This is a genomic window from Sphingopyxis sp. H115 (assembly GCF_001468465.1).
Taxonomy (GTDB): Bacteria; Pseudomonadota; Alphaproteobacteria; order Sphingomonadales; family Sphingomonadaceae; genus Sphingopyxis.
This window is the reverse complement of the sequence record NZ_LNSA01000013.1, coordinates 1-109,701: the sequence shown is the minus strand read 5'-3', so window position 1 is coordinate 109,701 and position 109,701 is coordinate 1. Positions and strand designations below refer to the sequence as shown.

At 61.0% G+C, this 109,701-nt stretch carries 128 protein-coding genes and 2 pseudogenes (1 of these 130 only partly in view); 58 read left to right on the top strand and 72 right to left on the bottom strand.

Going from position 1 to position 109,701, the window contains the following annotated elements; translation table 11 throughout:
- The 5 genes from ATE71_RS11265 to ATE71_RS11245 form a co-directional block, all read right to left on the bottom strand.
- Positions 1-484: the 5' portion of a TraY domain-containing protein gene (locus ATE71_RS11265; protein ID WP_058801261.1), read on the bottom strand. The gene continues 110 nt to the left of window position 1, outside the view; 484 of the gene's 594 nt are visible here — the first part of the coding sequence; the start codon lies at positions 482-484; its stop codon lies off the left edge, out of view.
- 120 nt (positions 485-604) lie between these two features.
- The gene (locus ATE71_RS11260; protein ID WP_058801063.1) at positions 605-904 is read right to left on the bottom strand and encodes a hypothetical protein; all 300 of its coding nucleotides are present in this window, start codon (positions 902-904) and stop codon (positions 605-607) included.
- Positions 901-1,461 (bottom strand): hypothetical protein, encoded by a 561-nt coding sequence (locus tag ATE71_RS11255; protein WP_152998750.1) that lies wholly within the window; start codon positions 1,459-1,461, stop codon positions 901-903. The genes ATE71_RS11260 and ATE71_RS11255 overlap by 4 nt, the downstream gene beginning before the upstream one ends.
- An 82-nt stretch (positions 1,462-1,543) precedes the next feature.
- The gene (locus ATE71_RS11250; protein ID WP_058801065.1) at positions 1,544-1,831 is read right to left on the bottom strand and encodes a sigma factor-like helix-turn-helix DNA-binding protein; all 288 of its coding nucleotides are present in this window, start codon (positions 1,829-1,831) and stop codon (positions 1,544-1,546) included.
- Entirely contained in the window at positions 1,828-2,361 is a 534-nt protein-coding gene (locus ATE71_RS11245; RefSeq protein WP_152998749.1) for a hypothetical protein, read from the bottom strand. Before ATE71_RS11245 ends, ATE71_RS11250 begins: the two co-directional genes overlap by 4 nt.
- Positions 2,362-3,287: 926 nt before the next feature.
- Between ATE71_RS11245 and ATE71_RS11240 the strand changes: the two genes are divergently transcribed.
- The 12 genes from ATE71_RS11240 to ATE71_RS22150 all read left to right on the top strand — a co-directional run bounded on the left by ATE71_RS11240 (position 3,288) and on the right by ATE71_RS22150 (position 9,533).
- Positions 3,288-3,785: a DUF736 domain-containing protein gene (locus ATE71_RS11240; RefSeq protein ID WP_058801067.1), complete on the top strand. Its 498-nt coding sequence runs from the start codon at positions 3,288-3,290 to the stop codon at positions 3,783-3,785.
- A gap of 113 nt (positions 3,786-3,898) precedes the next feature.
- Positions 3,899-4,867: an SLOG family protein gene (locus ATE71_RS11235; RefSeq protein ID WP_058801121.1), complete on the top strand. Its 969-nt coding sequence runs from the start codon at positions 3,899-3,901 to the stop codon at positions 4,865-4,867.
- Between the two features lie 27 nt (positions 4,868-4,894).
- A complete protein-coding gene (locus ATE71_RS11230; protein ID WP_058801068.1) occupies positions 4,895-5,248 on the top strand; it encodes a hypothetical protein in 354 nt (117 codons plus the stop codon).
- Positions 5,249-5,296: 48 nt separating this feature from the next.
- Positions 5,297-5,602: a hypothetical protein gene (locus ATE71_RS11225; protein WP_058801069.1), complete on the top strand. Its 306-nt coding sequence runs from the start codon at positions 5,297-5,299 to the stop codon at positions 5,600-5,602.
- A gap of 94 nt (positions 5,603-5,696) precedes the next feature.
- The gene (locus ATE71_RS11220; protein ID WP_058801262.1) at positions 5,697-6,308 is read left to right on the top strand and encodes a hypothetical protein; all 612 of its coding nucleotides are present in this window, start codon (positions 5,697-5,699) and stop codon (positions 6,306-6,308) included.
- A 122-nt stretch (positions 6,309-6,430) separates the two neighbouring features.
- Positions 6,431-6,691, top strand: a complete 261-nt coding sequence (locus ATE71_RS11215; RefSeq protein ID WP_058801071.1) for a hypothetical protein — start codon at positions 6,431-6,433, stop codon at positions 6,689-6,691.
- 157 nt (positions 6,692-6,848) lie between these two features.
- The gene (locus tag ATE71_RS11210; protein ID WP_058801072.1) at positions 6,849-7,076 is read left to right on the top strand and encodes a DUF6290 family protein; all 228 of its coding nucleotides are present in this window, start codon (positions 6,849-6,851) and stop codon (positions 7,074-7,076) included.
- Complete coding sequence (locus tag ATE71_RS21740; protein ID WP_082656927.1) at positions 7,060-7,329, top strand: type II toxin-antitoxin system RelE family toxin; 270 nt, start codon at positions 7,060-7,062, stop codon at positions 7,327-7,329. Before ATE71_RS11210 ends, ATE71_RS21740 begins: the two co-directional genes overlap by 17 nt.
- A gap of 28 nt (positions 7,330-7,357) precedes the next feature.
- Positions 7,358-7,792, top strand: coding sequence for a hypothetical protein (locus tag ATE71_RS11205; protein WP_058801073.1), 435 nt, complete (start codon positions 7,358-7,360; stop codon positions 7,790-7,792).
- Positions 7,793-8,300: 508 nt separating this feature from the next.
- A complete protein-coding gene (locus ATE71_RS11200) occupies positions 8,301-8,660 on the top strand; it encodes a single-stranded DNA-binding protein (protein WP_058801074.1) in 360 nt (119 codons plus the stop codon).
- Between the two features lie 52 nt (positions 8,661-8,712).
- The gene (locus ATE71_RS22510; RefSeq protein WP_156417120.1) at positions 8,713-8,856 is read left to right on the top strand and encodes a hypothetical protein; all 144 of its coding nucleotides are present in this window, start codon (positions 8,713-8,715) and stop codon (positions 8,854-8,856) included.
- Positions 8,853-9,533 (top strand): hypothetical protein, encoded by a 681-nt coding sequence (locus ATE71_RS22150; RefSeq protein WP_152998748.1) that lies wholly within the window; start codon positions 8,853-8,855, stop codon positions 9,531-9,533. Before ATE71_RS22510 ends, ATE71_RS22150 begins: the two co-directional genes overlap by 4 nt.
- A 210-nt stretch (positions 9,534-9,743) precedes the next feature.
- Here the strand turns inward: ATE71_RS22150 and ATE71_RS11190 are convergent, their stop codons facing one another.
- Complete coding sequence (locus tag ATE71_RS11190) at positions 9,744-10,004, bottom strand: hypothetical protein (protein ID WP_058801076.1); 261 nt, start codon at positions 10,002-10,004, stop codon at positions 9,744-9,746.
- A complete protein-coding gene (locus ATE71_RS22145) occupies positions 9,955-10,434 on the bottom strand; it encodes a hypothetical protein (RefSeq protein ID WP_152998747.1) in 480 nt (159 codons plus the stop codon). The genes ATE71_RS11190 and ATE71_RS22145 overlap by 50 nt, the downstream gene beginning before the upstream one ends.
- Before the next feature lie 447 nt (positions 10,435-10,881).
- Here ATE71_RS22145 and ATE71_RS11185 point away from each other — a divergent pair, with 447 nt between their 5' ends.
- The 10 genes from ATE71_RS11185 to ATE71_RS11140 all read left to right on the top strand — a co-directional run bounded on the left by ATE71_RS11185 (position 10,882) and on the right by ATE71_RS11140 (position 21,171).
- On the top strand, positions 10,882-11,127 hold the full coding sequence (locus ATE71_RS11185) for a hypothetical protein (protein ID WP_058801077.1): 246 nt from the start codon (positions 10,882-10,884) through the stop codon (positions 11,125-11,127).
- The gene (locus ATE71_RS11180; RefSeq protein ID WP_197412001.1) at positions 11,096-13,507 is read left to right on the top strand and encodes a type IV secretion system DNA-binding domain-containing protein; all 2,412 of its coding nucleotides are present in this window, start codon (positions 11,096-11,098) and stop codon (positions 13,505-13,507) included. Before ATE71_RS11185 ends, ATE71_RS11180 begins: the two co-directional genes overlap by 32 nt.
- A gap of 253 nt (positions 13,508-13,760) precedes the next feature.
- Complete coding sequence (locus ATE71_RS11175; RefSeq protein ID WP_152998745.1) at positions 13,761-14,447, top strand: hypothetical protein; 687 nt, start codon at positions 13,761-13,763, stop codon at positions 14,445-14,447.
- Complete coding sequence (mobF, locus tag ATE71_RS11170; RefSeq protein WP_058801079.1) at positions 14,444-17,692, top strand: MobF family relaxase; 3,249 nt, start codon at positions 14,444-14,446, stop codon at positions 17,690-17,692. Before ATE71_RS11175 ends, mobF (ATE71_RS11170) begins: the two co-directional genes overlap by 4 nt.
- Entirely contained in the window at positions 17,689-18,078 is a 390-nt protein-coding gene (locus tag ATE71_RS11165) for a hypothetical protein (RefSeq protein WP_058801080.1), read from the top strand. The genes mobF (ATE71_RS11170) and ATE71_RS11165 overlap by 4 nt, the downstream gene beginning before the upstream one ends.
- A complete protein-coding gene (locus ATE71_RS21735; RefSeq protein ID WP_321164276.1) occupies positions 18,048-18,533 on the top strand; it encodes a thermonuclease family protein in 486 nt (161 codons plus the stop codon). Before ATE71_RS11165 ends, ATE71_RS21735 begins: the two co-directional genes overlap by 31 nt.
- 25 nt (positions 18,534-18,558) lie before the next feature.
- On the top strand, positions 18,559-19,305 hold the full coding sequence (locus ATE71_RS11160; RefSeq protein ID WP_058801081.1) for a hypothetical protein: 747 nt from the start codon (positions 18,559-18,561) through the stop codon (positions 19,303-19,305).
- Positions 19,302-19,505, top strand: a complete 204-nt coding sequence (locus tag ATE71_RS11155) for a hypothetical protein (RefSeq protein ID WP_058801082.1) — start codon at positions 19,302-19,304, stop codon at positions 19,503-19,505. The genes ATE71_RS11160 and ATE71_RS11155 overlap by 4 nt, the downstream gene beginning before the upstream one ends.
- 603 nt (positions 19,506-20,108) lie before the next feature.
- Complete coding sequence (locus tag ATE71_RS11145; protein ID WP_058801083.1) at positions 20,109-20,837, top strand: SprT-like domain-containing protein; 729 nt, start codon at positions 20,109-20,111, stop codon at positions 20,835-20,837.
- Positions 20,838-20,955: 118 nt separating this feature from the next.
- Complete coding sequence (locus tag ATE71_RS11140; protein ID WP_152998744.1) at positions 20,956-21,171, top strand: hypothetical protein; 216 nt, start codon at positions 20,956-20,958, stop codon at positions 21,169-21,171.
- Positions 21,172-21,207: 36 nt separating this feature from the next.
- On the opposite strand, the gene ATE71_RS11135 is transcribed toward ATE71_RS11140, so the two are convergent.
- The 21 genes from ATE71_RS11135 to ATE71_RS11035 all read right to left on the bottom strand — a co-directional run bounded on the left by ATE71_RS11135 (position 21,208) and on the right by ATE71_RS11035 (position 42,437).
- Complete coding sequence (locus tag ATE71_RS11135; protein WP_058801085.1) at positions 21,208-24,432, bottom strand: conjugal transfer protein TraG N-terminal domain-containing protein; 3,225 nt, start codon at positions 24,430-24,432, stop codon at positions 21,208-21,210.
- 24 nt (positions 24,433-24,456) lie between these two features.
- Entirely contained in the window at positions 24,457-25,905 is a 1,449-nt protein-coding gene (locus ATE71_RS11130) for a conjugal transfer protein TraH (protein ID WP_058801086.1), read from the bottom strand.
- Positions 25,905-26,765, bottom strand: coding sequence for a conjugal transfer protein TraF (locus ATE71_RS11125; protein ID WP_082656928.1), 861 nt, complete (start codon positions 26,763-26,765; stop codon positions 25,905-25,907). The genes ATE71_RS11130 and ATE71_RS11125 overlap by 1 nt, the downstream gene beginning before the upstream one ends.
- A complete protein-coding gene (locus tag ATE71_RS11120; protein ID WP_058801087.1) occupies positions 26,746-27,147 on the bottom strand; it encodes a hypothetical protein in 402 nt (133 codons plus the stop codon). The genes ATE71_RS11125 and ATE71_RS11120 overlap by 20 nt, the downstream gene beginning before the upstream one ends.
- A gap of 33 nt (positions 27,148-27,180) precedes the next feature.
- Positions 27,181-27,582, bottom strand: a complete 402-nt coding sequence (locus ATE71_RS11115; protein ID WP_152998743.1) for a hypothetical protein — start codon at positions 27,580-27,582, stop codon at positions 27,181-27,183.
- Positions 27,583-27,586: 4 nt separating this feature from the next.
- Positions 27,587-30,643 (bottom strand): conjugal transfer protein TraN, encoded by a 3,057-nt coding sequence (locus ATE71_RS23100; protein WP_321164275.1) that lies wholly within the window; start codon positions 30,641-30,643, stop codon positions 27,587-27,589.
- Positions 30,644-30,759: 116 nt separating this feature from the next.
- Entirely contained in the window at positions 30,760-31,518 is a 759-nt protein-coding gene (gene trbC / locus ATE71_RS11105) for a type-F conjugative transfer system pilin assembly protein TrbC (RefSeq protein ID WP_235587985.1), read from the bottom strand.
- Positions 31,515-32,579 carry a conjugal transfer pilus assembly protein TraU gene (gene traU / locus ATE71_RS11100; RefSeq protein ID WP_152998742.1) on the bottom strand — a complete coding sequence of 355 codons (1,065 nt, stop codon included), beginning with the start codon at positions 32,577-32,579 and terminating at the stop codon, positions 31,515-31,517. The genes trbC and traU overlap by 4 nt, the downstream gene beginning before the upstream one ends.
- Entirely contained in the window at positions 32,576-33,232 is a 657-nt protein-coding gene (gene traW / locus ATE71_RS11095; protein ID WP_058801090.1) for a type-F conjugative transfer system protein TraW, read from the bottom strand. Before traW ends, traU begins: the two co-directional genes overlap by 4 nt.
- A complete protein-coding gene (locus ATE71_RS11090) occupies positions 33,229-33,816 on the bottom strand; it encodes a S26 family signal peptidase (RefSeq protein WP_231728245.1) in 588 nt (195 codons plus the stop codon). Before ATE71_RS11090 ends, traW begins: the two co-directional genes overlap by 4 nt.
- A complete protein-coding gene (locus ATE71_RS11085) occupies positions 33,782-34,339 on the bottom strand; it encodes a TrbI F-type domain-containing protein (RefSeq protein ID WP_160328034.1) in 558 nt (185 codons plus the stop codon). Before ATE71_RS11085 ends, ATE71_RS11090 begins: the two co-directional genes overlap by 35 nt.
- A 10-nt stretch (positions 34,340-34,349) precedes the next feature.
- On the bottom strand, positions 34,350-34,736 hold the full coding sequence (locus tag ATE71_RS11080) for a hypothetical protein (protein ID WP_058801092.1): 387 nt from the start codon (positions 34,734-34,736) through the stop codon (positions 34,350-34,352).
- Positions 34,733-37,309 (bottom strand): type IV secretion system protein TraC, encoded by a 2,577-nt coding sequence (gene traC / locus ATE71_RS11075; RefSeq protein ID WP_058801093.1) that lies wholly within the window; start codon positions 37,307-37,309, stop codon positions 34,733-34,735. The genes ATE71_RS11080 and traC overlap by 4 nt, the downstream gene beginning before the upstream one ends.
- Complete coding sequence (locus ATE71_RS11070; RefSeq protein ID WP_058801265.1) at positions 37,309-37,869, bottom strand: hypothetical protein; 561 nt, start codon at positions 37,867-37,869, stop codon at positions 37,309-37,311. The genes traC and ATE71_RS11070 overlap by 1 nt, the downstream gene beginning before the upstream one ends.
- A 64-nt stretch (positions 37,870-37,933) precedes the next feature.
- Complete coding sequence (locus ATE71_RS11065) at positions 37,934-38,188, bottom strand: hypothetical protein (protein WP_058801095.1); 255 nt, start codon at positions 38,186-38,188, stop codon at positions 37,934-37,936.
- A complete protein-coding gene (locus tag ATE71_RS11060) occupies positions 38,188-39,015 on the bottom strand; it encodes a DsbC family protein (RefSeq protein ID WP_058801096.1) in 828 nt (275 codons plus the stop codon). The genes ATE71_RS11065 and ATE71_RS11060 overlap by 1 nt, the downstream gene beginning before the upstream one ends.
- 14 nt (positions 39,016-39,029) lie before the next feature.
- Positions 39,030-40,361, bottom strand: a complete 1,332-nt coding sequence (locus tag ATE71_RS11055) for a TraB/VirB10 family protein (protein ID WP_082656929.1) — start codon at positions 40,359-40,361, stop codon at positions 39,030-39,032.
- Between the two features lie 2 nt (positions 40,362-40,363).
- Positions 40,364-41,155 carry a type-F conjugative transfer system secretin TraK gene (locus ATE71_RS11050; RefSeq protein WP_231728242.1) on the bottom strand — a complete coding sequence of 264 codons (792 nt, stop codon included), beginning with the start codon at positions 41,153-41,155 and terminating at the stop codon, positions 40,364-40,366.
- A gap of 11 nt (positions 41,156-41,166) precedes the next feature.
- Positions 41,167-41,766: a type IV conjugative transfer system protein TraE gene (locus ATE71_RS11045; RefSeq protein ID WP_058801097.1), complete on the bottom strand. Its 600-nt coding sequence runs from the start codon at positions 41,764-41,766 to the stop codon at positions 41,167-41,169.
- A gap of 3 nt (positions 41,767-41,769) precedes the next feature.
- Positions 41,770-42,054, bottom strand: a complete 285-nt coding sequence (gene traL, locus ATE71_RS11040; protein ID WP_058801098.1) for a type IV conjugative transfer system protein TraL — start codon at positions 42,052-42,054, stop codon at positions 41,770-41,772.
- Between the two features lie 59 nt (positions 42,055-42,113).
- Entirely contained in the window at positions 42,114-42,437 is a 324-nt protein-coding gene (locus tag ATE71_RS11035) for a TrbC/VirB2 family protein (RefSeq protein ID WP_414892802.1), read from the bottom strand.
- Between the two features lie 299 nt (positions 42,438-42,736).
- Here ATE71_RS11035 and ATE71_RS11030 point away from each other — a divergent pair, with 299 nt between their 5' ends.
- The 9 genes from ATE71_RS11030 to ATE71_RS10985 all read left to right on the top strand — a co-directional run bounded on the left by ATE71_RS11030 (position 42,737) and on the right by ATE71_RS10985 (position 48,155).
- On the top strand, positions 42,737-43,093 hold the full coding sequence (locus ATE71_RS11030) for a hypothetical protein (RefSeq protein ID WP_058803399.1): 357 nt from the start codon (positions 42,737-42,739) through the stop codon (positions 43,091-43,093).
- Positions 43,094-43,221: 128 nt separating this feature from the next.
- Positions 43,222-43,659, top strand: coding sequence for a helix-turn-helix domain-containing protein (locus tag ATE71_RS11025; RefSeq protein ID WP_058801100.1), 438 nt, complete (start codon positions 43,222-43,224; stop codon positions 43,657-43,659).
- 170 nt (positions 43,660-43,829) lie between these two features.
- Complete coding sequence (locus ATE71_RS11020; protein ID WP_231728241.1) at positions 43,830-44,552, top strand: lytic transglycosylase domain-containing protein; 723 nt, start codon at positions 43,830-43,832, stop codon at positions 44,550-44,552.
- A gap of 258 nt (positions 44,553-44,810) precedes the next feature.
- Positions 44,811-45,755, top strand: a complete 945-nt coding sequence (locus tag ATE71_RS22140; RefSeq protein WP_152998740.1) for a helix-turn-helix domain-containing protein — start codon at positions 44,811-44,813, stop codon at positions 45,753-45,755.
- Positions 45,756-46,010: 255 nt separating this feature from the next.
- Entirely contained in the window at positions 46,011-46,289 is a 279-nt protein-coding gene (locus ATE71_RS11005) for a WGR domain-containing protein (RefSeq protein ID WP_058801104.1), read from the top strand.
- A 133-nt stretch (positions 46,290-46,422) separates the two neighbouring features.
- Positions 46,423-46,617, top strand: coding sequence for a DUF6771 family protein (locus ATE71_RS11000; protein ID WP_058801131.1), 195 nt, complete (start codon positions 46,423-46,425; stop codon positions 46,615-46,617).
- 1 nt (position 46,618) lies between these two features.
- On the top strand, positions 46,619-46,945 hold the full coding sequence (locus tag ATE71_RS10995; RefSeq protein ID WP_058801105.1) for a hypothetical protein: 327 nt from the start codon (positions 46,619-46,621) through the stop codon (positions 46,943-46,945).
- Between the two features lie 11 nt (positions 46,946-46,956).
- A complete protein-coding gene (locus ATE71_RS10990) occupies positions 46,957-47,472 on the top strand; it encodes a hypothetical protein (RefSeq protein ID WP_058801106.1) in 516 nt (171 codons plus the stop codon).
- Between the two features lie 17 nt (positions 47,473-47,489).
- A complete protein-coding gene (locus ATE71_RS10985) occupies positions 47,490-48,155 on the top strand; it encodes an SOS response-associated peptidase (protein WP_058801107.1) in 666 nt (221 codons plus the stop codon).
- A 56-nt stretch (positions 48,156-48,211) separates the two neighbouring features.
- Here ATE71_RS10985 and ATE71_RS22135 read toward each other — a convergent pair whose 3' ends face one another.
- The 8 genes from ATE71_RS22135 to ATE71_RS10955 all read right to left on the bottom strand — a co-directional run bounded on the left by ATE71_RS22135 (position 48,212) and on the right by ATE71_RS10955 (position 57,092).
- On the bottom strand, positions 48,212-48,595 hold the full coding sequence (locus ATE71_RS22135) for a hypothetical protein (RefSeq protein WP_152998739.1): 384 nt from the start codon (positions 48,593-48,595) through the stop codon (positions 48,212-48,214).
- 53 nt (positions 48,596-48,648) lie between these two features.
- Entirely contained in the window at positions 48,649-50,094 is a 1,446-nt protein-coding gene (locus ATE71_RS10975) for a hypothetical protein (RefSeq protein WP_058801109.1), read from the bottom strand.
- A 306-nt stretch (positions 50,095-50,400) separates the two neighbouring features.
- On the bottom strand, positions 50,401-50,574 hold the full coding sequence (locus ATE71_RS22505; protein WP_156417118.1) for a hypothetical protein: 174 nt from the start codon (positions 50,572-50,574) through the stop codon (positions 50,401-50,403).
- A 90-nt stretch (positions 50,575-50,664) separates the two neighbouring features.
- Positions 50,665-50,838, bottom strand: coding sequence for a hypothetical protein (locus ATE71_RS22500; RefSeq protein ID WP_156417117.1), 174 nt, complete (start codon positions 50,836-50,838; stop codon positions 50,665-50,667).
- Positions 50,839-50,912: 74 nt separating this feature from the next.
- Complete coding sequence (locus ATE71_RS22495; RefSeq protein ID WP_156417116.1) at positions 50,913-51,068, bottom strand: hypothetical protein; 156 nt, start codon at positions 51,066-51,068, stop codon at positions 50,913-50,915.
- Between the two features lie 113 nt (positions 51,069-51,181).
- Positions 51,182-53,284 (bottom strand): peptidase domain-containing ABC transporter, encoded by a 2,103-nt coding sequence (locus ATE71_RS10965; protein WP_058801111.1) that lies wholly within the window; start codon positions 53,282-53,284, stop codon positions 51,182-51,184.
- A complete protein-coding gene (locus ATE71_RS10960) occupies positions 53,285-54,502 on the bottom strand; it encodes an HlyD family secretion protein (protein ID WP_058801112.1) in 1,218 nt (405 codons plus the stop codon). It abuts the gene before it with no gap.
- Between the two features lie 61 nt (positions 54,503-54,563).
- Positions 54,564-57,092 carry a prolyl oligopeptidase family serine peptidase gene (locus ATE71_RS10955; protein ID WP_160328033.1) on the bottom strand — a complete coding sequence of 843 codons (2,529 nt, stop codon included), beginning with the start codon at positions 57,090-57,092 and terminating at the stop codon, positions 54,564-54,566.
- 291 nt (positions 57,093-57,383) lie between these two features.
- Here ATE71_RS10955 and ATE71_RS10945 point away from each other — a divergent pair, with 291 nt between their 5' ends.
- From ATE71_RS10945 to ATE71_RS10930, 4 genes are all read left to right on the top strand, one after another.
- On the top strand, positions 57,384-57,719 hold the full coding sequence (locus ATE71_RS10945) for a hypothetical protein (RefSeq protein WP_058801115.1): 336 nt from the start codon (positions 57,384-57,386) through the stop codon (positions 57,717-57,719).
- Between the two features lie 90 nt (positions 57,720-57,809).
- Positions 57,810-57,992: a hypothetical protein gene (locus ATE71_RS10940; RefSeq protein ID WP_058801116.1), complete on the top strand. Its 183-nt coding sequence runs from the start codon at positions 57,810-57,812 to the stop codon at positions 57,990-57,992.
- A 3-nt stretch (positions 57,993-57,995) separates the two neighbouring features.
- Positions 57,996-58,898, top strand: a complete 903-nt coding sequence (locus tag ATE71_RS10935) for a hypothetical protein (RefSeq protein ID WP_058801117.1) — start codon at positions 57,996-57,998, stop codon at positions 58,896-58,898.
- Complete coding sequence (locus ATE71_RS10930; RefSeq protein WP_058801118.1) at positions 58,895-59,353, top strand: hypothetical protein; 459 nt, start codon at positions 58,895-58,897, stop codon at positions 59,351-59,353. The genes ATE71_RS10935 and ATE71_RS10930 overlap by 4 nt, the downstream gene beginning before the upstream one ends.
- Before the next feature lie 128 nt (positions 59,354-59,481).
- Here the strand turns inward: ATE71_RS10930 and ATE71_RS10925 are convergent, their stop codons facing one another.
- On the bottom strand, positions 59,482-60,042 hold the full coding sequence (locus ATE71_RS10925; protein WP_004213255.1) for a recombinase family protein: 561 nt from the start codon (positions 60,040-60,042) through the stop codon (positions 59,482-59,484).
- Positions 60,043-60,212: 170 nt separating this feature from the next.
- Positions 60,213-60,635, bottom strand: a complete 423-nt coding sequence (locus ATE71_RS10920; RefSeq protein ID WP_039330852.1) for a MerR family transcriptional regulator — start codon at positions 60,633-60,635, stop codon at positions 60,213-60,215.
- A 76-nt stretch (positions 60,636-60,711) separates the two neighbouring features.
- Between ATE71_RS10920 and ATE71_RS10915 the strand changes: the two genes are divergently transcribed.
- The 13 genes and pseudogenes from ATE71_RS10915 to ATE71_RS10850 all read left to right on the top strand — a co-directional run bounded on the left by ATE71_RS10915 (position 60,712) and on the right by ATE71_RS10850 (position 73,585).
- Positions 60,712-61,107, top strand: coding sequence for a mercuric transporter MerT family protein (locus tag ATE71_RS10915; RefSeq protein ID WP_014072602.1), 396 nt, complete (start codon positions 60,712-60,714; stop codon positions 61,105-61,107).
- A 12-nt stretch (positions 61,108-61,119) separates the two neighbouring features.
- Positions 61,120-61,449: a heavy-metal-associated domain-containing protein gene (locus tag ATE71_RS21720; RefSeq protein WP_082665171.1), complete on the top strand. Its 330-nt coding sequence runs from the start codon at positions 61,120-61,122 to the stop codon at positions 61,447-61,449.
- A 37-nt stretch (positions 61,450-61,486) separates the two neighbouring features.
- Positions 61,487-62,905 carry a mercury(II) reductase gene (merA, locus tag ATE71_RS10905; protein WP_039330847.1) on the top strand — a complete coding sequence of 473 codons (1,419 nt, stop codon included), beginning with the start codon at positions 61,487-61,489 and terminating at the stop codon, positions 62,903-62,905.
- 91 nt (positions 62,906-62,996) lie between these two features.
- Positions 62,997-65,966, top strand: coding sequence for a Tn3 family transposase (locus tag ATE71_RS10900; RefSeq protein WP_058803397.1), 2,970 nt, complete (start codon positions 62,997-62,999; stop codon positions 65,964-65,966).
- Between the two features lie 127 nt (positions 65,967-66,093).
- Positions 66,094-67,460 (top strand): IS3 family transposase gene (locus ATE71_RS10890; protein WP_120222458.1). Its coding sequence is split into 2 segments (ribosomal slippage): positions 66,094-66,445 and positions 66,445-67,460, totalling 1,368 coding nucleotides; the frame shifts between segments, so codons are not numbered across the junction.
- Between the two features lie 75 nt (positions 67,461-67,535).
- A pseudogene (locus tag ATE71_RS21715) lies at positions 67,536-67,934 on the top strand (conjugal transfer protein TrbE); the annotation flags it as partial.
- The gene (trbJ, locus tag ATE71_RS10880; RefSeq protein WP_054362438.1) at positions 67,931-68,695 is read left to right on the top strand and encodes a P-type conjugative transfer protein TrbJ; all 765 of its coding nucleotides are present in this window, start codon (positions 67,931-67,933) and stop codon (positions 68,693-68,695) included. The pseudogene ATE71_RS21715 and the gene trbJ, both read left to right, overlap by 4 nt.
- A 10-nt stretch (positions 68,696-68,705) precedes the next feature.
- Positions 68,706-69,077 carry a putative entry exclusion protein TrbK-alt gene (gene trbK-alt / locus ATE71_RS10875; RefSeq protein ID WP_054362437.1) on the top strand — a complete coding sequence of 124 codons (372 nt, stop codon included), beginning with the start codon at positions 68,706-68,708 and terminating at the stop codon, positions 69,075-69,077.
- Between the two features lie 4 nt (positions 69,078-69,081).
- On the top strand, positions 69,082-70,437 hold the full coding sequence (gene trbL / locus ATE71_RS10870) for a P-type conjugative transfer protein TrbL (RefSeq protein ID WP_054362436.1): 1,356 nt from the start codon (positions 69,082-69,084) through the stop codon (positions 70,435-70,437).
- A complete protein-coding gene (gene trbF / locus ATE71_RS10865; protein ID WP_054362435.1) occupies positions 70,437-71,120 on the top strand; it encodes a conjugal transfer protein TrbF in 684 nt (227 codons plus the stop codon). The genes trbL and trbF overlap by 1 nt, the downstream gene beginning before the upstream one ends.
- Positions 71,117-72,145 (top strand): P-type conjugative transfer protein TrbG, encoded by a 1,029-nt coding sequence (trbG, locus tag ATE71_RS10860; RefSeq protein ID WP_196490233.1) that lies wholly within the window; start codon positions 71,117-71,119, stop codon positions 72,143-72,145. Before trbF ends, trbG begins: the two co-directional genes overlap by 4 nt.
- 71 nt (positions 72,146-72,216) lie before the next feature.
- Positions 72,217-73,350, top strand: coding sequence for a TrbI/VirB10 family protein (locus ATE71_RS10855; RefSeq protein WP_196490234.1), 1,134 nt, complete (start codon positions 72,217-72,219; stop codon positions 73,348-73,350).
- A 1-nt stretch (position 73,351) separates the two neighbouring features.
- Entirely contained in the window at positions 73,352-73,585 is a 234-nt protein-coding gene (locus ATE71_RS10850) for a DUF2274 domain-containing protein (protein ID WP_054362432.1), read from the top strand.
- Positions 73,586-73,620: 35 nt separating this feature from the next.
- Here the strand turns inward: ATE71_RS10850 and cynS are convergent, their stop codons facing one another.
- The 7 genes from cynS to ATE71_RS10815 all read right to left on the bottom strand — a co-directional run bounded on the left by cynS (position 73,621) and on the right by ATE71_RS10815 (position 80,898).
- On the bottom strand, positions 73,621-74,106 hold the full coding sequence (gene cynS / locus ATE71_RS10845; RefSeq protein WP_054362431.1) for a cyanase: 486 nt from the start codon (positions 74,104-74,106) through the stop codon (positions 73,621-73,623).
- 89 nt (positions 74,107-74,195) lie between these two features.
- Complete coding sequence (locus tag ATE71_RS10840; protein WP_054362430.1) at positions 74,196-74,894, bottom strand: cysteine hydrolase family protein; 699 nt, start codon at positions 74,892-74,894, stop codon at positions 74,196-74,198.
- 83 nt (positions 74,895-74,977) lie between these two features.
- Positions 74,978-75,568, bottom strand: coding sequence for a TetR/AcrR family transcriptional regulator (locus ATE71_RS10835; protein WP_054362429.1), 591 nt, complete (start codon positions 75,566-75,568; stop codon positions 74,978-74,980).
- Positions 75,569-75,595: 27 nt separating this feature from the next.
- Entirely contained in the window at positions 75,596-76,543 is a 948-nt protein-coding gene (locus ATE71_RS10830) for a LysR family transcriptional regulator (RefSeq protein WP_054362428.1), read from the bottom strand.
- A 161-nt stretch (positions 76,544-76,704) separates the two neighbouring features.
- Positions 76,705-77,538, bottom strand: coding sequence for an SDR family oxidoreductase (locus tag ATE71_RS10825; RefSeq protein ID WP_231728248.1), 834 nt, complete (start codon positions 77,536-77,538; stop codon positions 76,705-76,707).
- 1 nt (position 77,539) lies between these two features.
- The gene (locus ATE71_RS10820; protein ID WP_058803406.1) at positions 77,540-79,996 is read right to left on the bottom strand and encodes a strawberry notch-like NTP hydrolase domain-containing protein; all 2,457 of its coding nucleotides are present in this window, start codon (positions 79,994-79,996) and stop codon (positions 77,540-77,542) included.
- 35 nt (positions 79,997-80,031) lie between these two features.
- Positions 80,032-80,898, bottom strand: a complete 867-nt coding sequence (locus ATE71_RS10815; protein WP_058803405.1) for a toprim domain-containing protein — start codon at positions 80,896-80,898, stop codon at positions 80,032-80,034.
- A 358-nt stretch (positions 80,899-81,256) separates the two neighbouring features.
- Between ATE71_RS10815 and ATE71_RS10810 the strand changes: the two genes are divergently transcribed.
- Both ATE71_RS10810 and ATE71_RS10805 read left to right on the top strand, forming a co-directional pair.
- On the top strand, positions 81,257-81,943 hold the full coding sequence (locus ATE71_RS10810; RefSeq protein WP_054362425.1) for a ParA family protein: 687 nt from the start codon (positions 81,257-81,259) through the stop codon (positions 81,941-81,943).
- A complete protein-coding gene (locus ATE71_RS10805; protein ID WP_054362424.1) occupies positions 81,940-82,266 on the top strand; it encodes a hypothetical protein in 327 nt (108 codons plus the stop codon). Before ATE71_RS10810 ends, ATE71_RS10805 begins: the two co-directional genes overlap by 4 nt.
- On the opposite strand, the gene ATE71_RS10800 is transcribed toward ATE71_RS10805, so the two are convergent.
- From ATE71_RS10800 to ATE71_RS10790, 3 genes are all read right to left on the bottom strand, one after another.
- Positions 82,263-82,478, bottom strand: a complete 216-nt coding sequence (locus tag ATE71_RS10800; RefSeq protein ID WP_058799920.1) for a hypothetical protein — start codon at positions 82,476-82,478, stop codon at positions 82,263-82,265. The two genes, ATE71_RS10805 and ATE71_RS10800, sit on opposite strands and share 4 nt — an antisense overlap.
- A gap of 139 nt (positions 82,479-82,617) precedes the next feature.
- Positions 82,618-83,022 carry a hypothetical protein gene (locus ATE71_RS10795; RefSeq protein ID WP_054362422.1) on the bottom strand — a complete coding sequence of 135 codons (405 nt, stop codon included), beginning with the start codon at positions 83,020-83,022 and terminating at the stop codon, positions 82,618-82,620.
- Between the two features lie 64 nt (positions 83,023-83,086).
- Complete coding sequence (locus tag ATE71_RS10790; protein WP_058539788.1) at positions 83,087-83,338, bottom strand: hypothetical protein; 252 nt, start codon at positions 83,336-83,338, stop codon at positions 83,087-83,089.
- Between the two features lie 234 nt (positions 83,339-83,572).
- On the opposite strand from ATE71_RS10790, the gene ATE71_RS10785 reads away from it, so the two are divergent.
- Positions 83,573-83,842, top strand: a complete 270-nt coding sequence (locus tag ATE71_RS10785) for a hypothetical protein (RefSeq protein ID WP_054362420.1) — start codon at positions 83,573-83,575, stop codon at positions 83,840-83,842.
- 3 nt (positions 83,843-83,845) lie between these two features.
- Here ATE71_RS10785 and ATE71_RS10780 read toward each other — a convergent pair.
- The 4 genes and pseudogenes from ATE71_RS10780 to ATE71_RS10765 form a co-directional block, all read right to left on the bottom strand.
- A pseudogene (locus ATE71_RS10780) lies at positions 83,846-84,898 on the bottom strand (hypothetical protein); the annotation flags it as partial.
- A 33-nt stretch (positions 84,899-84,931) separates the two neighbouring features.
- Positions 84,932-87,910 (bottom strand): Tn3-like element ISMpo10 family transposase, encoded by a 2,979-nt coding sequence (locus ATE71_RS10775; RefSeq protein ID WP_012449407.1) that lies wholly within the window; start codon positions 87,908-87,910, stop codon positions 84,932-84,934.
- A gap of 4 nt (positions 87,911-87,914) precedes the next feature.
- Positions 87,915-88,499, bottom strand: a complete 585-nt coding sequence (locus tag ATE71_RS10770; RefSeq protein ID WP_010339849.1) for a recombinase family protein — start codon at positions 88,497-88,499, stop codon at positions 87,915-87,917.
- Between the two features lie 133 nt (positions 88,500-88,632).
- Entirely contained in the window at positions 88,633-89,109 is a 477-nt protein-coding gene (locus ATE71_RS10765; protein ID WP_010339850.1) for a YkgB family protein, read from the bottom strand.
- A 104-nt stretch (positions 89,110-89,213) separates the two neighbouring features.
- Here ATE71_RS10765 and ATE71_RS10760 point away from each other — a divergent pair, with 104 nt between their 5' ends.
- Together ATE71_RS10760 and ATE71_RS10755 are read left to right on the top strand one after the other, a co-directional pair.
- On the top strand, positions 89,214-89,756 hold the full coding sequence (locus ATE71_RS10760; RefSeq protein WP_010339851.1) for a MarR family winged helix-turn-helix transcriptional regulator: 543 nt from the start codon (positions 89,214-89,216) through the stop codon (positions 89,754-89,756).
- A gap of 88 nt (positions 89,757-89,844) precedes the next feature.
- A complete protein-coding gene (locus ATE71_RS10755) occupies positions 89,845-90,204 on the top strand; it encodes a hypothetical protein (RefSeq protein ID WP_058456890.1) in 360 nt (119 codons plus the stop codon).
- Positions 90,205-90,332: 128 nt separating this feature from the next.
- On the opposite strand, the gene ATE71_RS10750 is transcribed toward ATE71_RS10755, so the two are convergent.
- The 7 genes from ATE71_RS10750 to ATE71_RS10720 form a co-directional block, all read right to left on the bottom strand.
- On the bottom strand, positions 90,333-90,542 hold the full coding sequence (locus tag ATE71_RS10750; protein WP_054136348.1) for a hypothetical protein: 210 nt from the start codon (positions 90,540-90,542) through the stop codon (positions 90,333-90,335).
- A 140-nt stretch (positions 90,543-90,682) separates the two neighbouring features.
- Positions 90,683-91,999 (bottom strand): hypothetical protein, encoded by a 1,317-nt coding sequence (locus ATE71_RS10745; protein WP_058803396.1) that lies wholly within the window; start codon positions 91,997-91,999, stop codon positions 90,683-90,685.
- Positions 91,989-92,420, bottom strand: coding sequence for a hypothetical protein (locus ATE71_RS10740; RefSeq protein ID WP_152998738.1), 432 nt, complete (start codon positions 92,418-92,420; stop codon positions 91,989-91,991). Before ATE71_RS10740 ends, ATE71_RS10745 begins: the two co-directional genes overlap by 11 nt.
- Before the next feature lie 10 nt (positions 92,421-92,430).
- A complete protein-coding gene (gene mobF, locus ATE71_RS10735; RefSeq protein ID WP_058803394.1) occupies positions 92,431-95,457 on the bottom strand; it encodes a MobF family relaxase in 3,027 nt (1,008 codons plus the stop codon).
- 1 nt (position 95,458) lies between these two features.
- A complete protein-coding gene (locus ATE71_RS21710) occupies positions 95,459-95,755 on the bottom strand; it encodes a helix-turn-helix domain-containing protein (RefSeq protein ID WP_082660521.1) in 297 nt (98 codons plus the stop codon).
- Positions 95,752-98,148 (bottom strand): type IV secretion system DNA-binding domain-containing protein, encoded by a 2,397-nt coding sequence (locus tag ATE71_RS10725; protein ID WP_058803392.1) that lies wholly within the window; start codon positions 98,146-98,148, stop codon positions 95,752-95,754. The genes ATE71_RS21710 and ATE71_RS10725 overlap by 4 nt, the downstream gene beginning before the upstream one ends.
- Complete coding sequence (locus ATE71_RS10720) at positions 98,141-98,434, bottom strand: ribbon-helix-helix domain-containing protein (protein ID WP_058818294.1); 294 nt, start codon at positions 98,432-98,434, stop codon at positions 98,141-98,143. Before ATE71_RS10720 ends, ATE71_RS10725 begins: the two co-directional genes overlap by 8 nt.
- Positions 98,435-98,871: 437 nt before the next feature.
- Between ATE71_RS10720 and ATE71_RS10715 the strand changes: the two genes are divergently transcribed.
- The gene (locus tag ATE71_RS10715) at positions 98,872-99,210 is read left to right on the top strand and encodes a hypothetical protein (protein ID WP_152998736.1); all 339 of its coding nucleotides are present in this window, start codon (positions 98,872-98,874) and stop codon (positions 99,208-99,210) included.
- A gap of 48 nt (positions 99,211-99,258) precedes the next feature.
- On the opposite strand, the gene ATE71_RS10710 is transcribed toward ATE71_RS10715, so the two are convergent.
- Positions 99,259-99,582, bottom strand: a complete 324-nt coding sequence (locus tag ATE71_RS10710) for a hypothetical protein (protein ID WP_321164273.1) — start codon at positions 99,580-99,582, stop codon at positions 99,259-99,261.
- Between the two features lie 17 nt (positions 99,583-99,599).
- On the opposite strand from ATE71_RS10710, the gene ATE71_RS22130 reads away from it, so the two are divergent.
- Positions 99,600-99,791, top strand: coding sequence for a hypothetical protein (locus ATE71_RS22130; RefSeq protein ID WP_146215413.1), 192 nt, complete (start codon positions 99,600-99,602; stop codon positions 99,789-99,791).
- A gap of 149 nt (positions 99,792-99,940) precedes the next feature.
- Here ATE71_RS22130 and ATE71_RS10705 read toward each other — a convergent pair whose 3' ends face one another.
- Positions 99,941-100,507 carry a hypothetical protein gene (locus ATE71_RS10705; protein WP_058818295.1) on the bottom strand — a complete coding sequence of 189 codons (567 nt, stop codon included), beginning with the start codon at positions 100,505-100,507 and terminating at the stop codon, positions 99,941-99,943.
- Positions 100,508-100,846: 339 nt separating this feature from the next.
- Positions 100,847-101,839, bottom strand: coding sequence for a DUF2493 domain-containing protein (locus ATE71_RS10700; RefSeq protein WP_058803389.1), 993 nt, complete (start codon positions 101,837-101,839; stop codon positions 100,847-100,849).
- 681 nt (positions 101,840-102,520) lie between these two features.
- On the opposite strand from ATE71_RS10700, the gene ATE71_RS10695 reads away from it, so the two are divergent.
- Entirely contained in the window at positions 102,521-103,006 is a 486-nt protein-coding gene (locus ATE71_RS10695) for a hypothetical protein (RefSeq protein ID WP_058456879.1), read from the top strand.
- Between the two features lie 431 nt (positions 103,007-103,437).
- Here the strand turns inward: ATE71_RS10695 and ATE71_RS22490 are convergent, their stop codons facing one another.
- Complete coding sequence (locus tag ATE71_RS22490) at positions 103,438-103,578, bottom strand: hypothetical protein (RefSeq protein WP_156416645.1); 141 nt, start codon at positions 103,576-103,578, stop codon at positions 103,438-103,440.
- 304 nt (positions 103,579-103,882) lie between these two features.
- The gene (locus tag ATE71_RS10690; RefSeq protein ID WP_058456878.1) at positions 103,883-104,518 is read right to left on the bottom strand and encodes a hypothetical protein; all 636 of its coding nucleotides are present in this window, start codon (positions 104,516-104,518) and stop codon (positions 103,883-103,885) included.
- A gap of 160 nt (positions 104,519-104,678) precedes the next feature.
- Here ATE71_RS10690 and ATE71_RS10685 point away from each other — a divergent pair, with 160 nt between their 5' ends.
- Positions 104,679-104,915, top strand: a complete 237-nt coding sequence (locus ATE71_RS10685) for a hypothetical protein (protein WP_058456877.1) — start codon at positions 104,679-104,681, stop codon at positions 104,913-104,915.
- Between the two features lie 37 nt (positions 104,916-104,952).
- Here the strand turns inward: ATE71_RS10685 and ATE71_RS10680 are convergent, their stop codons facing one another.
- The 8 genes from ATE71_RS10680 to ATE71_RS23165 form a co-directional block, all read right to left on the bottom strand.
- Positions 104,953-105,288, bottom strand: coding sequence for a single-stranded DNA-binding protein (locus ATE71_RS10680; protein WP_058456876.1), 336 nt, complete (start codon positions 105,286-105,288; stop codon positions 104,953-104,955).
- A gap of 476 nt (positions 105,289-105,764) precedes the next feature.
- Positions 105,765-106,169: a hypothetical protein gene (locus tag ATE71_RS10675; RefSeq protein WP_058456875.1), complete on the bottom strand. Its 405-nt coding sequence runs from the start codon at positions 106,167-106,169 to the stop codon at positions 105,765-105,767.
- On the bottom strand, positions 106,150-106,452 hold the full coding sequence (locus tag ATE71_RS10670) for a hypothetical protein (protein WP_058456874.1): 303 nt from the start codon (positions 106,450-106,452) through the stop codon (positions 106,150-106,152). The genes ATE71_RS10675 and ATE71_RS10670 overlap by 20 nt, the downstream gene beginning before the upstream one ends.
- Positions 106,453-106,527: 75 nt before the next feature.
- Positions 106,528-106,899: a hypothetical protein gene (locus ATE71_RS10665; protein WP_058456873.1), complete on the bottom strand. Its 372-nt coding sequence runs from the start codon at positions 106,897-106,899 to the stop codon at positions 106,528-106,530.
- A complete protein-coding gene (locus ATE71_RS10660) occupies positions 106,893-107,408 on the bottom strand; it encodes a hypothetical protein (protein ID WP_058803388.1) in 516 nt (171 codons plus the stop codon). Before ATE71_RS10660 ends, ATE71_RS10665 begins: the two co-directional genes overlap by 7 nt.
- 183 nt (positions 107,409-107,591) lie before the next feature.
- On the bottom strand, positions 107,592-108,146 hold the full coding sequence (locus tag ATE71_RS10655; protein ID WP_052241790.1) for a DUF736 domain-containing protein: 555 nt from the start codon (positions 108,144-108,146) through the stop codon (positions 107,592-107,594).
- A gap of 149 nt (positions 108,147-108,295) precedes the next feature.
- Positions 108,296-108,646, bottom strand: a complete 351-nt coding sequence (locus ATE71_RS10650; RefSeq protein ID WP_052241788.1) for a hypothetical protein — start codon at positions 108,644-108,646, stop codon at positions 108,296-108,298.
- 72 nt (positions 108,647-108,718) lie between these two features.
- A complete protein-coding gene (locus ATE71_RS23165; protein ID WP_152998735.1) occupies positions 108,719-108,856 on the bottom strand; it encodes a DUF3768 domain-containing protein in 138 nt (45 codons plus the stop codon).
- A gap of 19 nt (positions 108,857-108,875) precedes the next feature.
- On the opposite strand from ATE71_RS23165, the gene ATE71_RS10645 reads away from it, so the two are divergent.
- On the top strand, positions 108,876-109,701 hold an 826-nt coding region (locus ATE71_RS10645; RefSeq protein WP_058803386.1), incomplete at its 3' end, for an IS110 family transposase.

Sequence of the window (109,701 nt, the reverse complement as noted above, 5' to 3'; positions counted from 1 at the left end):
AATAGTCATAGAATGCCTGCTCAAGCGGGATCACAAGGTCATGGGTGTCGTCGGCCGCAAACCCGATCACGGCGCCCATCTCTGGCTCTTTGGGATCTCGTCCCCCAATGTAGGGATTCGGGGCATATGCGATGACTGACTTCTCGATCACCTTGCGCCGAAAAACCTCGTAAACCGGCTCAATCGCCTTTTCCCAATCCAGATTCCCTATCTCGACGAGGCGTGACTCGAACGCTTTGCGAACCGCCTCGAGCTTGGCAATCTGTTGGCCGACAAGGGATTCATAGGCGTCCTGGACTGCGGACCCATATTCGCTCCAATCGTCATGAAGCGTTTCCCAGCGCCGCTCATCATCGGCCATCGACTTCAGATGCGCGGAAATCGCATCGCGCGCGATCTCCGACTTGCTACGACCCGACTTCTTCGCCGCGGCCGCCAGCTCAGCTTCTTCCTCGCGCGACAATCGCACGTTAAAGATCCTCATGCGCATCTCCCGATGACTAAGCCATCTTGCGTAAGACAAATTTGAGGATGAGGCAAGATTGTAATACAGGCCGTGAAGGGGCATGCGATGCGGCGCGATCACGTAGCCCATCGTGCGAGATCAGCAGGGCGTTTCGCCAAACTCGTCACAGATCATCCACATCGAAATCAGTGCATCGGCGAGGCACAACTCGACGGTGCGGACATCGACCCCGACGCATGTCGCTATCTGGCGATAACTCAAATCGTGTACGCAATTCAGGAGAAAGACGGACCGCGCTAACGGCCAAACGAGCTGGATCCCGAGCTTCACTTGCTCGCGGAGTTCCGGGGCTGGGCCGATACTCTGCGCAAACGCCGGGTAATGTCGCAATCGGACATGCAGCCAATAGTTCCGCGCGATGCGATGATGCCACATCATCGATCACCTCCCTCGCCGTCGGCGCCGACCAGGTGCGACTGTACCGATACCAGCAGCTCGGAGACCGCGGCTTTCGCGCCGGGGTCGATCGTCCCGACTTGGATGCGACCGCTCGTTGGCGGCGATCGCCATCGTCCGTAGGGCGACAAAAGCGGGACGAGGCGCGCGAAGCGATCGGAATCGAATTGCAGTCCGGCAGCCTTCGCAAAGAAGAGGGCTTTGCCGACGTCCAGTCCAATCCTCCGGCGACAATCGTCGTCCGTCCATCCTTCAGCAATGACGCATGCCGTCAGGGCGAGCTGCGATACAATGCCCAATTGATAGAGCAGGTCGCCCGCGCGCACGATTTCTCCCTTCGGGAAAAACGCTCGCGCGTTCTGCAGCCGCCACTGCGCATCCTCGTATTGTTCGTTGCCGGGGGAAATCGGTGAAGCGCCAAGATAGCCCACGCCGACGATCCCCGCGGCCGCGTTCAATCCGCCAATGAAGGTCCGGCGTTCCATCTGACGTCCCCCGAATTGTGCGCGGGTCGCGCACGCGGAAAGGATCAGGTTCACGGTGGTTAAGTCACCCCCTGTAAATTGGTATTCCAATAAATGGGGGGTAACATGAGGCTCACGTTACAGCGGTTCCGCGGGCTCACTCGAACTCCCGGCGAACCATTCTGACCGACCACAGCGCATCGGCGATACAGCGTTCGATCGTCGCCACGTCGACGTCGACCGCGGTCGCAATCGCTCCATAGGACAGATCATCGACGCGGTGCATGAGGAACACGCGCCGCGCGAAGGGCCACAACAGGTCCATCGCCAGATCCAGTTGATCGAGGACCGGCGGATCAGCGCCGAGCCGACGAGCATAATGCGGATAGCGCTTCGCGCGGATCCGGAGCCAATAAGCGCGCGACAAGTGATGATGCCATTTCATCGTGCGCGCGCTTCGATGCGCTCGCCGGCGAGCCGGCGCCGCACCTTCGCAAGCAAGTCATTTAGTGTCGCCGACACGCGAAGCTCGTCGATCGCCGCGGTCATCGGCAGATCGGCCGCAAAAGGCCCGCGCCATTGCCCATAGGGTGAGAGCAGCCGGGCCAGTTCGAGCATGTCGGGCTGACGATGATCCAAACCTGCCCCGTTCGCAATCGCCAATGCCTTGTCGACGAAGAGGCCGATCCGCTGCCGGCACCAATCGTCCGAAGCGCCAAGATCGAGCAAATATGCGCCGATGCCGAGCTGCGCCACGATCCCCGCCTGATAGAGAAGGTCGCGCGGATCCCGATAAAGTCCCGCGGCTACGCCCTGGTAGAATTCTTGTGCACGCTCGAAGCGATCCGCGCCGCGGCCCTGCAGGCTGCGCCCCCAATCGCTCACATTGTCGTCGATCGGCAATATGCCGGTCAGCAAAAGTCCTCCGCCGGCGCGCACAAGGCCCCGGCGCGACAAGCTCGTTGTCACGATCATCGTCTTCATCCTGCTGTTGTTCGGTCGCGGTCCGGCGAGGGCCTCGAACGACCGAGGTCAATGAAATCAGACTTTTCGCTGTCGCGCTATACCCAGAAAGGGGGGTGTGTCTGACGTCAATAATACGGCTCCGCCGAAGTCTCGCTGGCGCGAATATCCCCCGACATTTCGTCCGGAAAGTGCGGGATTCTGCGGCTGATGGATTGGGGGAGGGGGTTGATCCGAGAATTGGAGCACGGAAAGGCGGGCCACCGAGCGGCATACGCCGATCGGCAACCTGCTCTACTCGCTAAGGCCGCGATTCTGCGATCGCGACCAAGCTCGCCGAGCCCCTGCGGGTCTCGTCCCTTCGGGTAACGATCAGGGGCATGGGAAGATGGTCGGCCGCCCTTTGGCGCCCGCCGTCATTCTCGAGGCCTCGCCACGCTAATCGCGTGCCGAGGCGCCGGGGTGCGCGCAAACCTGCCCCTCTCCCTTCTACGCCGCCTTTCAGGCTCCCGGCGTCGCATCCGGCGGCACGCGGGGACGCGCCCTGCGGGCGCTCAAGCAGAAAACCGGCCCTTCGGGCCTACGGCTTTCCACCGCTGCGCGTCGGAACCTTCCGTTTTTCAGCTTGCCCCGCGCTATCCCCCGTCTGCTTCTTGGGGCCTGCGACGGCGGCTCCGAAGGGGATGGACAGGTGAGGGCATCGCATCGCTTTCCCCGACCGATATGGAACCGGCCCTGGTCGGGCCGGGAGATCTTCGTTGGCCGCGCTACCGCGCGTCTGTTTGATGCTCCGGCTCACCAAAGAGGATCGGAATTTCGTCAAGAAAACAATGCGATAGACCGGATTTGACGCCGCCGCTATTAAGTAATGGTCAAGACGGCAACGCCGCTTTGACTTCATCAACGGGGGCATTGCCCTAATATCTGGAGTAACAGACATGGCGAATATTGGTTTTCTCAATCCGGCGGACAATGGCGGCTATATCGGCAAGATCGATACGCTCGCCTTTTCCAACACCATCGGTTTGCGCCGCTTCGTCAGCGACAACCCGAAGGCTCCCAAATTCGAGGTAATGGCACTCACCAACGCGCGGACCTGGATCAAGATCGGCGCGGTGTTCGAGCAAGTCATCCGTTCGAGCGGCGAGGTCTTCTATCAGGGCCGCATCGACGATCCGAGCATGTCGCGGCCGATGGACATTGCTCTGTTCGGTGACGGCAAGGGAGGTTTTGCGGTCGCATGGACGCGCCGCCGCGCGCGGCAGGACATGCCCGCTGGGCAAACCGAACTGCCCCCGATGGGCGAAGGCGGCGACAATGAAGCCGCCCCGCAGGAAGGTCTCGGTGACAGCACCGCGCCCGACGCGCCGCAGAGCGGCAAGGGCAAGGGCGCAGCAGGGAAGGGGGGTGAAACCGCCGACAAGGCGACCGCCTGAATAAAGGAGGCCGGGAGAGGGTCTAGCTCTTCCGGCCTCTCATGGCTGAACATTGGTCAATGTCCGCTTCGATGCTTATCCATTTTCCGAAGCGGCGAACAGGAAATTTCATCATGGCCCGCTTCGATAACTTTGCCGACCTCGCAGAACATTATGCCAGCCTCACCAGCGCCGACGCCTTCGCGGGCGCTTTCACCAGCGAAATTGCCGCCAGCCAGCTTTCCATCCACGACGAACCGACGGCCGACGACTTGCCCGACGCCGACGCAGCGCGCGCCGTTGCGGCCCACGTAACCGGCGAGATTTTCAACCTCTTTGCCGATACGCGCCTTGCACTTGTCGCACCTCGTATCGCTTGGGGGATCGTCAACAGCTTCCACAAGGTGGCGCAGCAACTTTCGCGGCAAGAGGATGACGCCGCGCGCGAACTTGGCGAGCTGGCCCGCGTCATGGACCCTTCCGAAATCCATGCGGTGAAGGTCGAGGAAACGCAGCGTCTTTGCCAGTCCCTGCACGAAGCCGTCGCGGCGATCGAAATGATGCGCGACCATGCGGCCGAGATTTACCGCGTCGAATGCGGCCGACCTTGGTCCGCGACTACCGGCAGCCGGACGAGCCGCACGCTCACCGCTTCGCAGATCGACGCGCGCGACTATCTCGCGGCGCGCGCAGCGGAAAAGCGGGAAGCACACGCCCCGACCGGTCCGGTTGTTGTTTTGTCGGGTGGTCAGGACTGGACCGAACATCAGGCGATTTGGGACCGCCTCGACACCATCAAGGCCCGCATTCCCGCAATGACGCTTGTCACGACCGGGCAGCACAAGGGCGCCGACGCCATCGGCGCGGCATGGGCCGCCGCGCGCGGGGTGCCGCTTGTCGCCTTTGGGCTTAACCGTCGGCTTGGGAACCGCGCCGCGTTCGAGCGCAATCGTTCCATTCAGCGGTTGCTTCCCGTTGAAGCGGTCATTTGCGAAGGCAGCGGCATCCAGATCAATCTCTCGCAGAATCTTCGCGCCGCTGGCGTCCCGCTCACCATCTTCAAACATGCAGATTTTGCGATCCGCGATCAGGCTCACGCCTGATCGCTTTCGCCCATCGGGAGAATTACGATGCGACTCTATCTGACCAGCACTGGCGAATGGACGGGAAATCAAAGCGACGCAGCGGGCTTGGTCCGCGCGAACGGCGGGACCTGGGAACAGATCGACGTTCCGACCGACAAGCCGGGCCTGATTGCATGGCTCACCCAACAGTGGGCGCGGTTTTCAATGATTGCGGCACCGTCAGCGCCGATGGCGGCGCCGACCGACGCAGACGCGCAGCGAGCGGAAAGCCTCCGCCGGATCAGCATCGAGGAAGAGATTCAGAGTTGCGACCTTCCCCGGCTCGCAGTGCTCGCGGAAAATGTCGCTTGGCGTTTTCATGAACTCGCGCGCGCCTCGAAACACGATCAGGCCCGGTGACTGACGACATTCGATTTTCTTGATACACCGACCGAAGGAGCCGAACCGATGAATGTGGAAATTCTCGCGCACCCCGAGGTGAAATCCGCGCTTAACCGTCTGCTCGACGTCGCGCGGTCGGACACGGGTCAATCTGCCCGTGTCGCGAATTTCCTGCTCGCATGGTGGGATGGCGACCAATGGGGCCATTTTCCGGTGACCGACCTGTTCGGCGTCGACCGGGATGTTGCGGCCGACATTGCGACTGTCTTCGCCTTTCTCGGTCAGCACGGCGGGGCCGTGTATATCAACGCGTTTGGCGATCAGTATCGCGATCAAATGGCCGATCTGGTCGTGCGCTGGCGGCCCGACTAGCTCTCAAGCCCCCTTCGTCACTTCAACATATTTTTTCACCGCAGCCGGTGAGGTATCCACCCCACCGTGGCCGCGCTGCGTCGGATATAATGCCATGCGCTTCACTCCACACCACGGAATCTATGCCTATGAGCGGACGAACCGGAAATTGAAGGCGGCGGAACGCCGCCTGCGTCTGGATCGCGAGAAATTCCCGCTCTTCGCCGCCGAGATCGCCGAGAGCCAGCCGACGCCGGAGGAATTGCTCGACGCGCGCGGCAGAGCATTCGTCGAGAACCAGCAAGCGAACCGCGATCGCGAGGCTCGAAACTGGTGGCGCGCGCGCGCCGAGCTGCGCGCGATCGCCGAACCGGATCGCGCCGCATTCATCCGCTATTGGGATCGCTGCAAATGCCCCGGCAATGCGGGCTATTTGCTGACCTACATCAATATGTTTCGTGACGGCCGACTGATCGTTCACGAAGGCGAGGTACGTCCGCGCAGCGATGTCGAATGGGAGCGTGATCGCAAAGCCAAGATCGCGGCCATGCCCGACCTTGAGCTGGACGTGATGATCCAGACCCACATCAGTCCGCTTTTCGCCGAATGGGGGCGCGAGGAACGTAGGCGCCGTGCGGAAATGAGCGCGGACGTTCCGCCCGCGCGCTCCAGCTCGATGCGCCGCAAGCGGCGCGGCGTGCGGTCGGGGCCGAAAGAGCGGAGATGAACGTCTTTATAGAATTGCGCGAATCTGAACCGGGCACGTCTTCTCAGGCCGGTGGCAGCAATTTGAAAGCCCGGTTCGAGCAACCTGCTAGGATTCGCAAATAACAGGAGGGGAAACTACCCATGCCGAAGCCTAAATCTCCCGTTGAGCGTCCGGCGAAAGACATCGAATGTATTGCACTCGTCAAGCCCGGCTCGGCGCTCGCTCGCCATTGGAACTTCATCAAACCGACGTTCGGAATCTACGAGTATCGCAAAGCCTTCGATACGCACGATCTCCGGTTCGGCGATGGAAGCTCGCAGCGCCTGACCCCCGCACAGTTTCGCGATGTCATCTTGCTGAAGGACGACGGCGCCGAGCTGGTCGGGCGGCTGTTCGACTAGTCGTCGCCGGCAGTGGATCCCGGCGTAGAGGGCCGAGCCCTCATGCCGTGATCCAGCCCGCACGCGGGCAGTTTCTCGATCGCTTGCCGAGTTCCCGCTTTCTTCCCTGCATCGATTGTGATACTGTGAATACATCTATTCAAACAGGAGCGCCATCATGGCAACATCCGTAAGACTCGATGCTGAAACCGAGGGTCGGCTTGATCGGCTGGCCGACCTGACCGGTCGGACCAAAGCCTATTACATCCGCGAGATGATCGAGCGCAGCATCGAGGACATGGAAGACTATTACCTTGCCGCCAAGGTTGTTGAAGACATTCGGGCGGGCCGCGAAACCATCTCCAGCCTCGACGACGTGGAGCGCCGTCTTGGCTTGGACAATTGAACTTTCTGGCGCGGCGGAAAAGTCGCTGAAGAAGCTGGACCGGCAAGCGGCCCAGCGTATCATCAGTTTTCTTCGCGAGCGTGTCGCCGATGGCGAGGGCCCGAGGTCAACGGGCAAAGCGCTTCAAGGGCCGCTGGCAGGCTTGTGGCGCTATCGTGTCGGGGATTTTCGGATCATCTGCGAAATTGAAGATGGCAAACTGGTGGTCCTTGTTCTTACCATAGGACATCGCAGCGATGTATACCGCCGATGATCCGAAAATCGGAACGGGGAGACGCCAAATGATTACAGTCAGGAACCTTGCCGGTCGGATCGCACGCACATTGTTTGTCACCGTGCCCGACGAAGCGACCCAATTCTTCTGGCTGTCGCTGGAGCCGTCGTTCGAATTCGACGACGATCCTCGCTGGCTTCGCTTCGTCCGCCGAGTTACGTGGCTCCTCGCATGGATTACAGGTCTCGCCTCTTTCGTGTTGATGCCCCTGGCTATCTACACCATCGCGGCACATAGCGCATACGGCATGGGCCTCTTTTGCGCCTACTCGGGCGGCGTGGGGTCATTTGGTTTCTTCATGGCGCTGCGCGGTATCGCGCATGATCGCAACCGCCAGCATATTGCACTCTCTCCCGAGGAACTGAGCAACGAAGCCGTCCGGAGCCTCCGGACCGCCAAAGCGCCGCCGGAAGCAATCGCCCTCAACGACCTAATGGACTGAGGTCAGGCTCCAAGACGTCTTCGGCTATGTGATCCAGCGCCGTATCTATCCCACCCACCGTTCGGAATAGCCGACCGAAAGCTCCAGACCCTGCTTGGTGAAGCTGATGGCGTAGGCCGGGGAGGGGAAGGGCACCACGACGCCCGATCGCGGATCTAGGTTCGACGATCGCCGGGGGCAATCGGTTTCTGAAGCGTCCCGCTGAACATCTCTCCATAGGGCGACCGGCGACGGAACGTGCGACCTTCATGCCATCGACCTCGAGCACGAGGCGTCCAATACGAAAGTCGAGTTGCTGCCCATCTCCTTGGGCCGTCTCGTTGCTGTCTGACGCACGTAGGCAGCTCGCCCGCCTATTGCGGGACGGGCTTGTCAGCCCTCAAGCAGAAAACCGGCGCTGCGCGCCTACGGTTTCCACTTCGTGGACCCTCCGTTTTTCAGCTTGCCCGCGGCGAGCGGCCGCCTCCTCGAAGTGCGTCAGCAACGACACCACCCAAGGAGATACATCATGCAGAACATCGCTGAATTTCGCATCATCGGCCGCGTCGGCAAAGTCGACGCCAAAGAGAAAGTCACCCACATCGACATCGCCAGCAACTACCCCCGCAAGGACGGTGATAGCTGGAAGGACGACACCCACTGGAACCGCGTCACCTTCTTCGGCAAGCTGAACGAACGGGCCGCGAAGATCGGCAAGGGCGACCTGGTTCACATCACCGGACGCGTCCGCCAGAACAGCTACGAAGCCGACGGCACCCGCCACTACACGGTCGACCTCATCGCCGACCGGATGGCCACCATCATCAAGAACGGCGACGCACCCGCAGATCGCGACGATGACGACCAGGACGACAACGTCCCCTTCTGACCATCCCGGGGGCGGTCTCGGCCGCCCCTTCAGTCTTCTCAGGAGACGCATCATGGAACCCGAACTCTACGACGCCTATCGTGCTTTGGACTACGACGCAGCGGATCAGATGGAGCTGAACTTCGACGATCCCGACGAACAGCCGATGTTCGACTTCACGGCCGACATCGCTGCAGGATCAACGACCCGCCATTGACCCACAGACTGCTATCGAAACCACAAGCGAGGGCCGGAACTTTCCGGCCCTTTCGCTTTGCTCCCCGCGCGCGACTGGACGCCTCGCTTACGGCGGGACAAGGCCCGCCGGTTCGCATCGCCGTCAATCAATTCGACATCACCGGTATTGGTTTCGCGCTTCCGTGCGATCGGCTCGCTCGTTGCATTGCTTCGCTCGCAACCAGCGCATCGCCGATCGCAGTGCTGCACCGTCGCGATCGGACGAAAGGAAATTTATCTGTTGTTGTAGACTCAGCATGGAGCCGCGTCACCGTCCCCGTCAAGGATGAGCGGTCCCCCCAATTTTTCCTTCAGAAAAATCGGTTCCCCCACTCCCCGCTGCGCGGCGGCTTCGCCGTCCTTGACCGGAACGGCGCCCCAGCTCCCCGAGACGTTGTCATCGACAGGCTTCAAAGGAGGACAATCATGGAACTCGCAATCAACGCACGCATCGCTCATCTCGAAAGCGCCGCACGTTCAATCAGCCGGCAGATAGATCGCACCGAATTTTTCGCGGACATGATCGACTGGAACTCGATGACGATCGAGGATTGCCGATTGATCTCGATGCAAGAGGATCATCTTGCCGAGACACTGGCAGAGACCGAAATGGAACTCGATTTCCGATACGAGCAGCTTTGCTTCACGGCGCACTGAGCGCCGACGGAACCGCCGCTGCACTGGCGGCGGTTCCTTTATGTGCTGCACCGATCCACATTCTGCTCGCTTGCCGCCGAGCTACGCCGGCGGACAGCGCATCGCAGACAAATGCTCGCGGATCGTGTTGCACGCGTCCAACGCGAAGCCGCCGAACGATCGCCTCGCTTGTCGCTTGCTTCGCTCGCGACCTGCGCATCGCCGACCGCTTCAAAGTGCCGAGAGAGCTTCCGCAATCTTCGTCGGTCCATGCTTGTCGATCGCTTTCGCAATGACCGTCGCTACGCTCCGGTCCATGCGAGCGATCTTCACTTTAGTGAGCGCACCAAGCAGCACATCGCGGCCAGCATCGAGCTCCGCCTCGCGAGCGCGGCGTTCGGCCTTCGTTACTTCCGCAAGCTCCGCTTCCAACGCCTCTCGCTTAGCGGTAATCGCGTCCAGATTGCCCTCGATCTTCTTGGCTCTTGGCATGTCTTCTTTCCTTTTCAGCGGTTCTCATTGCGCCCATTGCTATCACGATGACGATGAAATTCCAGTCCCATATAGGAACCGTCAGAAACTCAACGCTGGCCACTCCAGCGAACTCATATTGTACCCGATAGCGTTCCGGTTTGATCGCCCCCGGCGTCAAAGTGAATTGCGTTTTGGGCGCGCTACGCCAGCGTTTTGGGTTCGCGCTTCGCGCTCCCAAAAGCGCAATACGTCTTTTGGCGATTGCTCCCACAGGTGTCGCAATCAATCCGTCATCCGTCAGGCCGGCTGATCCTTGTCGGGGTTCCAGTCCGGAACCCGTTCGGCATCGTTCAACCGAACGATCCTCACCGATCGCATCGACCGTTCCGGTCTCACGATCGGCAAATGTCTGCCGAGGCTGACGCCTCACGCAGATCGAATCTCTCATGCCCGAACCGGGCACGATGTGCCCAGGTGCAGGCAAACTGACGGGCTACGCCCGAATTCTCTTCGATAAGCAGAATGAGAAACCCGCTTCGGGGATATCTCATTCTGAGATGCACACGGTATGCGGCGAGCCGCAATTTTGTGTTGGCATAACATATTGATTTAACTCCTATAATTGGCGTCAGCCAAACGTCTGCCCGGTCTGCCAAACGGCTGACAATGCAGGCTGCCGTTTGGCTGACAGTCATAACCCATTGAATTAACGTCGGTTAATCGGCCCCCTGTGTCTGCCAAAGTATGCCGTGGCTATTTGGTCCCCCGCGAAACCTTGACCCTCCAGGCGCCTCGCGCTAGAAGATGCGCGTCCTGCCTTCGCACTCAGGAACCCACCAACCGTCCACCATCGGAGGGACGGTTGGAGCGTATTACTGTCAGATTCACTCCGGAGTTGGCCAAAGCGGTCGCTTCGTGGTGTGAGTCAAATTCGATCCCCGCAGCGCGCCTCGTTCGGGATGCGCTTCAGCTCTATTTCGACGTCAAGGCGGGAAAAGCATTCGACCCCCAGCGCATGGCAATCATCTGCGAATATACGCAGCTGGTTGCTGACGAATGGGTCAAGAAGAACGCCCCGGATCGGCGCGACGAGTTCCTCGCAACCGTCGATGCGCGATTGGACCGCCATCATGGCGGATAAGCACTCGCGCCCCAAACATCCGCGCGCCTGGTCGAGCCACGGTGAAGCCAATCGCAACTCCGGAAACTTCACACGCGGCTCTCAGCTTATCGGCCACCAGTTCTCGATGTGGTGGCGCGGCGCGCGCGTTCCGCTGTTCGTATGGTTCGGGCTGCTCGCCGCATTCTTGTGGCTGAAACTCACCCTCATCCTCGACGACTATGAGTTCCAGATGCTCGGAACAAAGGCGCTCGCTGCGACGTGGGATTTCATCGGGCTCGACGAAATGAAGCGCGCGAACGTGACGCTTCGGGACGGCAGCATCTACCAAACCTATATGGGTTACGTATCCTATATACCTGACGTCCAGATTGCATGGGCAAAGCTCATGAACGCATTGTTCGGGAGCTTCATCTTCGCGACGATCGGCGCCGGCACCTTTGCATGGTGGTTCATTCCATGGGCCCGCGAGCGGGGCGAATCTATCCTCGCCGATCACCACGAACGCGGGGTTGAGATCGTCGAATATGACGTCCTCAAGATGATGCTCGATCGTCACAACCTTGAGCGCGTTCGCGCTCGCGCGAAGGAAGCCTTTCCCGATCTTACGCTGGCGCAGGTCGAGGCGTTGCCGATCGCCCAGCGGAAAGAGGCCGGGGTGATTTTGCCGTACAAGATTGCGACCCTGCCGTTCCCCTACGGCTTCGAACAAAGCCATGTCATGCTCACCGGTACGACCGGTACAGGGAAGACAACGCTCATCCGGCAGGTCGTGGCCCAGGCGATCGAGCGAGGCGATCGATGCGTCCTGTTCGACCTGACGGGGCACTATATGGAAGCCTTCTATGATCCCGAGCGCGACTTCGTTTTGAACCTCAACGATGCACGCTGCGAGTCCTGGTCGTTGTTCAACGACTGCCATTCGCGCAGCGAGCTGGTGAACGCGGCGTCCGCGCTTATCCCGGCGGATCATGGTTCCGATGGCGGCTTCTGGGAGAAGGCGGCGCGCACGCTGCTCGTCGAGATGTGCGACAATCTGCGCAAGAAGGGACGCGGCACCAACAAGCATCTTTGCGACGAACTGCTGAAGGCAAACCTCAAGAAGATTTACGCCAGTTTGATGGGGACGGTAGCCGAGCCGCTCGTATCGCCGGATGCCACAAAGATGGCGCAATCGATCCGTGCGGTGCTCAACGCCAACGCGGAAGCCATTCGGTTCCTGCCCGACGGCGGCGAACAATTCTCGATCAAGGACTGGATCAAGCGGGACAATGGGGAAGCCTCCATCCTCTTCATCACGGCGCAATACGCCCACCTCGATATGTCGCGGTCGCTCCTCACACTCTGGATGAACATCGCGATCAATACGATCATGACCCTAAAGCATACGCGGCAACTTCGTACCTGGTTTATCTTCGACGAGTTGGCAGCGCTTCACCAGCTACCCGCGCTCGAACGGGGACTGCAGACGGCCCGCAGCTTTGGCGGTGCCTTCTTGCTCGGACTGCATAACTTTGCGGGTCTGCGCAAAACCTACGGCGACGATGGCGCGCAGAATATCATCAGTCTGGCGAACACGAATGTCATTCTTCGCGTCAAGGAGCGGGAGACCGCAGAAGAATGCTCGCGGCTTATCGGGTTCCGGAAGGTCCGCACAATGGACGAGTCCTATAGCTATGGCGCGCACCAGACCCGTGACGCTTCGACCATCTCGCCTACCACCAAGGAAGAGGCACTGGTGATCGCCGACGACATCACCAGCCTCCCCAATCTGAATGCCTATATCCGCTTCCCGGAGAAGTTTCCTTCCGCCTTGGTGTCGTTCCCCTACGTCGGTTTTCCCGCTGTTGCCGAGGGCTTCATCGAAGCCGAACCACCGCCGGACATTCTTCCCGTCGACGACGATGATGACGACGAGACCGGGGAAGAAGGGGGTGGACCGGACATTGCAGCCGATCGACCCGAACCCGGCGTTGAACCGGAAGCAGATCGGGAAGATCGCCGTGAGATTTCGCACCTGCAGGATGGGCGAGAGCTTCGCGCGCGCGACGTCCTCGATGTACGTCGTTCCCAGGTTGGTGGGCAGATCGCGACGACGGGGGCAACCGAAAAAGGCACCGCCAGCGGCTCGCTCGCGAAGCGTTCGATCGACGATGACCATCCGAGGGTGACCACGCCTCGCAATGCCGGCACGGGGGGCAGCGGCCAGCAGGATGCCCTCGCCAACAGGGAGCAGCTTCGCGGTTCGAAAGATCCCGTGGAAGAAAAGGGCGGCGAGCTGGCCCGTCGTGAATCCCGTATGGATTTTGGCGAGACCGATCAGCGCCGCGCCGGCGGCGCGGAGCTTGGCGCCGACGGCATGGCGCGCGGCAGCGACGATCTCGACATGGATATGGATTGAGCGACCATGAGCTGTTCGCCTCTTCCGCCAAGTCCGCTCTGCCCCGGGTTGGTGAGGTGGCGAACGGCCGTCGCGGCGAGAACCGCAAAGATACTCCTGATGCGCGCGTGCAAAAGTCGCTTTGCCCCTCACAAGGATCGCCGGCGAAAGATCGGACTGCTGCAGCCCTATGAATGCGACCGGTGTGGCAAGTGGCATCTGGGCCATCCTGTTGCGGACTGGAAAGGTCCGAAGCAATGACGGGGTGCGGGTCATGATCGGATTCTCACAGCTCGAAGATCTCGCGCAGCTGCAGAGTCGATTTGCCGAACATGCCGATGCAGGTCGGCGAATTGAATGGCTCGGCGCCGGCGCCCAGGCACTTCGACTGTCAGATTGCGCCGCGGACAATGCAGCTCGAGCGGCGATCGCGCCGGCGATCGAGCTTCAGCAGCGCGCCACCTCGACCAGTGGAACCGTCGCGGCCATATCGTTGATCTTTTCGCCGCCGTTCGATTTGGCGGAGCATCCCGAAGGTAAAAGACGCGACGATCTCCGCGCGGCTCATCTTTCCGCGGCCCGAATGGCATTGCAGCATATCGAGGAATGGTCGGCCGTTTTCGACGAGCACGGCGTGCTGACTCGGCCGAGGGGCATTGTCTGTGCACTCTGTATGGCCGATCGGGCGTTTGTTCTCGAGATGCTCATCCTGGGGTGGGCAATCGCGGCCGACGGGCAGTGGGGACTTCTCGACGGATGGTCAATCGCCGCCCAGATCGCGGCGGCTGAGTCCATGTATGCGAGTGAGCTCGGACGTCGCCTCGCTGCCCAGGCTGTGCGCATGGTCTGGCTCGGCCCGTCTACGGCTCGCCTCAAACCTATGCTCTGGCCCGAGACCGAACCGCGGCTGTCGATAGAAAGCATGATGCAGGACCTCGAGCTCCGGCGAGGTGCGAAATGACCGTTTCGATCGGCCGCGTCCATTCGCCCGGTAAGGCCGCCGACTATTTCGCGAACGACAATTATTACACGGCCGAACAGTCGGAGGCCGCGTCGGTCTGGATGGGCGAGGGCTCCCGCGATCTCGGATTGTCAGGAACCGTCGAGGCGGGCGTGTTCGAGAAAATCCTCGACGGCAAATTGCCTGACGGTACGCAGGTCAGCAATCCGGAGACGCGCGACTATGGCCGGGACTTCACCTTTTCGATGCCGAAGTCTGCCTCGCTCCTTGCCCTAGTCTCTGGCGATACCCGTATTCTCGCCGCGCACGTCCAGGCGGTGAAGGAAACGATGGCGTGGGCCGAAAAGAATCTTGCCGAAGCGCGCGTTCATGTCGGCGGGAAGGATATTGCGGTTCGGACCGGCAATCTCGTTTACGCGCTTTTCCAACACGACACGAGCCGTGCGACGGATCCGCAAAGCCATATCCATGCCGTAATCGCCAATCTGACCCGGCTGCCCGAACGCTTCCGCAACCCTGATCGCGTCGATCCAAAGACCGGAGAGGTCACCAGCGACCACGGCTGGCGAGCATGGCATAACGGGGCGATGTACCGGGCCAGTGCTACGCTTAGTTCGATGGCCAACGCGATCCTCCGCGAAAAGCTCGAGGGCTTGGGCTACAAGACAGAGCTAACCGGGAAACATGGCGCCTTCGAGGTTCTCGGACCGAATGGCGAGCGCATCAACAAGGAGGCCCTCGACGGCTTCTCCAAGCGCGGCAATGACATCAAGGCAAAGGCTGAAGAACTCGGTGTTCACAGCCCGGAAGGTCGACGCGCTATCACCCAGCGCACCCGCGACGCCAAATTGGACGCCGGCGACCGAACGGAGCTCGCCGAACGGTGGCGAGATGAAGCGCGGGTCTATCGCTATAATGGCGACCAGATCTACGCGATGGCTCTCGCCAAGTCGCAGGAGCGATCATCGCCGATCGAGCGGGGAATTCTAGCCGTCAGCTCCGCTATCCGGGAAACGCGCGATCGCCTCGTCGATTACCTGAAGCGGCCCGACGATCCATTGGTTGATTCCGGCCTTGCAAAACTCACACGGACGCCGGCGACGGCCCGGGCCCAGTTTGCAACTGCCAGCGCCATTCGGATACTAAGCGAGCGCGAAGCCGTCTTCAGCACCGCGGATGTCGTCAAAACGGCGATCGACCTTGGCGAAAAGGGCGTTACGCCGGACCGTGTAGAGCGGCGCATCGCCGAGTTGGTCGAAAAGGGCGAGATCGTTCCCGAAACCTCCCAGCGCTTCGACAAGGCCGTCGACATGGTGACAACCCGGGAGGCAATCGAACAGGAACGCAGGATCCTCAAGGCGATGGACACTGGCGCCGGCGACGCACGGCCGCTGATGTCTGCCGACGTTGCAAAGACCCGCCTGCAGGAACTGGCTGCGCCGCGCGAGCTCAACCATGAGCAGCTCGCGGCCGCGATCCAGATCGTGTCGTCTCCCGATCGCATCGTACTCGTCCAGGGGCGCGCCGGCGCCGGCAAATCAACGATGCTCCAGCCCGTCGCCAAGGCGGAGGCTATCGACGCGGCAGCACGGGTCATCGGGGCCGAGGATACGAAGGCCGTGCTGTTGACGGCCGACATGCGGGGGGATGCACAGGCTCTCGCGTTCCAGAACAAAATGGTAGCCGATCTTCGGGCCGACACCGGAATGGAGGCGCGTACCGTCGACAGCTTCATCTATTCCAACGAGAAATTCCTGACCGGCGAAGCGTCGCCCCAGGCCCTCGAGGCACGAAAGGCCGAACTCGCCGGCACCTACCTCATCCTCGACGAAGCGTCGATGATCTCAAATGAGCGGATGGACAAGCTTACGGCGATCGCGAACCTAATGGAGGTCGGTCGCCTCGCAATCATAGGCGACCGCAAGCAGCTCAACCCGATCGACGCCGGCAAGAGCTTTTCGGTCATGCAGGCGCGTGCGATTCAGGACCAGCTCCCCGTGAGCGAGGTCAATATCAATATGCGGCAGAAGACCGAGGACATGCGACTCGTGGCGAATCTCGCCGACGCCGGCAACGTGCGCGCGGCGATCGCGATATTGGGTGACCGCGTAATCGTGAGCAAGGATCGCATTACCGATGCGGCGAACGCCTGGCTCGCTTTGCCCGCCGACGATCGCGAGAAGACGACATTGCTCCCGTCGAGCCGCGACGGCCGCGCAGAGGCAAACCGGATTATCCAGGACGGACTGAAAGCCGAGGGCACGTTGAAGGGCGAGGGTCGCGCTTTCAATGTCCGCGAGACGCTCCAGCTCACCCGGGAAGAGTATCGCTACGCACGGAATTGGCGCGAAGCCCAGTTCCTCGAGGTCGGCGGCCGCGACAATGGTCTTGGGCTGGCGAAGGGCGATTACCGCATCGAACGAGTTTTCGAGAACGGGCGCGTCGAGCTGCGCGACATGCGCGGCCGCAAACACCGTGTGGAGCCGATGAAGATCGATCCGAACGGCAAGCTCAATCGGCTGAAGCTCAGCAATGAGAAGCGCATCGAGGTCCACGAAGGCGAGCGGATCCGCTGGACGGACAGCGATAAGCGTGACGGCCGCGGAATGATCAACGCGACGATCGCGAGCATCGAAAAAGTCAGTGCTGAAGGAATCGTGGTGAAATTGTCCGACGGGGAGCTTCGGGAGCTGAAGAACGGCGACCCGATGCTGAAACGGATGGACCTCGCCTATGCCATCAATACCCACATGGCGCAGGGCATCACCAATGAGACCGTATTTTCTGTCATGGGCGCCCGAGAAACTAACCTTTCCAATGCTCGAGCATTCCTCGTCAACCACACCCGCCAACAGGTCGACGTCCGTTTATTTACCGATGACAAGGACAAGCTCGTCCGCCAGCTCGAGAACAACCGCGGAGATAAGACGTCTGCGCTCGAGGCGATCGGTGAACTGAACGTCGAAAAGATCCTTTCGGGCAAGGACGCGCAGCGCGATCCCGGAACAGATCGGGACGGCGGCACCGCTTCTCGTGCCAGCGACCTTGAGCGGAAGCTGGATCTCGGGAGCATGGCGGATGTTGACGCAGGATCGAAAGGTGACAACGCCGATCGCAAAACGGCCGATACGCTTGGTACCGGAAATTCCGACGACAAGGGCAGCGGTAAGCCGGATACCAAGGCACCCGCCCCGGCCCAGCGGGAAGAACCTCAGCTCGATCGGTCCAAGGGGCTCGAACTATGATGAACGAGAAAGCGTCCAACATGAGCACGTTACGCCGTTCCTTCGCCGCGATCGCGAGCACGCCGATGGCGATGCACCGAAGGCTTTCAGCCGTGTCGCTGAAAATCGCACGCTTCATCACCCGAACCGGAAAGAGCAGAGGAGAAGCCGCCTTCTGGATCGTGGGAGCCAGCGTTGCAGCGTTTGGCGCTGCGATCGTCGTCGCCTCTAAACTTGGCGAACTTGCCGGGATCCTGACGCTTCAGCGTTGGCAGTCTTCGACCGAGTTGCTCGAGCTCGGAATGGGGATCGGCGTCATCTATCTTGTCGGCCATGTCTTTGTAGGCCTGGTGCGCGCGGTGCGCGAAGAGGCCCGATGGGTTCGCCGAGGAGGAGACCGCCCATGAATGGGTCCATGTTCGCATATGCCGGCACAATCATGCTGGTCCTGGGCGGCGGCGAAATGATGGCCCGGCCCTCGAGGCCACCGGCGCCGGTTGAAGTGTCGGGCTGTCATGCGATCGATGGCGACACCCTGCGCTGCGGCCGCGTTCGCGTCCGGCTTCTCGGTATAGATGCGGCCGAACAGCCAGGCCACTGCCGGCAGGGACGGCAATGCGCTCCCGGCGATCCGCGCGCGCAGCGTGCGGCTCTTCAGCGATTTTCCAGCACCAAGCTGACGGTGACGCCGATCAAGACCGATCGATGGGGGCGGATGGTCGCTGTTGTCCGGACGACATCTGGTGAAAACCTTAGCTGTCTCATGTTGCGGGCGGGCGCGAGCTACGTGGCCCGATGGGACGATCGAGACGCAATCTTGCGAAGCTGCAGGTCCGCGGTGCGAGAAGCGAACCACCTATGAAACACGACGACATGAGGAGAAGGCAATGAAGACCAAAATTTCGACTGTGGCCCTCGCCGGCATTGCCGCCGCGATCGCCATAACGCCGATCGCCGCGGCCGCGCAGGATAGCAGCCGCACCACGGAGCTCTACCACATTTTCGACTTCAAGACCGCGGTGAAGCGCGGTGAGATGATCCGGATTCTTCAGGACGGCATTAACCCGAATATCTCGAAATCGAATACGGTCACGCCGATCGTGATGGGGCCGGCGCCGGAAACTCCGGGGCGCTTCACCCTCGTCAATCCGTTCGAGAACAGCCCCTATGCCGGCTTCATTTCGACGTCGCAGCTTTCGACGATCAAGCAGGCGCGCTGCGACGGCGCCGTCTGGATCAGCTCGGCCGTGAGGAAGGTTCGGGGATCGCAGCAACTGATGATCACGATGTGCCTCTTTCCCTATGTGCAGGGCTACCAGCTCGACGTCTATGCGATCGACATCAAGGAAAAGGGTGGAGGTCTCGACGCGCGGCTTGGTCGGGCGCTCGGACAGGCCATTGTCGGGAACAGCGACAATTGGACGAACAAGACGATCCTCGACGTCGTGCGGTACGTGCGGTCGACCACGGGCGCGACCGTGACCTATGTCGAAGGCCAGCCCGAGTTTACCGGCACACCGTGGGAGGACGGAATCCAGCTCGCGCCGTCGGCGGCCGACAAGAAGACCGTGGACACGGCGCCGGCGCCGACCGGCGCTGCTCCGAGTGCGAACGGGAAGGAGCCAGGGCAATGAGCGGTTTCGATTTTGATGAAGTTGGCGAATTCTCATCGGAGAAAGCCGCGGAAGACTGGGCCCGCGAGAACAATGTCGATTTTCGCGATATGGATATAAAGCCCACATCGGGCGGGAAAGCGCGGGCTTGGGTGCGCCGTGGTTCAACACGGATGTCCGATGTCGAGCTGCGCAATAGCCGTGATCGCGGATTCTTCTGAGATTTCACTGGTTCTGCGCGGTTCAGTCGATTTGACTGGCGCTTTGGATCACCTCTCGCCAGATGAGCGTGACGGCAGCGGAATCGTTCCGCCAAGCGCCGTCTTCAGGAGGTGATACCTATTGAAACTCTGACTGTAATAAGCGTTGCGATGCTTTGCATCGCATTCGCGACCTTGGTGCTGAAAATCATCGAGGTAGCCCGTAAATAACGGGTGCGAGGGTGGGCGCTGGAACGTCCACCCTCAATATGTAAGAGGGCACGCCGCTGGAACGACGTGCCCTCTGAGATGATCCTAAAGATCTCCAACTGCGCCGCCAATATAGGCCGTATTTCCATAATGGTCAATGAATGCGGTCGCGGCGCGGATTGCATGTCTTTCCGACCGAGTGCCGCTTCAGATCGGCAGAAGCGCATCGCGGTGGATGAATTTGCCCCTGCCGTTGCCGCGACAGGGGCATATCACGGTGATAGTTCATCGACTCTGACACGCGCGCTATAGCGTCGCACTGGTAAAAATTCCACGACCGTTGGCAAAGACGCAGCGGCCGCAAGCTTTGTCCCGTGGCTTGAGCATGGAATCAAAATATGCCAGTTTTGTTTTGTGCAAAATAATCCATCAGATTCTGCGGCGCAAGATCCCACAACGCAGGCTTACGCCGAGCTGCAGCGCGCCTTCGATCATTACAATCGGTCTCTGTTCGCCGGCGAACTGCCTTATTGCCTGATCACGATGCAGCGTGAGAAGCGGACCTACGGCTATTTCTCGCGCCGCCGTTTTGTTCACACGGTCGACCAGCGATCGACGGACGAAATTGCCATCAACCCTTCCTACTTCGCGGTGGTCCCGCTGCTCGAGATCCTTCAGACGATCGTCCACGAAATGGTACACGCCTGGCAGGCCCACTTCGGTAATCCTTCGCGGCCCGGGTATCATAATCAGGAGTGGGCCAAGAAGATGGAGGCGATCGGTCTCATGCCGTCGAGCACCGGCGCGCCTGGCGGCGCGAGGACCGGCCAAAAGATGGCGGACTATCCAATCCCGGGAGGGCCGTTCATGCTGGCTACCGACGAGCTGCTGACGCGCGACTTTCAAATATCATGGTGCGATCGCTTTCCGCCGACCGAGGCGGCGCCAACGCGGCCGACCTCTTCGGCCGCGGCGCTCGGGTCGGCGATCGCCGACGTGCTAGAGCCAGTAGCGGGCAATCGATCGAATCGAGTCAAGTTTCGCTGTCCCATCTGTGCGGCTCAGGCATGGGGAAAGCCCTCGCTCCGGCTGCTGTGTGGAAATGACGGGTGTGAGCTCGCCGAGCTCGTACCATCCTCGTGACCATCGAGCGAGCCATCGCCGCCAGCTTAGCGGGATCCTCCTGGCCCTTCCCTGCAAACATACAGGAACCTTGCCGTTCTGGGGTGTTTCCTGTATGTTCGCATTGAAGGATTTTGCCATGAATGACCATAGCTTCGACGATGATCTCTCCAGGCGGCTCTACGACCCGTCGCATCCGCTCTACGGCCGAAAGGCTTTCAGCGATGTGTCTGGCGTATCGGTCGATCGTGAAGAAATGACGGAGCTCGGGCCTTGGGGCACGCGCCTCTTGTATGCCGGGCTTGCGCTAGTTGCGGCCTATTTCGGGCTCATCTTGGTCTTCGGAACACATTGACCACGGCCAGCGGTTAGTTGCCGCTGGCCGCTAAACTCAACGCTTGCGGCCTCTTCCTCCGCGCGGCTTCGGATCATGTTCAATGTGCAGGTGATTGTTCGCGGGATTGTCGCGGAACGTCTCGAAATTGACGTCATAGTCTGGTCCGAGGCGTTCGCGAACGTCGCGAGCCCACTGGCGGCCCTGAGTGACGCTGATGTCATTCCCGCGCAGATCAAGCCCCTTCCCTTCGGGATGCAAACTACCGCGAGAATGCTGACTGTCGCGGGCGGACGTTACGACGCGTTGAGGCAGCCCGAGCGCGTGAGCAGACGCCGCAGCGGCCGTCAGCGCCGGCGCCATACTCGAGTCCATTGAGCTGAGATTGGCTCCGCCCTTTACGCCGAGGCCGGCGGCAGCGGCCACGCCGCCGAGATTGACCCGGTGCCCGCCGAGCGGGGCGTCTGCCGCATTGTCCAGCCCAAGCGCCGTCAGCGCCGAGGCCACTCCCGGCATTGTGCGAATAACCCAGGAGTCATTCCGGGCCTCTGCTGTCGCTCCAAGACTGTCAGCCTGACGGCGATCGCCAAGCAAGGTGGCTCTCATACCCTGTCCATAGTCATCGAGCCGCGCCACGCTACCGTCGAGACGGCCGCTGACATTATCTTCGAGGGCCACATCGCGCGCTGTCCCGGAAACATCGACCGCCGGGCCGCGCGATGCGATATCGGCCATGCCCGCAGCACCGATCGCACGGATGTCGGCGGCCGTGGAGAACGCAGGTCCTGCGATCGTCGCCGCCGGCGCGTCTGGGACAACGCCAAGATCGCGGTGCATCTGATCAACGCGATCGTCCATGAATCGCTTCAGCAACGCGTCTTGGGTCATCGCCTGCGTCGTTGTCATGTTGACCAGACCCGGGTGATAGCTCTGATCGAGATGACGATTTTGCGGATCCATCATCGCGGTTTGAGCATAGCGGACAAAATCTTGGCTCAAATTCTTGTTCAACGCGTAGCCGTCGCGCTCAAACTGCGAAAATTCGCTCGACCAGCGCTGATACTGTTCTTCCGCGCGCGAGGCTTCTTCGCTGAGGCTTTGTGAGTGCCTCAGATCCTGTGACACCTCCTGCCCCAGACCACGTACCTGACTGTCGGTCGACGAAGTGGTTGCGCGATAGAAGCTCTCGCGCGCTTGCCGCGCGGCTTCCGAATTCGATTCCTTTTCGAGCCACTGGTAGGCGTCAGTGTTTGCATTCTGAGTTGAAACACCTTGTTCGGAAATCCGAGTATCGCTGGACTTGCCATCGATACTCATTTTCCCGTCAACTTGGCCCGAGAAGGGACCCTTTTTGCCACTAAGTGACCCAGATGCTCCAATACCGGCATTGCCAGTCAGAACCGTATCACGAGCCAATTTATCTGCTTCGCTCTTCGTCATGCCAAACTGGGTCTGAAGCGTATTCGACCATTGTGACGACAGATCTTGAACTTGCGCGATCGACGACTGCAGCGATCGGCCTTCTTCGGTAGTCGCGCTCGCGGACGTCTGCGCCGTATCGAAGAGACGGGCCGACTCCGTGCGTGTCGTCGCCCAACTATCGTTGGCCGCCACCCGCTTTTGCTCGACGACGCCCGAACCTTGGCTAAGTCCCTTCTGCAGCTGCGAGCCGTAATCCTTGCTCGCTGAGATCGCGAAGCCGAGGTTCGAAATGCCCTGGCTCGTGTCGTATGCGAAGGTGCCATCCTCGTTGTACCGGGTGAACGCGCCGTCGCCGGAACGCTGCTGGATCGAGCCGGCGCCGGTATGGAAGCTCGGCGCGGTCGAATATTGATCGCGGCTGAGCGTATTGATTTGGCGATTCATCAGCGACGCGTTGCCATAGGAGTAATTGCCCGTCGTCGCTTCGGCCGCGGCCTGTTCAGCGGCATTTTGGCTGGGCGAAAGGAAGCTCGCCGAGTGCGATGCGATCGCCATTGCCCCCTTCGCCATGCCGGCAGCGATGAACGGCACCGACATGATCATGTAGCCGGCAAGTGCGCCGACATCCTGATTGACGGCCGAGATGCCGGAGAAGTTTGCCGCCGTCATGCCGCCGCTCGCGCCCCATGACGCCAAGGAATCCTGCCATCGCGACATGAAGATCATGTTCAAAATGACGAATAGCGGCCCCCACGCGGCAAGATAGAAGAAGCCGGTGATGTAACCTTTCGCGACCGTCATTCCGTTCGTCGGCAGAAGCATCAACAGGAAAAGGATCGGGAACAGCGAATAGAAAACGACGGTCAGCACGATGTTCAGCAGCGGAACCCACTTCATCGCGCCCGACGCGATCGTCGAATAGGTGTTGCGCGTTTGAATGTCCGCACGGGTCTGCGCGAACGCATCGATCGCGCCCTGCGCCGAACCGCTAGCAAAGCTGTCCCGAGCTTCCGTCAAGGCGTTGATGAACATAGCCTGCCGAATGAGCTGGCCACTGCTCGAGCCCATCCCCGCGGCGGTCATGCCGCCCATGTCGTTGTTCAGCCGTGTCGACGCCTGCGCGACAGGGATACCCGGGAAGAACTGTGCCGCAATTTTGGGTGCCGCGACCGCGTAATAACCGTTCCATCCATTGCGGATGAAATTGTAGGCCGTCTCGCAGGTGACGATCCCCGAGGTCCCGTCGGGATAGATATATTGCTGCGAAAGGGCGACTGACCCCGGCCCCATAGCGCTCAGCAGATCCGGAGATTTCAGAATGTCGTCATAGGTCTTGCGGCCAAGCAGGATGTCATAAAAGACGCACTGCTTGAAATGCTCGTTGAGGTTCGTCGCATACACCGGATCGTCGATCCGAAGGCCCTGCGTCGCATCGAGGAGCTTCGCGCCGTAGATCATGCCTCCAGTCGAATAGTTGAGGACTTGAGGCATCGCGAAAACGGTCTCGGCCGCGCGCGTCAGATAGTCGCCGATTTGGCTGGTAAAGCCGGCCACCAGGCCGAGGCCGATCGGAAGATTGTCGACCACGGCCGCTGTCACACCCGGGTTGGTACGGTCGGTGACCTTGACCGAGATCGTCGGCACCATGACCACCATATACATCAGGGTCGCCTGCATGAACCATTTGAGCAGTGCACGCGGATCCATATTCCAGGCCGTGACCAGGAGCGCCCAGGTGAAGGCCATAACCATCACAACGCGAATGAGGCCCCGGTAGCCGCCGGAGCCCGCCCACGACGCAACCGCGTTGAAGACGTTGACGAGATACTCCCCGCCCCCGACCGTGAAGACCTCGATCATCGCACGCGCTCCTTCAGCCCGAAATCAGGGCCGCAAACCTTGCGCCGACAAGGCGCGGGAAAAGTTGAGGGAGGCCGCCATTCCCGGCGCCATCCGTGTCTGCAGGGTGCTTTCGATCATCATCGCGCGATCGACGATTTCGAACGTCCGCGTAACGCGCTGGTTCACCGTGCTTTCGCGCTCGAACAGCCGCTGGCGGACGCGCGCGAGCTGCTCGTTGAACTGCCGAAGGTTCTCCGAGTCAGCCTGATTGCTGTTGTTCGACTGGCCTGCAGCAACTTGGTCGAGCATCCGCTGGACGATCGAATTGAGAAGATCGATCGCGGTGACCTCCGCCAGCGAATTCAGCTCGCCCGGTGAGAGATTGAAGCCGGATGCCGCCTGCACGGCGACAACCTTATAGAGCGGGATGCTGGCGACACCGAGAAGGTTCTTCTCTTCCGTGGTCAGCGCCGCGTTGGTGCGAACCTTATCGCTCATCGACTGGATGAGAGCGGCAACACGCGGGCGGAGGGCTGTCCCTCCCAGCGCCGGGATCGTGCGCTTGCCCGGGCCCAGGCACTTGTCCGTCTCGTCGCAGCCGAGGACGTCGATCGCCTTGTCGCCATCGAGGAGCGCATCAAGGATCGCGGGATCGCCCTCGCCTCGATAAATGATCGGCAGCGGATCATTGTCGGACGGCCGCTTGCCGACGACGATCGTCCCGGTCAGCGTCATCACCAACTCGCGCATCTGCCGATCGGCGCTCTCGAGCGGCGATTGCTTGATCATGTCCCAGGCGTAATTTTTGGGCCCCGGAGTCATTGCCGCAAGCGAGGGGTCCGTGTTGGAATTGATTGTGGAAGATCTTTCGCCACCGTTGCCGCATCCCCGGCGCGACTTCGCCCAGTCCGAGAACCGACCAGCAGACGTGCCGATCGACTGGCAGATGCGGTCTTCGGCCGCATCGACCTTCGGCCATACCGCGCCGACGGCCGCCGCGGCGGACTCGCAGCTCTGCATGTTGAACTGGTTCACCTTGTTGGCAATGTCCTGAAGCTGATCCATCACCCCGCCGATTTGCGGGCTGATGCTGTCGATCGCGAGCTTAAACGCGAAGCCGATCGCGTTGTTGGCGATCGCCTTCAGGTTCGCGACGAACTCGGACATATTGATGAACGAGAACGAACCCGAGAATATGTCGATACCGCCACAGCCGGCGCGAACCTTCGGAAGCTGAATGTTCGCAGGATAGACGCTCTTCTGTGGGAAACGCGCCCAGACCGAGCCCAGCGAATAATAGCCGGCGGACTGACCCTGATAGGCGGTCGCGCCGGTCGCATTCGCCGAAGCACCCATATCGTTGAAGAAATCGCTCATTTCGTCGCCAACGCCAGCCTGTGCTGGCGCGGCGGCCACCGACAGGGCAATGACGCCGATGCGGATGCGCGAGACTGCTACGCGGATCCGCGCGATGAATGTGATTCCGGTCATCAGAAGTCGCTCCCAACTTTGGTGCTCGTGAGCGTGAAAATGCGTTCGGTGATTTCGTCGGCCGACAGGATGCCGGTGCCGATCGGGATGGGGCGCCGGTTGACGGTGTCATAGAGAACGAGCGCCGGCGTTGCCTTCGAGGTCAGCCCCATCTTGGCGTGTTGACCGACGTCGACGACGTAATTCGGAAACACGCCGTTCGGACCACCGTCCATCGACACAGCGACGACATTGAAACCGCTGCTAGTCGCAAGCGACTTCAGGATCGGAGCGAAAATGTCGCACGCTCCGCAGCTCTGCGCATAAAAATAGAAAATCCCATAGCGGCGCGACAGATTGCGAAGCGCTGCTTCCTGTTCGGCTTTGCGGTTGTCGATCCATGCTCGTTTCGCGAGCGTCGATACCGGGCGCTGCAGCGTGTAGTCCAATTCGGGATTTTGCCACATCGTGCGCTGCCAAACATCGGAGAATGTCGACGCGCGATCGAGCTGTTCGCGCTGGAAGCGAATATAGGCGGTAACATTCTGCTCCGAGGGTTCGAGGATCGCTCGTGCCTTCAGCTCGTCCAGTTGCTTGCTGATCGCCGCAAGCCGTTCGCTGGCGGCCGCCGAAGCAACTGCCGGCGCCGGTTTGGTACTCGGTCGCGGTTTCGGCTTGTCACAATAGAACCAGGTCCCGAGTTTCCGGGCACCGCAGTAGAAGTCTTGATTGGGAGATTCGTCTGTCGCATCCGGCAGTGGCTCTTCGGCCGAGGATTGCGACTCACCCGAATCGGGGTGAGACTGTGCGTGGAGGGGAGTGCCCGCGGCGACAAAGATAGCGCCGACAAATGCAGTTGCGTTACGGATCGCCGTCCTCATTTTTCTCCTCCATGTTGGTAAGCCCGCTCCGGATGGACCACATCACGGCTTTGGTGAGCGGGGATTTGTGCATATCGAGCACCTCCCGCCCGAGCGGGGTGGTATGAAATGCGCCCTCCGCATCCACCGAGAGCCATTCCTTTTCGATCATCGGCTTGCAGATGTCCGCCAACTCTTGCGGATTGATTCCGAACCAGTTTTGCATCGACAGCATGATTTCGTCGGGCGGAACCGGAACGTCCCCGCCGGCTCGCAGCAGCAAACCGAGCTGCAGACTGTTTACGTCGGGCCAGTGGCCTGGCGCCATAATGATGCGCTCGACCCGCTCGAGATGCGCTTTGCGCTCCTCGGGGCTCAAGCGATCGAACTCGTCCTTGTCCATGCGCGGCATCTCCCTTGCTGGCCTCGCAGACGATCATCTGTCCGGCCTCCCTTTCGCCATGCTGACCAAGTCAGCCGAAAAGTCGGCTAGCCTGAACGAGCCTCCGATGCGCGCTAAAACTTCGTGCCCTAAGGTCGTCGCTTGGAGTTTCCAGCGATCTCCCTGCCAGCCCAGCCAGCCCTTTTCGACGAGGCTATCGACGAGCTCGGCAAGGTCGAGCATCGTCAGCGGCGGAGAAAAAAATCCGTCGACCAAATACTTGATCTCATCGGCCTCCAGCGGCTGGTCACCGCTGCACAGCTTCAAGACGGTCCACTCATGGACCATGACGTCCGGAAAATCCGAACGCTCTGCCACCACGGCGCGCAGCGACCGCGGTGGATTATTTGCCGGTGAAGGCTCAGTGTTGGCCCTGATCGGCGTGGAGTCGGTCATCCTGTCAATTCCCTCCCGGTCCATGCTGCTTGTAATAGGCGTCGATCTTCGCCTGGATGTCGCTCGCCATCTGCGCTTCGTCGGGCAGCTTCACGGCTTCGAGAAAATCCGCGTAGATGTCCGAGAAGTCCATTTTGCTGAGATCAAGGCGCGAGAATTCCTCGACGGTGAAGCCTTTGCACTGCTCCTCCTTCGGTTTGTCCCACGGCTTGTTGATTTGCGGCCGCCCCTGCTCCTGCAGGATGCGCGTCAGCTTCGATTCAAAGCAGCAATAGGCTTTGCGCTTGGTCTGGCAGACGCCGAGGAAGCTCGACGAACAATAGCTGCCGATCGAGACGCACAGACCGAGGCGATCCTTCACGTCGAGCTGCTTTTCTTCATTCGAGCAAAGGAAGGTGGTCAAGAATTGGGTGGCAACGCCCGCCAGCGCCGCCGGACCCCCACTAAGCCCGGCCCATGCAGCTGCGGCGGCAACACCGCCCGAGAACAGACCGGACACCTTGCCGGCGCAACAGTTGACCAGCCCGAATACGGGCTTGTGGCACGTCTCGCGCGTGCCTTTGAACAGACCCAAGGTGTCGGGGTCGAATTCCTTACCGACCTGGTCGATCGCGCCCATCGCAACGAGAGCATCCTTGAACTCGTTCGACGCTTCGTCCTCAATCTCGCTGCAGCTCCCGTTGATGCAATACATCGATCCGCCGCAGACATATTCCTTCACATCGGTCGGCGGCGAATTCGGGATCGGACATTTGAACGTCCGCTCCATGACCTTGCAGGGGCCGTTCGGCTCTTCGTCGAGGCAGGTATCGCGCACATGGCTGCATTTTGGATTGGCCTCGAGCTCCGCGCATTCGCTCTGGCCCGCGCTCTCGCCATAGCAAGTGCCATTCTGCTCGGTGGCTCCCGGGGGACAGACCATCGTGACGGTTGCAGGCAGTGACAGCGTCATCGAACAGGTTGTCCCCGAAAGCGTATAATTCGCGGGACAACTGTAATTGGGCTGCGCGGGATAGGTCTTGGTGCAGGTCGTACCCGACAGAGTGAAGTCGGTCGGACAGCTATAATTGGGCGTCGCAGGCTGGGTTTCGGTCTTGCTGCACATATTGCCGCTGAGGCTGTACCCCGACGGACACGAAAAGATCGGCGTCGCGGGTTGCGAGAGAACCGACCGGCACTTGTCGCCCTGGACCTCCCAGCCCGATGGACAGCTATAGGTCACGTCCGCCGGCTGAGCGAGATCGATCGTGCAGACCGAACCCGAAAGCGAGCCACCGTTCGGGCAGCTGTAGGTGACCGTCGCGCTCGACTCTTCGGTTCGCGAACAAGTGGTTCCCGACAGATTATAGCCCGACGGACAATAATAGACCGGGCTCGCAGACGTCGACGTGACGATTGTGCAGGTCGTTCCGTTCAACGTGCCCCCATTAGGGCAGGTATGCGTGACCGTTGCCGGCAACGAGCTGCTCGTGTTGCAGATGTTGCCGGCAAGCGTGCCGCCACTCGGGCAGCTATAGGTGACGGTGGCGGGGCTGCTCGAGCTCGTTTGGCACGTCGTACCATTGAGGGTTCCTCCATTCGGGCAGCTGTAGGAGACAGTCCCCGGCGTTGCCGAAACCATCGTGCACATCGAGCCTTCGACGACATAGGCGCCGGGGCAAGTGTAATTGACTTTCGGGTGGAAGAAGCACTTCGTGCCGGAGTAGCCTTGAGCCTTGCCTTCCTTGTAGAAACCAATCCAACCGGTGGGACAGGTTTTCCCTGTTTTCGCCATGCCGCAATAGGGCGCGCCCTCGAAGGTATAGAGATCCATCGGAATCGCCCAACCGCTGCATTGGTAAACCGGGGTGCCCGGCGTCTGCGATGTCGTCATGCAGTTCGTGCCGTTCAGCGTTCCACCGTTGGGGCAGCTATAGCTGGCGGTCGCCGCATAGCTTCCCGAGGTGACGCATTCGGTGCCCTGCAGCGTGCCGCCATTCGGGCAGCTATAATTGGGCGTAGCACCATAGCTTCCGGTTGCAGTGCAGGTCGTGCCCGACAAGGTATAACCAGACGGGCAGCTGTAGTTCGGAACCGCCGTATAGGTCCCGGTCTGCGTGCAGGTCGTGCCGTTCAGATCGTAACCCGCAGGGCAGGTATAATAGACATCAGCTGGCTGCGAGAGCGTCCGCGAACAAGTGGTGCCGGAGAGGTTATAGCCAGCCGGGCAGCTATAGCTTGCGGTCGCGGCATAGGTCGATTTCGACCGACAGGTGGTTCCTTCCAGCACATAGCCTGCAGGGCAGTTGTAGTTGGGCGTCGCCGATTGCTCGAGCGTCCGGACGCAACGATCTCCTTCGAGCATATAGTCTGCCGGGCAGCTGTAGCCGGTGATGACCGCCGGTTCAGTCGTCGTGCGAACGCAATTTGTCCCCTGCAGCGAGAAGCCCGCGGGACAGCTATGGCTCGACACGGACGCCGGCTGAGTGACCACGCAGGTTGTGCCCTGCAGCACACCGCCGTCCGGACAGGTGTAGGTGACGTCCGCAGGCTGCGTCAGCGTTTTGGAGCAAGTCCGCCCAACCAGCGTATAGCCATCGGGGCAGCTCAGCTCCTCGACGCGATCGGGCGTCGTCACGGTGACGCCGACATCGCAGGTCGCGTCGTAATAATCCTGCTTCTCGCCGACTTTGACCTCTTCGCAGGTTCCCGGCGTGTTGCTGATGTCTTCGCCGAGCTCGGAGCTGCCGGCGTTTTCGTTGATCTCCTCGCCCTTCTTGATGATGTCCTCGAACGACGCAGGGTCGACAGTCGCGCGATTTGCATCGGCGCCCATCATGACTTCCCAAGCTTCATTGCCGACGGCCGAGCCACCGGCGGAGTTCAAAGCGCCGTCATCGCTCCCGAAGAGATTCGACAGATCGCTTGGAGCGGTGGAGTACCCGGGGATGACGTCCCCGGTGACTTCCTGATCCGGAATCGAGGCTGCGCCTTCTTTGCCCGTTTTGGCGAAGGCTTCGCCGTCTTTCTGCGCAGACGTGATGTCGCCCGACGGGGCGGTCTGAGCCCGAACGACGGGCATCGGACCGATAGCCATAGAAAGCGCGGCCGCGATCGCGACCATCGAGCGGCTGAAGCGACGGCCGAGACAGCCAGTTCCAACCCTCTGGTCAATTGCAGCGCCATTCATAGCATAGATCATGACCCCTGCCCCCTTTTCAACCGGGACAGTGCCTGGTTCGCGATCGCCGATCCCGGGCCCCGCCCGTCAACAAAGGTCTCCAGCGCATATTCGAGCGGTACGTTTCCGGTCATCCGGTCGAAGGGCGGAACCATCGTTCGGCAGTCGAAACCGTCGCACAGTTCAAAATCGGACGTCACGACGACGATCGCGGGCACGGCGGTCACATCGAACGCGCGGAACAGTCGCGGGTCGATCCCGATGCTCCCGTAAGCGTCCTGGTTGTCGACCACCTTCATGATGCCCTGCTGAAAGGCTTTCATGGAGTTGCCGGGGAAACCATTGAAGACGACGGTTCCACCCGCCTTCGCGGTATCGCGAATGAGCTTTTTCAGGCTCTGTTCCGGCATCGACAGGGAGGCGAAGACGATGAGCTGCGGCGCCCCCTTGTCGCTCGCCTCGAGATCGGTCGACGCGGCAAGCATCTGGTCGAAATCGATCGGCCCCGTTGGTCCGCCGCCAAGCACACCCTTATTCTCGGCCAGATTGCGATTGCCGGCGTCGGCAGCATCCTTCGCCTCCGCTCGCATCTCATCGCCGCGGCGCGAAACCTCGCGGATGAGCGCTTCCGCGTCTGCATCGGCCGCTTCGCCGCGACCAATAATCTGCTGAATGTCGAGCCCCTCGACGTTCTGCGCGAGGGCAATGCCGCCACCGCAAACCGACAGGATCGCGGCACCGGCAAAGAACTTCCCTTTTTCGGAAAGGTTTTTCAAAGGACGCAGCAATTTCGCTTCCTCCAAACAAGATAGCCCATGTCTTCGCCAACGGCGGGATAGGTGTTGCCGGATCCCGGCTTCATGTCGGAGGCGCCGATCGGCGGGCAGGCCCAGCGTCCCTTCACCATCGGCGACGGCACCGTGGCCTGGAACCGATATTGCTGCTTCTTCATGATCGGCATGATGTATTTGCCGCAGAGCCCCTTCTTGCCCATCGTCCCCCACGCGATACCTTGCCGATGAAGCTTGAAAGCGAAGCGCGACAGTGCGAGCCGGCTCGACTGAACGTGGCCGATGTGCGCGGAGATGTTTCCGTTCATCGGATACATCGGCCCGAGGCAGCCAGCGCACCAGAAGAGCGGGTCGAGCGGAAGTTTACCGGTGGCGGCGCCACAGTCTGCCGCGCACGCCGTTTGCGCGAGCGGATTGGCAAAGAGTGCGACTTCCGGATTGATCAGCGCCGTCAGCGTATCATCCTGCCAGAGCGGATCGATTTCGGTGACATAGGCGATGTCGAATGACGACTGCTCGAGGCAGGCAACGTCCGTCAGGAGCTCCATCCAGTAGAGCAACGGATAGACATACCAATGGACGTGCCATTTCGCGCCGCGATCATGTCCGTCCACGCTATCCGCCGCGCGGCCGTGGCCGATATTGAACCCCGGCGAGATCTTCTTGCCGCCGAGGCTCGCAAAGCACCACGGCTTCATCGTGACATCGGCAAGGCGTACCGGCTCCCAAAAGCCCATCGCTACACCAATGCGCGGGAGCGGCGACCCGCAAGCGCAGATCGGGAGATCGGGATTGTCCGTGTCGGGTCGATCCGACGGCATGATCTTCAGGCCACCCACCGACAACGGAAACAGGCACGACCAGCAGACGTCCGTGATGGGGTTCACGAACTTGCCCGTACACTTCCCCGGCGTCCCATCGATCCCCGCGGCCCCAGCGGTTACGGGAGCAAGGATCGCGAAGGTCAGCGCCGCGAGCGCGGCGCGAACGGACGTGCGAGCGGCCCTGACGATCCCGCCGACAGATTTGGAGAGGCGGGAGCTCATTTGCGCCCCACACCGAGCGGGATTTCAGAAACCCGCATCGTCTTCCCGTTCGGTTCGACCACCGCCGGCACCGCTCGGATCCCGAAGCGGCCGACAAGAAACCCGCCCTGGTCGAAATAGAAGCGGCGCTGATGGGTGGTCATCGCATCAAGCGGCGCCCCCTTGACCATGATGAGCTTGGCGCCGCGGTCATCGAAGCGGCGCAGTGCCCAATGTATCTGGTCGCGGTCATCGCCGTCGATGAACACGAGCTTTTGACGGATCGTCACGAAATCCAGAGGATTCACGCGCTGGCCAGCGCGCGCGATGACATTGCCCTTGTTGTCGAGAATATCCTTGTCGACCTGCATTGTCGGGTCGAAGATCCAGCTCCGCTCGCGAACGGCAAGCGCGATGCCGACGACGGGTCGGGGACGGCGGACGCCAGCTTCCGTGCGTCGGGTCAGTTCCGCGTTCATCCGTTCGATGCCGCCGCTCGCCTCGAGCGTGCGAAGCTTCTGCTCGATCGTGCGCAGGAGATCGGGCTCGGAAATCCGGAACACGGCACCTTGCTGACCATAATCCTTTGCACTGGCGCTCGGCATGTTTGCGACGAGCGCGAACGGCACAAGCGCCGTGGCCAACGCAGTGCGGCGAAGGACGGCGCGTGTCATAGCAGCGACCATTTCGATACTCCGACAATCTGGCGGGTGCATACGAAGCCGATGGCGGCATAGCGGCTATCGAAGCCGTCGGGATGCGGGCTGCCCATGTAATAGCATCCGCTCGGGATCACGCCCGTCGGCCCCGGCGCCAGTTTTTCGCCTACGGAGGATACCGGCTTCAGCTTACCCACCAGCTGCTCCGATGGTGCGTCATTGCCGGCGCCAGCAGCCCAGCTCACAACAACGTCCGAACCACGATGCGAGACGGTGTCACCGGGCATTCCATAGACGATCTTGCCAAAGACCGGCGGTTCGGCGCCAAAATGAGCATGGACAAGCGGGTTGGACGGTGGCGCGAAGAATGCCACCTCGCCGCGCTTTACGGACTTCCCGCGCTCGAAATAATAGGCCCAGTTGGGCAGCGACGGTGATCGATTGATGAAAAATCCGTGCCGCTGCGCGTAGCTGTCCAGCGAGAGCCACGCGCTGGTAGCCGCGACCAGACCGATCGCGATCACCGTGTTGCGAAGGAAAGGCGATCGCAGCGCGCCCATCGCGTCACTGCCCGCCGCCGGGCAGCAGACCACCACCACCAAAGACAGGCGAGCTTCCTGCAGGCGGTGCCGCTGGCGTCGACGGCATCAGAGCAGGCATTGCGGGAGCCGGAGCGGCCGCCGCCACACGCGGCGGCGGATTGCGCTTGATAAACTCGCCGACCGCTGCGCGCACATCGGGAGTGATGTCCGGCATCGAGGCCGCCACCACTGCTTCGCTCACCACGATCGTTTCGCCGGCGGCCGCGCGGTCCTGAAGGGTGCGCTGCATGGCCGACATAAAATGCCGCGTGTCGGAATCGACCTGTTCCGGGCTAGCTCCCGAGCGCGCTTCCGCCATGATGAAATCGTTCGCCATGCCGGCGAGGCTGATCGAGACGATCCGCCGTTCCTTGAGAATCATGAGCTCGCGGGTTGCCCACCCGCCCCATACGAGCGCGGCAACGAGGGCCGTGCCCCCCAAAATCTGACCCCAGCTGAAACCGGCAAATCCGCGCCGGCGGGCCGTAGGCGCCGCCTCGCCTTCGGCCGAAGGAACGAGCGGCTCTCCACCGATCGTCAATGCGAGTTGTTCAGTCATTGGAAATTGCCCCCTTGGCTGTAGCGGCTACCGACAGCAGCGCCGAGCGCCGCACGATGCAGAAAAACAGAACGAAGCCGCCAAAGAGATACAGAAGCAGCTCCGCAAACTCGCCGCGCCGATCGCCGTCGGCCGCGAGATAATGATTTGAGAGGTTCGCCGTTTCGGCAAAAAACTGGTCGACGCTGAGGTTAGCCATCAGTGCGAAGAAGCCGAGCAAGAGGCCGGCGGCAGCCAGACAGTTGATCGCGAGCCAGCACGTTACCGATACGAACGAATAGGCGATGTCCTGGAACAGCGATCGCCCGGGGAGTGTACCGCGAGCAGACCGCGCAGGAGCCGAGCCCGCGCCAATGGCAGAAGGCTGCGCGGCGCTCATTCCGCCGCTACCGCATAATCGGTGCCGCCGCCCTGGCGGCCCTTTACGGAGCCCGGAAACGCGACGTCCTCGATCGCTTCAGCCATGCTCATGCCCGAGGCCGTCTTCGCGTCGATCGCCGCGAACACTTGCGGGCTCGATGAGTAGAGCGTCGCCGAATAGGGATCGAGCACCAACCTACCCATCGCCAGCATCTCCGGGCCCTTAATGAGCATGTCGGAATATTCGGTGCCGTTGCGTTTCAGGGAACGCATCATCGCTTCGACCGCATCATTCATATCGAAGCGATCGAGCTTCTTGAAATCGGCGATTGTTTCCGGCTTCTGCTGGAGGATCACGAACCAGTCGCTGTTCTCGAGCGCCGCGATCGACCCTTCGGACTTGTAATAGTCATTGAGCGACTGGGTGGCGGTAATCAGAGACGCCCCATATTTGCGACAGGTACGGGCGTAGGTTTCGACGAAATCAGCCATCGAGCCGCCCTTGAGGAGCTGCCACGCTTCATCCAGCAGCAATGCCTTCCGCGTGCTGCGATCCTTCCGCATCGCTTGGCTCGACAGAAACATGATCGCCGTCAGGACCACGGAACGAAGTTCCTCGCGCGCTGACAGATCCGAGAGCTCGAACACGGTCAGATCGGCGCCGATCTTCAAGGTCGACTGACCCGTGAAGAAGCGACCGTAGGTGCCGGCGCTGGAAAAGGGCCGCATCGCGATCGCGAGCTCCTCGCCCTGTATATGCTGTCTGGCGTTCAGCGCCTCGATAACACCGTCGATCGAACCTTGGGTGCCGTTCGTTTCCCATTCGGCGTTGACGGCCGCGTCGATCAGACCACGCTCCGTATCGTTCAATCGGTCAATATGCCGACCCATCTGGCCGATGATCGCTTTCAACATCGCGATGCAGTCGAGCCGATAATCTTCGTCGCGCGCGGCCTCATCAGCGTCGATCATCGAGAAGGGATTGAGACAGAAGCCCGAGCTCATCGTGAACTCGACAAATGCCCCGCCCTGCAGTTTGCAGCTATGCTCGAAGCTGCGGCCGTCATCGATCACGATGACCTTCGCGCCGGCGCCGACGAGCGCCGAGGTCATTTCCTGCAGCGCGACCGATTTGCCCGAACCCGACTTTCCGAACACCGCGACATTGTGGTTGCCGGCAGTGTTCTCGAAGGGCGACCAGAAGAACGGCTGGCCGCGGCGGCCGAGAAGCAAGAGATGCGGAATCGGACCGCCGTTATATTCGCCCTGCAGCGGCGCAATGTTGGCGACCGTCGTGGTCAGCATCGTGCGGAAGCGTTTCAGTCGCTCGAAATCTTTCGCGAGGCCATTCGCCATGGTCAGCGGCATAACCGAGATCAGCCCCGCCATTTGCAGATAGCGTTCGTCCTGAAGCTCCCAGCCCGCGGCCTTGTATACGGCTTTCAAATTGCGTTCGTGGCGATCGCCCTCGCCGTAGGGCGAGACACTCATCACGCTATAAAAGACGCGAACGAGCTTCTGGCCCTGCCGGAGCTGGTCCTGAACATATTCCCACTCGCGCGACTGGTCGCGGATCTGCGGCGTGAATTTCGCGCTCTGCGAATTCGCCAGACTCGTCGTGCGCATGAACTTGAAGGCCGCACGAGAGGTGGCGGCCTGTTCATCAGGATAGGTTATGGTGAGCATCGTCGCCACCGGGCACGGCATCCGGAGCTTGTCGAAATAGGGATCGCCAATCAGCTTCACTGTATCCCACGGAGCCCAGCGTGGCGGCAGGTTGCGGATCGCGTAACAGCGAATATCGAACCGGTCGGGCACGATCTCGCCGATGTCGGGCACCCCGTCCTGCAGCGCGCCGAGCGCGCGAAATCGTTCGGTGCGGATGAGGATGCGGTTGGGATCGGTAACGATCTCCATATCCCGGCGCACCGCCTGGTCCGCGATCGGATCGAAGCGGTTATAATCGACGACATCTTCACCGGAGACGGTGGTCGGTGACGTCAGATCATCGACGAGCTTAAGAAGTCCAACGGGATCGAGGATTTGCGCCTCGACGTCGATCGAGCGGAGCATCGACGCCATCGATTCCCGAAGCGTAATCAGCTCCTCGTCAGTGACCTTCGCACCTTCCGGCACGCCGAGCGAAATGAAAACCCGGTGCGATCGCAGATGAAACGGAGCGTCGGCGGACAGGCTCGACCACACCCCTCCCTCGAGATAATCCGCGCGATGCTGTGCAATCCGCTCGTAAACGCCTTTCGCCATTTGGCGCGGGATGAACCACTGAACCATTCGTTCGGCGATCCGGGGGCTCATCCACTGCAATATCTGGATCGACGTCTTGTCGGGAATGCCTTCGGAAAGGAACTGCGAGATAATCTCGCTCGTCCGATCGTCGGCGCCGACGAGGGGCGAAACCTCCAGAATGAAGCCGCGCGACGCGCTGTTATAATAGAGACCGGTCTTCGGATCGAAGCTGCGATACGGCAGCCAATCCGCAAACATCGGGATCGAGGTCGACGGCACCGCCTTATCGACCTTGCGAGGCCCACCGAGCAAATCGCCCAGCAGCTTGTCGAACCAGCCCGCCATCAGTTGCCGTCCGGCGTCGGTTGAGCGGCCAGCGCGGGTGTCGACACAACGGCGTCGCCGGCGTCGCTGACTTGCGCCGGGCCGTTCGACGGGGGCACCTCGACGGGCTCCGGGCCTTTCCGTCCCGCCAGACGGCGTTCGACTTCGGCGCGAAATGCCTCCCCCGTCACGGCCTTGCCAGTCGGTTGCACCGCGGCACTAGCGATTTCAGCAGGGGCCGGCGCGCCGGCGGCAAGCTCTACCAGCGACAATCGCGCGGGCCGCGGCGAGCCTGACGCAATTTGGCTATCGCCGTTCGCAGCCGAGGCAAATTGAGGCTCAACGTAGACGACGGTTTCGTCGCGCCAACGACCGAAACGATCGGTCCTCGCCGGCAAGACCACTTTCAGCGAACCCGCGGACTGGGGAACCGAAGCATTCGGAGCCGCCGCACCCGCCACAGCGCCGGTGGCGGCCCCGCCTGTCATCGCCGCAATGGCCTGATCGTCGATGTTCGAGGTGGGCGAGCAAATCCCGTCCGGGGCGCGGCAGATGAAATTGCCCTTGATATTGCCACCCATCGACGCGCACCCGCCGAGGGAAATGAGGCACGCACCTGCGACCAGACCCAAGCTACGCATATCGTCAGCTCCTTCCGTTGCCGATTTCGAGAATCTGAGCGCGCCTCGACCGAACGGATCGCAGCGCCATGGCTCCACCAGCCATGCTGGCGAACAGGATCATGCAAATCGCCACGGCTTTGAAAAACGCGAACATCAGAGCGAACCGACCTGCCGGTCCGAATTCCGCGAAATAGGAATTGACGATGATGATCATCCCGACCTGGCTCGCGAGGAACAGGACAAAAATCGCCCCGCCCAATCGATCGACGGGAGCCATCAGCGGCCTCCCTTCAGCCAGGTCTCGAGCACCGCGCGCGGGCGATAGCCCTCCAGAACCGTGCCATCCGAGCGAACGAGCACCGGCGTGCCGCTGAACCCGTGCGATCGCGCAAAATTCTCATTGGCGTCGAGACCGCTGGTGTCACACGATGCCGGCGCCACCTCCGCACCCGCATAAGCGGCTCGAAGGGCCCGCGGCTTGTCCTTGGCGCAATAGACGCGGTTCGAAAGATCGCGTGTTCCAAGCGTCGAAATCGGACGCTCGATCACGCGCACATTCATCTGCTCAAGTTCGTTGGCAAGGGCACGGCAGAAGCCGCAATGAAGATCCGTGAAGATGGTGACGGGCGTGCCCGAAGGATTGCCCCAGACGATCGCGCCCGTCGCCGGGAGCTTGGACAGGTCGACCTTCTGCGCGGCAGCGGGCGGCGGTGCTGCTCGACCTGCCGGACCGGCGGCCGCCATCTGCGGGACCGGCGTTTCACTTTCTTCTTCAAGACCCGCCTTTGCCGCTCCACCGAGCAACATGTCGGGGTTCATTTCGAGAAGCTTTGCGGCCGTCAGGTCCTGGCGCGATTCCATGTCATAGACCCGGCCCACGATCAGATAGCGAGCGCTCCCGTCGACGTAGAAGAGCGTCTTGCCGGCGACGACTTCGCAAAGCCCCGCCACCTTTTCACAGTCGATCGCCGACACCTGGGTCTTCGGCAGGCGCGTCTTGAGCAGAGCCGACACCCGGCCAGGCTCAAGCCGATCGGCGGCATAAACCGCCGTCGCGGCGCCCCCGAGAAGCAATGCGGCGACTAAACCAATCTTGAGCTTCATGTTCAGCCCTTTCCTCAATTGCGAATGAATGCGCCGTCGAGAAACACGATCTCGACTTCGACGCCGGTCGGCATCTCGATGACAGGCTGATATTGTTCAGCGCGCTCGATGAGATATTGAGAGAGCATGTCGCCGGCCTGGCTCACGCCTTCGCCGATCCCGCCCTTGGCGATGTCGCCTGTCGACAGCTTCTGACGCTCGCCGTTGACGACGGTCGTCGTACCCGAGAGGAAACTGTTCGAGTTGGCCGAGAAGCCGCGACCGATGCCGCCGACGAGACCGGCGAAGAACGCCTGCATCGTCAGGCTCCCCTCGCGGCTGACCACGCGCCCACGCACGCCGGTCTTGCCGCCGAACGCGATGAAGCCCTTGACCTCGCTCTCCGCGTACCGGCCTCCCGGCTGCGGGCACGTCATCTTGGCGAGCTTCACATAGACCTTCTCGGAGGAGAGATCGCCGCGCGCCGCCCCGTTGACCAGGCAACCGTCAATCCGGGTTGTCAGCACCTTGCCGTTCTGCGCGACCGAACGCGCCGGCCCCACGATTCGAAGGACGACCGGCAGCGGATCCGACTGCGACTGGACGTTCGACGCCGCATCGACGCCGACGATCACCCGCGCTTTGGCATAGCTGTTAGCAGGCAAATAATTGGGGCTATCCGACGCGAAGAGGTTGCCGGTCGGGGCCGCCTTCGATCCGCCGCCCGTCGACGCCGGCGTTGCCGCGAAGCTGATAACCTTGAGCTCGCGTCGCGCTTGCGCTGCAGCGACCGCCGCGCCCCCCGCCGGATCATATGCTGCAGGCCCACCGGCGCCGTAGAGCGCGGTCGGACCCGCCGACGGGCGGGCACCAGCCTGCGCCGCAGCGAGCTGTTCTTTCAGGGAGCGGTTTTCATCGTCATAGGCGGAAAGAACCCGGGTCCCTTCGGATGCCATATTCTGATTTTCCGAGCGCAGCGCGTCGATTTGCGCCTGCATCTGGTCGAGTTGGTCGCCCTGCCCTTGCATCCGGCGAAGCTGATTATCCTGCTGCGTCAGCCGATTTTCCGACATCGACAGCCATTCTTTCTCCGAAAGATTTCGGGCGGCGAGATCGTCGGTCGAGACCTTGATGTTCTCCGAGGCCATGTCCTTCGGCGCATTCGGATCCGTCTCGGCGTCGCCGGCGAAGAACAACCAGTAGACCGCTGCAGTCAGCAAGAGCCCGCCAACGCCAAACAGCAGCATCCGCTGCCGCTTTTCGACGCCTTCATTCACTGTGAGGCTCGCGCCTTCCGGAACCGAAGGCGCGGCCGCGGTTTCACCGCGCGGCACTCCGCGCTTCAGAAATGACCCCAGACCTGCCATGATTAGCTCCCTTCCTTCCGGGTGACGACATAGGCCGACGTCGCCTGTCGCGGCGCCAGCTTCGGGTTGGCGATCGACACGGCGAGCGCGTCGGAGGGCGCAATGCGCCCTTCGGTGATTTCGACTGGAGCTGATGAACTATTCTCGATCCGCACCACGCGGCCGACGACATCCAATCCCTCATATTCGGCGACGAGCTGGACGGTGAGGTCCCCAGCCTGAACCGGGACGAGTGCCGAACGGCGCATCCGGTAGCCGGGAACAATCGCCTGCGATGCCATTGCCTGGATCAGTCGCACCGCCGTCTCGTCGGCGTCAGGCGCGGCCTCTTCCGACTCTGTGACGGCTTCCGACTTCGCCATCGCGAGCGGGTTCGACACGAAGATTTGCTGCGCTTCGATTGCCTCGATCCGGCAGCCGAATTTATAGACATAGCCCTTCTTCGTCGTTCCGAAGAACGACAGGAGCTTCAGGCGAAAGCCTTCCGGGACCGACAGATAAATGTCGCCGCGCGTCGGTTCGTTCACCACCGAAAAATCATCGAGTGGGTTCGTCGGCTGCACCTTCGACACGCTCGCGAATTCGTCGCCAATCAGGCTGATGCGCGTCAGATCCTTTTCCGACGCCACGCACGCAACGCGCGAATTGTCCTCGACCATTACGGTTTCATCCGCCCGCGCAGTCTGCGCGATCAAGAACGCAGCGCCGATCATCGTGACGCCGAGCGCACGCTGAAGCCGATCGAGCGAGCGCGACGAAACCAGCACGCCGCCGGTGCCAAGTGCCAAAGGCATGAGCATCTCCATCATTGGGGAGCAGGTGCGATGGCGCCGATCGGCGCGTCCTCACCCGGCTTGTTGGGAACCACGATGCCGAAACCGGTCAACCGGAGCTCGACGCCCGTATAATTCCACTCGAAACGAAAAGTGCGCTTCACCGCGCCCACTTCCTGACGGCCGACCATCGTGTGGAGGGTGCCCGTCGCCTCCGACGTCAGGCTCTTCGGATCCACGCGCATGGCTTCCATCGTGAAAAATTGCGAGACGCTCGAGCCCCGCTGATCGTTGACGATCTTGAGCAAATCACCCTTGATCCGCCCATAGGCGGAAGGATGGACGATCCGCAGAACGGACTCCATCCAATAGTCGAGATTTTGCGGGCTTCGATTGAGCATCATCACCGAAGCATCGCGCGTGACGAGCTCAAGATACTCCCGGCTCACTCCCGCGCTGCTGATCTCGATCTGCCGCGTCAGCACCGGCTGGAGCACAATTTCACGATCGCGCGCCGATGCAGCAACCAGCGAAAAGATCGTGATGATCGCAAGCCCAATGCTCGCAAGCACGAGCATGTTGCGCTGTTTAAGAACGCGCTGCGCCTGCGCCTGGCTGAATCCCGCTTCCATCGCTTACCCCGCCATCAATCGAAGATATGAAGGCGGAACGGCCCGGATGCCCATGACACCGCTGGGAAGATACCAATAGGCCATATGCAGTAGCCATGAACCAGCACGTCCCGCCTTCGCTTTACGGAGGACCCACCAACCCAAGATTCCGAAACAAATGCCCCAAATGATATGCTGTGCGAGGATCCCGATGAAAAAGGGTCCGGCCATCGCGACGAATTCGTCCATGGTCCAGATCCCGATCCGTTCGGGCTCATCCAGCTTCCCGGGAATCACATAGCGATCCATAACCGCCCCGCCCCATTTGCCCGGTTACGCACTTGAGGTGCGCTTCCGGGGCGCCCAGATCAGATGATCGCCGTCACGGCCGAGGTGACGATCGGAACGCCCGTGCCGACACCGATGCCGACGCCGACGGGAAGAGCGATCTGGCCGAGGCTGAAGCGGCCCGAGGCCATGCCAGCGAGGCCAAGCGCGAGCGAGATGATCGTGATGATCTTGCCGCCCGAACCTTCGAGGAACGCGGTGAATTTGTTGAACGCGGTATCGAAGGTGGTGTCGGTGCCGGCGAATGCCGGACCGGCGAGCAGCACGAACGCGAGGAACGCGACGGCTGCCAGAAGCGGAAGATTTTCCTTGCGGAACAGCCCCCGGTCCTTGGTCATGGTCATGGTTTGCATGGTTCATTTCCCATCTGTTGAAACGACGCCGCATGGGCGCCGCTCCCATTGGGACTCGCCGGGGCGAGGGGCTGTCAAGCAAATAGCAAGAATCTTACGCGACAATGCACCAATCTGGATGCAATTGTTCTTTTTGTCGTGATTCGTTGTAAAAGTGTGTCGCATTTTTGCGACGCCGCGTCGATTTAGCGCGCCACGCTGGCGGCTTAACGCGACAGTCTCAGCTATGATGCGAAGCCGGTTCGGCGGCTTTCGTTCACACCTTTGGGTATCATAGCTGACGACTTTTCATGAGAAAATCGCGAGTCTCAATCCAATACAAAGTCAGCGACAAATTCCTGCAAAGCCTTGCGCTTGCCATGTACAGGCTAACAATAGCTGAACGAGAAATCAAAAATCCAGCCGAGCTTTTCGATTATATCGTGAAGCATCGTCTAGAGGCGATCGAATCCTTTACTACTAAGGATTTGCTACTCTACGCTAACAAACGTGATTTACAAGGTGACATCGCTGTGTCGATTCACCTCAGCAAGCCGACAAATGACGTTCTGAGCGCCGCGCGATACCGCCTTGCTGCCCGAGCAGGACGCGTCGTCTCGAACATTGAGCTGCACCGGCTCGCATTTTCGACGATCACAGGAGAATAAAAACCGTCCGATTAACGCTCTCTAATATTGACATTTTCGATTCCGTACATTCTGCTGGCAACGTGGCGTCGCAAGTTTGCTAATCGAAAGTCATAAAAATATGGACTGCGTTCAACAAGGATGGGGCGATGAGTGTAATAGAACTCTACGCGGACCTGTATCGACAGGAAGCGGAACGACAGAATTTGTCTTCAAGGCAGCTTGCTACAAAGCTTGATGCCCATCACTCTGGAATATGCGCCTTCCTGAAAGGCCGCTCGATTCCGAAACGAGATCGGCTCGACGAAATCGCCGACGCGCTGGGCATCGATAATGTCCGCGCGTTTCTCGCGGTAGAAATTTTCCAGTCCGTCGAAGCATATGATGAGCCGCCGACAAAGCTGTTGGCGTTGCTCGTGCCCTGTTTAGCGCAGACGCTGTCTTCCGACGACTGCCAACTCCATGACGATCTTCGTGAATGGGAGGCCAATGCCCTGTTCGAGAAGATCCAGCTGCTAGTCTTGGAATTACTCGGACCGCGATCGCGATTCCGCCAGCCCTTCCTCAGCTTCCGAACCCCTCGTTAATGATGAAGCGGGGGGCCATAATTTCGTGTTTGATTGGGCAACTGGCTTTAAGCGCCGGGGCACACGCCGAAACGCAATCGCAGGTCCGGCGAGTTGCACTCCTCGACTTTTCCGCGCCCTCGACCCCGGTTGCCCAGCCGACCGCACCCATCGACGCTGTATCGAACGGAATGCTTCTCGACTTCCGCGACATGCGGAGAAGCGAAGACACGGCGCCCAGCGTTAACACATTCTCGGCGATTAGCCCCGACAGCTATGGAATTGTGCGCTCCATCCGCGTTCCCGGATGGATGCGCTCGGGGCAGTCGACCAATCATTTTGCCAATCTTGCGCTTGGACTGCCCACGATCGGAAACTGCTCGCCCAAAGCGTATTCATCGTCCGGCCTTCTCGGTCGCACGGCCGAGGAACGCAGGCGCCTGCTCTATCCACTCGTTCAGCGCGCCGCTTGCGAAGCCGGACTCCCTATTGGCCTGATGGACGCGATGCTGATTCAGGAGAGCCGATACAATCCCGTCGCGGTAAGTCCGAAGGGGGCGTTCGGGCTCGGTCAGCTCATGCCTGGAACGGCCAAGCAGCTCGGTGTCGATCGCTACAGCCTGCACGGAAACCTTCGTGGCGCCGCACGCTATCTGAGCTGGCAGCTGAAGGAATTCGGGCGCGTCGATCTTGCATTGGCTGCATATAACGCCGGCCCTGGGCGCGTTCGAACTGTCCGCCGCGTTCCGCGGATCACCGAAACGCAAAATTACGTCACGAAGATCCTTACCAACTGGCGCGTGATTGAATCCAATCATCGGCCACTGGAGCCCGCGCAGGCATCGCCCCCGCCTGCGCGGGCTGTTTGGATCGGTGATTTCCGACGGAGCGCCGGCATAGGCGGAAGCAAATGACGGGGGACGCATGAGATCCGCGCATCACGTTTCGCGCCCATCTTCGACTCTCTTTGCCACCATGAATCCGACTCTCGATTGCCGCCCCTTGACCGGGGCGGCAATCTTCATGCGCGCGCGGTCGCAATCCGCCAGCGCGCACCATCGCAATTCCGATTCAGGGATCAACAAGAATGGGGGCGCCGTGAGCGGATAAACGAAACCCGGCACGAAGGCCGGGCATCGCATCGAGTTTAGCCAGGAATTAGGACTTCCTGATTGGCTTCCACAACAAGCTGGAAGCTTGAGCTAACCTCCTTCGACATCTTTGTCAATGATGCGCGCTTCGCGCCACGGGATTTTTTTGCCCGCTTTCAGCTGCCCTCCGATGGAGGACAGACGATGACGCATATTTTCGCTTCGGCGGCCGCCGGCGTGCTTCGGCGCGCGGGCGTTCCAACGCGATCCGGCTCGGCGCACAAGACCGGCGCCGCCGTGCTTCGTGGCAGTCTCGAGGAGGGAAGCTTCGAGCATCGCTTCTGGCGCACCTATCAAAAGGGGGAGACAGATCGGTTACATCAAGCAGCGGTCGACCTGGCGCGGATACGCCGTCACGAGCTCCGCGCCCATCGCCGGCAAGCAAGAGCTTCAGCCATAGGCTCGGCACCGCCATCGATGTTGCCACCGCAACTGTCGCAATCCGCGACGGCCATCTTCAAACTGCTCTGCGAGCTGGGCCGTCTATGCAAAGGCGAGATCTACCCGACCTATGACTGGTTCATCGAAAAAACCGGCTTCGCTCGCGCGACGGTCGCGCGCGCGATCGCGCAGCTGAGGGACGCCGGCTTCCTGCTCATCCAGCGCAGATGCAAACGCCTAGAGCGCGACGGGCCCGGGCCTCGCTTCGAACAGACCTCCAATGCCTACCGCCTGGAATGGCCCGCTGGACTGGATCGCTGGTTGAACGGCCAGCGCACGCCCTGCCCGCTTCCCGACGACGAGCTGGTCCGCCTGCAGGCCGAAGAAAACGATCATCGCAGGATGCAGCAACGTCGGATCCAGAACAAACCGTCCGAAGAATTCGCTCTCCTCGACACCCTTGCCCGCATGGCGCGCACGATCGAGGAGCGCGAGTCTCAAAAAGATACTCAACCGCTCAAATCTGAGTCAGATTCTCTTACGTTCAAAGGGAATTGGCCTGGTCGGCCAATGAATTCGACATAAAGGGGCAGATCGCCCCTCACGAAAAGCGCTATTAAAAACTCCAAAGCGCCGGCCTTCACGGTCGGGACCGCCGGCTATGCCGGCGGATGCTCCCCAATGGGAGCAGGCAATTTCTGTCAGTGTTCGCCGCTATGATGCCCTGCCCCAAATCCGCTGCACTGTTCCTCGTCCATGATCGAGCTGCTGAATCACTGTGCCGAGATCGATTTAGAAAATTCGTGCGACGCCGCGGGGCACCGGGACTAAACTACGCGGATGGAAACCGGCACGCCTTTCGATGAAATCGACATCGAGCTGATCGCGCGCAATCCCGCGCGGAACATCCATCGCCGCTACAGCATTCTCGCGAGCATTGACCTTTTCGGTTCCATCATCGTCGAGACCCGTTGGGGACGGATCGGAGCTGCAGGTCAGCGCAAAATCCGCTCATTCCCGCACGGCACCGAAGCCGATCGCTATGTCCGTTCTGTCCTTGCGCGACGGAACAGCGCCGAAAGCCGCTTGGGAACATCCTATCGGATCCAGTCCCAATAGGAGGTGCGCCGCCGCGGGGCTCGACAGAAAGAGTCATTCCTTTTCAATCCCGAACGGCGCATCGTCCTGCCCGCTCGAAACGGCCCGTCGAATCCGCATTGCGCTAATGTTCTTCTTATGTTCCGATATGGGAATGAACCGACTCGACAAAAATGCGATCGCCGACGCTCTGCTGGCTGCCCCGGGGTGGGCAAAACTTGGCCTCACCGAGCCGCGCGAGCATCTTCGTATCGATGCTGCGATGGAGCTCGCCGGCGCGATCGTCGATCATTTATCGCCGCCCGTCTCCCGCGCGATCGCCGGCGAGCAGCAGGCGCTGGCGCTGTGACGTGCAGAATACGAGGGATGGACTGCGTCGCGCCACGCACATATTCGAGGCGGCCGTCTGGCATTATGCTGTGCTGGTCACATGCCGGTGCGGGCATAGCGCCAAATTTCACGCGGCGAGCCTCTGGTGGCGGTTTGAGCGCAAGGGGTGGAACGATAGTTTCCGCGACGCGACGCGCCATTTTTGGTGCCGGCAATGCGCCGCGCGGATCGGCCGCCGCGTTCAACCGCTGCGTCTCGAGACCGTCCCATGGGAAAAAGGGGTCATCGAACTGGAAATGCCCGACGATCGCGAATGGAAACGCGCGATGCGGCGCTTCAGGACATAGGAGATTGACCGATGGACATTGAATTCGACGACACGCTTCAGGGGCTAGGCCGCGGTGGTCATCGCATCATGATATGGGACGGTCAGGAGGAACAGCAGATCGAAGCGCATTGGGGTCTCCGGTCGCGCGACCCGGAGATCGGACAAATTCCGCTCCTCAAATCGGAAACAGCCCGGATCGAAAGCCCCTGCCTTATCCTGGCCAATGAATTCGGCATCAAGCGCGACGGCAAGACACTCTATGCCGCGAGTCTCGTCACCGACATTCCTTTCTTCTGCATCGCCGGCGTCTGGCAGCGCGGCACGCGCGATTATCCCGATGCGTTCGCGGCGCTGACCGTTCCGGCGTACCCCGACCTTGCAGAGCACAAAGATCGCCATGTGGCAGTGGTCGATCCTGACGACTGGTTCGATTGGCTGCAGCAGGCGCGCCCACCGCTGGACATCTTGCGCCCCTTCCCCGAAGGTAGCTTCACGATCATGCCGCCGATCCAGCCCAGTATCGAAGGGCTGCTCGGCGCCGCCTGAGAAGCGGAGAGCCGAGGATGTGCAATCAGATCACGCTCAAGGCTTCGGTCGACGAAGTTGCCTCCCACTTCAAGGCCCGGCGCCCGAAACCGACAAATGCCAGCACCGGCGACGTGTGGAAGGGTGGCACCGGCTTCATCGTTCGTGAGAACGCCGGCGAACGCGTGATGGACGCGATGACGTGGGGCTTCCCCAAATATCTGAAGAACAAACGCACCGGCGAGTTGAACAAGCCGCTGAAGGTCAACAACGCCCGCGACGATCATCTGATGAACCCGTTCGGGATGTGGCACGAGTGGTTCATCCAGCCAGGACAAAGATGCCTGATACCGATCACCGCTTTTGCTGAGGCCGTCGGCGCCAGCCCGAACATGACTCGGACGTGGGTCCGCGTCGCTGACCAGCCGATCGCCGCCTGCGCCGGCTTCTGGCGGCCGACCGACGAATGGGGCGACAGCTATACGATGGTCATGGTCGATGCCGTACCCGAGATGATGGAGATCCACGACCGGATGCCGGTCATACTGCATCCCGACGATTGGGACAGCTGGCTCCACGCCGAGACCGACCAAGCGCTGGAACTGGTAAAGCAGTACCCCGCCAACCGGCTCATCGTCGAGCCAACAGACGAACTATGGGTTCCAAAACGGCGGCCAAATGATCGGCAACCCGAATTACTTTGATTGCAAGCGCGATTTTACGCCCTGACTGTTTCATCTCTGGAAACGTCAACCGCCGGTTAGGCAACGAAACTCACTGACAAATAAGACATTTCTGCGAGATCGCGCCGATGAACCAGAACCCCTCCCCCACGCGCCCGCGCGCGCAACTGCGCGGGCAAGATCTCGTCAACGCAATCGCCGACGCCGGTTCGCGCGTAATCTACATTGACGACGGGCAACGCCCAGTCGCGGCCGTTCTCCCTATCGAGCTGTGGCAGATGATCGCCAAAATTCCCTATTACCGTGCCGTGACGGAATCGTTCATCGGCGCCCCCGCGCGCCCATCTGAGACCGGTTGACGTGTGCGGCTTCGCCATCCTTGTGAGCCGCTTCTCCGCATCGAGCCGCGCTTCGATTTCAACGAGAAGCGCTTCGGTTCCCGGAACGATTTCAAAGGTCATCCGCGAGGCATAGCATCGTTTTTACGCATATCGAACCCGTCTGGCTCTCCCCGCTACACGTAGCTACGCAAGACGGCTTCCAACTTGCATAGAAAGAAGAGCGTGGTTCGTAGCTCGGGCGTGAAGCCGTAGAGCGTGGCCTCTCGCGCCTGTTCTAGAACTGTGTCGATATCGTAGATTCGCCAATCGTGAATTGCGGAGGTGCTAAAATAATCGTCGAAATCAAAACTCCGGGCACTGAGGTCGGATACATATCCAAAATGCTCATAGTACCGCGGGAACAGAAAAGCGTCGCTCACTCCCGATCGAACCAGCGCCAGTTTGTGAATTTGTCGATCCTCACGTATTTTTTTTGGGAGCGCGCGGCAAAAATCGACAACAGGTCTCGAGATCAACGGGCTCTTTGGCCACAATCCGAGGCGCATAAATAAATCGCTGCGGCAAGCGGCGGCCACCACGGCAGATGACGAAGTGTAACCAGCAACCTCGTAGTCAGTCCGATGCAACGTATAGTCTTTGACCAGTTCATCTCCCCCCATACCGGTCAACACGAGATCGAGTTCGGGAATCTCGGCCCGGACGCGCTCAAGCAAATTGGAGCACTGCAGTCTGTACATCTCGTCAAATGGCGTGATCCCAAAGCCGGGCAGGCCGAGCGACTGATAGGTCAAATCTTTCGCCGCCGGATAAGTAAAATCCCGCAGCCGGCACAGCTCGATAATTTCATTCCGCCGGCTGGTCTGTTGGACCCCGACCGGACCCGTGTGAATGACACCACATGAACTGGTCGGCCGTTCGAGCAGCGCTGCGGCAAATGCAACACAGGAGGAATCCAAACCTCCGCTCAATTCGACAAGGGCGCCATTCGCCCGAGCAAAATTCTCAGACATGGCTTCGGCAATGAGCCTCAGAAATTCGCCCGTTGCCACTGCCCCGTCCGCGAATTGCGCGGGCAACAACGCTTGAGGGCTTGGCATTTGCTCGAATTCCGTCGATGACTGACCTATAATTGCCCGCTCCGCCGGCCAAAGCATCTGCACGCCCGAAATAATCTGGTCTCGCACTTGGTTCATGCCGTCTTCGATATAACGCTGGCACATAAGGATGTCGGGCTCCGCACGGTCCAGCACGGCAACTGCGTCTTCAAATCTCCATGAGATTGCGACGCGCCCTCTTCCACGGGCCAAGTAGATTGGGCAATTTCCCGCGCACGTTCGTACTAGTTCAACCCGATCATCGCCGTGGACGATCAGACATATGCCTTCAGCTGCATCGAAGTCGCGGTAAAGATCCGACGACGGATTCGCGGCATCGGCCGCCTCAAAAGGATCTGCGATCTCTCCGATCCACAGCAGCTGCCCACCGTCGAACCGGCGCGTCGACCAACTCAACTGGGACGATTTAAAAATTTCGATCTTGCTCTCGCCAATTTGGATGGTGGTGTCTGACACATCCCAGTTTGCGCCAAGGTCTTCGAACGATAGGTTGGCTGTCAGCATTGCCCGCCCCTCAAAAAAAAGGTGGCACAAACGTGCCACCCAAAATCCCGCTGCGCTGCATTGGATAGCCGCTTAGGAGCAGTCTTCCGACAATACAGCGCCGACTAATCAAAAATGACGCGTCGCATAATCCATGTCGTAAGGCGCCTTTTTCGATGTATGGTCACCGCCTCCACCACCGGCGACATTTTTCACCTCATCAGCGGCCAACGCCCTCGGCCGATTCCGGAAAATCGATGAGGCTGGTTTCCTGTTCGTGAGCTTAAACACATGAAATCCTTTCATCCAATCGTCGCTCGCGGGGTATCACCCAAACGTGCGCGTCGCATAATCCATGTCGTACGGGGATTTCTTGCTGATCGTGTCTTTGGGACGTGTCCACTCACCGCCAGCGATCGTCATCAATTCGTCGGCAGCCAATGCACGGGGACGGTTCCTGAAAACCGAATTGCTACCGCTGTCTTTCTTCAGATTGAACATCTCATTCTCCATGATGGCAAACGGGGCCCAGAGTTTGGGCCGCAAAGGGCAATTATGTGCCTGGTGGCGACTCAGAAGAGTATGTTGCTCTTAGCTAAATGTACGGGTCGCATAATCCATGTCGTACGGAGCCTTGCTTCCACCGGGTGCAGGCAACTCAAAGGGCCCCGCGCCGGCCAGCTTCTTCATTTCTTCGGCGCTCAACGCGCGCGGCTGGCTACGAAATACGGAACCGTCAGACTTCTTCGTCGAGAATTTGAACATGCTCAGCGTCCTTTACAAAATGTGATCCGCGGCTACGAAAACAGCAAAGCTGCGGCTCGCGAACGAAACGCAAATTAATTGAATGTGCGCGTCGCGTAGTCCATATCGTACGGGGCTTTGCTTCCGAACTTCGGCTCCTCGAAAGGCCCCGCTCCCGCCAATTTCTTCATTTCTTCCGCGCTCAATTCGCGCGGTCGGCTACGGAAAATCGAACTCTGCTTCTTAAACATGCGATTTCTCCTTCATGCTCCTTTAAGAGCAAGGGGAGGCTGCGCTTCCTCAAAGTTGGAGTCAAGCGCAAAGTCATTAGAACTCAAAGCGTTGCTATGGGAACGAAAGGGATCTAGATTATTTGCGGATTGAGCGAGTGCTTGTCCAATACGAGAATACGCTGAGCGCTTTCGATCGTCTCTTTGCGGTGCGCCACCACTATTCTCGTGATCTTCAATTCACGGATGGCGGCGTTGACGGCCGCTTCGTGGGCCGAATCCAGATGCGCTGTCCCCTCGTCCATGACAAGAATTTGCGGCTCGCGGTAAAGCGCCCGCGCCAGCAAAATGCGTTGCTTCTGGCCCCCGGAAAGCGTCGAGCCCATATCACCGACCAACGTGTCATACTGGAGTGGCATGGCCAAAATATCATCCGAAATGGATGCGATTGTTGCCACCCTGTGTACCTTGGGCAGATCGATGTCCTCTTCGAACAACGCGATATTTTGGGCGATGCTGCCCGAGAAGAGTTCGTCTTCTTGCAGCACTGTTCCGATCTTCCGCTGATACGCCTTGAGAGCGTGTCCGCCGAGCTGCTGCCCATCCACCAATAGTTTGCCGTCCGTGGGCTCGATCAGGCCGAGAAGAACCTTCAGCAATGTCGATTTGCCGCCGCCGGATGGCCCCGTGATCGCTACATGCTCCCCTGCGTCAACCCGCAGCGACACGTTCTCGAGCACAAGCGGCTCACTCTCCGAGTAGCGGAAGTAAACCTCCTGCAGCTCTATGGTTTCTACTTCCGCCTTTACATCGCCCTTCGCTGTTTCGAAGGTACGATCCACGTCAGAGAGTGCAATATCAGCAAGTCTCTCGAGATGCAGGTTGAGCATCCGGAATGCCATCAACTGATCTACAAGCTTCGAGGCCTTGTCGATAAACTGCACTTTATAGGCCATATAAGCGAAGAGCATCCCGACGCTGAAGCCGTCGCCGCTGATAATCAATCGCACCGCGATCCATACAGCCACAACATTCTCGATACCCAGAATAAGAATGTTGAGGGACTGCTGCAGCGCCACGATCCGCTGAACACGAACTTTTGCATTCGTTGCTTCGACAAGTTGATTTTGCCAATAACCGTGCCGCACGGCTTCCTGACCGAAAATCCTCAAGGTGGTGATGCCCTTTAAGGATTCGATCAGTGTAGTCTGCTCATTGGCTACCGTGACGATTAATGCCTCCTCAGCGTCCCGCTGCAGGCGAAACAGGTAGAGCCTAACCAAAAGATAGGCCGCAAACGACACGAGCGCGATGATCGCTAGAAGACCACTATAAAAAAACATCACCGTCAGCGTGAAAACGGCCATCAAGCCGTCGACAATCGATGCGATTGCTCCCTCGGTGAGAAGCAGTTGAATAGGCGTTACGGATCGAAAACGGGAAAGCACATCGCCGGTATGCCGCTTCTCGAACCAGTCCACGGGCAAGCGAAAGAGGTGGCGCGTGAGGTCAGACGCCAGATTGAAACCTAAAGTCGTGCCCGCAACCAACAAAACCAAGGTTCTCAACCAGGATGCCACCGCATTGATCACGACAAAGAGACAGAAACCCAAGGCCAGCGCCATCAACAGCGCATTGTCCTGCTGAGGGATCACTCGATCGACAGAGATTTGGAGATAGTACGGCGACACAAGCACGAAGGCTTGCAAGAATAGGGTCAGAAGAACGACTTGGAACAGTGCCGACTTTAGGCCAACCGTGCCCTTAATCAACTCAAAAAGCCCCATTTTCTCCGCATCGCGACGGGGCTCGAAGTCGGCGCCTGGCCGAACCTCAAGCGCATAGCCTGTAAAATGCAACGAGACTTCAGTCAGCGGCACCCACTGCGTATTCCCTGCCGGATCGTGAATCAGAGCCCGCTGGCCCCTTACACGCTCCAAGACAACGAAATGATTTAGATCCCAATGCAGGATTGCGGGCGTTGATAACTGTTCAAGCCCCTCGAGTGGCACTTCGACTGCCCGAGACACAAGACCCACGCGATCGGCGAGCTCCATCAGCGTCGCGAACGTCGTCCCGCGCTGACTGAATGCGAGATGCCTACGCATTCCGCCCAGATTGGTATCAAACCCGAAGCTATTGGCCACCATTGTAATGCAGGCGAGCCCGCATTCGGCTATTTCCGTCTGTCGGATCAGCCTGACTCGCTTCTGCCGAGCGGGAAAAAAGTCAATCATCTATCGGCTCCGCGCGGCGAACAGAGGCTCGAAGAGCCACGTGAAGAGCGATTGGCGCGCGATCTCCACCTTAGCTTCGGCCAACATGCCAGATTTCAGGCTTTCCCTCCTTCCGAACGCCCTGATGCTAGTTTCATCGAGCTCTATCTTGGCAAGGAAGTACGGCTTGCCAGCGGCGCCGGGAGCAATCGTCGGGGCGCTCGCGACAGAAATTATCTTCCCGTTGATATGCCCAAATCGCTGGTACGGGAAAGCGTCGATCGCCAAGCGCGCTGATTGTCCTTCTCGAACGAAACCGACAGCCTCGCTTGGAATGCGCAAATTCGCGACGAGTTTGGAGCTGTACGGTTCTACCGACATCAACACGTCGCCTGCTGGCATGGATTTGCCGACGTTCGCAACAATGGCCGTTACGCGTCCAGCAATTGGGGACCGCAGGGAGTAGGATCGATCCCCCTCGGCCTCAGCGCGAGCGCGTTCGAAGTCCATGCGGGCAACGGCAAGCCTGGCTTGTTCCGATCGGGCAGCAACTTGAATGCTATTTGCTTCATTCAACGCCTCTTCCCTGGCGAGACGGCGGGAGACCAAGAGTTGCTGGGATTGAGACAGGGCGAGTTGCCTGGACACGAGCGTCTCCTCGCGGATCTGCACGTCTCGGCGGCTGATAAATCCGTTCTTCGCGATCCCTCGAATTCTCTCTAAGTCATGCTCGGCGGTTTCGATCAGGCCCCGCTGGGCGGCCATCTGCTTTTCAATCAACGCGATTTCTTCGCCGATCGCCGCTGCCCGGGTTTGTGCTGACCGGACGTCCAGGCCGGATTTGCTACCCGCCGCAGCCGCTTGGGCGGCCGTCAAGTTCGCTTGCTCTGCGATTGCCTCGGTCACGACTTTACCGAAACCCTCGCTCCCCTCACCATAACGGTCGGTTTCTAAGGTCGCGAGCACCGTCCCTTTTTTTACGTGTTCCCCTTCCACCACCCGGACATCACTTACCGTGCCGAGCCGCGGGGCAACAATTTCCGCCACGCCCGCAGAACGCGCTAGCGAACCCTCAACAGTGACGGATCGCGTAAAGGGGGTGATCGCCAGAAAACAGAGCACCGAGACCAAGCTGACTACTGCAAACGTTGTAACGATTCGCCATGACAGCGGAATAGCGATCGAGGCCCGTCCCCGAAACTTTGCCTTCCGTCCCTCAATAACTTCTTCGCGAAACATCAAAACGATCCGGTTGGCGTCGGATGAGAGTGATGGACAACACGAAAATCGACCGATGACCTCACTTCACATATTTCCTCAACCACGTGAATGTCTCATCAAGGAGATTGCGGACGTTAGCTGGAGACAGGCTGATGCTGTGATTTTCCCCCCAATAGCGCAGGAGCCTTGCTGTTTTATTCTGAGAATAAAGCATGTAAAATAGCTGATCCGCCTGAATTGCCGATGCCCGTATATCATATTCCCCGTGCGCCAGAAGCAAGGGAGTATTTATCCGGCTTGCATAAAATAGCGGCGATTTGCTCGTGTATTGGGAGTAGTCTCGATACGGAGTATCGGTGAAATCCAACCGCTGCGCGATCGCCCAGTTGACCGACTTTTCATGCTCGATGCCGTCGTATCCGCGGCTGGTGGGGTCAAACTGTGAGAAGAAACCAACGAAGTCTGTCACGCCATCGATTGCAATGCCCGCCTTAAAGCGATCACTTTGCGTCAAAATGGCATAGACGCCAAATCCGCCATTGCTCTGTCCCATGATCGCAACCCGCTTGGGGTCTGCATTTCCTTTGGCGATGAGTGCATCAAGTGCAGCGTGTGTTTCGGCAGTAATTTGCGCGAAGGGATTCTCGTCCGTTTTGGGGGCACCGCGCGATAATGAGGGCACCAAAACGATATAACCGCGCGCGGCGTAGAGTTGCAGGTTGTAGATTCCGGGAAGATATGGATCCAGCACATGGGTGTCGGCCCCGGAAACCCGGTAGCCGGGATAGACCCACGTCAAGACTGGATATTTTACATCACTCGAATAGCCCGGCGGCATCAGGGCTACGGCCTTCAGCGGCTCGCCTTTGGTGCCTACATAGTCGAGAAGCACGCGCTCGCCCCAGCGCACGTTCTTCGGATAACCTGAAATGGATTTTAGAGTGCGCGATTTCCCTGTCAAAATGTCGAATTCGCCGACCTCGGTTCGATCCAACATCTGATTGACGTAACTGGCCCGTGGGGGCGATCCGCTGATGGCGCTCAGCTCGGCACCTTCGGGAAGTTCGAATTTCGAAACTACCGCCGGCGTCGAGGAAACGTCGACGGCTGCAACCACGATCCGTCCATCTTCGGCTTGGCCTCGCAGGATGATTATCGACTCCTGGATGCCGACCACCGCGGTCTCGCCTGGCATGGACAAGGGCGTTCGAGTTTCAATTTGCCCGGTTGTGCTGCTTAGGGTGAGAAGGTTGCCGTCCCCTATGCCATAGAGATTGCCCTTCGGTCCCTGGACGAATTGTGTCGCGGGCGTCGTCAAGTTTGCAGTGATGTTAACACTCGCCTGCTCTGCTCCCGTGACGAACCAATCTTCGCGGGCGTCCGCCTCCGAACTCGACTTCCGCGTGACCAACAATCGCTCTGAATCCAGCCAGCGCACCGGGGTGGCAATTGGATAGAGCGAACTCAGAAACGTCGCCCCGACTGGCTCGTTACCGACGCTGCGGATTCTTTCAGATTCGAGGTCGAGACGGAACAAGTGCGCTTCCGGCGAGGCCGCGTCAGCGCGAGCACGAAATGCGACGCTGCGCCCGTTGGGCGACCACTCAAACAGTTCGAGCGGCAATTTTGCTTCTTGCGGCAGTTCAACCCAACGCACGCTGCTTTCGCGGTTGAGCTCGGCGATTCCCAATCGCTTCTGCACTTGCCAACTATCGACCATCCGGACCGAGCCGGGAGTCGCGCCGGGCGCCAGTGCAGCTTCGGTCGCCAATATGGCAACGAACCGGTTGTCCGGCGAAACGCTAACCGCAAGGTCGCCGCGAAATGGATAATCCGGAATTTGCCCAAGAGCGATGGAGGTCCGTTTCGACACCGAATAGACACGAAGAGTCGGCTGCCCTGCGGGTTGCTGCCATGTCGTCCTTGCGTCTCCACTTCCGACAGCAGTCGCCGTCGGCACTTGCCCGTCGAGAAGACGCTCGCGCGTGAGTTCTGCGTGACGCACTGGTCTCGAATATTCATCGAGCAACGTCGAAACCTCGCCGTCAGCGAGGGTAAGGGCCATAAGTCGATCACCGTCGAGCCAAGCGAACGGCGCATTTTCTTCACCAACTCTGCAGGTCTTCGCCTTGCCCATATCTTGGCCGGCGTGACGAACATCAAGGCGGTTGAACCACGAACCATATCGCGACTGCGTAACCACGGCCTCATTTGCCAGTCGAGACAACGCCCCGGAAGCCTTGTCCCAAACATAGATCCGAACATTGTCCCCCTGAGACGGTTCGCTGCCATCCGCCTGGGTCGACAGCATCGCCAACTTGGCGCCATCCGGTGACCACTGCGCGCACCAGAACCCAGCGCCCTTCGCTACCAGCGGCGCGATTCTTCGAGCTTCGCTCTGTCCCTCGCCTGATATCCACACGCCATTCCGCGACGGGTCTATCTCGTAGTGCGTGCGACCATATGATTCGCCATCGGTTGCGGATCGCTGCACGACGATGGCAGTCACGCTTCCGTCGGGCGACGGGGCAACCTCATCAACTCGTTCGATGGCTAGAACGTCGTCGATCGTCAGATCTCGTTGCTTTGCTTCCGCGATATCTGTCATCGGCAAACCCGCAATCATGGCAACTAGCGAAAGTGAAGCCCAGTTCATCCCGACACCCCGCAATAATGATCTAACCTTCGCCTGTCGCTCATGCAGCTTATGGCCTCGCCGCAAGAGATGTCAGCAATGACAATGATTTGCAATGCGCCGCCTGTTGGGCGGGAATTCGATGAAATGGGGATCTTCATTGGAAACGGTGAAACATGGGACATCATCGTGGATGCGCTTGCTTTTCGCCGGCTCGTTATAGCCCAGGTGGACCGGCATTAAATTTAGAGCTAGAATCGGCAAATGCCGTTCGCGGAACAGCCGCCCGTGCCGCCCGTCCTAGAGGCGCCTTCGCTCGATCTCGAACGCGTCGATCGAGCGGCTGAACGCATTGACCTCAAAACCATCCGACCCCGGTGTCCTGAAGGAAGGGGGAACGAAATTGTGGTTTGCGCCCCCGATCCCGAGGAACATCGGGCGAGACGCCTGCCTGACACCTATGCTGTTACCGAAGGATTGCCGCGCGCCGAAATCGATGTCGGAAACGGCGTGAGCCTCGATGTCCATCTCGACTCTGGCTCGCTGGCCAACGGCTATACTGCAAACCGCGTCATGGTCGGGGTCAAGTTCAAGTTCTAGGGCGGACACGTATCCGGACCCTCGGGATGCAACGTCGAGGCGAAAGTCTGAACTCTTTACCTTCTTTGCCGGACGCACTAGATTGGGGCCATGGCAAGCGTGACCACCCCTCGCGAACAGGCAGAAACCTCCGAAGCCGCCCGCAAGGTCGGCGGCTATGTCGAGCTCTTGCGCCTGCAGGACGAGCGCACCGCGATCCGTCGGCGCGGTCTGATTGCGAAGCTCACCAAGAATCCCCAGACTGGCCGCTTCAAATATATCGCCGCGAGCTGATTCATGACGCTCACGCTGGCCGTTCTCGCCAGCATGCTCATTCTGCTACCCGGTTTGACCTTTCTCGGATTCTGGAATCTGAAAGGCGCGCGTAGCGGCGCCGCACGGCCCGAATTGCCTCTCGGATCCGCAACAACGTTGCTGCTCGCCGTGGGAGTCTCTCTCATGGCCCATTTTCTCGGTTGGTCGTGTGTCGAGCTGGCGCGGAGCCTGTTTATTGCCATTTCGGATGTTCTGCCCGCGACAGGAATGATGTGGACGCCAATCGAGACGCTGCTTCGGCCTGAAGGGCTCCTTCAGCCCGTATTCGCCAATCCGATCGCAGCGATGGTGCAATATGCCGACGGCGGGCATCTAGAGATGCACGAACTGGCCATGTTCAGCATGCTGGTTGTTCTGGAATCGTTTCTGGTCGCGAAGTTCGTCTCAAATGACGGCTTCGACCTCGTGTTCGACGGCGCCGACCTCAATGGTCAGGGGTGGGTCTACCATCATTACCTCAGACCGACCCAGCATGGCTATAGGCCCGTCTGCCACGTTCTCACGACCTTTCAGCAAAACAACCTGGGCATCGGCTATATCGGCGCGATCGCGGATATTCGGCACAGCGAAAAGGGCGAGCTGCTCTCGCTGGCGCTGCTCAACCCCGACCGCTTCCTGTTTCAGTTGAAGCCTGCTGTCACCGGAAAGAAATGGCAGGAACCAGGTGAGGCGCCCAAGTTCGATAGCTACGGGCGCGAGACGATAGGCGGTATCGTCGCTCTTGACGGGAAGTCGGTCGCAAATCTGCTGGTACGGACACTCGACAAAGCCCTCCTCGATGACATCGAGACCGAGACGGAGAACACACCAGACGCGTCGCCGGCGCCCGAAGATACCGATACCGTGACGGTAGCCGAGCCATGATCAAGCTGCTCGCGTTTTTCACGTTCCTGATCACGAGCGCGGTTGGGTTGCTTGGGCTACTCGTACTGATAAGCGCCCCGTTCCACTGGCTCGCGATCGCATTCATGAGCTGCTGTCGACCGCGCCTGGTCCTCGCGCGCGCGGCTATATGCTTCATGGCAATCTGGCTTATCGCGGTCATTGCGCTGCCGCCCGTCACCGGCACCGTGATTGGCATGCTTCTCGCGATTTTTCTAGCGCCTTGGCCTGCCCGACTTTGGGCAACCGGCGCTGCGTTTCACGCTGATGACGCGGAACAACGCGCTGCGGCGGCCGACATTCGGAATATCAGGCTGGAAAGTGAGGGCTCCCGGCTTCGCGTGACCGTCGCAAAGCCTTGGCGCGAATATATCACCGACAGCGAACGTGCGCGATTGGTATCCGTGTACCAATTACCCGCCTCGTTCCCGCGATAAACTTCCCATCGATCCCGTCGGTCTGCCGACGATCATCCCCGCGCCATTGGGCGATCACCTGCGCAAGGCGTCACCTCAAGCTTTGTACGCTGAACAACGATTTTCCGGACATAATGTGAACATTGGTGTCAGGCAGCGGCGCGAAGGTACTGGTAGAGGGTTTCGCGGCTGATGCCCATGTCGCGCGCGATGGTCGCCTTGCGTTCACCGGCGGCAACGCGGCGGTGCAGATCGGCAATCATCTCATCCGAGAGCGACCGTTTCCGCCCCCGATAGGCGCCGCGCTGCCGAGCGATCGCAATGCCTTCGCGTTGCCGTTCGCGGATCAGGGCGCGCTCGAACTCAGCAAACGCACCCATGACCGAGAGCATCAGATTGGCCATCGGGGAGTCCTCCCCCGAGAAGGACAGGCTTTCCTTCTCAAACTCGATCCGGATACCTCGCTTGGTGAGGCCCTGGACCAGCTTGCGCAGGTCATCCAGATTGCGGGCCAACCGATCCATGCTGTGGACGACGACGGTATCGCCTTCGCGGGCGAAAGTGAGCAGAGCCTCAAGCTGGGGGCGGTTGACGTCCTTGCCCGATGCCTTGTCGGTGAAGGTCCGATCGAGCGACTGACCTTCCAATTGGCGATCCACATTCTGATCGAACGTGCTGACCCGGACATAGCCGATCCGTTGCCCCTTCACTGCGCACTCTCTCCATCAAAATGTCAGGTTGAAATCTATGATACGCAACGACATTCGTCAACAAATTCCGTTTAGTACCCTAATCTGACAGAAACCGCGGTAGCGCCCTGACGTCCGGTTAGGCTATACTCCAAGCTGACATCACAAAATCAAATCCCTCAAAGATGGCGTCAATTGCCTTGATGGGGTAAAAACTGGAGTGCTTCCAGGATGGGACATTCGGCAACGTCATCTCCAGTGCATCTGGCTAACGTGGTCGCCAGCGTCACCTCTATCTTCTGCAAATCTGCAATGCGGCGGCGGACATCTTCAAGGTGGAGTTCGGTTCTCGCCATAACCTCCGCGCAGGTTTGTGCACCGGTATCGGTGAGCGACAACAATGACCGTATGTCATCCATTGCATAGCCAAGGTCGCGCGCGCGCAGGATGAACTGCAACCTTTGCACCAGTTCCGGCGAATAGACGCGGTAGCCGTTGGAACTGCGAGGCGGCCCCGGCAGCAATCCCACCTTCTCGTAATAGCGGATGGTTTCGAGATTGCAGCCTGTTTTCCGGGCAAGCTGGGCACGCAAGATGCCGACCTGTTGCTCCATGAAAATACCTCTTGAGTCTGTAGTGGCTACAGAGCCTACACTGCGAATCACTCAGTTGGAACAAGGGATTCAAGCCATGGTCTCAACGCCGGAAGCGGGACAGCCAGCCCTCACCGAAAACCACGAGCCGAAGCAGGCAAACTGGGTTGCGGCGGGCGCATTGATCGGCGCGGGGCTCGCCTCGGCTTGCTGCGTCGTCCCGCTACTGTTGGTTATGCTCGGAATTTCCGGCGCGTGGATCGCCAACCTGACGGCGCTCGAACCTTACAAGCCCTATGTCGCAGGCGTAACGCTCGCGCTGCTCGGCTACGGCTTCTGGCATGTCTATTTCAAGCCGAAACCGCCCTGTGAAGACGGTTCCTACTGCGCTCGTCCACAATCGGCTTGGACCACCAAGGCGGTGCTGTGGCTGGGCCTTGCCGTCGCCATCCTGGCGCTCACCATCGACTGGTGGGCACCCTGGTTCTATTGAAAGGAAATACCCATGAAAAAGACAGTATGTATCGCTATGGCCGTGCTGGCTATGGCTGGCGGCGGGGTCGCCTATGCAGTTAGTGGCACGGCGCAAGATCGCCCCGCGGCTACCGCAACCGCTCAGAAGCAAACCACCTTTGCCATAGAGAACATGACCTGCGCCACCTGCCCGATCACCGTGAAGAAGGCGATGGAAGGCGTCGCCGGGGTAACGGCGGTCACGGTCGATTTCGCAGCCAAGATCGCGCGCGCAACCTATAACCCGCGCCGCACCAATGCTGCTGCGATTGCCGCTGCATCAACCAACGCGGGTTATCCGGCGCGCGCTATTCAAAACTGAGCGGGGCGCCGCCAGCGCCTCAAGAAAGCGATAAGCAATGAACGACTGTTGCAACCGCCCCGGGCAGGAAGGATTTGACGTGGCCGTCATCGGCGCGGGTTCTGCCGGGTTCTCCGCCGCGATCGCCGCTGCCGATCTGGGCGCGAAAGTGGCGCTCGTCGGTCACGGCACGATTGGCGGCACCTGTGTCAATGTTGGCTGCGTTCCTTCCAAGACGCTGATCCGCGCCGCCGAAGCGGTGCATGGTGGGCTTGCCGCCGCGCGCTTTCCCGGCCTTGGGGGCGCTGTCCAGATGGATGACTGGTCCGTATTGGCGGCGTCGAAGGACGATCTTGTCACGACGCTGCGCCAAAAAAAATATGTCGATCTGCTGCCCGCCTATGAAGGTGTGAGCTATATCGAGGGCAAGGCACGCTTTGCCGATGGTGCGCTGATTGTCGGCGATGCGCCCATGAAGGTCGGCAAGGTCATATTGGCGATGGGTGCGCACGCCGCCGTGCCGCCGATTCCGGGGATGGACAGCGTGCCCTACCTAACCAGCACATCGGCGCTGGCGCTGGATCGCTTGCCCAAATCGCTGCTGGTGATCGGTGGCGGGGTGATCGGGGTAGAACTGGGACAGATGTTTTCGCGTCTGGGCGTTGATGTCACCATCTGCTGCCGAAGCCGCCTGCTCCCCGAAATGGACCCGGAAGTGAGTGCCGCGCTGAAAAACTATTTGGAAGCCGAGGGCGTGCGGGTTTGCGCAGGTGTCGGCTATCAGCGTATCGCCCAAACACAGAGCGGGGTCGAATTGACCTGCGAGGGGCATTGTGACACCGTCGCGGCGGAACAGGTGCTCATCGCCACCGGACGCCGACCCAATAGCGACGGGCTTGGGCTGGAGGAGCGCGGCATAGTGCTTGCCCGTAATGGTGGAATCGTCGTCGATGACCACCTCGAAACGTCGGTTCCAGGCATTTACGCGGCGGGCGATGTAACGGGACGGGACCAGTTCGTCTACATGGCCGCCTATGGCGCAAAACTGGCCGCGCGCAACGCGGTGACGGGCAACCAATACCGCTACGACAATTCCTCCATGCCATCCGTCGTCTTCACCGACCCGCAAGTCGCCAGCGCCGGCCTCACTGAAACGACAGCACGGGCGCAAGGCCTGGACATCAAGGTTTCGCTGCTCCCGCTCGATGCTGTGCCAAGGGCACTGGCAGCACGCGATACGCGGGGTCTCATCAAACTGATTGCCGACAAGGCGAACGACCGTTTGCTGGGCGGCCAGATCATGGCACCCGAAGGCGCGGATTCGATCCAGACACTGGTGCTGGCGATCAAACACGGCATGACCACCCTGGAATTGGGTGCAACGATATTTCCTTACCTGACCACTGTGGAAGGCCTCAAACTGGCGGCCCAAACGTTTGATAAGGATGTCGCCAAACTGTCTTGCTGCGCCGGGTGATTGCTCGGGGATCAACCGGCAACGAATGGCCTCCCTCCAGTGCAAGCCGCTTTGGTGTCAATTTTGTTATTCGCCTCAGCGGGAGAGCAAAATGGCACGACGCCGACTTCTGACCGGAGACGAGCGCCGGCGCCTGTTCGATCCTCCTGTCCAAGAAACCGCGATCATTGGGCATTATACCCTTTCTGCGGAAGATGTTGAATTGGTTGGGCGCCGCTATGGTCCAGCAAATCGCCTCGGTCTGGCTGCACAAATCGCTTTGATGCGACATCCCGGCTTTGGTCTGCAACCCGAGATCGGGCTTCCCGACGTCATTCTTCAGTACCTCGCGGCACAGTTATTCGTCGATCCTTCCTCCTTCTCTGCATATGGTCAGCGCGCGCAAACCCGTACCGATCATGCCGATCTCGTGGCGCGTTATCTTGGCATACGCCCGTTTCGACGCGGCGACCTGGCACTTGCCCTGAATCTTGCCGCGCAAGCCGCCGAGTATACAGACAGAGGTGAACCGATTGTTCGCGCCCTCATGGTTGGCCTGAAGGGTGAGCGGTTCATTCTTCCGTCAGGCGACACACTGGAACGCGCCGGTCTTGCTGGCCGGGCACGCGCACGCAAAGCTGCCGCAGCCGCAATCGTCGAAGGCCTCAGCTCTGCTGAACTGACACGGCTAGACGAACTCGTAATCAACAACCCGGATTTCGGCATGACACCGCTGGCGTGGTTGCGTAATTTCGAAGAAGCCCCGACTGCGGCCAATATCAATGGCTTGCTTGAGCGCCTGCGCTATGTTCGCGGCATAGGTATCCACCCGGTAGTTGGGGGCGCCATTCCGGAATTCCGCTTTGCCCAATTTGTCCGCGAGGGCGGCGTGGCACCGGCATTCCTGCTTTCGGATTACAGCGTCAATCGCAGGCGGGCGACGTTGACGGCCGCAGTGATCGACCTTGAGGCCAGACTTGCCGATGGCGCGATCCAAATGTTTGACCGACTTATCGGCGGCATGTTCACGCGCGCGCGGCGTGGGCGCGAGCGTCGCTACCAAGATAGTATTCAGTCGGTGGGGCAACTCATGCGGCTGTTTGGCGCCACGATTACAGCACTTGATGAGGCTGTCCAGAATGGCGGCGATCCGCTCGAATTGATTGACGAAGCGGTGGGCTGGCACCGGCTTGTTGCGGCAAAGGCCCAAGTAGATGCCCTTGCTGATCTTGCCGGCGAGGACGCACTGGTAACGGCAACCGAGCGTTACGCCACGCTACGGCGTTTCAGCCCGGCATTTCTGGACGCCTTCACCTTCAAGGCGTCTGGAACAGGGACGGCACTGATCAAAGCCATCGATGTCATTCGCGATGCGAACACACGAAAGTCGCGCGACCTTCCCGATGGCGTTCCACTGCCATTCCCCAATCGGCAGTGGAAGCGTCTCATCACCGAAAGCGGCCGTATCGACCGCCGACGTTATGAAATTGCGATCATGGCAACCTTGCGTGATCGTTTGCGCGCCGGTGATGTATGGATCGAGGGAACCCGCAACTATCAGCGCTTCGATGCCTATTTGCTGGGTCGGCGCGACGCCGCCAAAGTGGCGGATGCGCTTCCGTTCGATTCAAATGCTGCGTCCTACCTCGCTGACCGGTCACGAAATCTTGACTGGCGGCTGCGCCGATTTGCCAAACAGTTGAAAGCAAACAAGCTTGAGGGAGTGTCGCTCGAACGAGACCGGCTCAAGCTTCAGAAAATGCCGCCTGTCACCCCACCGGAAGCTGAAGCCCTCGATCGTAAGCTCGATACCCTGCTTCCCCGCGTGCGCATCACCGAGCTGCTGCTTGAAGTCGCCGAACGCACTGGTTTTTTGAACGCATTCCGTGACCTGCGTTCAGGCAAGGAGCATGACAACCCCAGCACGGTACTCGCCGCAATTCTGGCTGACGGCACCAACCTCGGGCTGGAGAGGATGGCCAATGCCAGCGAAGGCGTCAGCTATGCCCAGCTCGCATGGACCCACAACTGGTACCTTTCCCCCGACAATTATCAGGCCGCACTGGCCATGATTATCTCAGCCCACCACGAGTTACCCTTCGCGCGGCATTGGGGTGCTGGCACCAGTTCGTCGTCCGATGGCCAGTTCTTCCGGTCGGGGCGGAGCCGTTCGGGGGCGGCGGACGTCAATGCCAAATATGGAACCGAACCTGGCGTGAAAATCTATTCCCACCTTTCCGATCACTTCGCATCATTCGGATCACGGATCATGTCCGCGACGGCAGGTGAAGCGCCCTACGTGCTCGACGGCCTTGTCCTGGGCGCTGGCAACCTTCCGTTGCATGAGCACTATACCGATACCGGCGGCGCGACCGATCATGTTTTCGCACTCTGCCACCTGCTCGGGTTCCGCTTTGCGCCCCGACTGCGCGATATTGCCGACCGCAAACTGGGTTCGATCGCTGCGCCATCGACATACAAGGGCATCGAAAGCCTGATGGGCCGCACCATCAAAACCGCAGCGATCGAGGCTGATTGGGATGACATCGTCAGGATTGTCGCCTCAATCAAGGATGGCACGGTGGCGCCGTCAGTAATCTTGCGAAAGCTTGCCGCCTACAAACGCCAGAACAGGCTGGATTTTGCATTGGCTGAACTGGGCCGTATCGAGCGCACTTTGTTCACGCTCGATTGGCTCGAACAACCGGAACTGCGCCGTGCCTGTCAGGCCGGTCTCAACAAAGGCGAAGCGCGGCACACGCTTGCCGCCGCCATCTATACCAACCGGCAGGGCCGGTTCACCGATCGCTCGCTGGAAAATCAGGAATTTCGTGCATCTGGGCTGAACTTGCTGATCGCGGCGATTTCCTACTGGAACACGGTCTATCTCGACCGCGCCGCCAAGCACCTCAACGCTGTCGGCACGACGTTCGATGCGGCACTGCTTGCGCACCTTTCTCCGATGGGCTGGGCGCACATCAGTCTGACCGGCGATTACCTCTGGGAGCAGGCCAGGCGACTTCCAGCAGGTGAATTCCACCCACTCAACGAGCCAATGGCGCGGTTGAAGCGTGTAGCGTAGCCCATGTTCCGCTTATGTCCGAGAAATCGTTGTCTGGCGAACTGTCCCCCGTCAGCACCAATGGCACAGATTTGAGGTTGTGATTTAAGGAGGGTTGGGGCTTCGTCGTAGTGACGAAGGAACGAAGATGAAGACCCAACCCTCCGTGAAAAAATCCCCTCCCAAGAAGGCCCCAGCTGAGCGGGTGGTCAAGGATATCCGCCGAGCAACCCGGCGCCATTTCTCTGCCGAAGAAAAGATCCGCATCGTGCTGGACGGCCTGCGTGGTGAGGACAGCATCGCAGAGCTGTGCCGCAAGGAAGGCATCGCCCAGAGCCTGTATTACACTTGGTCGAAGGAGTTTATGGAAGCAGGTAAGCGCCGGTTGGCCGGTGATACCGCCCGTGCCGCGACCACTGGCGAGGTGCAGGATCTGCGCCGCGAAGCCCGCGCCCTGAAGGAATGCGTGGCCGACCTGACGCTGGAAAACCGTTTGCTCAAAAAAAGCATGATCGCGGATGGGGGCGACGAAGAATGAGGTATCCCGCATCCGAGAAGCTCGAGATCATCAGGATCGTCGAGCAGTCCCACCTGCCTGCCAAGCGAACGCTGGACCAACTCGGCATCGCCCGGCGGACGTTCTACCGCTGGTATGACCGCTACCTCGCAGGCGGCCCGGAGGCGTTGGCGGATCGGCCATCGGCTCCAGGCCGGGTGTGGAACCGGATCGCGCCCGAGGTGCAGGACCAGATCGTCGAAATGGCGCTGGAGCAGTCCGAGCTGTCACCGCGCGAACTGGCGGTGCGATTTACCGATGAGCGCCAATACTTTGTGTCCGAAGCTACGGTTTACCGCCTGCTCAAGGCCCACGATCTGATCACCAGCCCGGCATACGTCGTGGTGAAAGCGGCTGATGCGTTCCATACCAAGACGACCCGGCCGAACGAGATGTGGCAGACCGATTTTACCTACTTCAAGATCATCGGGTGGGGCTGGATGTATCTCTCCACCGTGCTCGACGACTTCTCGCGCTACATCATCGCCTGGAAGTTGTGCACCAACATGCGGGCCGAGGATGTGACCGACACGCTGGATGTAGCGTTGGTCGCATCCGGATGCGACAGCGCCACGGTGTTGCACAAGCCCCGGCTGCTCAGCGACAATGGTCCCAGCTACATCGCGGGCGAACTGGCTGAATACATCGAGGCCAACAAGATGAGCCACGTGCGCGGCGCCCCGATGCACCCCCAGACCCAGGGCAAGATCGAGCGCTGGCACCAGACCCTTAAAAACCGCATCCTGCTCGAGAACTACTTCCTGCCCGGCGACCTTGAGGCCCAGATCGAGACCTTCGTCGAGCACTACAACCACCGCCGATACCACGAGAGCCTAAACAACGTGACGCCCGCAGACGCCTACTTCGGCAGGGCACCAGCCATCATCAAACAACGCGAAAGGATCAAGCGACAGACCATTGAACATCGGCGCTTGCAACACCGTAAGCTCGCCGCCTAAAACCCAACAACAGACGAGGCCCGCACTCCGCTAATTTACGCCGCGACCTGTGCCAAATGTTCTGACGACGGACAGCTTTCCGACATCGACGGCTCGGCGATCGCGCCAGCCATCATCGAAAGCTGCCAGACCCGGCTGCTACTGCCGAACGAGCGCGCGATCGAACCGCAGATCACGGCGATATATCAGCGCTTCGGGCTCAATTCGCGCCAGATCGAGATCCTCGCGCGGGCGATGCCCAAGCGCGACTACTACTGCCAGTCCCGCCGAGGCAATCGCCTGTTCGAGCTGGGCCTGTCCGACGTCGCGCTGGCGCTCTGCGCCGCCTCGTCGAAGACCGACCAGGCCGCCATAGACCGCATCGTCACCGAGCATGGCCGCAAGGGATTCCTCGCCGCCTGGCTGCGGCTGCGCGGCGCGACATGGGCGGTCGACCTCATTCCCGACCTCACCAACCTGGAGAGCCTGCCATGAAACTGCGCATTCCCCGCGCGGCGATCACCGCCGCCGTCCTCGCCATCCCTTTGTCTGCGTCGCCGGTGCTAGTCGCGCCGGCCTCGGCGCAATGGATCGTCTACGACCCGACGAACTACGTTCAAAACGTCCTGACGGCGGCGCGTTCGCTGGAGCAGATCAACAACCAGATCACCTCGCTCCAGAACCAGGCCACCTCGCTGATCAACCAGGCCCGCAACCTCGCGAGCCTGCCGTTCTCCTCGCTGCAACAGCTCCAGCAATCGGTCCAGCGCACCCAACAGCTTCTGCAGCAGGCGCAGCGCATCGCCTACGATGTCCAGAACATCGATCAGGCGTTCCGCACCAATTACGGGGCCGGAAGCGCCTCGATGAGCGCGTCCAATCAGCAGCTCATCGCCCAGGCGAAAGAGCGCTGGAACAACACCGTTTCCGGCCTTCAGGACGCCATGCGCGTCCAGGCCGGCGTGGTCGGCAACATCGACACCAACCGCACCCAGATGTCGGCGCTGGTCGGCCAGAGCCAGGGCGCCACCGGCGCGCTGCAGGCCACCCAGGCGGGCAACCAGCTTCTCGCACTCCAGGCCCAGCAGCTCGCGGACCTGACCGCCGTCGTCTCGGCGAACGGCCGTTCCCAGGCGCTCGCCGAAGCCGAGCGGTCGGCGGCCGCCGAACAGGGCCGCGAGCAGCGCCGCCGTTTCCTGACGCCCGGCTCGGGCTACCAGCCCGGCAACGCGCAGATGTTCCAGAACGGCAACTGAGGGCGCGACGATGGACGGAAAGATCCTCGCGCGCATCGGCGCCATCTTCTTCGTGACCTTCGCCGTCACCGCCACCGCCATCGAACTCGCCCGCAAGGACGAGCCGCCGATCTACCGCAGCATCGCGGTGCCCGCGGAAGCGGCGGCCGATCCGCTGAAGGCAAAGCTGCGCCGCTGCCAGCGGCTCGGCGAGGCCGGCACCAGCGACAGCGAGTGCCTGCAGACCTGGGCGGAGAACCGCGACCGCTTCCTCACGCCGTCGCAGCCGGCGCCGCAGGCGCCCGGTCCGCAGGACATCCCGCAGAATCCGCCGGTCACGCGCGAGCCCATCGTCAAGGAGCCCGTGCCGGCCGTCGACTCCCACACGAACGAGGCGCGCTGAGATCATGGGCGGCACCGGCGTCATCGACCACTTCCTGGAAGTTTTCACCCGCTACATCGACGGCGGCTTCGGGCTTCTCTCCGGCGAAGTTGCGTTCATCGCCACGACGTTGATCGTGATCGACGTCACGCTCGCCGCGCTGTTCTGGAGCTGGGGCGCCGACGAAGACATCATGGCGCGCCTGGTGAAGAAGACGCTGTTCGTCGGCGTCTTTGCCTACCTCATCGGCAATTGGAACAACCTGGCCCGCATCATCTTCGAGAGCTTTGCTGGCCTCGGCCTGAAAGCCTCCGGCACCGGTTTCACCGTCGCCGACATGATGCGGCCCGGCCGCGTCGCCCAGACCGGCCTCGATGCCGGCCGGCCACTGCTCGATTCCATATCCGATCTCATGGGTTACTGGAGTTTCTTCGAGAACTTCATCCAGATCGCGGTGATGCTGCTCGCCTGGGCGCTGGTGCTGTTGGCCTTCTTCATTTTGGCCATCCAGCTCTTCGTGACGTTGATCGAATTCAAGCTCACCACGCTGGCGGGCTTCGTGCTCATCCCGTTCGGGCTGTTCGGCAAGAGCGCCTTCATGGCCGAGCGTGTGCTTGGCAACGTCATCTCCTCAGGTATCAAGGTGCTCGTCCTCGGCGTCATCATCGGCATCGGGTCGAGCCTGTTTTCCGAATTCACCGCCGGCTTCGGCGGGGCAACACCCACCATCGATCAGGCCATGGCCATCGTGCTCGCGGCGCTGACGCTGCTCGGTCTTGGCATCTTCGGTCCGGGCATCGCCAACGGTCTCGTCTCTGGCGGACCCCAGCTCGGCGCGGGCGCCGCCATCGGAACCGGCCTAGCCGCGGGCGGCATGGTCGCCGCAGGCGCCGCCACGGTTGGAGCGGTGGCGTCCGGAGGAGCCGCGCTGGCAGGAGGCGCGGCCGCCGCCGCTCGCGGGGGCGCCGCCCTCGCGGGCGGCGCTTCCACCGCCTACAGCCTGGGCGCCGCAGGGCAGTCGGGCGCCTCAGGTGTGGCCAGTGGCCTGGGCGGCGTCGCCCGGGCCGCCGGTTCCGCTGCAACATCGCCGCTCCGCCGCGCCGCTGAACGCTCGACCGAAAGCATGCGCTCCAGTTTCTCGGAGGGCGCCAAGTCCGCCTTCGAGGCGACCGGCGGCTCCTCGACCATGGGCACCATCGGCGGCGGCTCAGACGAGGCCGCGCCCGCCGCCGGCAATTCAAACACGCCGCCCGCCTGGGCCCAGCGCATGAAACGCTCCCAGCAGATGAGCCACGCCGTTTCCACCACCGTCCATGCCGTCCGCAGCGGCGACAGCCATGGCGGCGGCTCTTCCATCAACCTCTCTGAAAGCGACCGCTGATGTTCCGAAGACCCTCTACGCATTACGGAAAGGCTCCCGAGCCCGAGACCCCTTATCAGCGCGCCGCCCAGGTTTGGGACGACCGTATCGGCTCGGCCCGCGTCCAGGCGAGGAACTGGCGCTATATGGCCTTCGGATCGCTGTTCCTCAGCGCCGGCTTCGCCGCTGCGCTGGTCTGGCAGTCAGCTCGGGGAACCGTCGTGCCATGGGTGGTGCAGACAGACCGGCTCGGCCAGGCGCAAGCGATTGCGCCTGCGACCGCCGACTACCAGCCGACCGATCCGCAGATCGCCTTCCACCTGGCGCGCTTCATCGAGCAGGTCCGCTCGATCCCAGCCGACGCGATCATCGTCCGCCAGAACTGGCTACGCGCCTACGACTTCACGACAGATCGCGGCGCGGCCGCACTCAACGATTACGCGCGCTCGAACGATCCCTTCACCAAGGTCGGCCGCCAGCAGATCGCCGTCGATGTCTCGAGCGTCATCCGTGCGTCGCCGGACTCGTTCCGCGTCGCTTGGACGGAGCGCCGGTATGAGAACGGCCAGCTCGCCGACACCACGCGCTGGACCGCGATCCTCACGATCGTCGTCCAGATTCCCCGCAATGCCGACCGGCTGCGGGCCAATCCCTTGGGGATCTACGTCAACGCAATCTCATGGTCACGGGAGCTGGGGCAATGACAAAGCCGTATTTCCGTAAAGCCGGAAGGCCGGCTTTGCGCATTCAGACATTTGCGGCTTTGCTGCTGTCGGCGACGGCGCTCGCCGGCTGCGCCACCGCGACGCCGCCGCCGGAAATCAGCTACGACGACGCTCCGGCCGCCGTGCAGACCGTCGATCCTCCCGCGCCGGTCCGGGTCGTCGAGCTGCCGCGACCGCTGCCGCTGCCCGGTCAGATGAAGCCGGTCGAGGAATCGCGCCGCGCTCCGGAGCCGGCCGATCCCACCGCGCGCGTCAACCAGGCCAACGCCGCCGCCCGTATTCAGCCGGTGCGCGACGGCTTCATCAACTCGATGCAGGTCTATCCCTTCACGCAAGGGGCGCTCTATCAGGTCTACACCGCCGTCGGGCAGATCACCGACATTGCGCTCCAACCCGGCGAGCAGCTCGTCGGCTCAGGGCCGGTCGCGGCCGGCGATACGGTCCGCTGGATTATCGGCGACACGCAGAGCGGCGCCGGCGCGACGCTGCAGGTCCATATCCTCGTCAAGCCGACGCGCGCGGATCTGATGACCAACCTGGTCATCAACACCAATCTACGCACCTACCATATGGAGCTGCGCTCGACCGAGCGGACCTATATGGCCTCGGTCTCGTGGCAGTATCCGCAGGACCAGCTCATCGCGCTCCGCAGGCAGAATGCCGAGGCGCAGGCCACCCAGCCGGTGGCCACCGGCGTCGATCTCGCACGGCTGAACTTCCGCTACGAGGTGACCGGCGACCGTGCTGCATGGCGGCCGCTGCGGGCCTATGACGACGGCCGGCAAGTCTTCATCGAATTCCCACGCGGCGTCGGCCAGGGCGAGATGCCGCCGCTGTTCGTCGTCGGCCCGGAGGGCAAGACGTCGGAGCTGGTCAACTATCGCGTCCGCACCAACTACATGATCGTCGACCGGCTGTTCGCCGCCGCCGAGCTGCGGTTCGGCTCCGGCGACAATCAGAAGCGTGTCCGGATCACCCGCACCGACGGGAGGCCGGCGTCGTGAGCGAAGACCGGAACGAGGGAGAGGATGCGGCCGCGCCGCTGACCGGATCGGCGCCCGAAGCGGCAGCGCCGATGCGGCTGCGCGCGGATGCGCCGCGCGTGACGCGGCTGTCGCGCAAGGTGCTCGCCGGGCTCGGCCTGGTCGCCAGCCTCGGGATCGGCGGTGCGCTGGTCTATGCGCTCCAGACTCGCAACGGCGGCCGGGCGCCGGAGGAGCTTTATTCAACCGACAACCGCAACACGGCGGATGGCCTCCAGGGCCTGCCGCGCGACTATAGCAGCGTGCCGCAGCTCGGCCCGCCGCTGCCGGGCGACCTCGGCCGGCCGATCGTCAGCGCCCAGAACCGCGGCCAGCCCGTGCCCAATCCCGGCGTCGCCGCTCCGCAGCCCGGCCTCAGCGCCGAGGAGCAGCGCCGGCTCCAGGAGATCGAGACCGCCCGCACCAGCCGTCTGTTCGCGGCGGCGGAGGCGCGCAATGCCGCGCCGGTCACGGCGAACACGCCGAACCAGGCGCCACCGGACCTCGCCAGCCTCGGGCTCGCGCCGCCGCCGGCAACGCCGAGCGCCCAAGATCGGCAGCAGGCCTTTCTCAACGCGCCGGTCGACCGACGCACTGTTGCGGCCGACCGCATCGCCGCGCCGGCCTCTCCGAATATCCTTCAAGCCGGCGCCGTCATCTCGGCCGCTCTCATCACCGGCGTTCGATCGGACCTTCCGGGCCAGATCACCGCCCAGGTCACCGAGAACATTTATGACAGCCCGACAGGCCGGATCCTCCTGATCCCGCAGGGCACGCGCGTGATCGGCCAGTATGACAACAACGTCCAGTTCGGGCAGAGCCGCGTCCTGCTCGTGTGGAATCGGCTGATCTTTCCGAACGGCCGCAGCATCGTGCTGGAGCGCCAGCCCGGCGCCGACGCCGAGGGCTATGCCGGCCTGCAGGACGGCGTCGACTATCACTGGTGGGATCTCGCCAAGGCCGCCGGTCTCTCGACGCTCCTGAGCGTCGGCGCCGAACTGGCCACCAATGATGACGACCGGCTGATCCAGGCGATCCGCAACGGCGGCCAAGACACGATCAACGACGCAGGCCAGCAGATCATCCGGCGGCAGCTCAACATCGCCCCGACGCTCACCATCCGACCCGGATTCCCGGTCCGGGTGATCGTAACCCGTGATCTTATTCTCGAGCCCTACGGAGGCTGATGTGACCAAGTTGAAACTCGGCATGATAGCCGACGACAAGCCCGTGAAGGTGACGGCGGAATTACCGGCGACGGTCTATCGGGATCTTGTCGCTTACGCTGAGGTTCACGGCCGCGAGACCGGCCAGCCGGTCGCCGATCCAACACGTCTGATTGCGCCTATGATCGAACGCTTCATCGCGACCGATCGCGGCTTCGCCAAGGCACGTCGCGCGCGGCACGTTACTTCCTCTTGATCGTCGGCAGGGCCCAAGGGAGCCCCGGCGAACGATCATTCGGGTTCCTTATAGCCATATTCGGGAATGCCTTGCTCGCTTCCGTAGTAGCGATAGGGAAGAAACTTGCCCGACATTCCGATCTTCACTCGATCACCTTTTGGATTCGGCTCACGCTCGAACGTGATGTCGAAATCGATTGCGGACATAATGCCGTCGCCGAACTCGTCCTCGATGAGTGCCTTCCACGCGGGGCCGTTGACCATCACCATTTCATAGAAGCGATATATCAGGGGGTCCGTCGGCGGCATGGGCATGCCTCGATATGGCACCTCGTTCAGCATACGCTCTTCTGCCTCCGACAGGCCGAACAGCGCCGCAGCCTTCTTCGCGAGCGGTTTGATCAGCTTCATCTGCCCGAGCAAAGCGCCGATGATCAGCACCTCGGACACACCACCGATCTCTCCGGTGATGTGTTTCCACGACCAGCCTCGCTCGCGCTTGATGTCCAATATCTTTTCGGTCAGTTCCTCACGCCTCATCGATCCGTTCTCCTTCTTTGATGATCGCTAACGGGATGCGGTCCCGGCAATGCCGGGACCACAGGGACATGTGCGCAGGTGCGGGCGTCTCAGCCCTTCAGTTGTGAGACGGTTTCCGCGGTCGTCCAAAGGCCGTGCGCGAGGAACCGGAAATTCACCAGGGCGGCGAGGTAGCCGTCGCCCTCCGGAACGCGAGGGCCGGCTGTCGCATCGCGAACGACCACCACTTCGAAGCCCTGTTCGATCAGTTCCCGCAAATGCGCTTCAATGCACAGATTGGCGGCCATGCCGGCCAGGATGACTTGTGACACACCTTGTTTGCGCAGTTGGAGAATGAGGTCGTTCGTCTCGGGGCCGTAGACCTTGTGCGGCGAGGCAATGATGGTTTTGCCGTCGTGGATGTACTTTTTGTAGTCTTCGAGGAAATCCGCGCCCGATCCCTCGAATTCCTCCACGGTAAACTGGCCTTTGCGACCAAACATGTTGATCGCATGCATGGTCTTTTCCAGTGGACCGCCAAACTGCCAATGATGGTCACATGGATAGTAGAAGTGGGGCGAGATGGCGACGGTGATATCCGCTGCCTTCGCGGCTTCGAACAGTTGGCCGATGTGCGACACGGTGTTGTTCTCGACAACGCTCTCGCCGAAGAACGGCCAGCTCACACCGCTGGGATGTAAGAAGTCGTTCTGCGGATCGATCACCACGAGGGCAGCTCGCTTCAGGTCGAGCTGAAACGTGCTTTTTGGAAGCACCGGATTTTCGGGATCTGCGTAGAGTTCAGTCATGATCTTCTCCTTTCAGAAGAGGAAGGCGCCATCTGCTGGCGACGTATTAAAGTGACTGGTCGTCTATTAATACGACACGATTTTCACGCGAGGAGCCGAGGCAGGGCAACAGTGCCAAATCGCCTCAGAGCTCTTCCGCTTTGCTCGACCTTGGCCACCATCACCGCGCCCTCGAAGGCCTCGATGAGCGTCGCCGCAAGGTCCTGGGGTTCGCGCGCGAGGGGAAGCTCTCCCGCTTCGCTCGCGGCCGACAGGCACTTTGCAAGGGCGGCTGTCCAAGTCCTCAGGAGAGCTTTCAGCTTTGATCGTGCAATCGAGCTCTGCGCCGCAAGCTCAAGCGCGAGATTGCCGATCAGACAGCCAAACGTGAATTTCTGTCGCTCATGATACTCAATCAACTCCGAAAAGTGTCTCTCGACGCGCTTTAACGGGCTAACGAAATCGTCTTCCAGGATGGACACGTAATTGGATTCGATTGCGCGCCAGTATTCATCGAGTATCGCTGCCGCGAACGCATCCTTGCTTTCGAAGTAATTGTAAAACGATCCCTTCGGAACTCCGGCAGCGGCAGTAATATCCTGCACGCCACAGCCGTTGAAGCCAAGGCGATGGATGATTTCTGCGCCTTTTTCGATGAGGCGCGAACGAACTTCTGGATTCGGTGGACGTGGCATGACGTTAATAAATGACCAGTCATCTCGTTATGTCAACCGTTGAATGGCCTCTAGGACCGTTGAGGACCGCCGCTGGTGCGTTTTTGCGATCGATGCGCTAAGGTCCAGCAGACGCTTAAGCGCGGGATTGACGTTGTTTGTCGACCAAACAACGCTTGAGTTGAACACCTCGCCCCCTTCGGCAAGCGGAACGAAGATGACCGCGGGATAGGAGGCGCCCTGAGTGGAGGTCGCAGCCAAGGTCACGCCGAATCCCATGCCCACCATGTTGAGGAGGTTCTCGCGGCCAACCCGCTGCACCGAGATCCGCGGATGAAAACCCAAACCGGAAAGCTGCCGCACGATGATCGCCTCGACCTCAGGCCCGTGAACGTCCGCTGCGACAAGGAATGTCTCGTCGCGGAGATCCTCCCAATTGACGCCGACGCGTGCCGCCATGGAATGGTGCTTTGAAACTGCGACGTATAGAGGTTCACCCCAGAGATGCATCGCCTGGCAACCGGGAAGACGCGGCTCGCCGGGAATGAATGCCGCGTCGAGCCGACCGCTTAGCACGCCGGCGGCAGTCGCCTGCGCCGTCGCCTCTTCGATCTTTATATCGATGTTCGGAAACCGGAAATGGAACGCCTCGAGCACGTCGGCCAAGAAACCGCTGGCGAGCGAGGCCATCAGCCCGATTTTCAACTCCCCAATCTGGCCTCGTTTCTCCATGCTTAGGCTGCTGACAGCTTGGCGAATGTGTTCAGCGCCAAATGCAGCCTCCCGTATGAAGCGCTCGCCGGCTGGCGTCGGCCGCACTCCGCTCCTGCTGCGTTCGAAGAGCGGCACGCCCACCCTGCGTTCGAGCAACTGAATTCGACGGCTGACCGTCGACTGCGAGAGATTCATCGCATCGGCCGCACGGCGGAAACTTCCGTGTTCCGCAACCAGAATCGCGTAGCGGAGAAAGCGGAGGTCAAGAGCCAAGTCAGGCATGTCCCCCTCCGCCTGCCCGCCGATGCAGTGGCCGGCCGACGCTCAGCCGCGACCTGCGCAACAGGGAATGACTGCGCATTTCCGCCGCCGCGAACCGCGGGACGGCGCCAATTATGCGGCTACGATGCTCGTGGAGAAGCGACACTCGCATAGAGAAAACACTACTCAGAAAGATCAGGCCCGAACATCGCCCGCATCTGTGCCAAATAATGTTCCTCCGAGGTCATCCATCGCAATTGTGCGAACAACGCGGTATCGGGGCCCGCCGGAAAGCGCAGCCGATCGCCCTCCTCCGTCGCAGCAGCGAAAACAGCCTCGGAGACTTCGCTCACACTCGTGAACGCGGTTGGATAGTCTTGCAACTTGGCGAAATAGCGTTGCGCAAAGGCGTCGTATGGCGGTGGTGTCAGTCCCTCAATGCGATTGGCGCTGTTCGTTCTGAAATTGGTCGTTGGTGCAAGGCCTGGTTCTACGATCCGCGCCCGGATGCCAACCAGGCCCAATTCATACGAAAGCGCCTCAGTGAACCCTTCAACAGCACACTTGCTGGCCGTATACACGGCAACGAACGGCATCGGGGCGATCGCCGTGCTGGAGGTCACATTGATTATCACACCACCCGCATGCTGGCGCATATGCGGGATTGCCGCTCGGCAGACCGCCATCACCCCGAAAGTGTTTGTTTCAAACATCTCCCGAATTACGGTGTCAGGCGTAAACTCGAACGCGGAAAGCAAGCCGATGCCCGCGTTGTTGACCAGCACATCAATCCGTCCAAAGGCGGCGACGGCATCGGCGAGAGCCTTAGAAATGCTTTCAGCGCTGGTCACATCCAGCGGCAGGACTTTCAGCCGGTCCCCGGGCTTGTCGAACACGCTTTCGTCAGGCGCCCGCATTGTCGCAACGACGTTCCAACCTTGATCGAGAAAGAGCTGTGCGGTCGCCTTCCCATAGCCTGAGGAAGTTCCGGTAATCAGTATAATGTGGAGCTCCACATTAGACATATTCGCGTGGCGACAGGTCGATTTCGAGGTCTGCCCGCTCGTCGGGGCTGAGCTCCCCGAGGCGACGGTTGAGGATCGATTCCGCGGTCGTGACGAGCTGCAGCACCACCGATTTGCCATCGGCGAGGTGTTCCTCGACCGCGGCGATGACGGTCGGCATCTTCAGGCTGAGAAGGACCTGGCCGAAGAAGCGCTGCTTGGTCGACTCGAAGCGCGAGCGGGCGGACGCCTTGGCGCCGCTGTTGAGCGTCGCGTTCTCGAGGGAGTCGACGACGGCGGTCAGCTCCAGCGCCTGTTCCATGTTGCGGTGGATGATGCCCCAGGCATCCGCATAGGTGTCGTAGATCCTGATCTGGTCGGGTGTCAGCGCATGCTTGAGGATGTCGTACTCGACGCCGGCGAAGCTGAGCGCGCGCGCCATGTAGAGGCCGGTCGCCTTGAGGTCGCGAGCGACGAGCTCCATGGCGGCGATCCCGCCCTTGCGGATGCCGCTGATGAACTGCTCGCGGTCGGCGAAGGCGGTCTCCGGTCCCCAGAGGCCGAGCCGGACGGCGTAGGCGAGATTGTTGACGTCGGAGGCTCCGGTCGCCGAGGCGTAGAGCACGCGCGCGCCGGGCAGGTTATTCTGGAGCAGCACCCCGCAGATGCCCTGCTGGGAACCCTTTTTCGCGCCGAGAGCGCCCTCCCCGCCTGCGACGCCGCCCATTTCGTGTGCCTCGTCGAAGGCGATGACACCGTCGAAGTCTTCGCGTGCCCAATCGATGAGCTGCTTGAGCCGGGTGTGATCACCCCGAGCAGAGCGGAGCGCCGGATAGGTGACGAAGATCACGCCCTGGTCGAGCTTGACCACCTCGTCGATCTTCCAGCTGGTAAGGGGCTGGATGTCAGCCGTCATGCCGCCCAGCGCGGTCCAGTCCCGTCGGGCATCCTCGAGGAGGGGCTCGTTCTTGGTGATCCAGATGTGGCGGCGGCGGCCCTGCAGCCAGTTGTCGAGGATGCAGGCGGCGATCTGCCGGCCCTTCCCCGCCCCGGTCCCGTCGCCCAAGAAGAAACCCTTGCGATACTCGCGGCCGTCCTCGGACAGGTCCAGTCCGACGCCCTCCTTGCTCGGGCGGAACCGGCCCGGGATCATCTGGGTCCAAGCATCGCCGGCGTAGACGACTGTTTCGAGCTGCGAGGCCGACAGCAGACGCTCGGCAACCGTCCGCTCGGGCAAGCGCGGGACATGATGGGGGATTGGCGCGGGGATCGAGCCCATGGCCACGGACTCGACCAGTGCGGTCGGATGCTCGCCGGCGGTGGTGAACACGAGGCGGCTCGGCCGATAGGGCAGGTAGACGCCCGTCTGTCCGAGAAGCGGCGCCGGGGTTTCCAGCGGCGTGAAATCGACGGGGAGAACCTCGTTGCGGACGGGGGCATGATAGGCGCGCGGTTCGGCAGGGCGCGTGCTCTTCACGGCACGGAACAGTGAGGTCGTGCCGGTCTTCCGGACAGGAGCCATTGGCACGTCCGTTTTCGGCTTCAGCCGGTCGACGATCGTCACCGCGTCGAGGATCTCGGCGACCGACGAGCGCTGGATCGTCGAGGGGATCGTCGTGCCCGGTGCCTTGTCGATGACGTAGAGGCGGACCGCGATCGAGGTGCCGTGCTTCGTGTAGCACTTTTCGAGGCGGATCGAGGTTCGGACCGCGACATCGCGCAGCGTGGAGTCGAACAGGTCACGCAGACGCGCGCTGGGGCCGAACCAGTCGGGCATGATCGCGACAAGCCGTCCTCCGGTGCGCAGGCGGCGCAAGGCTGCCTGTAGGTGGCGCACGGCCGCGAAGTCGTCGGCGCCGCGGCCGAGCGAGCGCGAGAACGGCGGGTTCATCAGGACCAGCGTGGGACGCTCGGACGATGCCATCAGCGACGTCAGCGCTGCGCCGTCGTAGCCGGTGATCGGCGCGCCGGGAAAGCTGTGGGCGAGCCGTGCCCGTCGAGCCGGGTCGAGTTCGTTCAGCTGAAGCGTGACGTCCTGGCGCAGCTGCGCGACGAGCAGGCCGTTGCCGGCGCTGGGTTCGAGGACGACGTCGCCTTCCTGTGCGTTCGCCAGGAGCACGGCCAGAGCGGCGATGTCTGCCGGTGTCGAGAACTGCTGCCATTCGAGCTGCTCCTCGCTCCGGACAGTCTGGGTGGGTAGCGCCGCCATGAGCCGGATGGCGTGGGCAACATCGGGCAAGGCGTGGAGCGCGTGGGGGACCGTCCGCAGGTGGACGGCGAGCGCGTGCTCCAGCACCTCGAAGCTCTCGCGCTGGGTCCAGCATCCCTGCGCGTCGGTGCCGCCATAGGCCTTCGTCATGGCCTCATTGAGGGCGGCCCGCGTGATGCTGTCGCCGGCGCGGAGTCGATCCTGCAGCAGGAGCGCGGCGCTTCGGTCGGCGTTCTCGGCCGTCGAGAATAGGTCGGTCATGGGGGTCTCCTGGATCGGCCGCCCAAACGGCAGCATCATCCACTCGACCCCCCTCCCCTTTCCTGCTCGCGATCGAGGACGATCGCCCAGTCCTTGATGCGCCCTGGTGGTGGCGCTCGCCGGATGTTGAGCCGGGGACGTGCATAGTGAGCCTCTGCGCGTACGGCAGCGGCTTCGCCCTCCGGATCGTTATCCTGTGCGAGTAGAAGATTGGCGAGCGCCGACGGCAGGCCGAGATGATCGAACCGTCGAGCGCCGAGGGTCGCCCAGCAGGGCACGCCATGCAGGATCGTGAAGGCCGCGGCCGTCTCGAACCCCTCCGCGATCGCGAGCGTGTCACCTTGCAGCGGTCGTCCCTGCCACGCCCCCTGCCCCGGTTGTCCAAGCATGACCTTGCACTCGTAGTCCGCGGTTGCCGGGTCGAGGAAGATGCGCTGGAAGGCGACGAGCCGATGTCCCTCCCTCACGCCGACCAATAGGGCGGGCTTGAAAACGGTACGTCCCTTGGGTCCGAGCGGGCATCGCGGATGGAAGCGGAGATCGGCCGGTCCTGCGACGATGTGGCGTCGCTGCAAGTAGCGCTCGCCGAGCGTCTGCATGACGTCGCGGGCCTGTTCCCAGAGACGTTCGACGTTCCCGGTTCCGCGGCGTATGTCGGCCTTCGGGGGCTCGAAACGCCTCGTCACCGGGATGCGACGAATCTCGCGCAGGACGTCCTCTGCCTCGCAGCCCGCAAAGCACGTCACGAGGATGCCGCGATCTCCCTGGCGTAGCGACAGGCTCGGGGTCCGATCGACGTGGGCTGGGCATCGGCATGTCGCAACATAGCCGTGCCAAACTCCACCGAGCGAGCCGACGATGTCGACGAGTTCCTGGCTTGGTTTCAATGCGGTATAGGGCATCTTTTCTGCTCCTTCGCTATTCTGCACCCCCTCCCCTCGCTCCGGCCAGTGGTAGACTATGGTACCAAGAGAAGGCCTAAGCATCGCAGCTGAACCGCTCGGAATGCTCGGCATGCCCGAGCGGTGCATAGCGGTGGCTACCATATTCTAGCGTAGCGCTGCCATGCGGTGGCTGGGGTGGCATAGCCCTGCGTAGCATTTAGTACGCCTTAGTAGCGTATCCTATCCATGCCCTGCCATGTATAGCGTTGCCAAGCGATGTGTGGTCTGGCATGGCGTAGTCAGGGCGGGCAATCTCCCCGCCTGTCGTGTGAAGGCTGCGCCAGTGTAGCGCAGCGATGACGAGGAAGGCTGGAGCATGCCAGTAATCAGCTTTGCAAGCCCCAAGGGCGGGGTAGGTAAGAGCACGTCGGCGTTGGTGCTCGCCAGCGGTCTCAGCCAAGCCGGGGCCTCGGTGACTGTCATCGACGGCGACCCGAACCGAACGCTTGAGACGTGGGCGAGCGAGACGTCTGATCCTGGATTCGAGTGCCGGACACTCCCGTCAGACAACGCGATCATCGACGAGATCGAGGAGGCGGCAGCCTCCAGCCAGTTCGTCATCGTCGATCTGGAAGGAACCGCGAACTTGGCCATGTCTCGCGCGATTTCGCGGACCGACTTGGTCATCATCCCGCTGCAGGCGTCGCCGGTCGACGCACGACAGGCGAGCCGGGCGATCAAGCTGGTGGTGGATGAGGGGAGGGCGCTTCGCCGCGAGATCCCGTATCGCATGCTGTTTACGCGCGTGAACCCTGCGATCGCGACGCGCGACGAGAAGGAAATCAGGTCGCAGTTTCGGGGCGCGGGTATCCCGACCTTCGAGACCGCTCTGAACGATCGCGCGGGGTTTCGCGCGATGTTCACACACTACCGCTCGCTCTGGAGCCTCGGCGACGATCAGGCGACCGGGCTGGACAAGGCGCGCATCAATGCCACCGCCTTCGTGCAGGAGGTCGTGACGGAAATCAGACGGCAGAACGCTGTCGTGGAGCAGACGGCATGAGCAACGGCATCAAACTTGGGCTGGACGATCTCTCGGACATCCGGCCGAACACCCGGGCTGAACGCAGCCGAACGGATCAGCGCCGAGACGCGGCTGCGGTAGATGACATCGGGCGCGAACACGGGTTCTCCAAGCCGTCCGCGCCTGCGGCATTGCCGCGCCGGCAGAAGTCGGCTTATGCGGGCGAGCAGCTCCACCAGGTCAGCGTCAAAGGCCCGGTGAGCGTGATGGGGCGCTTCGTCGAATACTGCGACCGGGAGCGGCTGCCTTACTGGCAGGCCATCGAGAAGCTGATGGACCTGGCTGAGGGAGAGGAACGCTAGGCGGCGGGCAGCGACGCCACCACTTCGCCGATCAGGTAGAAGGCGTCCGGAAGTGCGAAGAAGGCGTCGACGCGCGCGTTCTCGTCATCGGGTGCCTCTGTGCTTCCGAGCAAGGCTGACCAGCGATCGTCCACGAACCCCAGCAGCGCCGCCCATGCGGAGCCGTGGTCCGGGTGGACCGACAGTTCGTCTTTGTCGCCGAAGGTGATCATCAAGAGGTGTAGCGACATCGCAAGCTCCTGCGAGCTGCGCCGGGACCGGAGCCTCGGCGGGTGAGGGCAGGGGCCGCGGGACGCAACTCCCGCTTGCCCGATCCTCTCGATCCCTCTCACCTCTTTTATGATTCTGCGCTCAGCGCAGAAGAACCGATGCTACTTGCGAATAGTTGCGCGGATGTATCCGGTCCCGCGTCTCAAAACGGTTCAAGTCGACCGTCTCGTCCCCGAAGCGAGCGGCAACCGAGCTGACAGTATAAGCCTGGGGTCTTGCATAAGGCAGCAGCCAAATGACTCGGCGAAAGCAGAGGCTGGTGCGGATCTTCGTGAGTTTGGTCGCGAGGGCGGCGCCGGCCGGGTCGTTTGATCCCATGGCGAAAACACAGGCGCCATAGTCTTTGCCCGTTTTCCTCCAGGTGAGGATCTGCGCCGCTGTAGCACGCTCGACGGCCTGCACGTCGCATTGCTGGGCATAGCGCCGGTTGATCGCCTGACCGGCACCGACGCCGGTGCTGTCGCCCAAGATAAGGCACTCGAACATAGGAGGCTCCCGCTCGCCTAGATTGTACGACGGGATGGTGCGTCAGGCCAAGCGAAGAACGGCGTCAGCTGAGCGCCTCCTGCAGCTCGGAAAGGTCGGCGTCGATGATGGCGTAGAGATCGTCGCTGTTGTTGCGGAAGAACTGGTCCGCGCGCGCCTCGGGCTCGATAGGGGAGGGGGCTCGGCCGAACCGGCGTTCCCAGCGTCGGTCTACGAACTCCATCAGCTGCCGCCACGCCTGCGCTTCGGTCGCGTGGAGCGTGACCTTCCGAACGCCCTCGAAGATGATGACGAGGACGACGACGCCGGGGTTCATCAACAAACCGCCTCGGCAGCTCGGCGTGCGGACGTGGGTCGGCGATCCGATCGGCAGGACGTGCGAAGCCGTTTATCGACCATTAGCTTGCGGTATGCGAGGAACTTGCGTCACTTTCGTTGCGGTGGGGGGTTAAGCATATCCTCACCATGCTGTTGTAAACAGATAGGGTCCGTTCGGAACCGGCCAAGGGTCGGAGACATTAATCACCCGAGGCGGGCTACGAGGCTGATCATGGCGCACCTGACCCAAGTCGAGTTGATCAACTGGATAGCACTCTACACCGCCACGGGGCTGTGCTGCGCGATCGCGATGGTCCTCTCCGTCTCGGTCGCCGGAATCCGTCTGTATCGCGAGCGGTCCTGGGAGGAGATGCGGTCCGTGCGTGGCGCCGTGCTGTTCCTGCCGAAGACCTGGTGGCGCTGGCAGAAGCTCTACCTTCTGTCGACCCCTGTGACGCTCGGGATCGTGGTCTCGTTCGGCATGAGCCTGAGCTGGAACTGAGCCTCAGAGATCGAGAGCACTCGCGATCAGATCGCCCACGCGGTCCTTCTCGACATCCGTGGGCTCGATCGTCAGGAGTGGTCCAAGGAGCCGCATACGCGGATGCGTCGTCGCCTTGGACGTCAGGTAGTCGTCGTCGCTGAAGCCCATCGCTTCGACCACGAGCTGTTTGATCTCGCCAGTCAGGCGCGAGCGTGCCTCGAGGAGGAAGTCGGGTCGGCATGAGCCCTGGGTCGTGAGGCGGTCAAAGACGGGCTTCTCGATCGCGAGATCCACTCCCCCGGCGTCCAGTAGCCGGCGGGCCTTGAACAGCTCGCGAAGGACCGACCGTTCGAACTCGGAGTCGACCGGGATGAAGCGCTGACCGGAGAAGATTGGTTGAGCGTAGGCGCGAAGCGGTGCGTAGCCGTGCGCCTCGGGATACTCGCCCGCGACGATCATCACCAAGAACGGCCCCTTGATGAGGTTGCCGCGCACGGAGGGCGACTGCACGCGGTTGGCGACGTGGATCGCCTCGGCCCCGGGGACGTCGACGACGTGGCCCCGGACGTGTGGCGAGAACAGCGCCATGAAGCCCTGTGGCGCGTGTCCGCTCGGCCACGATTTCGCGAGCTGGCGCAGCATGGCGTAGGCTCTACGGCTGTGAAGCGCATTTGCGTGGGTCCAGAACGCTCGGCCGAGCTCGATGCCCGGCGCGATCTCGATCTTGGTCGAGGCTCTGCCGAGCGCCTCGAACTCCAGCTTGATCGAGGCGGTTTCGTATTCGTGCGCGACGGGGGCCACCTTGTTGGTGCCGGCAGCGTCGATCAGGCGCCACAGGAGCCGCGCTAGGCGCGGAACGGAGGCATGGCGGGTGCGATCGTCGCTGGCATCTTCCTCGGGCCTCTGCGCCAGTTTCTCCGGGGCTGGGCGCAGCACCTCGAAATAGCCGGTGGGTGGATCAGCAGGCGTCTCGCGAGAGCGGATCTCGGTGATGCGGTGCGTGACCTGGTCGCGGAAGAAGGGGCAGTCCTCGCGGTGCTCCGGCCGCTTGGTGCTCGTCAATCTCCGCAGATAGGGGTCGGTACACAGAACGGACCCAGATATACGCTAAGGTTTTGCCGTGCCTTCGACGGCGCGCATCTGGCGAAGCGGTCTGAGCGCGGTGGATGGCGCATCGGGATCGGTCCAGAGGTAATCGCCGGTGAGATTGATATGCTGCCAACCGAGCGGTGATAGGTGTTGCAGCAGGTCCGGCGGGACCGGCCGGCCGAGGTTGGCGAGATGCATCCGGGCGGCTTGCAGGTAGGTCGTGTTCCACAGGACGATGGCACCGGCGACGAGGTTCAGCGCGCTCGCCCGATGGCTTTGGGCTTGCAGCGCATGATCGCGGATACGGCCGATGCGATGGAAGAAGATGGCGCGTTTCAGGGCATTTTCCGCTTCTCCCTTGTTGAGTTCGCGGGTGGCGCGGCGACGCTGTTCGGGCTGCTCGATCCAGTCGAGCGTGAACAGGGTACGCTCGACGCGACCGATCTCGCGCAACGCCAGTGCCAGGCCGTTGGCGCGTGGATAGGAGCCGAGCCGTTCCAGCATGATCGAGGCGCTGACGACGCCTGTGCGGATCGAGGTTCCCAGTCGCAGCACGTCGTCCCAGTGTGCCTCGATCAGACCTTCGTCGATGCGGCCCGCGACCAGCGGCGCAATATCGGGGCCGGGTTCGATGCCGTTAAACAGGTGCAAACGGCGTGCGGCGATATTCGGGATACGCGGCGCGAACCGGAACCCAAGCAGATGACATAGCGCGAACACATGGTCGGAGACGCCCCCGCCATCGACGTGATGCTCTTCGATGTGCAGATCGGCGCCGTGGTGGAGCAGCCCGTCGAGCACCTGTGCCGCCTCGCTCGCCGAAGCGGAGATAACTGTGGAATGGAACGGCGCGTAGCGATCCGAGACGTGGCTGTAAAAGGAGACAGCCGGCTCTGTCCCCTTGTGCGGATTGACTGCGCCGGTTGCCTGGGCGCGGCGGTCGAGCGGAAAGTTCTGACCGTCTGAGCTGGACGAGGTGCCGGACCCGAACAGCGCGGCCAGCGGCGCGGTGTGTTGGGCGTCGACAAGCCGGGCGAGCGCGCGACCGTAGGTTTCCTCGCGCAGATGCCACGAGGCGAGCCAACCGAGTTGGCGCTGGGTCACGAGATTGCAGGCTTCCGCCATGCGCGTATGGCCCAGATTGGTGGCATCGGCGAGCACCGCCGTGAGGATCGCACGTGGTTCATCCGCGGCACGGCCACTTTGCAGATGCGTGAAGCACTGGCTGAACCCGGTCCATCGATCGACTTCGGCAAGAAGGTCGGTGATGCGGATCGCGGGCAGATGCGCATAGAGCGGCGCAAGGGCGGTATCGGATTCCTCGGGAGTAATCGCCTTCAAGGGCGAAATCCGCAGCCTGCCCAAGCTGAGCTGCACGTCTTCCAGCGCGTCCGTCTCCGCCTTTCGCTCGACCTCGGCCAATCGACGGGCGAGGCGGGCGCGTCGTTCGGCCAGCCAGATATCGGCCGTATCCGGTGCCGGTATCGGCAAGGGGCCGGCCGCGCGCATGTTGGCGAATACGGGGGCAGGAATGAGTTGCTGCTCGACAGCACGATAGCGTCGGCTTCCCTCGACCCACATGTCGCCGGCGCGAAGCCGGTCGCGAAGCTCGACCAGCACGCACAATTCATAGATCCTGCGATCGGGAATGCCGGTGCCGATCGCCCGACGCCAAGCTTGCCGGATGAAGCCGACTGGCGTGCCTGCAGGCAATTTGCGCAGATGACCAAAATGAAGGTCGCGCATGATCGCGACCGCTCGCGCGAGCGCATGGCAGGCTGGCACCGCCCCGAATGTGAACGAGGCGATGAACGAGGGACCGACCTGTCGGAGGACGGGGTAATTGGTCGCGGCGACCGCGACGGGATCGACCGAATCGGGGCGGATCAGCTTGCGGGCTTCATCGACCTCGCGGCCGAGATCATTCCATCCGATCGCTGCCTCGACCGCAGCGCCGATATCGCCACCTGATATCTTGGCGGCGAGCAAGGCAGCGCCGAGTTGGGCAAGCAGCCGGATTTTGCCGTTGATGGTGCGCCGGTTGCGCTTGAGTGTCGTGTCCGCGCTGTTCTGTTCGCGCCGGAACATCTGCCCAAGCAGGCGATCGAACATCAGCACCGCATCGTCGGTGAGGGTAACGATGGTTTCGAGGATGGTCGCCACCAATGTGGCGCGACGCCGCGTCGCTTGCAGCGTCCGAACATGTTGCGCGGTCAGCCGCACGCCTTCCTGGCACAGGCGTCGGAGGCGCTCGGGATGGACGCCTACGGCGATATCCGGATCGATCCCGATGGCCCGAAGCAGTGTCAGTCGCTCGATGATGGCGGCGAATGTCTTTCGGCCGGGCTTGCCGGGTGACTGCCGCACCCAGGCCAGATCGCTCAAGTTCGTGCCTGTGTGGGGCAGGAGAAGCGCATCGAGCAGCCGGCGCTGTCGAGCATCGAGTCCTCGGGTCAGATGCTCGGCGACATGGCGTTCGGCATCGAGCAACGCCTGTGCGACCATCCGCTCGACCGAACTGATGCCCGGCACAATGATGCGCCGTCGCCGGCACTCATCCAGCATCACGCGCGCCAGCCTAGCCCCGCTGGTCGTCGTCAGCGCGATCGGCAGGAGCCATTCCTGCAACGTCGTTCGCAGCGGCCGACTGAGCGGCATGAAGCCGAATGCATCGCGCAGTGCATCGAGCTGTTCGTACCGGGTCGGGCCGCGCGTCGCGTAGTCGGCCAGCACCTCGGGTCCGACCTGCAATTGCTCTGCGACGAACGCGAGCGGCGTATCAGGGATCAGTTCACCGGGTCGCAGGAAACGGCCAGGATAGCGCAGCGCGCAAAGCTGGATCGCGAAACCCAGCCGGTTATGCGGTCGCCTCCGGCGGACGATGATGGCCAAGTCGTCCCGGCTCAATGTCCAGTGCTGGACGAGCAGGGTTTCGTCGTCGGGAAGCGCGAGCAACGCCGCGCGTTGCTCGTCCGACAGGACGGCGCGACGCGGCATCGGCTTAGACCTTGGCCGGTGCGGTCCAGCCGATCCGGGCAAGCGTGCCGAGAAGGGTCGAACGCGGCACCTTGAAGGTCCGGCAGACGGACGCCTTGCTGGCCCCGCCATCCAGCGCGGCGGTGATCCGCTCGAGCGTTTCGGCGTCGATCATCGGCGGGCGGCCACCTTGGCGTCCCCGGCGTTTGGCAGCAGCCAGTCCCGCCATCACCCGTTCGCGCGTGAGCGCACGCTCATATTGTGCCAATGCACCGAACAGCGAGAACAGCAATTCGCCGTGCGGCGTGGTCGTATCCATCTGCTCGGTCAGCGACCGGAACGCGATGCCGCGCGCCTTCAGATCGGTGACGATCGTCAGCAGGTGCGGCAGCGAGCGTCCGAGCCGGTCGAGCTTCCACACGATCAGTGTGTCGCCCGCGTTCAGATAGTCGAGGCAGGCTTTCAGGCCTGGTCGGTCGTCGCGCGCGCCGGATGCCTTGTCGGTATGGAGATGCCGATGATCGACCCCGGTTGCGACGAGCGCGTCCCGCTGGAGATCGACCGTTTGGCGGTCATCGGTCGTTGACACCCGCATATATCCGACCAGCATGTACGACAAACCCTCGAAAGCATGTTTTCGAACACCCTATCAAAGCGACAGGGTTTGTCGATCGTTATGGGCTGAGGCGGGTATGGTTCGGCAAAAGCGCAGGTCCGGAGCGTCGCCTATCACCTGTTTGCCGTCACGCGTCTGCTGTCCGTATGGACGCAAGTAGAAGGCACGCTGATGCCGCAAGAAGCACCAGGTCCTTCAACAGGAACTGTCCGGTTCCGGCCGAAATCGCCGGGAACCCGCCAGCGGTCGGCTCGGCGACGCCAGGCGTGCTCAGGAAAAACGTCAGTGTCACGGCATAAGTCAGGCATGACATCGCCGCGCCGAGAGCGGAGGCCGTCTTGTTGAAAGCACCGATAATCAGCGCAGCGGCCGTCGCGAGCTCGACGGTGCCTATAAAATAGCTTCCACCCTGCACCCCAAAAACGGCCGGAATCCAGCTCATGATCGGACTGTTCTTCATCAATGGCGCGATGCCCATCGCTTCATAGCTCGTGAATTTCATGCAACCGAACCAGAGAAAGATGACCACCAGCGCCCAGCGCAGCAACGCGAGAGACCCGCGAGAGCCGGTCGTCTTTTCAGCTATGTGTAATGTCGAAAACATGGTGCCTCGCTTTCATCATGGCGCATGACCTGCCTTCATGCTTAGACAGGCGTGATATATGCGCTGCGCATACACTATACGCCGTCAATGAATGAGGCAACCCTTTGAACGTACTCTCGGACCGGCTCGTCAATCTGTTCGGCGCCCTCGCAGTGGGCATCACCGATCGAATTAAGAAGGCGGCATTCGACCCGACGATACCCGGCGGTGGCGAAACCACCGCGGCGATCGTCGTCATCGGTCACGCGACCGGTCTTTCGATCGACGAATTAGGACGGGTGCTAGGCTTGTCCCACGCGGGGACGGTGCGGCTTGTCGATCGATTGGTTGCAGCCGGGTTCGCCGTTCGATCCAAAGCGCTACGGGACCGTCGTGCAGTAGCGCTGATGCTCACTGAGGCAGGCGAGACTCGCCTATCTGCGATCCTGCAACGAAGAAACGAGACTTTATCCGAAATCCTTAGCCATGTCTCGAATGCTGACCGCCTCGTGCTGGAACGTATTGCCGAGACAATACTTGCGCAGATGTCTGACGACGCTGTCTCGGCGCTGACGATATGCCGGCTCTGCGACGAGAGGCGATGCTACAACTGTCCGATGGATGCCTTTGGAATGCTGGAGTCGTCGACGCATAGAGTCGACCCATAAGTGCGCGCAGAGACGCTTAGCGTATATCTGTGCCCGTTCTATGTCCTGACCCCTCAAAGGGATCCCATGGCCTAACCCCGCTTGGAAAATGATCGACAAGCGAGATTCGGCCGCTCGCGATGCTTGGTTCTATGAGTGCCAACGCCGCAAGATACCGTTCCTGCACGTGGCAAAAGCAAGAAAACACTTCTCGGTCCATTGGGACCATATCAGCTTGGATTCTGATTATGACCAGATGATCAGACAGTCTGCCGATGGGAAAATGGCAAGGGTTCTGTTCCGAACCTATCAACTGATCGCTTCTGGCCTTGAGCCTAAAAGCTTTTTCGATGGCGGGGCCTTGGTGGGGGATGTGACTGGCTTGTCTGAATCAAGCGCCCGGCAGATTGCAAATGCCTTCGCTCTCCTGCTTTTTCCTGGCAACGTGCAATCTGCTTTGGCTGCATAAGAAGATATTGGAAGCCGCGGAACCAGCGGCTTCAATACGCCACAACTCCATCAGGCCGAAATTCTGAGCTCCGTTCGCGTCGTGCAACAAGCCAGTGGTCCAAATCAGGCACGCTGCGGTGGACTTCATCATCGCCAGAAGCCGTCCTGTCTCTGGCCGTGCCGGTTGTCGTAATTCTCGCGCTGATCGTAGGCGCTCTTGCGGATACCCACCTCGACCCGCTGGCCGCCGACGTTGCGAATGTGGAGATCGCGCAGATCGACCTTGTTGCGCTGCGCCCAGTCTTTTGCCTCGCGCTCGCTGCCGAAAGTGCCTGCATCTTCGTAATCGAATGCCATTTCATGCTCTCCTTCATGTGGTGATTGACGGTCTGGAAGATTGGATGCGCAGGCGCAGGCTCATGCCGACTGCTTCTGGGCATTGGCGGATCGGGCTTGGGAAGGGCTGCCGCTTGAAATTGGAGTTGAAGTGCAGTTCGTCATGTAAGCGCTGATCCTCGGTCCATCTGGTGGTCGAGGCTGGCTTTGGCCGACCGGTGCTCCTTTATTTGCTGGCTGAAGCCTCGAGCCGACTGGAACGTGAATAACGCCAGCGCAACGGCGGCAGCACCGGCAATGAATGCGGTGATGTAGAAGCTCATTGCGGGAACATTCATCCGAGCCAGATATTGTGGGTCGTTGATCACACTCATCTCGTGGGCGAGGAGTATGATGCTGCCAAACATCAGGGCCATCCGGATCGCTATCGTGCCGGCGTGTGTAATCAGCCGGCTTCTCGCAATGGATTCGCGCTGGCGAGCCTCGACGATAGGGTCTGGCGTCGAATTGTACGCTGCTTCGGCTCTATCGGCCTTTCGCTTGCGCCATATGGCGCGCCCCTGGGCAACGAACTGGGTAAACTCTCTGGGTCCGTTGTTTTCGGCAATAAGCCGCTCAAGGTGCCGATACTCAGCCTCGGCGGCTTCCTGATTCCTATAATAGATTGCTGCACTGAAGACCGATTCCATTCTTGCAATGATATCGTGTAGTGTTTGGTTAGGGTTGAAACATTCGTTCACTCGGGGGTGCAGTACCCAGTCGTGCCACTGTTCGTATCGGTTGGTACAAGCAAAGTATGAGTTAGGGCGTGTGTCCCAGTCGATATAGCGGATCTTGTGGAAGCGATTTTGGCTCCGGTAAGCCGCAACCCGTTGACGGGCTCGGTGATGAAATGCTTCGACGCTCATCAACTGCAGCGGCCCGATCAGGGCCTCGATCTTTGCTAGGTGAGCGTCACAATTGTAGATGCAGTGCTGGAGGTGCTCGAGCGTGAAGTCTTCATAGAGCGCCTTTACCTCTCGCAGGAGCGCTCCCTCGTTCAGCATTTTTGAGGTCCAGCAATGGACGCCCGTTCTTTTACCGAGAAGTACATTAAGGGGGATATCGAGCTGTCGTCCCTCATCGCAGTATTGCTGGATCATCCTTGGTGCTGTCACGTCGCGAAATTCGGCATCGAGGCCGCGATTGACGAGAACGCGGATTTTGGTCTGAGAAAGCTCAAAGCAGCCCGCGATTTCTCGTACCGACTTTCCGGCCCTATGCTCTTTGAAGACCCGGCGTGCCAGATTGTTTGCCGCTTCGCCCTTCAAGTAGCTGTTGGGTGATCTGCGCTTGAACTCGCTCGTTTTCTGAACGGTACTTTGACCGCCGGCATTGCGGATGTGGAGATCGCGCAGATCAACCTTTTTGTGCTGCGCCCCGTCCTTCGCCCCACGCTTGCTTCCGACGGTCCCTGCGTCTTTGTATTCAAGCGCCATGCCTCTTCTCCTTCCTGGTTATGATGTTGACCGCATCTTTCCGGGGCTTTGCCCGACCCCTGCGCAGCGGGATAAAGGCAACGGCGCACCGCTCCCAAGGAGGAGCCGCCCGCTGCGCCACCAGCCTCACAAAGGCGGCCGCGATCGTGCCCACCAGAACTGCGACAAGGATCATCAGACCTATCGCCACCAACTCGGCGGCCATTTTCTGGTTATGGAGGGCGGCTCGCAGATCAGCGCATCCCTGAACCCCGTACGTATTGAGGTCGCAGACCACAAAGCTGTCCCCGCCAGCGGCACGCGCAATCTCCGAGAGTCCTGCCTCGTTCACCAGATTGGTCAGGGTCAGCTGCTGCGTGAGGTGAATCTCGAAAGTGTCTGAAGGCGGCGTGCCCGCTTTGGCATGGCCCATCTGTGTCACGATCTTCCTCCTATCGGCTGCGTTCGATGTTGCGTTCGGGCACATCGAGCTGGGGCGTTGCCCGAAGGCTCGCCGGATCGATCCGTGAGGCATTTGCTTGCCTGTCCTCGGGCGCCCTCAAATGATCGGGAATTGTGGGCCGGAATTCGCCAGCCTCGCGGCCGCTGCGCTTGGCCTCGACCTGCTTTTCGCCGAGGGTTTCGAGTGCGCTGGTCTTGTCGCCCGGGTTGCGGCCGATCTGTGCGAGAAGCCGATCGCGGTCGTTGGTGACGACTATGATGTCGTCGCGCACCCGGGTCATCATGACGAGCGCCAGACGCTGGTTCGACAAGTGCCTGGCCGATGAGTGCATCTCACCGATCGCCATGTCGCGCGTGTCGCCCTGCGCCTGATGCATGTTGATCGCATAGGCCAGGCCCATGCGCTCGAGCATGCGGTCATTCTGCTTGAGTTCTACGATCTCGCCTGCCTTGTTCTCGAGCGTGACGATCCCATCCCTGATCCCGAGGATCCTCGCCTCCTCGGACTTCATCAGCCCCCTGGCATCATCCTTTTCGGTCCAGCGGATCTTGTCGCCCTCGTAGATTGTCTCCTTGTGCTTTTCGGAGAGCCTCAAGGCATCGCGCTTGTCCGAAGGGTCGATCGCCGCCGGATCGAATTTGATCAGCTTGCCGCTTTCATCGCGCAGCATGACCCGGCCCTTCACGTCTATGCTTTCGACATCGTACCGCCCCCGAACAAGCCCTCCGGGGGCGTTCTGGCGCGTCACTTCGAGCAGCTGGCCCTTGCTGTAGGTCGAGGCGTAGCGCAGCTCCTCGCGCGTCGCATGGGCCGGGAGGAGCGTGGTCAGCCTCAGCCCTTCCCCCTGGATCGCCCCTTCTGCCTTTAGGCCCTGCTGGACCATCCGGTTGAGTTCGCCGCGCGCTGCACGACCCGATGAGTAGATCGCGGTACGCTCGCGGTCTTCTGGCGATAGCTCCAGCCATTTCTGCGCGGTGACCTTGAGGTGGTCTGCGCCAGCTTCGACCACACGCTCGCCAAGCGAGGCAAAGCTTTCCTTGAACATTCCGGCGCGCGCGAGGCCAGCGGCTTCCTTCATATGTTCGGTGCGCTGCCGAAGGCTGGTATCGATGCGGGCTATGGCGGGGTTATCGGACTGGATCAGCGAAAAGCTTTTGCCCGCCTCGATCGGCTGCAGCTGGGCCCGGTCTCCGATCATGACCAGCTTTTCAACCCCAAGCCGGTTGGCGATCGTGAGCAGGTCATTCATCGGCTTGTTCGCAACGAGCGAAGCCTCGTCCAAGACCAGCACTTTGCCGCGCAAGGTCTCTCGTGATGCCTCGAACTTCGGACCTGAGCCCTCAAGCGTGGGCCGCAGATGCTCATTCACGAAGGATGAGACGGTTCTTGCTGTGATACCCTGCCTGACAACCTCACCGTCCGGCCCCCGGATCGCTGTATCGCTGCGAAGATCGCTCACCATCTTGTTGGCAAAGGCGAGCCCGATCACCTCCCTTCCCTCCTGATGAGCTACGCTTGCGATGGCCGAAATGATTGTCGTCTTGCCTGCGCCCGCGACACCCTGGATCACGATCGTGCGGTCCTTGCTGGCCAGCGCCAGAGTTCCCGCGGCAATCTGCTCGGCATTGAGCTCGTGGGTGCCCGCTACTTGCCGCAAGCGCCCGGGTGCCTCGGCAGCTTCAATGATGGCCTGGCCTGCGCCCTTTCCGGCGGCGACATTGGCAAGGGTTGCCCGCTCGATTGCGACATGCTCGGGCGTGGTGAATCTCTCAGGCCTGCCATCGAGCCTGTCGCTCTTGCCCTCGAGCACCCTCCCGTCGGCCACCAACACGCCAATCCTCGCTTCAACCCCATCAGCGGTCACACCCTTCACCCCAAGGTCGAGCGCGGTCTTGACCAGCTCGCCCCGGGTCCAGGAGGTTTCACGTTCGCCGATGATCCTGATCGCAGAAGCGGTTGCCATCTCAGTGCGCAGCTGCGTGGGCGTCAGAGTGATCCGTTGCAGGCCATTGGTTGTCAGTGTGTCTGCTGGCCGAGTGTAGAGCTTGGCGCTGTCGCGGAGCGCACTAAGAGTCTCCTGGACACGCTGCGGCGACCCCAAAGGGCTTTCACGCCCCTCGGAGCCGCGTTCCCGCGCCTGTTCGACCAGCGCCTTGGCATCGAACCCCAGCCCGGCAGCGCGCCTCGCCCATTCCTGCCGAAGCGCCTGCTTATCATCCGGATTGAGCTTGGGATCGCGGGTGCGCTTGGTGATTTCACGCAAGGCTTCTGTGTCGTTAGCGCTCTTCCCGAGTTTCTCGGCCGTTGCCAGAATGGTCAGGCGACGCTGGCTGAAGGCTTCGATCACATCGCGCGCCACGCCCTTGATCTCGAACTGGCCGTGCTTGCCCGTGATCTGGGTTTCGTAGCCGAGCTTCTCGAGGTTCGTCCGCAGCGCGGCGTTGTAGATGGAGCCAAGGACTGTGTTGTTCTTCCAGATCTCTCCGTTCCACAGCGCCTTCCAGTTGCCATCCTTGTCTTGGGTCATCGCGGCAATGACAGCATGGGTATGGTTCTGCGGGTCCAGCGCCCGGCTCGTGTCGTGCTGGAACAGGGCATAGAGGAGCTTGCCTGTGACCACGCCCTCGCCGTTGGCATTGCGCGAACGATCGCGGGCCTGCGCATAGTGCTTCTCGAGATAGGCCATGGTCGCCTTGACGGCGGCCTGCTGTGCATCGAGAATCCGTTTGTCGCCGCCCAACTGCGCCAGCAGGCTGGCTGACTTCGGCATCGAGAATGTGAGGTCTATGCCCGAGCGGCGGTTTGCATTGCCATTTACGACCGTGTCATCGGGCAACTTGCCATCGAGGACTTTTTCGAAGTCTTCCTTGGCAACTGGGCCTGCAAGCCCGAGCGCTTTCGCGCCCTCGCCACCCCATTCGCTAAGCTCGGCAGGACCATCGCCGACATAGTAGTCGTCCTTGGCAAAGTAGTTTGCGGCGCCGCCTGCAGATGCGACCGATGCGACCGACAGCATCTCAGGCCACCCTTGCCTGCTCATGCTGGAACATCGGCCGCGAAGCATCGCCCAGCAGAAGCCAGGCGGCATCGATGCGGAACTGTTCGCAGATGGCAGCGATCAGGCTGGAGGGCGGATCCCTGTGCCCACCTTCATAGTTCTTGATGGTCTTGTCCGCGATCCCGAGCTGCAATGCCATCACGTGCTGGGAGATACCCAGAGCCGCTCGGACGGTCTTTATCCGCCGCCCGATCGTACCGGCACAATGCGGGCACATTGACGGGGACACATGGCCAGTTTGCGCGGCCGCGCTCATCGCCCAAGCTCCTGATCATCGTCGATGGAAGGGTCCTGACGGCTCTGCTTTTCGTTGCCGATGCCGCGCATGTTCTCTTTGGAAAGCTCGCTCTCCTGCGCGTCTGCCCTGCTGTTCTGCGCTCGCCCCTTCGGCCCTTCGATCTTCGCTTGCGCGCCGCGCTCTTCGCTGTCGCGCATGGCAAGGTTTTGCCGGTCGCGCTGGTCCTTCTTGCCAGGGCGGTTATAGCCATACAGCTCCCCTTGCGCTGGCTTTCGCTCGAAGTCTGCCCGCTCCTCTTCATCCTCAATCTTGCGTGTTACCTCCTCCTCGGTCAGCTCGCGCTCAGGGTTCAATGGCCCCTCGATCGCCTCCCTCAGCTGCTGCGCCGCCCGCTCAGCCTCACTCAGCGCGACCTCTTCGCGATCCTTCCGCTCCTTAGGCGCGATGTCAGGTTGTGCGCCTTCCCTATCCCCACCCCCCAATTCCGCGATATCCCCGGACGGTGGGATGTATTCGGCGGCGCGCATGTCGGTGACACGCTCGAAACCCTTGGCGCGGGGTTCGTAATCCTTCCACGTCAGCCTGATCCTGGCAGCGGGGAAACCGTCGGGGAATTTCACGAACCCGTGCATGCTGGGCAGGTCGCTGATGTCGACCGGCATGACGAGTTCTTCGACGTTGGTACGAGGCGTGATCGTCGAGGCGTCGCGGTTGTCATTATAGCCGTAGGAATAGGCTTCATCCATGATCCGGACCTGACGGTTGCCAATGAACTCGGAGCATCGCCGCGACGTCTCGGGATCGGCCGTCTTGAGGATCAGTTTGGTGCCCGCCAGCGAGGCCAGATTGGTAGCTCCGTTCTCGCCATAGGTTTCTTCAAGCTTGTCGAAGGAATGCATGCCAAGCACGAAGGCTCCGCCAAACGCGCGGGCGGTCTGAAGACCATGATCGATCGCCGGGAGACGATGCAGCGCATGGACTTCGTCGATGAGAAACCAGGTGCGCAGATCTCGGGTCCGTCCCATGTGGAACAGCGCATTGACGGCCAGGTCCATCCACAGCGTCAAAAGCGGGCGATTGAGGACCAGGTCCGGGTGCGTGGAAGTGATGAAAAGGATCGACCCTTCCTTGACCTCGGTGGTCATCCAGTTCTTGATTGAGAAGCCGGTTTCGCCCGGAGGAGGTTCGGGCAGGAAGCGGAAAACATTCGCATTGGCGATGAAGGTGGTCCGGATCGACTCTGCCATTTTGGCAGCGGCGGGTGACATCATCGGACCTGCGATCGTGCCTTCAAGTTGAGCATGGATCGTCTTCAGATCCGACTGCATCAGGAAGTAGGAAAGCGCGCCATTTGAGCGCACGCCCATCTTGATCATTTTGACGCACATCTCGACGAACAGGGTGCGTGCCGACTTCTGCCAGAAGTCATCTTCCGCGCTATGGCCGCTGGGAACCAGCGCTGTCGCAGCGCTCATGAATTCGGCGTAATTGTCGCAGTCGTTGAAGATCGACCATGGCACGCAGCGGCGATCCATCGGGTTGAGGATGATGTCCGTTTCGGCATCATAGAAGCTTTCGACGAAGGTGCCGGTCAGATCGAAAATGACGCAGCGATGCCCGCGTTCACGCGCCTGCGTGACGATCTTCTTCAGCTCGGTCGTCTTGCCAGCACCGGTAGTACCGATGAACATCGCATGGCTTTGCTCAAGACGCCAAGGAACCGGCACACCTGCCAGGCGGTAAGGCGCATGCAGACCCGCCCGAACACGGTCCTTCAAGGGCTCTGCGAGGATCTTGTCGGGGTCCACTGGTGGCGTGCGCTTGCGGCACTCGCTGATATGCGCTTTCCAGTTATGGCTGGTGATGGCTTGGGCCAGTTCGCTGTGTGTCACAAGCACGGCCCCCCGCTCATGGCGCTCGGTCAGAATGTCGGTGCCGCGCCGTTTCGAAAAGTCGACGAACCAGACGGTCAATGGGACGCAGATAAAGGCTGCACCAAGACCCGCAGAAATGCTGACCTGCACAGCCTTGGCCCACGCCCTTTCCACTGCAGGATGATAGGGCACCATGGACATGGTGCCTTGCACCATCTGACCCGATGGAAGCGTCAGGTTTACAGGCTTGTTCGGATTGAGCTGAACCCAGCCCCAAGCCTCGGCGTAGAGCTTCATAAGCACGAGCTGCACCTCGTGGTTCTTGAAGGTCAAACTGACGAGGGCACACAGCAGAAGAATGGCGGTTCCGACCCAGACGTAGAGGGGCATTCTGATGCCCGCCCAGGTCATCAGGATTTCATGGTGGAACAGCTGCGATCCGCGCGTGAAATTGCCTGCGTTCCGCTTCACTTTTCCGCGCGCGGAAGCGTGGGTGAGAGTGGCAGCTTTTTTGCTGAACCTGATGTCTTCAGCCATGATGCTCTCGCACGTTGGAGAGCGCCTGAGCGATCAGGTGTTCGGCATCAGCCGGATATTGCTCCTGGACGATGAGCGAGAGCGCAAGCTGGGTATGCTCGAGGATTGTAACAGCCCGCTCGGCATTGAGCGATAGTCCCGCCTTCAGGAGCGGAATACCGACTTCAAGGGCAATGCGGATGGCTTCTGACCGCGATACACCGCGGCTTGCCGCAAGTTGATCGACGACGTCGATCATCCTTGGGCTGAGCGTTACACCGACGCTCTGAAACTGTTTCTTTTCCACTACCACACCTTTTCAGGCGTGGTTCGTCTATCGCAGGACCGAGTATATAACGCTGCAGCCCCCTTGCCAAGAGCTTAGAAGATGCAGCCCGGTGCAGCGCTAAGCCCCTGTATTTTTATATTTATGATGGAGCACTGGACGGTATGCAGCGGACTGCACCGTGCGAATTTCGAGCAAAATCTTACCTAACTGATTGTGAAATATGCAGAACTTCGCTGCATCAGCCTACCGCGCAGCGGTGTACGGTGTGCATAAAATTAGGGACTTAGGCCCTGTGCTAGGTTCAGTGCCATAGGGGGATCACTGGCCCAGCTGGTCTTCCGGGGGGAATGTGCCGGCGAGCCGGACTCGCGAACTGACCACAGACGTTTGGCCTGCCTCTGTGGACCGCTGTGTCACGTCATTGGCACCACGTTCGATCAAGGTGGGCGTCCAATTTGGGCATGCTTCGAGATGAAGTATCGCGAGAGCAGCAAGCAAAAAAATGCCTCGAACAGACCCTGCGATTGGTGCATCTTCGCATGGTCTTTCAAGGCTTGGAGGAATGCGCAATGGTGTCGAAACTTGAACGCGAACGATCTGCCCTGGCAGCAGCGGAAAAGGAGCTGGAGGAGCGCCGGCAGAAGCTTGCAGAGCTTGAGCGTGAGGAAGCAGAACGAGAGCTGAATCGGCTCATCAAAAAGGTCGGTCAGGATACGGCGATTGCCCTTCTGGAGCTAGCCGTCAAAGTGAAGCCAAAGGTAGCGATTTCTGCTCTCGAAAAGCTCGGCGGGTGAGGCCTGATTTTTGCCGAGTTGGGCGGCGGTGACCACCGCCCTGTCTCGTCAGAATTCATCGGCCATTTTGCCTGTAGCGGTGTAGACGATCTGATCGATCAGGTGCATCGGCAGCTCGCCATAGTCTCCCTCCTCAATGAGGATGTACCCGTCCCGGGTCTCGACGACATGGACGTCGAAGAATGTGTGGTAGGAGCGCCGCTCAGCTTCGAGCGTTTTTTCATCAAGGGCGATGATGTTGGGATTGATCTGGCGAAGCACTGAAATGTCGTCTTCGTAGCTTTCTGTTGTGTAGCACATGACCTTGCCTCCTGGCGCTCGGCGGCTCGTCCGCCATGCCATGAAACAGCGCCCCGTCAGTGTGCTGGTCACCGGAGCGAAGCGGAGGCTTGACCGCTAATTTTTCGATGGTGCGGAAGCCGGCGCAGCACGGCTTCTCGGTCGGGAAATTAGTGGTTGACCAGTATGCTGGCGGGGTGCTCATGGCGATGGTGGTGGACGTGCCTGCGGCGGGAGGCATGCGTTACCAGCGACTTCGCGAAAGCTATGTGCCGGAATGTGGTTGTTCGGCAGTGCCGTGACCCAGGGGGCATGAAAAAAGGGCACCGCGGCAACGTGCCGGGCACCCTTTTCCACCTCGATCCTGCAGGAGGCAATTTGCAGATCGAGCGTTAAACATGGCGACGAGTTCAGTCGGTTCGTGGCTGCTCGTGAACTGCTGTCCGGATAGTCATGAGGTCCATTCGAGCAGCGGATGTTGCTCTCCACAATCGGTGGCGGCGATGAACGCGAGGCTTTCGAAGAGCGGAGTGATTCCTGCCTTGGCGAAAGCCGCATAAGTCCGGTGATCCTCGAGCGCTGTCCCAAGCTTTTGCAGGGACAGTTGGCCAGATTCTTGGCGGTGGTAGCCAAGCGAGGTGAGCACCTTTGCAGCAAGGTCGCTGCTCATTGTGATGTCGCCTACCAGTGCAATGTGCTCACTCACCCGCATCGTGATCGGTGCGTCGTATTGGTGGTGCTCGATCCGCAGCATTCGTCCAAGAAACTGTGCTTCCTCGACGATCGCGATCATTTCCGGGCGATGGTCGAAACAGGATGCGAACTCGGCGATCGCAAGCGCGTTGGCATTGATCTCGAAGTTCAGGGGCGCGGCCAGGAATTCGCCTGGGTCTGCATCGATCGTGCTGTTGGCGGTGTGCAGTCTGCGCATCAGTGCTGCGAGCTCTGGCGGGCATATCTGAGCCGGTTTCGAATTGAGCCTTGTCTCGATATCCTTGACGCGGAATGTGACGAGCATCTTTGCCTCCTGTCGCTGCTCGTCTCCTCCATCCCCCTCTTCTTTCTCACTACCTGAGCTGGTGGCAGAATGCCGCCAGGTGGTTCTGGTTCACCCCAAGGATGGCTGGTCGACCCATTGTCCGGGTGTGGCAGTTAGTGCGGCAGCGATGCCCGCAAGATGCAAAGCATCGAGCATGGGCAAGGCGCGCCGAGCCAAGGCACAAGCGCGCCTGATAAACTCAGGGGATCGCGATGCTCGCGTCAGCGGGCGAAGGGGGTTCGATGCCCCCAGAGCCCGCCCCTTGCGCAAAAGAAGAGCGGAAGGCCCCGGGATAAGCCGGAGCCTTCCGAAGAGCGCTCACGCAAAGTTGCGCGACCGAACCTGCGCCTGATCACTGATCCGGCGGATGTGCAGCGGCACGCCTGCCTGACGGAGGCGCTGTGCAAGGTTGGACTGGATGCCCGACCCTTCACCGATGATCGCTTCAACAGGGTTCAGCTTAACGATGCTCTCGTTGCGCAGGAACGGAGCCCGGTTGCCGTGGCGCTGATCGGGGACGAACAGGATCGTGTTGACCCCGTTCTGCTGCGCCCATGCACCGGCCATGGCGTCGACGCCCTTGCGCATGCCGGTCGTGCCCAGGACCATGTTCGGGATCCGCGACTTGATGTCGTCGAGGATAGCCCAGATCATCGCAAAATCGTGCCAATCCTTCTGGCCACCTGACACGATCACCAGCGGGCCATCGGGCTGGAATTGTGCCCTGCGATCCTTGGCGCGTGCGGCGAGGAAATCGCGTGCCTGCACCTGGCTTGCGGTAACCCCGTTCTTGCTGACTTGCGATCCCCGTGCGGCCGTGAAGGGGCGACCGGTTTCGACCCGGTAGACGTCCGCTGCATGATCGCGCATCGCCTCGAGCGCTTCGCGGCATCCTTGCAGTGTCTGGCAGAGCTGTTGTGTTTCCTCGAGCTCGACAGCGTAAATCTCCGAAGGGTCGAAGTGGCGGGCCATTTCGCCCAGCTTCTTTGCAGCATCGTCCTCGCGACCTTCAGCCAGGCGTGCGGTCATGTGGAAGGAGTTGACCATGCCCCAGGCGAGTTGCTGCGCAAATTCCTCCATGCGCGTGTCCTTGAGGACATCGAAGATCGTTCCGATTGCCATCTCCACGGCGCGGCGCGCCATGTCGGGATCCGGCATCTCTGCGGCGATTGGAGCCTCGATGATGTTGAGCTTTGCCAGATCGCTGTGTTCAAGAAACGCTCCGTCATAGGATTCCGTGATCCCTTCACGAGCATCGGCGAGATTGATCCGTGCCTGAGCCAGATCTGCGAACGAATTGAAAAAAGTCATAAAAGCCTCCGATTTTTGAAATCGTCCCCACATTGGGAACAGCCAAAAACCCATCGGGCCGGACGAACCGTGTCAGGGACGGCGAGCTCGTCTCGCCGCCGCCATGGCGGGCGTGGGGGAACCGATTTTCTGCCAAGCGTGGCGCGAGCGCAGCGAGACAGCCGCGATTGCTGAAAATTGGGGGGACCGCGATCCTTGACCAAGGGGCGGCCGCCGATAGGTTTCGGCAGGTGTTCCTGTGTGTGTGGAAGAGACGTTCCCGCCCTCGAGCAGGTGAGACGAAGGCAGGGCCGGTCAGGCGCTTCAGCGCCACACCGGGCCGCCCCTTCGGCCCTGCGAAGGGGTTACAGCGGGAACTCCCCCCATCTTGAGAGACCGTTTGGCGGGGCTGGTCGCAAGACGACGGACTGTCAGGGATGATGCCGCAAAGCGGGCATCACCGCCACGCGGGCGGTGAAGGCAAGCGCAGCGACAGCCTGAGCCGATCCTTGACCGGACGGAGGATACCGAATGACCCGCCTGCTCGCAGCAGCACGCATTACGGTCGGAAAGCTCCGAGCGCGAACGCCTTCCTGGCAAGGAAAGGCGCGTTCGCGGGTAAGGGGCGCTGCCCTGCCCGCATGGGCGGCACTTAGCGAACGAGCCCATTGTCGGAGCCCGCATTGACGCTATGTTCGGGCCATGGCCGTCTGGCAGTTCGTCATCAACCTCATCCCTGCCTCTGCGGCGCGTATCGCAGGGGTCCACGCAGCACGGATGAGCCGCGGGCAGCTCGAGGAAGTTGTTCTGGCACTGCCCATCGCAAAGGCGGATGCGCTGTTCGCAAAACTCGACATGCTGCTGCCCGAGAAGCCGCGATCGTACACCGGTCTCCGGGTGTGGGGTGACGAACCTGCGGACGACATTCAGGTGAGCTTCGATGACGAATTCATCGAAGAAATCCAGGTCCGCTTCGACGCGGCAGATCTCTCTTTGCCTTTGGTCGGCGGGGTCTGCGACGTCGCGCGGCAACTCGACTGCGTCTTTGCAACGCCGGAGGGTGCGATCATTCAGCCAAGCAGGGAAGCTGTCGTCAGGACGGTTCTGCAATCAGACGCAGCGCATTTCGTGAGAGAGCCACAGGGCTTCATCGAAAAGGCGGTCCGTCTGGATCAGGAGGACCGATAGGGTCCATACCAGTGGCGGGCCACATTAAGTGACGAGCAGGAGCCGTACTTGAAGCAGACCGGCAGCTTCGTGCAGTTTGCCGCGGAAACGACAATAGCCGAGATGGCTGCGGCGGCGGTGTCTATGCACAGTTCGCACAGCAGATTCTGGCAATCTTGATCTCACCTGATGCCTCCTTGGCCAACACCTCGGAAAGAGGGACGGCTTGTTGCGGAAAGACTTGATGAATGCCTCGATGGCACGGCTTGCACACAGCATGTCGATGAGCTTCATCCGTGTATCGCTTATCGCCACGCTCAAAATCATGATGAGTGTCCGCACATCCGTCGCTAAGCGTTATGCTGCAGCGTGCGCAAACGGAATTCTCTTCGCGCGTTTTCTTGCGCCGTTTGCGCTCCGACCCACTGACGTTGGCCATATCTCATCTCCTTTCAAAGGTCTGATAAACGAAGAAGTTTGAAACGTGAAATCGCGCGCGGCAACTCGGCCGCGAGCGGCGGAACCGAGAGCCGGCGGGCCATCAGAAACGCAATGCCCCGGCGCAGCCCGAGCCGCTTGAGAGCGCCGCTCATCAGGCGGCAGCGCGCAAGCGTGGCCAGCGGCCAAATGCGTCAGCGATCGTCACCTGAAGGACCGAGACCTTTCAGGGGCTCGGTGAAGCCTTGGGTGCGCGAAGCCTTCGTGAAGACGGGGCCGCAGCGCACGGGGCGGAATAGAGCGCGATCCCGGCCAGAGGTCGGGAGACGCCACCCACTGTTTATCCTGCGAGGGGGCAACCAAGTTTGAAGCAAGGCCGCTTGCATGACGGTAGCCTCATGCAAGGCGCGCGTACGGAAGATGATACATCAACCACTCCGCTTGCCAGAGCACCATTTCCTAGCCAGAGGTCCGTCGCGCCGCTGCAGCTTCCTCATTTGAGGGGCGCCTTTCGCCAGCATCTATGCGCGCTTTGGCAGCTTCCCAGATGGCTGGTATTTCATCGAAAGCCGCTTCGCCTGCTTCCCAGTAGTATTGGAAGAATGCCTGGATCAGCGGCAGCCGGACCGAGTAGAGGTCATCGGTTGCAAAGCCAATGTCGAAGCGGATGATGGGCGCGAACGGGTAGCTTCGGTTGGTGGGTTCGATCTCGGGGTTAGTGGCGAAGGCGAGCGATTTTTCGATCACCTTTTCTCTCAAGATTTCATAGATCGGCTCAATGCCCTGGTCCCATTCGACGTCTTCGATGGCCTTGGTTAGGCGATCGAGCGTTTCGCTCCGCGAGGCCCATGCCTCATCGGGAAGGGTTCGGATGGCGGCTATGATCGCCTTTTGTTGTGCGTCGAGCACGGTTCGGGAGAAGTCGCGCCATTCGTCCCAGATGGCTTCGTCGTCGTGGACGTGGTTCTGAGCTGAACTGAAATACTCGGTCAGCGCTTGTCGGACGATTTCGGATCGATCGTGCCGCTGGTACTGGGCTGCGTTATCCAGATGCTCCTCGAGCTGTTCGTCGAGATTTACCCTAAAGAGTGCCATGATGTCATACTCCTCAGCTGCAATGTGCGGGATTATTGCGCTTTTTTGCTTCGGCGCAAAGTGTCTTGTTATTCGGTTTGCGGGTCTTTCTGATCAGGCCGATTGCGCAACCCCGCAGCACGCTTGACAACTAATGTTCTTATGATGTTCTGCCGTGGCTATGGGCAGCAAGCGTCTCGATACGGTGGCCGATCTGGTTCGCCATGGCCTCAACGCACAGGTTGAATGTCTCGCATGCCGCCGCGTTGTGATCGTTCCGGCGGCCAAACTGCGAGACCGATGCTTTGCCAAATCCATCCCGATGAAGCTGGAGATCGTCGCGCGGCACTTGCGCTGCAGCTGCGGTCACCGGGGAACCAAGCTGGACGCCACCGGTGTCCAGCTGTCGCCCCCCTGAAAGGGCTCGGGCGACGCCTGCGCGCCGCCCCTCCCGGTCAGAGAAACTCGACGTTCTCGGCGATGATCTCGCAGCCATAGCGGTCATTGCCTTCGGCGTCCTGCCAGCGCGAGTAGTGGATGCGGCCCGTCACGGCGAGTTGGTCACCCTTGGCCTTGTGCTGGCGCAGCGGGAGCCCGAGGCCATTGAAGACGGTGACCTTGTGGAATTCTGCATCCTTGACCGGGTAGCCGGTTCCCGGATCCTTCTGGACCTTGCCGTCGCGGATGACCGGACGCTCGGTCACGAGGATCAGTTCGGTGATGCGGGTGTCGCTGCGGTCGCGGGCAACGGGATCCTTGGCGAGACGGCCGACGAGGTTGACGATGTTCATTGCATGAGCCTCCTTGGTGCCGACGGCTCGTCCGCCGGTGCCCTTATCGAGCCTCGGCGAGAGAGCTGGGACACCGCGCGCTGCGGCGCGCGGGAAACCTCAGAAAGCGAGATGGTGCGGGCAGCCCGGCTTGCCGGGCAACACGGCTCGCATTTCTGCAGGTTGGCCCTAAGCTCGACCAGAGAGGCAGGGGCACTGGGCGGCGGACGTGCTGTTGGCACAGGAGCTTATCGCACGCCTGGACATCGACCTCGCCGCGTCTCGGCTCGCAGGAGCTTGCTGTCGACGGTGATGATCGCAGGATCGATCGCCCGTCCTCACCGATTTTAGGGAGCGAATAGACTCTTTGTGGCTGTCGTCCGGAAGACCCGATTTTGGCTACCTGGGGTGCCGATCCCCGAAGTTGCCGCCATACTGGCCTTGATGCGGGGTCAGACATGGCTCCAAGGGGGCTGCCTGTCTCTGCGTTGCGGCAATCAATCGCGATCGACGGCAGCGGCGCCCCAGGCTGCGATGGCATCGATGGTCTTTGCCGTGAACCGCGGTGGGAGTCGTCCGGCAATGTACCCGGGCTGCTTCATCAGGGGTCTGATGTCGAACCCGGGCCAGGTGAACCGGTTGAATTCCGAAACGACAATGGCGCTGCCCGGAGCGAGCCCGGCTGCGCGTGCGATCTCATCGGGGATTGCGACAGCGTTCTTGCGCCCCTCGCCCTTGGTCGTGATCGCCGCGACCAGGTAGCGTGACCCTTCCACACCAACGACGACGACAAAGCGTTCCTTGACGCCTTCGTCGCGGCCCCGTCTCTGCTCTTCCTCGAAGAGATAGACGTATCGGAGGATATGGCCTGCGGCGGGGCGGTCAGTCTTCCCAGCGGTCATTGGCGAGTTCACTGGCCGAAGGCCGTGCATTAGCGAAAGCCTTGCGATCGGCTTCGGTCATGTCGGACGAAGCGACAGCTTCGATATTCATGTGGCCGGCGATCACACCGCGTGCTGCCTGTTCAAGATGGCGGAAATATTCGCTATCTGCGATGACATGTCGCTCGCGCCCATGGCTGGTGAGGACGACCGGCTGTTTGGTTGCGAGATCAAGGAACTCGCCGGTGTTGTTGTGAAACCGGGTCAGGGGAATCCTGGGGTGCTCATTCGCCGTCGCTGGCATGGTGGTATCTCCTCTTGGCACCAAAATAGCAATTATTGCCAAAATAGCAAGATTTCTGTGGCGACGCTTGCCGCGCTAGCCGTCCACCTCTGCCGCCAGCAGCTCAGGCAACAAGGGGACGAGGCCCGCATCAATCGCAAAGCCCAGTGTCCGTGCGAGGCGGCAGGCTCGCGCGATTGACCCGTCTGGAACATCTAGCGCCGTTTCAATGTGCCCAAGGGTTTCACCAGCGCATGGCTCACAGACCGCGTGAAGCTTGCCCGGCTCTGCGGTGATAGCAAACGGCCAGGTCATCGCGACACCGACAACCCTCTCATCGAGGATGAGCAGCGTATCCCCAGCAGCAATAGTCTCGTCGGTCTGCACGGCGTCGTAGGCATTGCCCGTCGAGGCGAAGGCATGGATTCGCCAGGCGCTGAAGGCGAAGCGCTCGCTGTCGGTCAGCATGGCACGGCCCCTTCGGAAAAGGCGCGCTGTGCCGCTTCCGGAAAGGCTGCGGTGAGGTTGCGATGGATCGGCCCGGAGGATTCTGGAAAGAATGCCCCGGTGGTGCTCGGCCGTGTGATCCGCAGCGCGCTTGCGACGGCATCCACGACGAAACTCACAAGCTGATCGCTGGCCGTCAGCTTGCTAAATTCAGGCGGTGCGAACCCGGCCTGATGCCAGAAGGCGATGCCGATCTCGAGGGTCTCGAGATAGCTGGCATGGCTGCCATCGTCCTGTTCGTCGTCGACGCTCGCCTCGACCGTCCGGTAGGTCCCGAAATCATGGGCGTTAGCCTTGATCCGCAGGGTGATCCCGGCGGGCGGAGGCCCGGCGACCGCGATCAGCGCAGCCCTGTAGAGCGTGACTTCTGCGGTATTCACGAGGTCGAAGTTCGGGGTGTGGCCGATCTGCGCGCAGTCTTCGTTCCACGGAGCCCCGCCAAGATCGAGAGTCCAGTTTGTCTGTGCCATTCAAGCCTCCTTTGCTTGAACGGCACCTCCCCCTTCTCTTTCGCAGGCAGAGTTTCCGCTGCAGGTCGGCTCGGCTTGCAAGCACCGGGCAAAGAAAAGGCCCGCCCGCGACGAATGCGCGGACGGGCCTTCCCGATGTGACCGGCGCGGGTCGCGGCACCGGTCACGGGGGGCTTGTCCCGGTCAGGCGTCGACGCTCGCGCGCGTCTTGCCCTTGGGTGCCGGAGCGGTGCTGTCGCCCAGACCGTCGCCGGTGGCAGCACCGCTGTCAACGCTGCGGTCGCTGGCCGGTTCGTCGCCGGTGGCAGTCAGCGGCGGCAGGGCGCCTTCACTCTCGCTGCCGAAGCCGTCGAGCGAGGCCTTGGGCTTCGAGCGGCGCCAGGCGACGTTGTAGCTGCCATCGTTCTGCTGGAACATGGCGACCGGGATCGGCGCCGAGAGGCTGGGATCGTCGATCTGGCCCGAGAGGAAGCACTCGCCGGTCTCGTTCGACGAGTATTCCCAGAGCGCGCCGATCTTGACCCAGCTGCGGCGGTCCGCCGAGAGCGCCATGAGGTCGAACTTGGGTGCCCGCTCGTTGGTGGATTCGAAGGCCCGCAGCGCAACCGTCGCGCTGAAGGTCAGGGTGGTGATGCGGCCGATGTGAACGCCTTCTGCGTTGGCCTTGAGGGTGCCGATGTTCATGTCGAAGTTCTCCTGATGCCGTCCGAACCCCTTGTCCGGAACACCTTCTCCCATCCCCCCTCTCCTCCGGGCCCCTGGCCCGGCCCGTGCGCCAGCCACCGCAGGCGCGCGTCATCCTGTCCAGCCCAGAGGGCTGAGGAGTCTCGATAGTTGGATTGGAGCTGAACCGGCCCTGCTACGAGCCAGGCCCGGTCTGTACCGACCTAAGCTTCGGGCTCGGACCCGTCCTTGATCTGGTTGAGGCGCGCCATGAACGCCTTGGCTTCGAGCTGATTGGGTCCATCGCGCGTGGCGAGGCAGGCCATCCTGTCGATCTCGAGCTGTGCGGCAAGACTTGCCTCGATATGGCAATAGGGCTCGAGCGCGCGGATTGCGTCAACCGCGCGGGGCAGCTCTCCGAAAGCGGTTCCGACCCATACGAGTTCGATTTCCTCCCCGTCTTCGTCAGGAGCGCTCAGAACCTGCGCGAAATAGGTCTGAAGCGGTCGGTCCCATCCGACATAGGCACTGGCAGCAGCAATCCCGTCACGAAGCGGTACTTTGTGCCTGCTCATGCGCTCGTTACCTCCCCACCCTTAACTGGGCCGATGCCCCGCGGCGCACTGACATGTCAGCCCCTGAACTCATCAGTAGTCCGCTGGCCGCATCAGCTTGATGACGCGCTGTGTCATCGCTGGATTGGCCGGATCCTCGGACCCGAATGCCAGTTCGGTGTCGTAATAGATCCTATGCAGGCCGGATCGGCTATGCCGTTGTTCCGTCAAACCCCACGGAGAACGCTACATGGAGAACTCGTCGTCAGATTACTGCCCCAAGACTTCTGTCATTGTCAGCGTTGAGCTCAGCAAGCGCAACTGGCTTGTTGCCTCGCTCTCGCCAGGAGCGGCGAAGCCTTCGCTGCGGACAATTCCTGCCGGGAACAGCGCGGCACTGATCAGTCACCTTCGCAATCTTGAGTGCAAGGCCGCTGATCGTATCGGTGAACCTGCCGCCATTCGCCTGTGCTTCGAGATTGGATATGATGGCTTCTGGCTCGCAAGGCTACTGCGGTCGAACGACATCGATACCTATGTGCTGGATCCCGCCAGCTTCCTCGTGTCGCGGCGAGGCAGGCGCGCAAAAACCGACCGGATCGACGCCGAAGCAATGATCGGGATCCTCAAAGCCTATCTCGCTGGCGACAAAAGCGTGTGCCGTGTCGTGGACGTGCCCTCTCCCGAGGAAGAGGACGCGCGCCGAGTAATGCGGGAGCGCGGCGATCTCGTGCACGAGCGCACCCGAATTATCTCTCGGATCAGGGGGCTACTTGCATTACAGGGCATACGATCTGTCAAAGCCATCAAGGGCGGTGACTGGTCAAAACAGCTCGACGACATGCGCACCGGCGATGGGCGGCCTTTGCCACCAAACCTTCGTCGGCAAATTGAGCGCTGTTTCGAACGGCTCGCGTTGCTCAACGATCAGATCAAGGACATCGAGCGGGACCGCGCTGAAGTTGTGCTCCATGAGGAGTCTACCTTCCCATGCCGAGAGAAAGCGGTTCGCCTTGAGCAGTTGAAGGGCATTGGTCCGAACAGCGCGGCAATGTTGGTTGCAGAGGTTTTTTGCC

Excerpts from the sequence above, each read along its gene's own strand:
- ATE71_RS11260 (WP_058801063.1), bottom strand. The coding sequence starts at position 904 with ATGATGTGGCATCATCGCATCGCGCGGAACTATTGGCTGCATGTCCGA.
- ATE71_RS11250 (WP_058801065.1), bottom strand. The coding sequence starts at position 1,831 with ATGAAATGGCATCATCACTTGTCGCGCGCTTATTGGCTCCGGATCCGC.
- ATE71_RS11245 (WP_152998749.1), bottom strand. The coding sequence starts at position 2,361 with ATGATCGTGACAACGAGCTTGTCGCGCCGGGGCCTTGTGCGCGCCGGC.
- ATE71_RS11240 (WP_058801067.1), top strand. The coding sequence starts at position 3,288 with ATGGCGAATATTGGTTTTCTCAATCCGGCGGACAATGGCGGCTATATC.
- ATE71_RS11235 (WP_058801121.1), top strand. The coding sequence starts at position 3,899 with ATGGCCCGCTTCGATAACTTTGCCGACCTCGCAGAACATTATGCCAGC.
- ATE71_RS11230 (WP_058801068.1), top strand. The coding sequence starts at position 4,895 with ATGCGACTCTATCTGACCAGCACTGGCGAATGGACGGGAAATCAAAGC.
- ATE71_RS11225 (WP_058801069.1), top strand. The coding sequence starts at position 5,297 with ATGAATGTGGAAATTCTCGCGCACCCCGAGGTGAAATCCGCGCTTAAC.
- ATE71_RS11220 (WP_058801262.1), top strand. The coding sequence starts at position 5,697 with ATGCGCTTCACTCCACACCACGGAATCTATGCCTATGAGCGGACGAAC.
- ATE71_RS11215 (WP_058801071.1), top strand. The coding sequence starts at position 6,431 with ATGCCGAAGCCTAAATCTCCCGTTGAGCGTCCGGCGAAAGACATCGAA.
- ATE71_RS11210 (WP_058801072.1), top strand. The coding sequence starts at position 6,849 with ATGGCAACATCCGTAAGACTCGATGCTGAAACCGAGGGTCGGCTTGAT.
- ATE71_RS11205 (WP_058801073.1), top strand. The coding sequence starts at position 7,358 with ATGATTACAGTCAGGAACCTTGCCGGTCGGATCGCACGCACATTGTTT.
- ATE71_RS11200 (WP_058801074.1), top strand. The coding sequence starts at position 8,301 with ATGCAGAACATCGCTGAATTTCGCATCATCGGCCGCGTCGGCAAAGTC.
- ATE71_RS22510 (WP_156417120.1), top strand. The coding sequence starts at position 8,713 with ATGGAACCCGAACTCTACGACGCCTATCGTGCTTTGGACTACGACGCA.
- ATE71_RS11190 (WP_058801076.1), bottom strand. The coding sequence starts at position 10,004 with ATGCCAAGAGCCAAGAAGATCGAGGGCAATCTGGACGCGATTACCGCT.
- ATE71_RS22145 (WP_152998747.1), bottom strand. The coding sequence starts at position 10,434 with ATGAGAGATTCGATCTGCGTGAGGCGTCAGCCTCGGCAGACATTTGCC.
- ATE71_RS11180 (WP_197412001.1), top strand. The coding sequence starts at position 11,096 with ATGCGCGATTGGACCGCCATCATGGCGGATAAGCACTCGCGCCCCAAA.
- ATE71_RS11175 (WP_152998745.1), top strand. The coding sequence starts at position 13,761 with ATGATCGGATTCTCACAGCTCGAAGATCTCGCGCAGCTGCAGAGTCGA.
- mobF (WP_058801079.1), top strand. The coding sequence starts at position 14,444 with ATGACCGTTTCGATCGGCCGCGTCCATTCGCCCGGTAAGGCCGCCGAC.
- ATE71_RS11165 (WP_058801080.1), top strand. The coding sequence starts at position 17,689 with ATGATGAACGAGAAAGCGTCCAACATGAGCACGTTACGCCGTTCCTTC.
- ATE71_RS21735 (WP_321164276.1), top strand. The coding sequence starts at position 18,048 with ATGGGTTCGCCGAGGAGGAGACCGCCCATGAATGGGTCCATGTTCGCA.
- ATE71_RS11160 (WP_058801081.1), top strand. The coding sequence starts at position 18,559 with ATGAAGACCAAAATTTCGACTGTGGCCCTCGCCGGCATTGCCGCCGCG.
- ATE71_RS11155 (WP_058801082.1), top strand. The coding sequence starts at position 19,302 with ATGAGCGGTTTCGATTTTGATGAAGTTGGCGAATTCTCATCGGAGAAA.
- ATE71_RS11140 (WP_152998744.1), top strand. The coding sequence starts at position 20,956 with ATGAATGACCATAGCTTCGACGATGATCTCTCCAGGCGGCTCTACGAC.
- ATE71_RS11135 (WP_058801085.1), bottom strand. The coding sequence starts at position 24,432 with ATGATCGAGGTCTTCACGGTCGGGGGCGGGGAGTATCTCGTCAACGTC.
- ATE71_RS11130 (WP_058801086.1), bottom strand. The coding sequence starts at position 25,905 with ATGACCGGAATCACATTCATCGCGCGGATCCGCGTAGCAGTCTCGCGC.
- ATE71_RS11125 (WP_082656928.1), bottom strand. The coding sequence starts at position 26,765 with ATGAGGACGGCGATCCGTAACGCAACTGCATTTGTCGGCGCTATCTTT.
- ATE71_RS11120 (WP_058801087.1), bottom strand. The coding sequence starts at position 27,147 with ATGGACAAGGACGAGTTCGATCGCTTGAGCCCCGAGGAGCGCAAAGCG.
- ATE71_RS11115 (WP_152998743.1), bottom strand. The coding sequence starts at position 27,582 with ATGACCGACTCCACGCCGATCAGGGCCAACACTGAGCCTTCACCGGCA.
- ATE71_RS23100 (WP_321164275.1), bottom strand. The coding sequence starts at position 30,643 with ATGCCCGTCGTTCGGGCTCAGACCGCCCCGTCGGGCGACATCACGTCT.
- traU (WP_152998742.1), bottom strand. The coding sequence starts at position 32,579 with ATGAGCTCCCGCCTCTCCAAATCTGTCGGCGGGATCGTCAGGGCCGCT.
- traW (WP_058801090.1), bottom strand. The coding sequence starts at position 33,232 with ATGACACGCGCCGTCCTTCGCCGCACTGCGTTGGCCACGGCGCTTGTG.
- ATE71_RS11080 (WP_058801092.1), bottom strand. The coding sequence starts at position 34,736 with ATGAGCGCCGCGCAGCCTTCTGCCATTGGCGCGGGCTCGGCTCCTGCG.
- traC (WP_058801093.1), bottom strand. The coding sequence starts at position 37,309 with ATGGCGGGCTGGTTCGACAAGCTGCTGGGCGATTTGCTCGGTGGGCCT.
- ATE71_RS11070 (WP_058801265.1), bottom strand. The coding sequence starts at position 37,869 with ATGGGTGGCAATATCAAGGGCAATTTCATCTGCCGCGCCCCGGACGGG.
- ATE71_RS11065 (WP_058801095.1), bottom strand. The coding sequence starts at position 38,188 with ATGGCTCCCGTCGATCGATTGGGCGGGGCGATTTTTGTCCTGTTCCTC.
- ATE71_RS11060 (WP_058801096.1), bottom strand. The coding sequence starts at position 39,015 with ATGAAGCTCAAGATTGGTTTAGTCGCCGCATTGCTTCTCGGGGGCGCC.
- ATE71_RS11055 (WP_082656929.1), bottom strand. The coding sequence starts at position 40,361 with ATGGCAGGTCTGGGGTCATTTCTGAAGCGCGGAGTGCCGCGCGGTGAA.
- ATE71_RS11050 (WP_231728242.1), bottom strand. The coding sequence starts at position 41,155 with ATGCCTTTGGCACTTGGCACCGGCGGCGTGCTGGTTTCGTCGCGCTCG.
- ATE71_RS11045 (WP_058801097.1), bottom strand. The coding sequence starts at position 41,766 with ATGGAAGCGGGATTCAGCCAGGCGCAGGCGCAGCGCGTTCTTAAACAG.
- traL (WP_058801098.1), bottom strand. The coding sequence starts at position 42,054 with ATGGATCGCTATGTGATTCCCGGGAAGCTGGATGAGCCCGAACGGATC.
- ATE71_RS11035 (WP_414892802.1), bottom strand. The coding sequence starts at position 42,437 with ATGACCATGACCAAGGACCGGGGGCTGTTCCGCAAGGAAAATCTTCCG.
- ATE71_RS11030 (WP_058803399.1), top strand. The coding sequence starts at position 42,737 with ATGAGAAAATCGCGAGTCTCAATCCAATACAAAGTCAGCGACAAATTC.
- ATE71_RS11025 (WP_058801100.1), top strand. The coding sequence starts at position 43,222 with ATGAGTGTAATAGAACTCTACGCGGACCTGTATCGACAGGAAGCGGAA.
- ATE71_RS11020 (WP_231728241.1), top strand. The coding sequence starts at position 43,830 with ATGCTTCTCGACTTCCGCGACATGCGGAGAAGCGAAGACACGGCGCCC.
- ATE71_RS11005 (WP_058801104.1), top strand. The coding sequence starts at position 46,011 with ATGGAAACCGGCACGCCTTTCGATGAAATCGACATCGAGCTGATCGCG.
- ATE71_RS11000 (WP_058801131.1), top strand. The coding sequence starts at position 46,423 with ATGAACCGACTCGACAAAAATGCGATCGCCGACGCTCTGCTGGCTGCC.
- ATE71_RS10990 (WP_058801106.1), top strand. The coding sequence starts at position 46,957 with ATGGACATTGAATTCGACGACACGCTTCAGGGGCTAGGCCGCGGTGGT.
- ATE71_RS10985 (WP_058801107.1), top strand. The coding sequence starts at position 47,490 with ATGTGCAATCAGATCACGCTCAAGGCTTCGGTCGACGAAGTTGCCTCC.
- ATE71_RS22135 (WP_152998739.1), bottom strand. The coding sequence starts at position 48,595 with ATGACCTTTGAAATCGTTCCGGGAACCGAAGCGCTTCTCGTTGAAATC.
- ATE71_RS10975 (WP_058801109.1), bottom strand. The coding sequence starts at position 50,094 with ATGCTGACAGCCAACCTATCGTTCGAAGACCTTGGCGCAAACTGGGAT.
- ATE71_RS22505 (WP_156417118.1), bottom strand. The coding sequence starts at position 50,574 with ATGTTCAATCTGAAGAAAGACAGCGGTAGCAATTCGGTTTTCAGGAAC.
- ATE71_RS22500 (WP_156417117.1), bottom strand. The coding sequence starts at position 50,838 with ATGTTCAAATTCTCGACGAAGAAGTCTGACGGTTCCGTATTTCGTAGC.
- ATE71_RS22495 (WP_156417116.1), bottom strand. The coding sequence starts at position 51,068 with ATGTTTAAGAAGCAGAGTTCGATTTTCCGTAGCCGACCGCGCGAATTG.
- ATE71_RS10965 (WP_058801111.1), bottom strand. The coding sequence starts at position 53,284 with ATGATTGACTTTTTTCCCGCTCGGCAGAAGCGAGTCAGGCTGATCCGA.
- ATE71_RS10960 (WP_058801112.1), bottom strand. The coding sequence starts at position 54,502 with ATGTTTCGCGAAGAAGTTATTGAGGGACGGAAGGCAAAGTTTCGGGGA.
- ATE71_RS10955 (WP_160328033.1), bottom strand. The coding sequence starts at position 57,092 with ATGACAGATATCGCGGAAGCAAAGCAACGAGATCTGACGATCGACGAC.
- ATE71_RS10945 (WP_058801115.1), top strand. The coding sequence starts at position 57,384 with ATGCCGTTCGCGGAACAGCCGCCCGTGCCGCCCGTCCTAGAGGCGCCT.
- ATE71_RS10940 (WP_058801116.1), top strand. The coding sequence starts at position 57,810 with ATGGCAAGCGTGACCACCCCTCGCGAACAGGCAGAAACCTCCGAAGCC.
- ATE71_RS10935 (WP_058801117.1), top strand. The coding sequence starts at position 57,996 with ATGACGCTCACGCTGGCCGTTCTCGCCAGCATGCTCATTCTGCTACCC.
- ATE71_RS10930 (WP_058801118.1), top strand. The coding sequence starts at position 58,895 with ATGATCAAGCTGCTCGCGTTTTTCACGTTCCTGATCACGAGCGCGGTT.
- ATE71_RS10920 (WP_039330852.1), bottom strand. The coding sequence starts at position 60,635 with ATGGAGCAACAGGTCGGCATCTTGCGTGCCCAGCTTGCCCGGAAAACA.
- ATE71_RS10915 (WP_014072602.1), top strand. The coding sequence starts at position 60,712 with ATGGTCTCAACGCCGGAAGCGGGACAGCCAGCCCTCACCGAAAACCAC.
- ATE71_RS21720 (WP_082665171.1), top strand. The coding sequence starts at position 61,120 with ATGAAAAAGACAGTATGTATCGCTATGGCCGTGCTGGCTATGGCTGGC.
- merA (WP_039330847.1), top strand. The coding sequence starts at position 61,487 with ATGAACGACTGTTGCAACCGCCCCGGGCAGGAAGGATTTGACGTGGCC.
- ATE71_RS10900 (WP_058803397.1), top strand. The coding sequence starts at position 62,997 with ATGGCACGACGCCGACTTCTGACCGGAGACGAGCGCCGGCGCCTGTTC.
- trbJ (WP_054362438.1), top strand. The coding sequence starts at position 67,931 with ATGAAACTGCGCATTCCCCGCGCGGCGATCACCGCCGCCGTCCTCGCC.
- trbK-alt (WP_054362437.1), top strand. The coding sequence starts at position 68,706 with ATGGACGGAAAGATCCTCGCGCGCATCGGCGCCATCTTCTTCGTGACC.
- trbL (WP_054362436.1), top strand. The coding sequence starts at position 69,082 with ATGGGCGGCACCGGCGTCATCGACCACTTCCTGGAAGTTTTCACCCGC.
- trbF (WP_054362435.1), top strand. The coding sequence starts at position 70,437 with ATGTTCCGAAGACCCTCTACGCATTACGGAAAGGCTCCCGAGCCCGAG.
- trbG (WP_196490233.1), top strand. The coding sequence starts at position 71,117 with ATGACAAAGCCGTATTTCCGTAAAGCCGGAAGGCCGGCTTTGCGCATT.
- ATE71_RS10855 (WP_196490234.1), top strand. The coding sequence starts at position 72,217 with ATGCGGCTGCGCGCGGATGCGCCGCGCGTGACGCGGCTGTCGCGCAAG.
- cynS (WP_054362431.1), bottom strand. The coding sequence starts at position 74,106 with ATGAGGCGTGAGGAACTGACCGAAAAGATATTGGACATCAAGCGCGAG.
- ATE71_RS10840 (WP_054362430.1), bottom strand. The coding sequence starts at position 74,894 with ATGACTGAACTCTACGCAGATCCCGAAAATCCGGTGCTTCCAAAAAGC.
- ATE71_RS10835 (WP_054362429.1), bottom strand. The coding sequence starts at position 75,568 with ATGCCACGTCCACCGAATCCAGAAGTTCGTTCGCGCCTCATCGAAAAA.
- ATE71_RS10830 (WP_054362428.1), bottom strand. The coding sequence starts at position 76,543 with ATGCCTGACTTGGCTCTTGACCTCCGCTTTCTCCGCTACGCGATTCTG.
- ATE71_RS10820 (WP_058803406.1), bottom strand. The coding sequence starts at position 79,996 with ATGACCGACCTATTCTCGACGGCCGAGAACGCCGACCGAAGCGCCGCG.
- ATE71_RS10815 (WP_058803405.1), bottom strand. The coding sequence starts at position 80,898 with ATGCCCTATACCGCATTGAAACCAAGCCAGGAACTCGTCGACATCGTC.
- ATE71_RS10810 (WP_054362425.1), top strand. The coding sequence starts at position 81,257 with ATGCCAGTAATCAGCTTTGCAAGCCCCAAGGGCGGGGTAGGTAAGAGC.
- ATE71_RS10805 (WP_054362424.1), top strand. The coding sequence starts at position 81,940 with ATGAGCAACGGCATCAAACTTGGGCTGGACGATCTCTCGGACATCCGG.
- ATE71_RS10800 (WP_058799920.1), bottom strand. The coding sequence starts at position 82,478 with ATGATCACCTTCGGCGACAAAGACGAACTGTCGGTCCACCCGGACCAC.
- ATE71_RS10795 (WP_054362422.1), bottom strand. The coding sequence starts at position 83,022 with ATGTTCGAGTGCCTTATCTTGGGCGACAGCACCGGCGTCGGTGCCGGT.
- ATE71_RS10790 (WP_058539788.1), bottom strand. The coding sequence starts at position 83,338 with ATGAACCCCGGCGTCGTCGTCCTCGTCATCATCTTCGAGGGCGTTCGG.
- ATE71_RS10785 (WP_054362420.1), top strand. The coding sequence starts at position 83,573 with ATGGCGCACCTGACCCAAGTCGAGTTGATCAACTGGATAGCACTCTAC.
- ATE71_RS10775 (WP_012449407.1), bottom strand. The coding sequence starts at position 87,910 with ATGCCGCGTCGCGCCGTCCTGTCGGACGAGCAACGCGCGGCGTTGCTC.
- ATE71_RS10770 (WP_010339849.1), bottom strand. The coding sequence starts at position 88,499 with ATGCTGGTCGGATATATGCGGGTGTCAACGACCGATGACCGCCAAACG.
- ATE71_RS10765 (WP_010339850.1), bottom strand. The coding sequence starts at position 89,109 with ATGTTTTCGACATTACACATAGCTGAAAAGACGACCGGCTCTCGCGGG.
- ATE71_RS10755 (WP_058456890.1), top strand. The coding sequence starts at position 89,845 with ATGATCGACAAGCGAGATTCGGCCGCTCGCGATGCTTGGTTCTATGAG.
- ATE71_RS10750 (WP_054136348.1), bottom strand. The coding sequence starts at position 90,542 with ATGGCATTCGATTACGAAGATGCAGGCACTTTCGGCAGCGAGCGCGAG.
- ATE71_RS10745 (WP_058803396.1), bottom strand. The coding sequence starts at position 91,999 with ATGGCGCTTGAATACAAAGACGCAGGGACCGTCGGAAGCAAGCGTGGG.
- mobF (WP_058803394.1), bottom strand. The coding sequence starts at position 95,457 with ATGCTGTCGGTCGCATCGGTCGCATCTGCAGGCGGCGCCGCAAACTAC.
- ATE71_RS21710 (WP_082660521.1), bottom strand. The coding sequence starts at position 95,755 with ATGAGCGCGGCCGCGCAAACTGGCCATGTGTCCCCGTCAATGTGCCCG.
- ATE71_RS10725 (WP_058803392.1), bottom strand. The coding sequence starts at position 98,148 with ATGGCTGAAGACATCAGGTTCAGCAAAAAAGCTGCCACTCTCACCCAC.
- ATE71_RS10705 (WP_058818295.1), bottom strand. The coding sequence starts at position 100,507 with ATGCTCGTCACATTCCGCGTCAAGGATATCGAGACAAGGCTCAATTCG.
- ATE71_RS10700 (WP_058803389.1), bottom strand. The coding sequence starts at position 101,839 with ATGACTTTTTTCAATTCGTTCGCAGATCTGGCTCAGGCACGGATCAAT.
- ATE71_RS10695 (WP_058456879.1), top strand. The coding sequence starts at position 102,521 with ATGGCCGTCTGGCAGTTCGTCATCAACCTCATCCCTGCCTCTGCGGCG.
- ATE71_RS22490 (WP_156416645.1), bottom strand. The coding sequence starts at position 103,578 with ATGAGCGGCGCTCTCAAGCGGCTCGGGCTGCGCCGGGGCATTGCGTTT.
- ATE71_RS10690 (WP_058456878.1), bottom strand. The coding sequence starts at position 104,518 with ATGGCACTCTTTAGGGTAAATCTCGACGAACAGCTCGAGGAGCATCTG.
- ATE71_RS10685 (WP_058456877.1), top strand. The coding sequence starts at position 104,679 with ATGGGCAGCAAGCGTCTCGATACGGTGGCCGATCTGGTTCGCCATGGC.
- ATE71_RS10680 (WP_058456876.1), bottom strand. The coding sequence starts at position 105,288 with ATGAACATCGTCAACCTCGTCGGCCGTCTCGCCAAGGATCCCGTTGCC.
- ATE71_RS10675 (WP_058456875.1), bottom strand. The coding sequence starts at position 106,169 with ATGACCGCTGGGAAGACTGACCGCCCCGCCGCAGGCCATATCCTCCGA.
- ATE71_RS10670 (WP_058456874.1), bottom strand. The coding sequence starts at position 106,452 with ATGCCAGCGACGGCGAATGAGCACCCCAGGATTCCCCTGACCCGGTTT.
- ATE71_RS10665 (WP_058456873.1), bottom strand. The coding sequence starts at position 106,899 with ATGCTGACCGACAGCGAGCGCTTCGCCTTCAGCGCCTGGCGAATCCAT.
- ATE71_RS10660 (WP_058803388.1), bottom strand. The coding sequence starts at position 107,408 with ATGGCACAGACAAACTGGACTCTCGATCTTGGCGGGGCTCCGTGGAAC.
- ATE71_RS10655 (WP_052241790.1), bottom strand. The coding sequence starts at position 108,146 with ATGGGAGAAGGTGTTCCGGACAAGGGGTTCGGACGGCATCAGGAGAAC.
- ATE71_RS10650 (WP_052241788.1), bottom strand. The coding sequence starts at position 108,646 with ATGAGCAGGCACAAAGTACCGCTTCGTGACGGGATTGCTGCTGCCAGT.